General features: G+C 63.5%; 105 protein-coding genes, 1 tRNA gene, 12 pseudogenes and 1 riboswitch (1 of these 119 running past the window's edge). Of the genes and pseudogenes, 54 read left to right on the forward strand and 64 right to left on the reverse strand.

What is annotated here, in order from left to right; translation table 11 throughout:
* Window positions 1-325: 325 nt before the first annotated feature.
* The 5 genes and pseudogenes from BLEFHOIH_RS20705 to BLEFHOIH_RS27385 form a co-directional block, all read right to left on the reverse strand.
* A complete protein-coding gene (locus BLEFHOIH_RS20705; protein ID WP_088347950.1) occupies window positions 326-1,234 on the reverse strand; it encodes an AraC family transcriptional regulator in 909 nt (302 codons plus the stop codon).
* A gap of 146 nt (window positions 1,235-1,380) precedes the next feature.
* Window positions 1,381-2,478 carry a branched-chain amino acid ABC transporter substrate-binding protein gene (locus BLEFHOIH_RS20710; RefSeq protein WP_088347951.1) on the reverse strand — a complete coding sequence of 366 codons (1,098 nt, stop codon included), beginning with the start codon at window positions 2,476-2,478 and terminating at the stop codon, window positions 1,381-1,383.
* A 273-nt stretch (window positions 2,479-2,751) separates the two neighbouring features.
* Complete coding sequence (locus tag BLEFHOIH_RS20715) at window positions 2,752-4,404, reverse strand: thiamine pyrophosphate-dependent enzyme (protein WP_088347952.1); 1,653 nt, start codon at window positions 4,402-4,404, stop codon at window positions 2,752-2,754.
* Between the two features lie 484 nt (window positions 4,405-4,888).
* Window positions 4,889-5,209: a hypothetical protein gene (locus tag BLEFHOIH_RS26415; RefSeq protein WP_170937302.1), complete on the reverse strand. Its 321-nt coding sequence runs from the start codon at window positions 5,207-5,209 to the stop codon at window positions 4,889-4,891.
* Window positions 5,202-5,454: pseudogene (locus BLEFHOIH_RS27385) on the reverse strand (UPF0104 family protein); the annotation flags it as partial. The gene BLEFHOIH_RS26415 and the pseudogene BLEFHOIH_RS27385, both read right to left, overlap by 8 nt.
* A 496-nt stretch (window positions 5,455-5,950) precedes the next feature.
* On the opposite strand from BLEFHOIH_RS27385, the gene BLEFHOIH_RS20725 reads away from it, so the two are divergent.
* The 3 genes from BLEFHOIH_RS20725 to BLEFHOIH_RS20735 are packed head-to-tail and all read left to right on the forward strand — an operon-like array spanning window position 5,951 to window position 8,705.
* Window positions 5,951-6,700, forward strand: coding sequence for an SDR family oxidoreductase (locus tag BLEFHOIH_RS20725; protein WP_170937303.1), 750 nt, complete (start codon window positions 5,951-5,953; stop codon window positions 6,698-6,700).
* 9 nt (window positions 6,701-6,709) lie between these two features.
* The gene (locus tag BLEFHOIH_RS20730) at window positions 6,710-7,573 is read left to right on the forward strand and encodes an alpha/beta hydrolase (RefSeq protein ID WP_210191777.1); all 864 of its coding nucleotides are present in this window, start codon (window positions 6,710-6,712) and stop codon (window positions 7,571-7,573) included.
* Window positions 7,574-7,631: 58 nt separating this feature from the next.
* Entirely contained in the window at window positions 7,632-8,705 is a 1,074-nt protein-coding gene (locus BLEFHOIH_RS20735; protein ID WP_170937304.1) for a methyltransferase, read from the forward strand.
* On the opposite strand, the pseudogene BLEFHOIH_RS27390 reads toward BLEFHOIH_RS20735, so the two are convergent.
* Window positions 8,702-8,884: pseudogene (locus BLEFHOIH_RS27390) on the reverse strand (hypothetical protein); the annotation flags it as partial. The gene BLEFHOIH_RS20735 and the pseudogene BLEFHOIH_RS27390 overlap by 4 nt on opposite strands.
* 96 nt (window positions 8,885-8,980) lie before the next feature.
* On the opposite strand from BLEFHOIH_RS27390, the pseudogene BLEFHOIH_RS27395 reads away from it, so the two are divergent.
* Window positions 8,981-9,307: pseudogene (locus BLEFHOIH_RS27395) on the forward strand (hypothetical protein); the annotation flags it as partial.
* Window positions 9,308-9,495: 188 nt separating this feature from the next.
* Here BLEFHOIH_RS27395 and BLEFHOIH_RS20745 read toward each other — a convergent pair.
* From BLEFHOIH_RS20745 to BLEFHOIH_RS26885, 4 genes and pseudogenes are all read right to left on the reverse strand, one after another.
* Window positions 9,496-10,442: pseudogene (locus BLEFHOIH_RS20745) on the reverse strand (IS630 family transposase).
* A gap of 380 nt (window positions 10,443-10,822) precedes the next feature.
* A complete protein-coding gene (locus BLEFHOIH_RS20750; protein ID WP_088347956.1) occupies window positions 10,823-12,022 on the reverse strand; it encodes an IS91 family transposase in 1,200 nt (399 codons plus the stop codon).
* Between the two features lie 10 nt (window positions 12,023-12,032).
* Window positions 12,033-12,912 (reverse strand): annotated as a pseudogene (locus tag BLEFHOIH_RS20755) (site-specific integrase).
* A 301-nt stretch (window positions 12,913-13,213) separates the two neighbouring features.
* A pseudogene (locus BLEFHOIH_RS26885) lies at window positions 13,214-13,372 on the reverse strand (IS110 family transposase); the annotation flags it as partial.
* 265 nt (window positions 13,373-13,637) lie between these two features.
* Here BLEFHOIH_RS26885 and BLEFHOIH_RS20765 point away from each other — a divergent pair.
* The 7 genes and pseudogenes from BLEFHOIH_RS20765 to BLEFHOIH_RS27400 all read left to right on the forward strand — a co-directional run.
* Window positions 13,638-14,230: pseudogene (locus BLEFHOIH_RS20765) on the forward strand (transposase); the annotation flags it as partial.
* 719 nt (window positions 14,231-14,949) lie between these two features.
* Window positions 14,950-15,021, forward strand: a complete 72-nt coding sequence (locus BLEFHOIH_RS27635; RefSeq protein ID WP_088348078.1) for a hypothetical protein — start codon at window positions 14,950-14,952, stop codon at window positions 15,019-15,021.
* 232 nt (window positions 15,022-15,253) lie between these two features.
* Window positions 15,254-16,477 carry an alanine racemase gene (gene alr / locus BLEFHOIH_RS20775; RefSeq protein ID WP_088347959.1) on the forward strand — a complete coding sequence of 408 codons (1,224 nt, stop codon included), beginning with the start codon at window positions 15,254-15,256 and terminating at the stop codon, window positions 16,475-16,477.
* 66 nt (window positions 16,478-16,543) lie between these two features.
* The gene (locus tag BLEFHOIH_RS20780; RefSeq protein WP_210191851.1) at window positions 16,544-17,611 is read left to right on the forward strand and encodes a D-alanine--D-alanine ligase family protein; all 1,068 of its coding nucleotides are present in this window, start codon (window positions 16,544-16,546) and stop codon (window positions 17,609-17,611) included.
* A gap of 63 nt (window positions 17,612-17,674) precedes the next feature.
* Window positions 17,675-18,598: an AEC family transporter gene (locus BLEFHOIH_RS20785; protein ID WP_088347961.1), complete on the forward strand. Its 924-nt coding sequence runs from the start codon at window positions 17,675-17,677 to the stop codon at window positions 18,596-18,598.
* A gap of 451 nt (window positions 18,599-19,049) precedes the next feature.
* Window positions 19,050-19,340: a winged helix-turn-helix transcriptional regulator gene (locus BLEFHOIH_RS20790; protein WP_348626063.1), complete on the forward strand. Its 291-nt coding sequence runs from the start codon at window positions 19,050-19,052 to the stop codon at window positions 19,338-19,340.
* Window positions 19,313-19,654: pseudogene (locus BLEFHOIH_RS27400) on the forward strand (transposase); the annotation flags it as partial. The gene BLEFHOIH_RS20790 and the pseudogene BLEFHOIH_RS27400, both read left to right, overlap by 28 nt.
* A gap of 307 nt (window positions 19,655-19,961) precedes the next feature.
* Here BLEFHOIH_RS27400 and BLEFHOIH_RS27640 read toward each other — a convergent pair.
* Both BLEFHOIH_RS27640 and BLEFHOIH_RS20795 read right to left on the reverse strand, forming a co-directional pair.
* Window positions 19,962-20,078, reverse strand: a pseudogene (locus BLEFHOIH_RS27640) (C4-dicarboxylate ABC transporter substrate-binding protein); the annotation flags it as partial.
* 627 nt (window positions 20,079-20,705) lie between these two features.
* Entirely contained in the window at window positions 20,706-20,861 is a 156-nt protein-coding gene (locus BLEFHOIH_RS20795; protein WP_088348080.1) for a transposase, read from the reverse strand.
* Window positions 20,862-21,098: 237 nt separating this feature from the next.
* Here BLEFHOIH_RS20795 and BLEFHOIH_RS20800 point away from each other — a divergent pair.
* The 4 genes and pseudogenes from BLEFHOIH_RS20800 to tnpB (BLEFHOIH_RS20815) all read left to right on the forward strand — a co-directional run.
* The coding region (locus tag BLEFHOIH_RS20800; RefSeq protein ID WP_210191852.1) for a type III effector HrpK domain-containing protein at window positions 21,099-23,411 on the forward strand (2,313 nt) is incomplete at its 3' end.
* 1,083 nt (window positions 23,412-24,494) lie between these two features.
* A pseudogene (locus BLEFHOIH_RS20805) lies at window positions 24,495-25,616 on the forward strand (IS110 family transposase); the annotation flags it as partial.
* A gap of 91 nt (window positions 25,617-25,707) precedes the next feature.
* Window positions 25,708-26,139 carry a transposase gene (locus tag BLEFHOIH_RS20810; protein ID WP_088347964.1) on the forward strand — a complete coding sequence of 144 codons (432 nt, stop codon included), beginning with the start codon at window positions 25,708-25,710 and terminating at the stop codon, window positions 26,137-26,139.
* Complete coding sequence (gene tnpB, locus BLEFHOIH_RS20815; RefSeq protein ID WP_095407243.1) at window positions 26,136-26,393, forward strand: IS66 family insertion sequence element accessory protein TnpB; 258 nt, start codon at window positions 26,136-26,138, stop codon at window positions 26,391-26,393. Before BLEFHOIH_RS20810 ends, tnpB (BLEFHOIH_RS20815) begins: the two co-directional genes overlap by 4 nt.
* 7 nt (window positions 26,394-26,400) lie before the next feature.
* Here the strand turns inward: tnpB (BLEFHOIH_RS20815) and BLEFHOIH_RS20820 are convergent, their stop codons facing one another.
* The 3 genes from BLEFHOIH_RS20820 to BLEFHOIH_RS20830 all read right to left on the reverse strand — a co-directional run bounded on the left by BLEFHOIH_RS20820 (window position 26,401) and on the right by BLEFHOIH_RS20830 (window position 28,948).
* The gene (locus tag BLEFHOIH_RS20820) at window positions 26,401-28,011 is read right to left on the reverse strand and encodes an IS66 family transposase (protein ID WP_088348081.1); all 1,611 of its coding nucleotides are present in this window, start codon (window positions 28,009-28,011) and stop codon (window positions 26,401-26,403) included.
* Between the two features lie 110 nt (window positions 28,012-28,121).
* On the reverse strand, window positions 28,122-28,475 hold the full coding sequence (tnpB, locus tag BLEFHOIH_RS20825) for an IS66 family insertion sequence element accessory protein TnpB (protein WP_088347965.1): 354 nt from the start codon (window positions 28,473-28,475) through the stop codon (window positions 28,122-28,124).
* A complete protein-coding gene (locus BLEFHOIH_RS20830; protein WP_245297131.1) occupies window positions 28,472-28,948 on the reverse strand; it encodes a transposase in 477 nt (158 codons plus the stop codon). The genes tnpB (BLEFHOIH_RS20825) and BLEFHOIH_RS20830 overlap by 4 nt, the downstream gene beginning before the upstream one ends.
* 296 nt (window positions 28,949-29,244) lie before the next feature.
* On the opposite strand from BLEFHOIH_RS20830, the gene BLEFHOIH_RS26890 reads away from it, so the two are divergent.
* Window positions 29,245-29,382: a hypothetical protein gene (locus BLEFHOIH_RS26890; protein WP_170937300.1), complete on the forward strand. Its 138-nt coding sequence runs from the start codon at window positions 29,245-29,247 to the stop codon at window positions 29,380-29,382.
* Between the two features lie 36 nt (window positions 29,383-29,418).
* Here BLEFHOIH_RS26890 and BLEFHOIH_RS20835 read toward each other — a convergent pair whose 3' ends face one another.
* The 4 genes and pseudogenes from BLEFHOIH_RS20835 to BLEFHOIH_RS20850 form a co-directional block, all read right to left on the reverse strand.
* A complete protein-coding gene (locus BLEFHOIH_RS20835; protein WP_088347967.1) occupies window positions 29,419-29,826 on the reverse strand; it encodes a PIN domain-containing protein in 408 nt (135 codons plus the stop codon).
* A complete protein-coding gene (locus BLEFHOIH_RS20840; RefSeq protein WP_088347968.1) occupies window positions 29,813-30,046 on the reverse strand; it encodes an AbrB/MazE/SpoVT family DNA-binding domain-containing protein in 234 nt (77 codons plus the stop codon). The genes BLEFHOIH_RS20835 and BLEFHOIH_RS20840 overlap by 14 nt, the downstream gene beginning before the upstream one ends.
* Window positions 30,047-30,104: 58 nt before the next feature.
* Window positions 30,105-30,287: pseudogene (locus BLEFHOIH_RS27645) on the reverse strand (helix-turn-helix transcriptional regulator); the annotation flags it as partial.
* 22 nt (window positions 30,288-30,309) lie between these two features.
* Window positions 30,310-30,709 (reverse strand): annotated as a pseudogene (locus tag BLEFHOIH_RS20850) (IS3 family transposase); the annotation flags it as partial.
* Window positions 30,710-30,714: 5 nt separating this feature from the next.
* On the opposite strand from BLEFHOIH_RS20850, the gene BLEFHOIH_RS26895 reads away from it, so the two are divergent.
* Window positions 30,715-30,882 (forward strand): hypothetical protein, encoded by a 168-nt coding sequence (locus tag BLEFHOIH_RS26895; protein ID WP_170937301.1) that lies wholly within the window; start codon window positions 30,715-30,717, stop codon window positions 30,880-30,882.
* A 315-nt stretch (window positions 30,883-31,197) separates the two neighbouring features.
* Here BLEFHOIH_RS26895 and BLEFHOIH_RS20855 read toward each other — a convergent pair.
* Together BLEFHOIH_RS20855 and BLEFHOIH_RS20860 are read right to left on the reverse strand one after the other, a co-directional pair.
* Window positions 31,198-31,274, reverse strand: a tRNA-Arg gene (locus BLEFHOIH_RS20855).
* Window positions 31,275-31,564: 290 nt separating this feature from the next.
* Window positions 31,565-32,059, reverse strand: coding sequence for a peptidoglycan-binding domain-containing protein (locus BLEFHOIH_RS20860; protein WP_210191853.1), 495 nt, complete (start codon window positions 32,057-32,059; stop codon window positions 31,565-31,567).
* A 172-nt stretch (window positions 32,060-32,231) separates the two neighbouring features.
* Between BLEFHOIH_RS20860 and BLEFHOIH_RS20865 the strand changes: the two genes are divergently transcribed.
* The 4 genes from BLEFHOIH_RS20865 to BLEFHOIH_RS20880 all read left to right on the forward strand — a co-directional run bounded on the left by BLEFHOIH_RS20865 (window position 32,232) and on the right by BLEFHOIH_RS20880 (window position 38,983).
* Window positions 32,232-33,380 carry a CaiB/BaiF CoA-transferase family protein gene (locus BLEFHOIH_RS20865; RefSeq protein WP_088347971.1) on the forward strand — a complete coding sequence of 383 codons (1,149 nt, stop codon included), beginning with the start codon at window positions 32,232-32,234 and terminating at the stop codon, window positions 33,378-33,380.
* 127 nt (window positions 33,381-33,507) lie between these two features.
* Entirely contained in the window at window positions 33,508-35,832 is a 2,325-nt protein-coding gene (locus BLEFHOIH_RS20870) for a Tex family protein (protein WP_088347972.1), read from the forward strand.
* Between the two features lie 250 nt (window positions 35,833-36,082).
* Entirely contained in the window at window positions 36,083-38,149 is a 2,067-nt protein-coding gene (locus BLEFHOIH_RS20875; protein WP_088347973.1) for a M3 family metallopeptidase, read from the forward strand.
* Between the two features lie 21 nt (window positions 38,150-38,170).
* Complete coding sequence (locus BLEFHOIH_RS20880) at window positions 38,171-38,983, forward strand: GNAT family N-acetyltransferase (RefSeq protein WP_088347974.1); 813 nt, start codon at window positions 38,171-38,173, stop codon at window positions 38,981-38,983.
* A 388-nt stretch (window positions 38,984-39,371) separates the two neighbouring features.
* Here the strand turns inward: BLEFHOIH_RS20880 and BLEFHOIH_RS20885 are convergent, their stop codons facing one another.
* From BLEFHOIH_RS20885 to BLEFHOIH_RS20900, 4 genes are read right to left on the reverse strand one after another with little or no spacing between them, the layout of a single operon-like run.
* Complete coding sequence (locus tag BLEFHOIH_RS20885; protein ID WP_088347975.1) at window positions 39,372-39,809, reverse strand: HIT family protein; 438 nt, start codon at window positions 39,807-39,809, stop codon at window positions 39,372-39,374.
* Between the two features lie 59 nt (window positions 39,810-39,868).
* On the reverse strand, window positions 39,869-41,056 hold the full coding sequence (locus tag BLEFHOIH_RS20890) for a GNAT family N-acetyltransferase (RefSeq protein ID WP_088347976.1): 1,188 nt from the start codon (window positions 41,054-41,056) through the stop codon (window positions 39,869-39,871).
* Between the two features lie 12 nt (window positions 41,057-41,068).
* Window positions 41,069-41,833 carry a glycerophosphodiester phosphodiesterase family protein gene (locus tag BLEFHOIH_RS20895; protein ID WP_088347977.1) on the reverse strand — a complete coding sequence of 255 codons (765 nt, stop codon included), beginning with the start codon at window positions 41,831-41,833 and terminating at the stop codon, window positions 41,069-41,071.
* Window positions 41,834-41,839: 6 nt separating this feature from the next.
* Entirely contained in the window at window positions 41,840-42,304 is a 465-nt protein-coding gene (locus tag BLEFHOIH_RS20900) for a RidA family protein (protein ID WP_088347978.1), read from the reverse strand.
* 204 nt (window positions 42,305-42,508) lie between these two features.
* Between BLEFHOIH_RS20900 and BLEFHOIH_RS20905 the strand changes: the two genes are divergently transcribed.
* Entirely contained in the window at window positions 42,509-43,390 is an 882-nt protein-coding gene (locus BLEFHOIH_RS20905) for a cell envelope integrity EipB family protein (protein WP_170937307.1), read from the forward strand.
* A gap of 13 nt (window positions 43,391-43,403) precedes the next feature.
* On the opposite strand, the gene BLEFHOIH_RS20910 is transcribed toward BLEFHOIH_RS20905, so the two are convergent.
* On the reverse strand, window positions 43,404-44,330 hold the full coding sequence (locus BLEFHOIH_RS20910; protein ID WP_088348082.1) for an ROK family protein: 927 nt from the start codon (window positions 44,328-44,330) through the stop codon (window positions 43,404-43,406).
* A 2-nt stretch (window positions 44,331-44,332) separates the two neighbouring features.
* Window positions 44,333-44,641, reverse strand: a complete 309-nt coding sequence (locus BLEFHOIH_RS20915; RefSeq protein ID WP_088347980.1) for a DUF3572 domain-containing protein — start codon at window positions 44,639-44,641, stop codon at window positions 44,333-44,335.
* Between the two features lie 187 nt (window positions 44,642-44,828).
* Between BLEFHOIH_RS20915 and BLEFHOIH_RS20920 the strand changes: the two genes are divergently transcribed.
* Window positions 44,829-45,209 carry a response regulator gene (locus tag BLEFHOIH_RS20920; protein WP_088347981.1) on the forward strand — a complete coding sequence of 127 codons (381 nt, stop codon included), beginning with the start codon at window positions 44,829-44,831 and terminating at the stop codon, window positions 45,207-45,209.
* A gap of 568 nt (window positions 45,210-45,777) precedes the next feature.
* On the opposite strand, the gene rpmG is transcribed toward BLEFHOIH_RS20920, so the two are convergent.
* The 5 genes from rpmG to topA all read right to left on the reverse strand — a co-directional run bounded on the left by rpmG (window position 45,778) and on the right by topA (window position 52,425).
* Window positions 45,778-45,945, reverse strand: a complete 168-nt coding sequence (gene rpmG / locus BLEFHOIH_RS20925) for a 50S ribosomal protein L33 (RefSeq protein ID WP_088347982.1) — start codon at window positions 45,943-45,945, stop codon at window positions 45,778-45,780.
* An 89-nt stretch (window positions 45,946-46,034) separates the two neighbouring features.
* Entirely contained in the window at window positions 46,035-46,763 is a 729-nt protein-coding gene (locus tag BLEFHOIH_RS20930; protein ID WP_088347983.1) for an NUDIX hydrolase, read from the reverse strand.
* 19 nt (window positions 46,764-46,782) lie between these two features.
* A complete protein-coding gene (locus BLEFHOIH_RS20935; RefSeq protein WP_088348083.1) occupies window positions 46,783-47,217 on the reverse strand; it encodes a DUF983 domain-containing protein in 435 nt (144 codons plus the stop codon).
* Window positions 47,218-47,500: 283 nt separating this feature from the next.
* Entirely contained in the window at window positions 47,501-49,762 is a 2,262-nt protein-coding gene (gene rnr, locus BLEFHOIH_RS20940; RefSeq protein WP_088347984.1) for a ribonuclease R, read from the reverse strand.
* The gene (topA, locus tag BLEFHOIH_RS20945; protein WP_088347985.1) at window positions 49,759-52,425 is read right to left on the reverse strand and encodes a type I DNA topoisomerase; all 2,667 of its coding nucleotides are present in this window, start codon (window positions 52,423-52,425) and stop codon (window positions 49,759-49,761) included. The genes rnr and topA overlap by 4 nt, the downstream gene beginning before the upstream one ends.
* 287 nt (window positions 52,426-52,712) lie before the next feature.
* Here topA and BLEFHOIH_RS20950 point away from each other — a divergent pair, with 287 nt between their 5' ends.
* Window positions 52,713-52,964, forward strand: a complete 252-nt coding sequence (locus BLEFHOIH_RS20950) for a hypothetical protein (protein WP_088347986.1) — start codon at window positions 52,713-52,715, stop codon at window positions 52,962-52,964.
* Window positions 52,965-53,018: 54 nt separating this feature from the next.
* Here the strand turns inward: BLEFHOIH_RS20950 and dprA are convergent, their stop codons facing one another.
* From dprA to BLEFHOIH_RS20970, 4 genes are read right to left on the reverse strand one after another with little or no spacing between them, the layout of a single operon-like run.
* The gene (gene dprA, locus BLEFHOIH_RS20955; RefSeq protein ID WP_088347987.1) at window positions 53,019-54,200 is read right to left on the reverse strand and encodes a DNA-processing protein DprA; all 1,182 of its coding nucleotides are present in this window, start codon (window positions 54,198-54,200) and stop codon (window positions 53,019-53,021) included.
* Window positions 54,181-54,801, reverse strand: coding sequence for a glycerol-3-phosphate 1-O-acyltransferase PlsY (gene plsY / locus BLEFHOIH_RS20960; protein WP_088347988.1), 621 nt, complete (start codon window positions 54,799-54,801; stop codon window positions 54,181-54,183). The genes dprA and plsY overlap by 20 nt, the downstream gene beginning before the upstream one ends.
* Before the next feature lie 31 nt (window positions 54,802-54,832).
* Window positions 54,833-56,167: a dihydroorotase gene (gene pyrC / locus BLEFHOIH_RS20965; protein ID WP_245297124.1), complete on the reverse strand. Its 1,335-nt coding sequence runs from the start codon at window positions 56,165-56,167 to the stop codon at window positions 54,833-54,835.
* Window positions 56,168-56,175: 8 nt separating this feature from the next.
* Window positions 56,176-57,129, reverse strand: a complete 954-nt coding sequence (locus tag BLEFHOIH_RS20970) for an aspartate carbamoyltransferase catalytic subunit (protein WP_088347990.1) — start codon at window positions 57,127-57,129, stop codon at window positions 56,176-56,178.
* A gap of 132 nt (window positions 57,130-57,261) precedes the next feature.
* Here BLEFHOIH_RS20970 and BLEFHOIH_RS20975 point away from each other — a divergent pair, with 132 nt between their 5' ends.
* Entirely contained in the window at window positions 57,262-58,890 is a 1,629-nt protein-coding gene (locus BLEFHOIH_RS20975; protein WP_170937308.1) for an acyl-CoA dehydrogenase family protein, read from the forward strand.
* A gap of 9 nt (window positions 58,891-58,899) precedes the next feature.
* Window positions 58,900-59,688, forward strand: a complete 789-nt coding sequence (locus BLEFHOIH_RS20980; RefSeq protein ID WP_088347992.1) for a molybdopterin-binding protein — start codon at window positions 58,900-58,902, stop codon at window positions 59,686-59,688.
* Between the two features lie 29 nt (window positions 59,689-59,717).
* Here BLEFHOIH_RS20980 and BLEFHOIH_RS20985 read toward each other — a convergent pair whose 3' ends face one another.
* The 3 genes from BLEFHOIH_RS20985 to BLEFHOIH_RS20995 all read right to left on the reverse strand — a co-directional run bounded on the left by BLEFHOIH_RS20985 (window position 59,718) and on the right by BLEFHOIH_RS20995 (window position 62,660).
* On the reverse strand, window positions 59,718-60,641 hold the full coding sequence (locus tag BLEFHOIH_RS20985) for an NAD-dependent epimerase/dehydratase family protein (protein ID WP_088347993.1): 924 nt from the start codon (window positions 60,639-60,641) through the stop codon (window positions 59,718-59,720).
* A gap of 233 nt (window positions 60,642-60,874) precedes the next feature.
* A complete protein-coding gene (locus tag BLEFHOIH_RS20990; protein ID WP_088347994.1) occupies window positions 60,875-61,750 on the reverse strand; it encodes a hypothetical protein in 876 nt (291 codons plus the stop codon).
* 79 nt (window positions 61,751-61,829) lie between these two features.
* Window positions 61,830-62,660, reverse strand: coding sequence for an AraC family transcriptional regulator (locus tag BLEFHOIH_RS20995; RefSeq protein ID WP_088347995.1), 831 nt, complete (start codon window positions 62,658-62,660; stop codon window positions 61,830-61,832).
* Window positions 62,661-62,794: 134 nt separating this feature from the next.
* Between BLEFHOIH_RS20995 and BLEFHOIH_RS21000 the strand changes: the two genes are divergently transcribed.
* Window positions 62,795-63,769 carry a threonine dehydratase gene (locus BLEFHOIH_RS21000; RefSeq protein WP_088347996.1) on the forward strand — a complete coding sequence of 325 codons (975 nt, stop codon included), beginning with the start codon at window positions 62,795-62,797 and terminating at the stop codon, window positions 63,767-63,769.
* A 178-nt stretch (window positions 63,770-63,947) separates the two neighbouring features.
* On the opposite strand, the gene BLEFHOIH_RS21005 is transcribed toward BLEFHOIH_RS21000, so the two are convergent.
* The gene (locus BLEFHOIH_RS21005) at window positions 63,948-64,469 is read right to left on the reverse strand and encodes a neutral zinc metallopeptidase (RefSeq protein ID WP_125461841.1); all 522 of its coding nucleotides are present in this window, start codon (window positions 64,467-64,469) and stop codon (window positions 63,948-63,950) included.
* Between the two features lie 224 nt (window positions 64,470-64,693).
* Here BLEFHOIH_RS21005 and BLEFHOIH_RS21010 point away from each other — a divergent pair, with 224 nt between their 5' ends.
* A complete protein-coding gene (locus BLEFHOIH_RS21010; RefSeq protein WP_170937309.1) occupies window positions 64,694-65,614 on the forward strand; it encodes a LysR family transcriptional regulator in 921 nt (306 codons plus the stop codon).
* 147 nt (window positions 65,615-65,761) lie between these two features.
* Window positions 65,762-65,854, forward strand: coding sequence for a pyrroloquinoline quinone precursor peptide PqqA (gene pqqA / locus BLEFHOIH_RS21015; protein WP_088347999.1), 93 nt, complete (start codon window positions 65,762-65,764; stop codon window positions 65,852-65,854).
* Window positions 65,855-65,975: 121 nt separating this feature from the next.
* Here the strand turns inward: pqqA and BLEFHOIH_RS21020 are convergent, their stop codons facing one another.
* From BLEFHOIH_RS21020 to BLEFHOIH_RS21070, 10 genes are all read right to left on the reverse strand, one after another.
* Complete coding sequence (locus BLEFHOIH_RS21020) at window positions 65,976-66,767, reverse strand: DUF2189 domain-containing protein (RefSeq protein ID WP_088348000.1); 792 nt, start codon at window positions 66,765-66,767, stop codon at window positions 65,976-65,978.
* A 491-nt stretch (window positions 66,768-67,258) separates the two neighbouring features.
* Entirely contained in the window at window positions 67,259-67,762 is a 504-nt protein-coding gene (locus BLEFHOIH_RS21025; protein ID WP_088348001.1) for a hypothetical protein, read from the reverse strand.
* A gap of 98 nt (window positions 67,763-67,860) precedes the next feature.
* Entirely contained in the window at window positions 67,861-69,069 is a 1,209-nt protein-coding gene (locus tag BLEFHOIH_RS21030) for an agmatinase family protein (protein ID WP_088348084.1), read from the reverse strand.
* Complete coding sequence (locus tag BLEFHOIH_RS21035; RefSeq protein ID WP_088348002.1) at window positions 69,062-69,859, reverse strand: ABC transporter ATP-binding protein; 798 nt, start codon at window positions 69,857-69,859, stop codon at window positions 69,062-69,064. The genes BLEFHOIH_RS21030 and BLEFHOIH_RS21035 overlap by 8 nt, the downstream gene beginning before the upstream one ends.
* Window positions 69,856-70,677 (reverse strand): ABC transporter permease, encoded by an 822-nt coding sequence (locus tag BLEFHOIH_RS21040; RefSeq protein WP_088348085.1) that lies wholly within the window; start codon window positions 70,675-70,677, stop codon window positions 69,856-69,858. Before BLEFHOIH_RS21040 ends, BLEFHOIH_RS21035 begins: the two co-directional genes overlap by 4 nt.
* Before the next feature lie 520 nt (window positions 70,678-71,197).
* Complete coding sequence (locus tag BLEFHOIH_RS21045; RefSeq protein ID WP_088348003.1) at window positions 71,198-72,256, reverse strand: putative urea ABC transporter substrate-binding protein; 1,059 nt, start codon at window positions 72,254-72,256, stop codon at window positions 71,198-71,200.
* 103 nt (window positions 72,257-72,359) lie between these two features.
* Window positions 72,360-72,467: riboswitch (guanidine-I (ykkC/yxkD leader) on the reverse strand.
* A 486-nt stretch (window positions 72,468-72,953) separates the two neighbouring features.
* On the reverse strand, window positions 72,954-73,343 hold the full coding sequence (locus tag BLEFHOIH_RS21055; protein ID WP_125461842.1) for a hypothetical protein: 390 nt from the start codon (window positions 73,341-73,343) through the stop codon (window positions 72,954-72,956).
* A gap of 19 nt (window positions 73,344-73,362) precedes the next feature.
* Window positions 73,363-74,256, reverse strand: a complete 894-nt coding sequence (locus tag BLEFHOIH_RS21060) for a hypothetical protein (RefSeq protein ID WP_088348006.1) — start codon at window positions 74,254-74,256, stop codon at window positions 73,363-73,365.
* A gap of 100 nt (window positions 74,257-74,356) precedes the next feature.
* The gene (gene phaZ / locus BLEFHOIH_RS21065) at window positions 74,357-75,682 is read right to left on the reverse strand and encodes a polyhydroxyalkanoate depolymerase (RefSeq protein WP_088348007.1); all 1,326 of its coding nucleotides are present in this window, start codon (window positions 75,680-75,682) and stop codon (window positions 74,357-74,359) included.
* A 275-nt stretch (window positions 75,683-75,957) separates the two neighbouring features.
* Complete coding sequence (locus BLEFHOIH_RS21070; RefSeq protein WP_088348008.1) at window positions 75,958-77,115, reverse strand: acyltransferase; 1,158 nt, start codon at window positions 77,113-77,115, stop codon at window positions 75,958-75,960.
* A gap of 220 nt (window positions 77,116-77,335) precedes the next feature.
* Between BLEFHOIH_RS21070 and BLEFHOIH_RS21075 the strand changes: the two genes are divergently transcribed.
* Window positions 77,336-78,289 carry an MBL fold metallo-hydrolase gene (locus BLEFHOIH_RS21075; RefSeq protein WP_088348009.1) on the forward strand — a complete coding sequence of 318 codons (954 nt, stop codon included), beginning with the start codon at window positions 77,336-77,338 and terminating at the stop codon, window positions 78,287-78,289.
* Between the two features lie 21 nt (window positions 78,290-78,310).
* On the opposite strand, the gene BLEFHOIH_RS21080 is transcribed toward BLEFHOIH_RS21075, so the two are convergent.
* The 4 genes from BLEFHOIH_RS21080 to putA form a co-directional block, all read right to left on the reverse strand.
* Window positions 78,311-78,757: a hypothetical protein gene (locus tag BLEFHOIH_RS21080; protein ID WP_088348010.1), complete on the reverse strand. Its 447-nt coding sequence runs from the start codon at window positions 78,755-78,757 to the stop codon at window positions 78,311-78,313.
* A 75-nt stretch (window positions 78,758-78,832) separates the two neighbouring features.
* Complete coding sequence (locus tag BLEFHOIH_RS21085; RefSeq protein ID WP_125461843.1) at window positions 78,833-79,183, reverse strand: hypothetical protein; 351 nt, start codon at window positions 79,181-79,183, stop codon at window positions 78,833-78,835.
* A 13-nt stretch (window positions 79,184-79,196) separates the two neighbouring features.
* On the reverse strand, window positions 79,197-80,273 hold the full coding sequence (locus BLEFHOIH_RS21090; protein ID WP_088348012.1) for a TAXI family TRAP transporter solute-binding subunit: 1,077 nt from the start codon (window positions 80,271-80,273) through the stop codon (window positions 79,197-79,199).
* A 182-nt stretch (window positions 80,274-80,455) separates the two neighbouring features.
* On the reverse strand, window positions 80,456-83,536 hold the full coding sequence (putA, locus tag BLEFHOIH_RS21095; protein WP_088348086.1) for a bifunctional proline dehydrogenase/L-glutamate gamma-semialdehyde dehydrogenase PutA: 3,081 nt from the start codon (window positions 83,534-83,536) through the stop codon (window positions 80,456-80,458).
* Between the two features lie 230 nt (window positions 83,537-83,766).
* Here putA and BLEFHOIH_RS21100 point away from each other — a divergent pair, with 230 nt between their 5' ends.
* Together BLEFHOIH_RS21100 and BLEFHOIH_RS27570 are read left to right on the forward strand one after the other, a co-directional pair.
* Entirely contained in the window at window positions 83,767-84,000 is a 234-nt protein-coding gene (locus BLEFHOIH_RS21100; protein WP_210191854.1) for a type II toxin-antitoxin system HicA family toxin, read from the forward strand.
* Window positions 83,984-84,364, forward strand: a complete 381-nt coding sequence (locus BLEFHOIH_RS27570) for a type II toxin-antitoxin system HicB family antitoxin (protein WP_088348013.1) — start codon at window positions 83,984-83,986, stop codon at window positions 84,362-84,364. The genes BLEFHOIH_RS21100 and BLEFHOIH_RS27570 overlap by 17 nt, the downstream gene beginning before the upstream one ends.
* On the opposite strand, the gene BLEFHOIH_RS21110 is transcribed toward BLEFHOIH_RS27570, so the two are convergent.
* Window positions 84,361-85,128: a glucose 1-dehydrogenase gene (locus tag BLEFHOIH_RS21110; protein WP_088348014.1), complete on the reverse strand. Its 768-nt coding sequence runs from the start codon at window positions 85,126-85,128 to the stop codon at window positions 84,361-84,363. The two genes, BLEFHOIH_RS27570 and BLEFHOIH_RS21110, sit on opposite strands and share 4 nt — an antisense overlap.
* Window positions 85,129-85,193: 65 nt before the next feature.
* Window positions 85,194-86,825: a long-chain-fatty-acid--CoA ligase gene (locus BLEFHOIH_RS21115; protein WP_210191775.1), complete on the reverse strand. Its 1,632-nt coding sequence runs from the start codon at window positions 86,823-86,825 to the stop codon at window positions 85,194-85,196.
* Window positions 86,826-87,189: 364 nt separating this feature from the next.
* On the opposite strand from BLEFHOIH_RS21115, the gene urtA reads away from it, so the two are divergent.
* From urtA to ureG, 19 genes are all read left to right on the forward strand, one after another.
* Window positions 87,190-88,431, forward strand: coding sequence for an urea ABC transporter substrate-binding protein (gene urtA / locus BLEFHOIH_RS21120; RefSeq protein ID WP_245297133.1), 1,242 nt, complete (start codon window positions 87,190-87,192; stop codon window positions 88,429-88,431).
* Window positions 88,432-88,643: 212 nt separating this feature from the next.
* Window positions 88,644-90,251, forward strand: coding sequence for an urea ABC transporter permease subunit UrtB (urtB, locus tag BLEFHOIH_RS21125; protein WP_088348016.1), 1,608 nt, complete (start codon window positions 88,644-88,646; stop codon window positions 90,249-90,251).
* 2 nt (window positions 90,252-90,253) lie between these two features.
* On the forward strand, window positions 90,254-91,429 hold the full coding sequence (gene urtC / locus BLEFHOIH_RS21130; RefSeq protein ID WP_088348017.1) for an urea ABC transporter permease subunit UrtC: 1,176 nt from the start codon (window positions 90,254-90,256) through the stop codon (window positions 91,427-91,429).
* Window positions 91,430-91,433: 4 nt separating this feature from the next.
* Window positions 91,434-92,201 (forward strand): urea ABC transporter ATP-binding protein UrtD, encoded by a 768-nt coding sequence (urtD, locus tag BLEFHOIH_RS21135; RefSeq protein WP_088348018.1) that lies wholly within the window; start codon window positions 91,434-91,436, stop codon window positions 92,199-92,201.
* Between the two features lie 3 nt (window positions 92,202-92,204).
* Window positions 92,205-92,900, forward strand: a complete 696-nt coding sequence (gene urtE / locus BLEFHOIH_RS21140) for an urea ABC transporter ATP-binding subunit UrtE (RefSeq protein ID WP_088348019.1) — start codon at window positions 92,205-92,207, stop codon at window positions 92,898-92,900.
* 214 nt (window positions 92,901-93,114) lie between these two features.
* A complete protein-coding gene (locus BLEFHOIH_RS21145; protein ID WP_245297134.1) occupies window positions 93,115-93,954 on the forward strand; it encodes an urease accessory protein UreD in 840 nt (279 codons plus the stop codon).
* 18 nt (window positions 93,955-93,972) lie between these two features.
* On the forward strand, window positions 93,973-94,275 hold the full coding sequence (locus BLEFHOIH_RS21150; RefSeq protein WP_088348021.1) for an urease subunit gamma: 303 nt from the start codon (window positions 93,973-93,975) through the stop codon (window positions 94,273-94,275).
* A gap of 194 nt (window positions 94,276-94,469) precedes the next feature.
* Complete coding sequence (locus tag BLEFHOIH_RS21155; protein ID WP_088348089.1) at window positions 94,470-94,721, forward strand: DUF1272 domain-containing protein; 252 nt, start codon at window positions 94,470-94,472, stop codon at window positions 94,719-94,721.
* Window positions 94,718-95,029: an urease subunit beta gene (locus tag BLEFHOIH_RS21160; RefSeq protein ID WP_088348022.1), complete on the forward strand. Its 312-nt coding sequence runs from the start codon at window positions 94,718-94,720 to the stop codon at window positions 95,027-95,029. Before BLEFHOIH_RS21155 ends, BLEFHOIH_RS21160 begins: the two co-directional genes overlap by 4 nt.
* A 42-nt stretch (window positions 95,030-95,071) precedes the next feature.
* Window positions 95,072-95,293 carry a hypothetical protein gene (locus BLEFHOIH_RS21165; RefSeq protein ID WP_088348023.1) on the forward strand — a complete coding sequence of 74 codons (222 nt, stop codon included), beginning with the start codon at window positions 95,072-95,074 and terminating at the stop codon, window positions 95,291-95,293.
* A gap of 24 nt (window positions 95,294-95,317) precedes the next feature.
* Complete coding sequence (locus tag BLEFHOIH_RS21170) at window positions 95,318-95,704, forward strand: hypothetical protein (protein WP_210191774.1); 387 nt, start codon at window positions 95,318-95,320, stop codon at window positions 95,702-95,704.
* Between the two features lie 10 nt (window positions 95,705-95,714).
* Window positions 95,715-96,347 (forward strand): LysE family translocator, encoded by a 633-nt coding sequence (locus tag BLEFHOIH_RS21175; RefSeq protein WP_170937310.1) that lies wholly within the window; start codon window positions 95,715-95,717, stop codon window positions 96,345-96,347.
* Window positions 96,348-96,443: 96 nt separating this feature from the next.
* Window positions 96,444-97,208 (forward strand): hypothetical protein, encoded by a 765-nt coding sequence (locus BLEFHOIH_RS21180; RefSeq protein ID WP_125461844.1) that lies wholly within the window; start codon window positions 96,444-96,446, stop codon window positions 97,206-97,208.
* A 69-nt stretch (window positions 97,209-97,277) separates the two neighbouring features.
* On the forward strand, window positions 97,278-98,990 hold the full coding sequence (gene ureC, locus BLEFHOIH_RS21185; RefSeq protein WP_088348026.1) for an urease subunit alpha: 1,713 nt from the start codon (window positions 97,278-97,280) through the stop codon (window positions 98,988-98,990).
* A 54-nt stretch (window positions 98,991-99,044) separates the two neighbouring features.
* A complete protein-coding gene (locus BLEFHOIH_RS21190; RefSeq protein ID WP_088348027.1) occupies window positions 99,045-99,257 on the forward strand; it encodes a TOBE domain-containing protein in 213 nt (70 codons plus the stop codon).
* Window positions 99,258-99,475: 218 nt separating this feature from the next.
* Complete coding sequence (gene ureE / locus BLEFHOIH_RS21195) at window positions 99,476-99,979, forward strand: urease accessory protein UreE (RefSeq protein WP_088348028.1); 504 nt, start codon at window positions 99,476-99,478, stop codon at window positions 99,977-99,979.
* Window positions 99,930-100,664 carry an urease accessory UreF family protein gene (locus tag BLEFHOIH_RS21200; protein ID WP_245297125.1) on the forward strand — a complete coding sequence of 245 codons (735 nt, stop codon included), beginning with the start codon at window positions 99,930-99,932 and terminating at the stop codon, window positions 100,662-100,664. The genes ureE and BLEFHOIH_RS21200 overlap by 50 nt, the downstream gene beginning before the upstream one ends.
* Window positions 100,661-101,101, forward strand: a complete 441-nt coding sequence (locus BLEFHOIH_RS21205; RefSeq protein WP_088348029.1) for a DUF3995 domain-containing protein — start codon at window positions 100,661-100,663, stop codon at window positions 101,099-101,101. Before BLEFHOIH_RS21200 ends, BLEFHOIH_RS21205 begins: the two co-directional genes overlap by 4 nt.
* The gene (gene ureG / locus BLEFHOIH_RS21210; protein ID WP_088348030.1) at window positions 101,098-101,730 is read left to right on the forward strand and encodes an urease accessory protein UreG; all 633 of its coding nucleotides are present in this window, start codon (window positions 101,098-101,100) and stop codon (window positions 101,728-101,730) included. The genes BLEFHOIH_RS21205 and ureG overlap by 4 nt, the downstream gene beginning before the upstream one ends.
* Window positions 101,731-102,096: 366 nt before the next feature.
* Here ureG and BLEFHOIH_RS21215 read toward each other — a convergent pair whose 3' ends face one another.
* Together BLEFHOIH_RS21215 and BLEFHOIH_RS21220 are read right to left on the reverse strand one after the other, a co-directional pair.
* Window positions 102,097-102,585 carry an SRPBCC domain-containing protein gene (locus BLEFHOIH_RS21215; protein WP_088348031.1) on the reverse strand — a complete coding sequence of 163 codons (489 nt, stop codon included), beginning with the start codon at window positions 102,583-102,585 and terminating at the stop codon, window positions 102,097-102,099.
* Window positions 102,582-102,911 carry a helix-turn-helix domain-containing protein gene (locus BLEFHOIH_RS21220; protein ID WP_088348032.1) on the reverse strand — a complete coding sequence of 110 codons (330 nt, stop codon included), beginning with the start codon at window positions 102,909-102,911 and terminating at the stop codon, window positions 102,582-102,584. Before BLEFHOIH_RS21220 ends, BLEFHOIH_RS21215 begins: the two co-directional genes overlap by 4 nt.
* 187 nt (window positions 102,912-103,098) lie before the next feature.
* On the opposite strand from BLEFHOIH_RS21220, the gene BLEFHOIH_RS21225 reads away from it, so the two are divergent.
* The 3 genes from BLEFHOIH_RS21225 to BLEFHOIH_RS21235 all read left to right on the forward strand — a co-directional run bounded on the left by BLEFHOIH_RS21225 (window position 103,099) and on the right by BLEFHOIH_RS21235 (window position 106,607).
* Window positions 103,099-104,334, forward strand: coding sequence for an MFS transporter (locus BLEFHOIH_RS21225; protein WP_245297126.1), 1,236 nt, complete (start codon window positions 103,099-103,101; stop codon window positions 104,332-104,334).
* 187 nt (window positions 104,335-104,521) lie between these two features.
* Window positions 104,522-105,244, forward strand: a complete 723-nt coding sequence (locus BLEFHOIH_RS21230) for a DUF1236 domain-containing protein (protein WP_088348034.1) — start codon at window positions 104,522-104,524, stop codon at window positions 105,242-105,244.
* A gap of 127 nt (window positions 105,245-105,371) precedes the next feature.
* Window positions 105,372-106,607: a lytic murein transglycosylase gene (locus tag BLEFHOIH_RS21235; protein ID WP_088348035.1), complete on the forward strand. Its 1,236-nt coding sequence runs from the start codon at window positions 105,372-105,374 to the stop codon at window positions 106,605-106,607.
* Window positions 106,608-106,926: 319 nt separating this feature from the next.
* Here BLEFHOIH_RS21235 and BLEFHOIH_RS21240 read toward each other — a convergent pair whose 3' ends face one another.
* The 6 genes from BLEFHOIH_RS21240 to BLEFHOIH_RS21265 all read right to left on the reverse strand — a co-directional run.
* Window positions 106,927-108,435, reverse strand: a complete 1,509-nt coding sequence (locus tag BLEFHOIH_RS21240) for a Do family serine endopeptidase (RefSeq protein WP_088348036.1) — start codon at window positions 108,433-108,435, stop codon at window positions 106,927-106,929.
* Window positions 108,436-108,606: 171 nt separating this feature from the next.
* Window positions 108,607-108,795 (reverse strand): DUF2065 domain-containing protein, encoded by a 189-nt coding sequence (locus BLEFHOIH_RS21245; RefSeq protein ID WP_088348037.1) that lies wholly within the window; start codon window positions 108,793-108,795, stop codon window positions 108,607-108,609.
* Window positions 108,792-109,724 (reverse strand): protease modulator HflC, encoded by a 933-nt coding sequence (gene hflC / locus BLEFHOIH_RS21250; RefSeq protein ID WP_088348038.1) that lies wholly within the window; start codon window positions 109,722-109,724, stop codon window positions 108,792-108,794. The genes BLEFHOIH_RS21245 and hflC overlap by 4 nt, the downstream gene beginning before the upstream one ends.
* The gene (hflK, locus tag BLEFHOIH_RS21255) at window positions 109,724-110,860 is read right to left on the reverse strand and encodes an FtsH protease activity modulator HflK (protein WP_088348039.1); all 1,137 of its coding nucleotides are present in this window, start codon (window positions 110,858-110,860) and stop codon (window positions 109,724-109,726) included. Before hflK ends, hflC begins: the two co-directional genes overlap by 1 nt.
* A 233-nt stretch (window positions 110,861-111,093) precedes the next feature.
* The gene (locus BLEFHOIH_RS21260; RefSeq protein WP_245297127.1) at window positions 111,094-111,630 is read right to left on the reverse strand and encodes a dihydrofolate reductase; all 537 of its coding nucleotides are present in this window, start codon (window positions 111,628-111,630) and stop codon (window positions 111,094-111,096) included.
* On the reverse strand, window positions 111,630-111,953 hold the 3' portion of the coding sequence (locus BLEFHOIH_RS21265) for a thymidylate synthase (protein WP_088348040.1). Its footprint extends 471 nt past the window's final position; the window shows 324 of its 795 coding nt (coding positions 472-795); its start codon lies beyond the right edge, outside the window — the gene reads right to left on this strand; it ends in the stop codon at window positions 111,630-111,632. The genes BLEFHOIH_RS21260 and BLEFHOIH_RS21265 overlap by 1 nt, the downstream gene beginning before the upstream one ends.

The following is a 111,953-nucleotide window of genomic DNA, read 5'->3' on the forward strand; positions in this document are numbered from 1 at the left end:
AGCCCGGGGTATGGCAGTCATTGCAGCCACCGAATTCGACGAGATATTGTCCGCGATTGAGTTGGGCAGACGAAGGCTGCTCAGCGTGGCTTCGTGCACTCTCATTGTCGGAATATCGACTAGGGGGAGGCGCAGACTGTCCGCTTGCCATGGTCGACCACGACACTACCAGCGCGGAGAATAATGCGCTCTTTAGCAAGATTTTGAAGCCCCCAATGAAATCTTTCGGGAAGATAACAGCAGGGACCCTATGAGGATTGACCATTACGCGCACGCTTAGGCTTTTTGCGCTGCCGTTAGGCCATTTTTTTGCTTCTGCAAGCGGCTACGCCTTTCCCTGGCGTCGCCATTCCCCGGGACTGACGCCGACATAACGCCGGAAGATACGGGTGAAATGCGATTGATCAGCGAAGCCACAGACGGCGGCAATTTCGGAAAGACTCAGCTTCGACGAGCGAAGCAGACTCTTGGCGCTATCAACGCGTCGCCCGAGCAACCATCGGTGAGGCGGTTCGCCGGTGCTGTTTCTGAATGCTCGCGTGAAGTGGCTGAGTGACAGTCCGCACGCTGAAGCCACGGCGGCGAGAGCGATTTCACCATTAAGGTTGGCACTGAGAAGCTCGGCGGCACGCTTAAGTTGCCAGGACGCCAAGCCTCCCTTCACGGGCGGCGGCGAACGCATCCCGCCATACATGCATGCAAGATGCAGGTGCATCGCAGACGCGATGTGATCCACAAAGAGCTGGTTTACCTCATGAGGCCGATCGAGAGCGGGGAGCAGCGCATAGCCGAGGTGACGAATGACGGGATCGTCGTAACTGTGTCCCGGCCGGCAAATCAAATCGTCGATCCGACGGATACCAGCATCAAGCGCAACGCAATCAAAAGCCGAGCGCGGGATATAAAATTGTACCACGTCGAACGGATCGGTCAGATCGAGGATGGGGTCATCAGCGAGATCGACAACGCTAAAAGTACCTACGAGCATCGGTCCGGGGCGCAGAGGCTTCCCGCCCATATAAAGCTCATGTTTGAGAATATCGCGGAGCTTAAGTACGACCGAAAGTGTATCCTCCGGTGGAACCGGGACAGTCCTGCCGTGATTGTGGGCTGGCGTAGCCAATCGCGTTGCCGCAAAGCTCACCTTGTTCAGGCTCTTCACGACCACCGCGTCACGCGGTTCCAATCGGAACCGGTTACTTATGCGCCGGCCATAGGCTCCATCTTCACTCATGCCTCCCCAATCAGGCGACAATGTGAAAGACGCCGATCTCTTCAGTTATAGCGGCTAACGTTTCTTGCGATAATATGTACGTCGCCTTGCGAATAGGAAGCCCGCCGAAATGCGCGAGCTTCCTATACCGCAGTTTTTCCCAGGGATTAGAGCTGTTCGTAAGTGCCGTTCTTCCAGATATATATGGCGTAAGGCGGCAGGTTCGGGTCGCCCTTCTTGTCGAACTTAAACTTGCCGATGACAGTTGAGAACTCCATGCCCTCCATGGCCTTGATAACCTTATCACTGTCGGTGCTCTTAGCTTTCTCTACAGCCTGCTTCCAGGCCTGGATGGCAGCATAAGTGTAGAGCGCATATCCTTCCGGATCGATGCCCGCGGCCTTGAACTTTTTCACCACCTCGGTCGCAGCGGGGTTCTTGCGCGGATCGGGCGAGAAGGTCATCAGTGTGCTAGCGCCGTCCTCACCAGTGATTTGCCAGTATTCCAGCGTGACGAGTGCGTCGCCGCCCATCAAGACCGTCTTCATGCCCTGGGAGCGCATCTGGCGCACAATCAGGCCCGCCTCGGTGTGGTATCCGCCGAGATAGAGGAGATCGACATTGGCCTGCTTCAGCTTGGAAACGATGGCCGTATAGTCCCGCTCGCCGGCAGTGTAAGCTTCATAGAGCGCCTCTTCCTTGCCAGCGGCGTTCATCGACTTCTTGGTCTCGTCGGCGAGTCCCTTGCCGTAGGCACTCTTATCGTGAAGGATCGCGACGACCTTGTCTTTGAAATTCTTAGCGATATAGGCGCCGGCTACGGCTCCTTGCTGGTCGTCGCGGCCGCAGACGCGGAAGACGTTCGGGCCGGCGCGCTCATCGGTGAATTTCGGGTTGGTCGAGGCGGGAGAGATCTGCACAATGCCGGCCTCGGCATAGACCTGCGATGCCGGGATCGAGGAGCCCGAGCAGAAATGACCTATCACCGCGGCAGGCTTCATACCGGCGGTTTTGTTGGCGACAGCAACAGCCTGCTTCGGGTCGCAGGCATCATCGCCCAGTTCCAGCTTGATCTTCTTGCCGAGCACGCCGCCGGCTTCGTTGATGTCCTTGGCGACGGCTTCCGCACCTATCTTGAACTGATTACCGAAGGTCGCATAGCTGCCCGTCATCGGAGCATTAATTGCAACCGTCAAATCCTGGGCGGCGGCTTGGCAAGTAAAACTAAGAGCCAGTACACTGGCTGACAAGAATTTTATGTTCATATCTGTCTCCTTATCAACTTTTAATGCTTCTATTTCTGTGCGGGATCAACTGACTAATTGTGCTCTGCTTGTAACCTCCCGTCTTACTAGTTCCACGCTAGGCATCCTCAGTAACACCGTGCCCACCTGACCATCAAATGGACACTGACGCCCGAATGCGCCGCCTGACCGCCGATTTGCTTTCGGAGCCGCACGAGCTGTGCATGTTTTCGAATGGAGGGGCAGGATTGGTGCGAATGGCCAGAGCCGGGTGATCCCAACACGGTGTCGGATTCAACGGGTTGGAATTTCGATTAGGCTTGGCCCCAACGTAAGGAGCGCTTGCTTCACCGCCGACTGGATCGTCTCGGCGTTTTCCACGCGGAAGGCGGGCACACCGAGACTGGCGGCAAGGTGACGAAAGTCGATCCGCGGGTCGACCAAATCCATGCCGATGAAGCGGCCGGCAACGGCGTTGCGATAGCCTGCCTGCCGCGCGACGTTCTTTAGCACGTCATAGCGAGCGTTGTTGAAGATGAAAAAAATCACGTGTCGACGGTAATGTGCGGCTGTCCACAGCGCCTGCGGCGAATACATAGCGCCTCCATCACCCGTGAGGCATGCAACGATGCCGTCCGGCGCAGCGAATGAGGCGCCAACGGCTGCTGGCATAGCCGAGCCGAGCACGCCGCCACGGGCGAAAAAGTACCGCCCTGGTGTCATCGGTAAGATATCCTGCACTCGACCAAACGTTGCCGCAGCCTCGTTCATGAGGATGGTGTCCTCAGGAAGGCTGTCGAGCACAGCAAGAACAGCGGCGTCGGCGGTAAGCGGCGGCGTTTGATCACATTGGCCGATCGCTGCGCGGGCTAAGGCGGTACGCTTGTCGGCTGCCCGATCCAAGTCGCCCAGGCAGTCCGCCGTTATTGGTCGATTGATCTGCCCCCTCAACTCATCCGCGAGCGTGTAGAGAATGGAGCGTAGATTCCCAACCAATGAGATGTTGGCCGGCGCCTCAAGGTCTATTGCTTGCTCATGGTCGGCGAAATGGATGAAGGTCGTCCCAGAGACAAGCGGTTCGACATCCCGATAGGGATAGGCGATGAAAGCCCGGCTGCCGATCAGGATGACAGTCTGATAGGCAGAGAGCTTATCTCGCATGTATGCGAAGTCGGGCTTCAATGTTCCCCGCCACCACATGTCCTCCGGGGGGTAACCTCCGCGCGATGTCAGTTGCAGACCATAGACGCCATAGCCCCCAACGTGCGCGAATGCTAGAACGGCTTCAGCCACCTCAGGTGTGAGATCGTCGCCGACAATGACCGCGACCGTGTCGCCCGATCGAGTGGCAAGATAGGTGGCTGTCGCCTTGACGCTCGGCACCGGTGCCGCGTCCACTTCTTCGAGCATCCAATTCGTCTGCGGCGCATTGATCTCCCGCTGCAGGACATCCATGGGCAGAGACAGGAAGACCGGCCCCATCGGCGGCGTGCGGGCCACGCGGAAAGCACGGCGCAACGCCGCCGGCAGATCTTCGGCTCGCGTCACCTCCGCTGCCCATTTGGTTACCGGGTGCGCTATGGCGACGAGATTGCCGGAGAGCCAGGGCTCGGAGAAGAGGTGTCGCGTGTCCTGCTGCCCGGCGGTAACGACGAGCGGCGTATGGCTCGTCCGCGAGGCGTAGAGCATACCGACGGCATTGCCGAGGCCGCCGGCACTGTGTAGATTAACAAAAGCGGGTCTGCCGGTCTTCAGCGCGAAGCCGTCCGCCATTCCTATGACCGTCGCCTCCTGCAGCCCAAGGACATAGGTGATTTCGTCGTCCTCGGCGAGGGCGTCCATGAGCGGCATCTCGGTTGAGCCAGGATTGCCGAAGATATGCATTACGCCCTCGGACTTGAGAATGTCGATGACGACGTGCGCGGCGTGCCCCTTAGTGGCAGTCATGTAGTCTCCATAATATTAAGCTGCCGAGCCAGCGGCGGCGTTCAGGTGGAGGCGCCGTCGGGAACAACCAGGGCGGCGTCTGCATGGTTCGCAATAAAGGTTGTGTCAGAACCGCGGATAAGTACTTCATTTGCTTCCCATCAGATCATGTTGCTCGCTGGATTGCTCGCCACGACAGTTCCTTGAACGGATATGTCTTTGGCACCGCAACCCGAGTCAGTGCCAATCCTGATCTCGTCGACGAAAAACGCGAATGAGATCTAGCAAGCCCAAGCACTAGCCGGTCGCTAAAAGATCACTAAATGCGGGATGACGAATCCTAAAAGATGCCTAATGGAGCTTCTGCAATTCGGTTCACATGCCCCCTTTTGAAGTGCTGCCGCCGTTCACCGCAATTATAACGATCTCGACGGCACTTCATTTGGGGGCGGTCAGGCGTGATCCCCCTCCTAGTGCGGTCTTGGAGCGGATCGAACTTCGCCCCTCAGTGGCCGTGGCGAGAAGGAGCCTGATCGTGCACCGGTGCCATCGGCGTGCGGCGCCGGGATGTCACATACACCGCCGCCACGCCGAGATAAGGCGTGCTGATGATTGCCATAAGCGTCTCGTGCAGGCAGCCGGCAATGCAGGCAAAGTTTAGCGGGTGACCAGTTTCGCGATCACCAAGCGCGTCGGCGGCATTTCCACTCCGACGCCGCGCACCCGGATCTGGCATCGCCCCCTCCAGCGGCGGCGACACAGCTCCCGGGCTCAGCCCTGTGATCTCATGGGTGTGGTCGCCGCGGGCGAGCAGGGCAAATGCCACCGAGGATTGCGAGACCGGGCCCGACAGTGGCGCCCACAGAACAGGATGATCTTCGCGATATCGTCGGCGTTGAGACCCCATCGGGAATAGAATCGATAGCGGACGCCGCCGCTGCTGAGGCCCACAAATCCGATATTGTGGCCCAGCGAATGAGTGACGAAGGATGCAAGCGCAGCCTGCTGGTAGGGCAGCGGTCGCTGCACATAGCGCAACGCGAGCCAGTCGAACGTGGCCAAGCATAGATAGCCGCCGGTCGCGAAAGCTCCGGCAGCGCTTAGGTGCCGGGGGCATCTTCTATTGAATCTTGACGGGTAAGCGTCATCGGCTTCTTGGGTGTGTTGCTCCAATGTGGTGAGCTAAAATCAACTAGTAAAGGGAGATGGTCGGATGCAATCCGAGCCGAGCGCGTTCGCGATTAACCGCGTTCAGTGCCTCGACTTGTATCCGGTCGGAATGCCCGATCACGACTACACTCTTGCATGACAATTTCCCGCCCTTTAAAGGTCGGCCCTCTGCTCGGCTTAGGAAAAAATTAGGTATAGGTCGCCCACGCCCGTCGATAAAAGGGCTGCAGAACCTTGCGAGTTGCGCTCAATGATGCCCGATCATTCCTCTGCGGGGGGATCCGGCAAGGTGGGTGCTTCGCTGCAACGACGGGAAGGACTCTCATCGTCGTTGCGATGCAAATGGCGAAGTGCTGCGAACACGCCCTTCTTTTCAACATGGATCTGAGGAACAGCGATGATTGTTGATCTCAGCGGCAAAACCGCCCTTGTCACTGGTGGGTCGCGAGGTATCGGCCGTGCTACGGCGATGGCCCTTGCCAAGGCGGGTGCGGAAGTCATCGTGCATTTTGCCAGTAACGCGGCCGCAGCCCGTGAAGTAGTGGAGCAGATTGAAAGCGCTGGCGGACGTGCACAATCGGTTGCTGCCGACCTTGCGGGACCGACCGCTCCGCATGACCTTGCGCGGGAAGTGCGCCAACGCACTGGGAACCGCCTAGACATCGTCGTCGCTAGCGCCGGCGTCCTCGCGAGCATTCCATTCGACAAGATGGATCATGAGGAGTTCGACCGCTTGTTTGCCGTCAACGTGCGTGCGCCGTATTTCCTTGTCCAACAGCTCCTGCCCTGCCTGTCCGATGGCGCCAGCATCATTCTTCTATCATCACGCGCAGCCTCCAGAGCGGTTGGCATGATCTCGGCCTATGCAGCGACCAAAGGCGCCGTCCAGTCGCTAACGCGGCACTTGGCGTTCGCGCTCGGCGATCGCGGTATCCGCGTGAACGCTGTCGCGCCGGGCATGGTTGACACCGACATGGCGGAAATGCGCACGGATCCCAACAAGCGTGACTTCGCACTAAACATTCAGGTCCTTAAGCGACTAGCTCAACCTGAGGACATCGCTGACTTTATCGCCTGCCTGTCGGCGGACCAGTGCCGCTGGGTGACCGGTCAGGTGATTGCCGTCGATGGGGGCACGCTGCTTTAGGCGGCGAACGTGTGGACAGCCATGCGAAACGCTACAGCAATCTTTGCCGCCCTGCTCGGAACGGTGCTTGCCGCATTTGCGCCGGCATATACTTCAGCAGCCGACCAGAATCACACTCCATCCATCGATAGTAACGCCGTCACCGGCAGTCGAGACGCTGGGCCTAGTGAGGTGCGCGATCTACAGCTCAGCAGAGGCGGAACGGTGCGCGTCCTATATGCTGCCCCGACCTCCGCACGGGCGGCGCTCGTCATGCTGCCGGGCGGCACGGGGAAGGTCGGCATCGGCGATGAAGGCAATCTCGATCATGACGAGAACTTCGTCGTGCGTACTCGCGCCCAATGGCTTAAGCGCGGCTACGCCTTGATCCTCCCCGACGCTCTCGATGGCCAGAACATGCGAGGTCAGCGCAGCTCCCCGGAATTTGCCGATCTGGTCGGCGATCTAGTACGTTTCGCGCATTCAAGAGTAACTGGGCCGGTTTTCTTGCTGGGCACCAGTCAGGGAACCATCGCCGCCATGAACGGAGCATCACAGCTCTCTAGAGACCAGATCGCTGGCGTCGTATTGACGGAATCCATCTCAAGACCTGGCAGAAAGAGCCGCGAGACGGTATTTGACGCCATGCCCAATCGTGTAGAGGTGCCGGCTCTTTTGGTTGCTAATCGCGATAGCCGCTGCCGTGTTGCACCGGCCAAGGATGCGCACCGTATTGCCGATGCGATGACGCATGCATCCGAGGTCAAGGTGCTTTACGTGCGAGGCGGTGATCTCGATTCGAGAGATTGCGGCTCACGATCGCCACATGGCTATTGGGGTATCGAAAAAGACGTTGTTAGTGCCATCACCGCCTGGCTCGATGCGCATCGTTGAATTTCGTATTTCTCAGGCTCAGCTATGCAATGACCACGAATTGAGGAGATTACCGACCGTGAGCATCGGAATCGATCACGAAGTAGCATATGACGCAACGAAAGCTGCAGACGGTGCTGATCCCGGATCTGAACAGTTCAACGACATGATGCAGATGATCACCGGCTATTGGATCGCCCAGATTGTTCGCGGCGCTGCCGATTGCTCGCTTGCCGATCATCTTCATGCCGCTCCCCGGAGCGCGCAGGAAATTGCTGCGCTGGAGAACATTGATACGGACGTAGCGTACCGGTTCCTGAGAGCGTGCGCTGCCCTAAAGCTCGTAGCCGTCGACGAGCGACAGCGATTTGTTTCGACTCCGCTTCTGGATACGCTGCGAAGGGATCGTCTTGGATCGCTGCGCGGCCTTGCATTGTCCCAGCCCGCGCCTGGCCACTGGCTGCCTTGGGGGCGGTTTGTGGATGTGTTGCGCACCGGCAAACGGCAGACCGTCGAGGCTATAGGGGCCGAACTGTTCGACTACTACGCTACTGTGCCCGACGAAGCACGGGCTTTCTCCGATTCCATGAAAGGAGCCACGAGTGCCGTGGCTTTGGAAGTTTGCCGGTTGGTCGACACAAGTAACACCACGCAGGTGGTCGACATCGGCGGCGCCACGGGCGCCTTGATGTATGTCCTGATGCACGCAAACAAGAAACTGCGCGGAGTTGTCTTCGACCTCCCCAGCATCGTCGAGCATGCGCGAGTTGCCGCTTCAGCCGAGGGACTGTCGGATCGGGTAGAGATCGGCGGCGGCGATTTCTTCGAGGATGTTCCGGCTGGCGATCTGTATCTGCTCAAATGGATCCTGCATGACTGGAGCGATGAAGCTTCGCTGCGGATTCTAAGGAACTGCCGGAGGCGACTGCTGCCAAACGGACGAATTATACTTGTCGAATGGATTATCGGTGATCTTGGCGACGGTGGCATGGCGCCGCTCATGGATGTCAACATGATGGTGCTTTTATCGGGGCGCGAGAGAACGTTCGAGGAGTACAGAAGGCTCCTTGAGACATCAGGGTTTAGGGATGTGAGAATGACGCCGACAAATTGGGGCTTAACGGTGATCGAGGCCGTTGGTAACGGCGATTAACCAGGACAACTGGTCGCCGGGGTCCAACGGTCCAACTCATGGGGCTGACGCAATCTCGATGAACGCTCTTCCGGCGCACCAATCAGCTTGGCTTGCAGAAGGTCGAGCTTTGCACGGCCGTACATCTGGCGCTTCACGAGCTTGAGTTTGGTGATCTGCCCTTCAGTCTGTCAGTTCGACCAGGGTTCGTCGATCGCCACTCTGACGGTGACTTGGTCGCGATGGATGCCACTGGCGAAGAGGGTAAGCAGGCTCGTGCTTGGCCACGGTCATCCATGTCTCCCGACGGGCGCTGCCTTCCTGCGGATCATCGCCTGGAAGTGATTGATGAGGTCGCACGCCTTGTCGACGAGACGGGCCGGATCTGCCGCGAAGTGATGGTGTCAAGCTATCCGGAAGATCTTGTGACGGTTTTGAAGCAGCCTACATGGAGCTTCGCTCGGGTGGGCCTCGAGGCAGGGCCTTTGCCGCAATGGCCTGTTCAGTGGTTTGGTGGAAGCCGGATTGCCGGCGATCTGCATTGAGACCCGGCATGCGAAAGCATTCCTGAAGGCGCAGGCGAGTACGACCGATCGCGGGGTATTGCGCAAATGATGCGGGTTCTTATGCCCGCGTTGTCAACCTCAAGGCGCGCGTCTTCGATCCGCTTTCACGGCTTAAGCTGTTGATCGATGCCCAAGGCAGGTGACAGGGCGAAATGGACGACGCTTGATCCAGCTCTTATCCGCGGGTTGGCTACCGCATGACCAGGGTTCGTCGCGGGGCTTCCTCTGTCTAGAGCGGGACGATTTTACGTCCGGTCATATCCGGCGTCGTCGAAGTCGTTTTTGCATTCCTGCGCTGAGACCCGACCGAGAGTTTCGCCGAGGGATGAGCAGACCGTCTCGACACTGCGGGCGGCCGCCTTGCGCAGCCAATGTTTGATCTTGGCGAACAACTGTTCGATCGGGTTCAGATCGGGCGAATATTTCGGCAGGAAGAGCAGTCTTGCACCCGTCTGGCGGATGGCCTGGCGGACCGCCTTGCCTTTATGACTGCCCAGATTGTCCATTACGACGATGTCGCCCGGCTTCAGCACGGGCACCAGCATCTTCTCGACATACAGCCGGACCCTCTCGCCGTTGATGGGGCCGTCGAACACGCAAGGGGCATCGACGCGATCCTGGCGAAGCGCGGCCAGGAAGGTCATCGTCTTCCAATGGCCGTGCGGCACCTTGGCCCTCAGCCTTTGGCCGCGCGGGGCCCATCCCCGCAAGGGGGCCATGTTGGTCTTGACCCAGGTCTCATCGATGAAAACCAGCCGGGCCGGATCAATCCGGCCCTGATATTTTCGCCACTGCCTTCGCCGGCGCGCCACGTCGGGCCGGTCCTGTTCGGCCGCGTGCACGGTTTTTTTTGTAGCTCAGTTTCTCGGCTTGGACGAAGGCCCCACACCGAGCGGTAATCCACCGCCAGCCCGCGTTCGGCCAGTTCCTCCACCAGCCCGCGCAAGGTGAAGTCCTTCTCCCGGCACCGAGCCACAAGCCAGTCGCGATGCGCTCCGGCAATCTTCTTCGGCTTGTAGCCGCCGATCTTCCTCGGCGCCACGCTCCCCGTCTGGCGGTGGCGATGCACCCATTCGATTGCCGTGCGCACGCCGATGCCGAAATGCGCGGCCGCTTTGCGGCGCGACAGGCCGGTCTCTTCAACCGCCTTAACGACGCGCTCGCGCAGGTCCAGGGAATAGGGTTTGCTCATCCAGGCTGGCCTCCCTCCCAGCCAGCTGGTTGAATCTGATTTGCGCGCCGAGGGGAATCTGGAGGTTTCTGTGAGGTCGCTGGAGGTGGGTTGGGGACTTGCGCAGTCTGCGACCTCATAGAAACCGGATTGAGCTGAAGCGCGGGCCACGCGCCTTGATGGCTATGGGGATTGATTAGCCAGGATGGATTTGCCGATGTGCGCAATGGCATGGATCGTCGGAACTGGCTTGGATTTGGCGTGACGGTTCCCGGTTCCAGAACCGGTCATCGCTTTGGTGGGGATGGCGTGCGCAGTCGGCGACCAAAGCCAGGGCAAAGATCTGCGATCGCGGTTCACCACCGGCGCATCGATCGTGGGTCTGTGCGATGGCTTTGCGCTCATGAACTGTCAATTCCGAGACGTGCCGGCCGGATGAACGGGCGGCGCCTTGGGCCTGGCAGGATCTCGACGATAACCATGAGCCCGCCGCAACAGGGGCATGGCGCCTTGAACGGGTCCGGTTCGGATGGCGCCGGTTCCTCGGCAGCGCCATCGATTGCGGCGGGAGCGGCATCGAGCAACCGGCGAATAAGGGCGAGCTTGGCCCTCCGCTGGCTGTTGGCCAGAAACCCATAATGCCGGATGCGCTGAAATCCGTCGGGCAGCACGTGCAGCAGGAAACGGCGGGTGAACTCGGCGGCGTCGAGCGTCATGCGTTTTTGTGCCGCGCCGTGGGCGTAGTCCCTCCAGGTGAAGGTGACGCGGCCATGCTCGAGGGCAACCAGGCGGCGATTGGAGATCGCGATCCGGTGGGTGTAGTGGCTCAGATAGGCAAGCACCTGCTCGGGGCCGGCGAACGGACGCTTGGCGTACACCACCCATTCGAGGCGGCGCAGTGGTGCAAGGCGCGCGATGAAGGTGCCGGCCTCGGCGAGCCCAGCCAGATCGCCCCAAAAGCGCAGCTTGCCTGCCTGGTGCGCGCGCAGGAGCTTGGTCAGAAACAAGCGGCGGAACAGACGGGAGAGGACGCGCACGGGCAAGAAGAAGCCTCGCCGGCACCAGATCCAGCGGGCCCCATCCGGCGACAGGCCGCCGCCCGGCACGATGCAATGAACGTGCGGATGATGCGTGAGCGTCTGCCCCCAGCTATGCAGGACCATCGTAATGCCGATCCTGGCGCCGAGATGCTTTTTATCGGCGCCGATGGTTCGCAGGGTCTCGGCGGCAGCCTCAAACAGAATGGCGTAGACGACGGCCTTGTTCTGATAACCGATCGCCGCGATCGGAGCCGGTAGTGTGAACACGACATGGAAGTACTCGACCGGCAGCAGGTCTGCCTGCCGCGCCTGGAGCCAGTCGCGTGCCGCGCCGGCCTGGCACTTCGGGCAATGCCGGTTGCCGCAACTGTTGTAGGCGATCCGGCTGTGCCCGCAGTCGCCGCAGCATTCGACATGCCCGCCTAACGCTGCCGTTCGGCACGCGCGAACGGCGCCCATGACCTTGAGTTGGCCACGGCTCAGATGTCCGGCATTGTCCGCGCGATAAGCGCCTCCGTGGCGGCCAAGAATATCCGCCACCTCCAGCACCGGACGCGACACGAGACGCCGCTTACGAAGGTGGCACCACCATCAGGCTCAAGCGGTCGAGCGGGCTTGTCGTCGCCGCAATCGTGCTGGTCGCGACGCGCGTATAGCGCGCGGTCGTCGAAAGGTTGTTGTGGCCGAGCAAGGCCTGGATGATGCGAATATCGGTACCCTGCTCCAGCAAATGCGTCGCAAAACTATGCCGGAGCGTGTGGACGCTGACCTTCTTGTCGATGCCGGCGGCCGCCCGCGCCGAGCGGCAGGCAGCATGAAGGACGGTGGCGGCGATGGCGGTGCTCTCGTCGCGGCCAGGAAACAAAAAGCGCGGCGGGCGGGCAAGCTTCCAATAGGCGCGCAGAATGCCGAGCAATTGCGCCGACAGCATCACGTAGCGATCCTTGCCATCCTTGCCCCGCTCAATGCGAATGACCATCCGGCCGCTATCGATGTTGCGGACCTCCACCGCCACGACTTCCGAAACGCGCATTCCCGTAGCGTAGGCCGTCGTCAGCGCGACACGGCACTTCAGGCCGGGCACTGCCTCGAGAAACCTGACCACCTCGTCGTGGCTCAAGACGTCCGGCAGCGTCGCCCGCTTGCGGGCATAGGGAATGCGCTCCGGCACTTCGTCTTGGCCGAGCGTTATGCCGTAGAGGAAGCGCAACGCACAAACGATCTGGTTCAGCGTTTGCCCAGGCGATGCCCTTGCCAGCCAGATGCACCTGATACGCGCGCGCATCTTCGAAATCGAGCCGATCAGGTGACCGGCCGAAATATCGGCTATAGCCCTCAACCGCATGCAGGTAGGATCGCTGCGTCATTGGCGACAGATTACGGATCGTCATGTCTTCGATCATGCGCCGACGAAGGGGGCTGATCGGCGTGGCCGTGCTACGCACACTCATGGAAAGCTCCTGTCTCAAGGCTCGTGTCTTCGACAACACGATCCTGACAGACAGGACGCTTCCCTCACCGCTGGGAGATACCGCGTAGCGGTTCAGTTCAATCCCAAATCGAGTCGGGGTAAAAACATCCCGCTCTAGCAAACGAGCGTGGGCTGTCGTGTCTGCACGCGGCGAACACGACAGCCTGGTTCAAACCCGACTTGCGAGGGCTCCCCACCCTCCACGCCCTGCCGCCCGCGTTGGGCATTGATATCTTGGCGATTGTTCTATCTCCTCCGCTCGCGTGATTGCCGCCTGCTCGTCATGCCATCTTCGGCTCGACAAGGCGTGCAATGGCCCAGATGAAGCCGACCAACTCGCGGGCCACGGCAACGATCGCCTTCGGCGCCGGCTTGCCGGCAGCCATCAGCTTGCGGTAGCGCGCCGATAATCGAACCTGTGCCTTCCAGGCGATGGCCCGGATCGGTTCCGGCAACTCTTTCAACCAATCAAAACACGGATGATCTGCGTCACCCGCGCCGGATGTCGATAGGTCCTGCCATCGCGATCGTCTTCTTGTGGACGTTCAGCCCCACGAAAATGATAGTCTCCGTCATGATCCGCTCCTCGGTGTCTGGGGCTGGGTTTCGCTCATCCGAAGCAACCCCCGTTGCGCTTGCTCTTGCGCCTTTAGTCGACACGTCGGGGCGGGTCACCTCTCTTCAATCCGGACATGATGGTCTAGCTTGTTCCCGCCGGTGCATGTCAAGACGTTGAAAAGCCGAAAGCATCGCGCCCTATTTGACGGCGCGGAAGCTTTTGCAGGAGAAGGCCATCGCCATCGAGAACGACATCCGCGGGCTGTTTGCGAAACTTCGGCCCCAAGGTGGTGTCGTCGGCACGATGGGCTTCGAAGCCCGCATTGTTGAGCTCGTCGAAAACATGCCCGATCTGATGGAAATCATCGCGCCTCTGCTTGCCGCCAGAGGAAAGCTGCGCGAGGCGTTCTCCTGCCTGCATCGGAAAGTGCTGTCTTTGGTCCGAGATGACGATACGTGTCGGCGATTGATGACGATCCCAGACATCGGCCCCGTCACATCGCTTGCCTCCACCAGCATGATCGATGTCCCGCCTCGCTTTCGGAATTCCCGTGCCGTCGGATCGGCATTGGGATTAACCTCGGCGCTCAACCAATTTAGGCGAGAGCCATCGCATCGGCCGAGTGTCGCTCTGTGCCGACGGCATGATGCGTGCCCTGCTCTACGAAGCGGCGTAAGTGCTGCTGAGCCGAGTGAAGAAATGGTCACGGCCGAGAGCTCGCGCTTCCAGGCTTGCAAAGGATATCTGCCGCTGGACAAATCGAGGCTCGAAAAGCGTTTGACTCCAGTCCGCCGAATAGAGAAGAGCCAATTTTGCGCGCCGGTTCACAGGCCAACGCTCTTGCCCGGCTTAAGGATGATTTAGGAAGGGCGCCTGGCACTTAGCAATGTTTTAGGGACGGAGCCGCAGCGCGCCAGTGTTAGTAGAAACACTGCGGAGCCTCACGGGGCCACGTTGAACGATGCCTCGCCATTACTTGCAAGTAGCCGGTGCCCGCGTCGTAGCTGCAAAAGGAAAGAATCTGCTGAATGAACAATTTGCAGAGGGATATACCACGCGCTCCGCACGTCAGCGCACCATCTAGCGACGAATTCGCGACAACTTCCTGGCGTGAGCAATCCCGTTCCCGGCTGTCCGCCGCCTATACGCTTCTCAGATTGGCGATCCTAGATTATCCCGCGCAGGCCGGGTTCGGACTGCCACGAAGTCATCTGCACCGGAACGATGAGGAGATCTTTCTTATCCAGTCGGGAGCGATCACGCTGTGGACGCCCGAGCTTTGCCGGATTGCCGGCCCGAGCGACGTCGTGTTCTTGCCAAAGCAGATGCCGCATGCTTGGCGCGCCTATGGCGATTCCGCTGTCCATTTCCAGATGACGGTGACGCCAGGGGAGTTTGAGAGCTTCTTCCAGAGAATCGCGGGGTCGGACTCTCGGCGGATCGAACTCGATCAACGGGATGGTTTATGTCCGCGGCCACCCGCTCGATTGCGACGGATGGGAGGCCGCCGACTGGGCCGGCTGGGGATAGTCTCAGGTGATAAAGAGTCTTTGATGCAATGGAGACCGTCCGGCTGGCGATCACGTCGCGAAGGCCGCCCGCGAGATCAAGAGCAACAAGTGCATCCCTCGCCCTGCCAATCACCTTCGGCAGCAAGGGCGATGTCGCCAAGCGCGCCCGTCATGGGCTTGCCCGGCTTTTATCCACTTCAAAGCCTTCGACACGCCGCGCTGAAGGCATAAGTGAACCGCCGAGGATAGCGATGCGCACCCAGCCTGCGACGCAAGGAGCAGCCCTTCCCAGTGAGCGAGAGACCGGCTCGCCGCTCTGCCCTGACTGCGGCGCCCAGCGCGCCACGGCGTCCCTGTCGGGCTCGGCGGAGGCCATCGTTGACCTCGCGGTCATTGCGTACAACACCGCGCTCCTCGCCAAGGCCGCCGGCGGTGCGCGGCTCATGGCGGTGGTGAAAGCAGATGGCTTCGGTCACGGCGCGGTGCAGGTCGCGCGCACGGCGCTGGCGAGCGGCGCATCCTGGCTCGGCGTCACCTCGCCTGCGGAGGCGTTGGCACTGCGGCATCATGGAATCACTGCTCCTATCCTGATGTGGCTCTACGGCTCAAGCGAGGACCTTGCGCCTATCCTGGCCGCAAATATCGATGCGTCCGTCGCCTCGATGGAGCAACTCAGCTGTGTTGCTGCAGCAGCAACCCTTACCGGGCGGGTTGCGGCGGTGCATCTGAAAATCGACACGGGTCTTGCCCGCGGCGGCGCGCTTGCTGCCGAATGGCCTTCTCTGACTGCCGCCGCCTGTGAGGTCGAGCGTGCTGGCCTCATTAAGGTCGTCGGCATCTGGTCGCATCTGGGCAATGCGGAGGATGTAGCCGATCCGCGCTTGCGCGAGCAACTGCGCCTTTTCTCGGACGCCCTGACCATGAGCCGCGCAGCAGAGCTAGCGCCTACGCTGCGCCATGTGGCGAACTCGGCAGCGCTTCTCCAGATTCCGGAGGCGCGCTTCGATCTCGTACGTGCGGGCGTTGCGCTTTACGGCGTCGAGCCGGTGCCCGGGCGATGTTTCGGTCTGCGTCCCGCCATGACTTTGCGCAGCCAAATTATTCTAACTAAGCGCGTGCCGGCGGGCACATGGGTGTCCTATGGGCGCCTCTATCTCACCCAACGCGAGACCACCCTCGCATTAGTGCCGCTGGGCTTCGCAGACGGCGTGCCGCGTGTCGCGTGGCGGCAGGCTAGCGTTGCCATCAACGGCGTGCGTTGCAAGGTCGCAGGACGCATCACCATGGACCAGTTCGTAGTCGATGCCGGCGAGACCGACGTTATGACCGGGGATGTCGCGGTGCTGTTCGGGCCGGGCGACGCCGGCGAGCCAACAGTGAGCGAGTGGGCGGAGTGGGCTGGCACCAACCCGCATGAAATTCTCACCAGAATCGGACCGCGCGTTCCTAGGCGGTTCCTGTCTGCACCCTCCTGACCGAATCACGTGAACCAATGACGGGAATACTGATCGATGCCCTCCGGTAACAAATCGCGTTGCGGGGTGGCCGTGCTATTCGGCGGCCCAAGCGATGAATACTTGGTTTCCTGCAACTCGGCTGCCAATGTTGTGCGCTTTCTCGACAAGAAGCGCTTCGCTGTCACGCCGATACGCGTGACCGAAGGCTGCATGTGGATCGTGGGTGAGGAGGCCAGCCTCGACTGCACGATTGATCTCGATGCACTCCTTCATATGACCCGCGAGATGCTAATTGAGGGTGCGCCAAGCGTGCAAACGAGCATAGCGCGCGCCATCGCGGCGCTGGGCGAATTCGATGTGGTCTTTCCGGTTCTCCATGGCCCCTATGGTGAGGATGGCACCGTCCAAGCGCTGCTGGAACTGATCGGCTTACCTTATGTCGGCAACGGTCTGCTCGCCAGCGCTGCCGGCATGGACAAACAGCAGACGAAGCGCCTGCTGGCGGCCGAGGGAATGGCGGTTGCAGACGGGGTGGTGCTCGAGGGCGACGAGGCGATCCTCGATGAGCCGACGCGCGCTCATCTTGGTCTTCCGGTATTTGTTAAACCGGCACGTAGCGGTTCCAGTTTCGGCGTTTCGAAGGTGCGCCGCTGGGCGGATCTGGACGCGGCCCTCGCTCTGGCGCGGCGCAGCGATTCAAAAGTGCTCGTCGAGGCGGCGGTGCCGGGCCGCGAAGTCGATGTGGCGGTGCTGCAATACCCTGACGGCACCCTACGCGCCGGGCCGCCGCTCGAGATCCTGCTGCCAGATGCAAATCAGTTCTTCGACTATGCCGCCAAATACGAGAACTCCTCAGTCGATTTCAAGATTCCGGCCGATCTGGGACCAGAGATTGCGGCGCTCCTGCAGGAGGAGGCTCTTCGTGTGTTTGGCATTCTCGGCTGCAGCGGGTTGCTCCGGGTGGATTTCTTTCTGCGCCCCAAAGGCAATGGGGTCCAGCCGGTCGTCAATGAAGTGAACACCCTGCCCGGCCTCTCTGCGGTGTCCCAATACCCACAGATCTGGAAGGCCGCAGGCATCGATTATCCTGATCTGCTGGCTCTGCTGATCGACACCGGGTTGGCGACAAATCGCCAGTTCAGCCCGAAGTGACGGTGTTGCACGCGCTTTAAGACAAAAAGCCTTGCCAGCCAGACCGAGAGTAGTAAGGACGCAATGAGTATAGCGGCGCTTGTCCTACCTGTGTTTGGAATTATCGCAACGGGCTGGCTGGCCGGAGTCTTAGGCTACCTTCCGCGCAGCCTTGCTGGGCCCCTAGTTCAGTTCGCCTACAGCGTAGCGATGCCGGCTCTGGTCTTCCTAACAATCGCGCGTTTACCAATCAGCGCACTTCTCGACTGGAGTTTCCTCGCGGCGTTCGGCGGAAGTTCGCTCATCGCGTTTGTTGCAACTGGGATCCTTGCCCGGGCGTTCTGGGAGAAAAGTGCCGCCGAGGCAGTAATCATCGGTTCCCTAACATCAATGACCAATACAGGATTTGTTGCATTACCAATTCTGCAAGCACTCTACGGAGATCGCGGCGTGATCTTCGCATCTATCGCGACCGCCTTCACAGGGATCGTGATGTTCCCGTGTGTAATCATCCTGCTTGAGTTCAGCGCTGAAACACAAACTGGAACAAGTCGAAAAACGATGATGATCAAGCAGGTGATGCTCAACCCACTGGTATTTTCGACGGTGGCCGGCTTACTTTGGTCTGTCTCGGGTGCCTCTTTGCCTAAGCCGGTTACAGTATATATCAACACATTTGGAGAGACTCTGATGCCCTGCGCACTATTCTCTATTGGTCTTGGACTGTCGCTTGGCAAGCGATACCATGATCTCAAGGCATCTCTGCTTATTGCGACAACTAAGCTCCTTATTACGCCGTGCATCGCCTTAGCCCTCTGCACAGCAATGGGTTTGGATTCATTTCTTTCTATTGCAACGGTTGTGTGCGCGGCAGTGCCAACAGCGAAGACAGCCTATGTTCTCGCCGGCGTCTACCAGGTTCAGGACGAGTTGGCCGGCTCCATTGTCTCAATGACTACGCTGGTCTCCATACCCACATTGCTAGGATGGCTCTATTTCCTGGAATAAAGGCGATAATGGGCCGGCTGGATTGGTCCCAGGAAGGTAGCCGTCTCTCAGAGTCGCCGATCCGCCGGCGCCAGGCCTCCGCCTCCGGCTGCGTGTAGGAGCCGCCGGTAAAGAGCGGTGGTACGGGCTCGTCGAAGAACGGAAGCCGAGATTCGCGCAGGTCGAGCACATCAAGCTGCAGGTCGGAGCGGGCTGATGCCCCTTCGACGTGCCATCTGACCGGCGTATCGGCACTCTGCCGCGTGCTTCCTACGATCAATGCTGCCTTCAACATGCTTTCCCTCGATTGGCGCTGGTTACAGACAGGAACCGAGGATAAAATGATGCCCTCCGGAAAACCGCGCAAGGAAGCACATTTTTGAGCCCGAGTTCCCCTCCTGTGACCGAGAGCTGCAAATCCGTCAGCGAGATCCTCAGCAGGATCGGGGACATGTGGAGCGTGCTGGTCGTCATGACGCTGAAGGACGGCCCACGCCGATTCTCCGAAATTCGCCGGGCCATTCCGGAGGTGTCCCAGCGCGTGCTGACCCTCACCTTGCGCGGCTTGGAACGCGACGGCCCCGTCAGCCGCAAGGTGACGCCGAGCATTCCGCCGCGGGTGGATTACGACATGACCGGAGTGGGGCGTCCTCTACAAACCCCTGTGCTGGGCCTCGGAAACTGGGCGATCGAGAACCGGCCGCAGATCGATGCTGCTCGCGCCGCCTTCTTTGCATCGGCGAAGCAATCGCCCGCACGCTGATTGCCCAGCCGCCCGACATCGGGCGGCTGGGCCGATGGCAGATCACGGCGCTGGCCGGGCTTGCGCCCTGGACGCGTTAGTCGGGCCAGTGGCGCGGCAAGAGCTTCATTGGCGGGGGCAGAGGATCGGTGCGTACCGCCCTGCTCATGGCTGTCCTGGTCGCCTGCCGCTGCAATCCGAGCCTCAAGACTTTCTCCGAAAGGCTCCGCGCCGCCGGCAAGCCGAAGATGACCGCCTTGGTCACGGTCGCCCGTAAGCTGCTCACCATCCTCAACGCCATACTGCGGGATCAGAAGCCACGGCAAGCCGCTTGACCGGCAAGACAGTCGCTAAAACTGGCAAGACAGAAATTTTACGGAAGCAGATTAGCCCTTATCCATCAATGTTTTGGCTTCTGTTCACGGATGACAGGGTAAGGGCAATGTATGAGCTGCATCCGTCCCGATTTACTCGCCACGCAGTCCAGCATCGCCGTCGTCATGCTTGCCTGCGTCTCATTTGAATCCCGACAACGTAGTCCCGCAATTGCTACATCGGCTATGCGGTCGCCACGACATCAAGGGGAGCCTCAGAGCCGCCCCGCTTCCGATAATAGCGCTTTGCGCCCCCGGATGCAGGCTCTTTGAAGGTATCAAAATTGCCGAATACCGATTTGACTAGGTCGTATACAGTCTTCTCCGACACGTTTGATGAAGCGACAAGCGTTCCCAGAACGCCGAAAGTGGGGTTGTCGTCGGGGCGGCCGGTGTAAAACACGATCCGCCCCAAGCCGGGATGGAGGGAGCTCACGCGTGACGGCCCCAAATAAAGTGCTGTCGAGATCTTATAATTGTGGTGAGCGGCGGCGGCACTTCCAAATGGGGCAGGGAACCGAATTGGAGGAGCTCAGTTAGGCATTTTTTAGGATTCGCTACCCCGCACTTAGTGTTCTTTTAGCAACCGTCTAGTGCTTGGGCTTGCTAGACTTCATCCACGGATGCGCACGCCGAAACTCCGGTGGGGTTGGCCGAGTTGGCGGCTGCTCTGCGGAGGCTTGCCGATCTGACCGCACCTTCGCAACTGCTGTCCAAACTTCTCCACATCGTGCGCGACAGCTTCGGCTATGAGCACGCAATGGTGTTGTTAAGTGATAAGAGCCACGACACGGTGACGGCTGCTGCGTCGATTGGTTACGAGGCGCGCGGTGCCGGCGCGGAGGTTCGGAACAGCGTCGGGCTGATCGGCGGGGCAGCCAGGTCGAAACGCTCAATGCGGGTGAATGATCTCAGTCGAGTGCGGCGCATGGGGGGCGCTGTGGCGAAGTTCAGTCAGACGGCTGCGGAATGCTGTGTCATTGCCATAGCCGGCGTCGGCGAGCGCGGCACCCTACGGCACAGTGTTGGCGATCGGCCGTCTAATTTGATCAAGAGCAATCTGCGGTTTGCCCTGGAAAGCAACGATTTCCGGAATCCCGCCTTTTCTACGCCGCTCCTCATCATTGGTCCAAGCTTCAGTAAGGTAGAGCCGGAAGGCAATCGGCAGGCTGGCCTAGGTGAGCGCTTGTCGCTCATCACGATTAATGTTCGCTCCATCGCTCCCCACAGACAGCGTTACAGCGACCTGAATTATCCTCCTTGCCCATCTCGCCGATGCTTGATCCATCGCCCTGGAGCCGATGGTGAAGTGCAACTTGGCCGCATGGGAACGGCAGGCTGCGCTTGCCGCTGCTTATCTGCCCGGCTTCCGCAACGCACCCATCATCTGTAAGGAGATCGCTGCATGGCAAAGATTAAGGCCGTTCACTCGTCGAGTGCACCGGAGCATCCATTGAATCCTGTCAACAATTTCTTTAATAGTGCACTTGATAAAGCAAAAGACGATAATATAAATGTGCTTGCTCTAGAGAACAAGCCCGAACTAAATAAATTAGAAGGGGCTAACGGACAGAACGACTCTCTGTGGGGCACCCTGGTAACCGATGGGCCGAAGCGCGAGGAACTGACGAAACCGCTTAATAACTCCGAAACGCTTCAGAACCATTGGCGGCAATGGGGCTTGGATAATACCGGCGGCTTTTCTACGGATCTACACGAGGCCGACAGTCTTAGCTCCGCTGCGAAGGATGTCATGGATTACGCAAAAGCACATCCGGAGCTGGTAAGGGCCTGGGATACGAATGGCGACGGAAAAGTTACCTATGATGAACTCAAATCATTCGTCGTCAATACGAAATCCGACATAAAAAGTGTTGCTCAGGCCTATAAAAAATACCGAGAAAACAATCCCCACGCGAACCGGACCTCGGACCAAATGGTGCGTGACGCCGCGCTTGTCGCAGCCAACATCCACCTCATCGGAGGGGGGGTAAGCGATCATCTCATTGAAGGGCAGAAAGGCAACGAAGGGGAATATGTTAACAAGTGGCAGCTTTATTACTTTGCGCAAAGCAATTCTCAGTTTAGTCAAGATTTAAAGAATGCTGCAAATTTGGTGTCTCATGAGGGCATGAGCCGGATTTTCGACGCCCATGGCGATAATCCCGCGACGGCCAAATCAGATTATCTTTTTGACGCCGAGAATATTACGAAATGGATCGCCTCCGATGCCGCACCTGACACCAGCGTCGATTTTATGACGCTCATGGAAAATGTCGCCAATGCCGATATTATCGCGGACGTCGACCTATCGGAGATAGGGCCTGAAGTGTTCAAGGGGGATCTTGACGCCAAGACGACAGCGGCAGTGCTGGCGAAGCTTGTCGATATGCGTTTGAAGCTGAAGGCAGGCGATGCAAGTAACCTTTGGGATCCTTACGGTAAGGATGGTCTCAATGGCAATATAAATACGGTAAAAAGGGATCTTGATAAAAAAATAGAAATACTAAGCAATGACCAGGAGACCTTAGAGTATTTGCGAGCCAACGCACCCAAGTCCTTGCAGAGCCTTATTAACGCCGACCCTCAACTGAAAGCTCAGCTCCAGCATCACTATGACTATGAATTGTCGCAAGGGTACTATGATTATGATTATTCCAATTCAGGCGCATTTAATGATATATTCTACCGTCGCGATGAAAATGGGAAAATTCTTTCGACGCCGGATGCGGTGAGAGAGTTTGTTGCGGATGCCAATGAGATTAGGCAAGCGCTTGGTCTGCCGCTTGGCTCCCTAAAAGATATCGCCATGAAATCGGGACATTACGATGATGTTGTCGCATATTACGAGACTCATCTCAAGGATGCGCAAGATCTGCAGGGCTATCTGAATGAAGGCATGGACGCAAACGAAGCGGCGAAAGTATACTATAGAGATCTTAACGCCTTTAGTCGAGTTCTCGGTATGTCGGATGGTGAGTTAAGCGTCGCTGGCGGTAAGGCACAGGATTTGCTGATCGACAAGAAGGCGTCAGAAACGACGACAACGGCATTTTATAATCAATTTGAAGATGGAAACGGCAATCTCGACGAAGGCAAGCTAGGAACTTTTCTGGAAGGGTTGAAAGACACGAATCCGGAAATGTTTACAGATGCGCTCGGTGAGCAGATATCACCAGACACAATTATTCGTGGCATTCGAGCCGTATGGGATACGATTCGTCACGGCGAAACCACTCTGCTTGCACTTGAGGATTTAAAGGCTTCGCTCGGAAAGGACTCGATCGACAGGGGTGAGCATATTACCGTAATGCATAAGCAGGGAATTATGCATGCGGGTACAGCACTATTGCTGGGTACAGCTGTCGGCGTTGCCGCTGCGGGGAAGCCGGAGACAGCCCCGGAGCTTTTGTCCGTGATCGGGGGCGGGGTTTCAACGGTGTCATTTTCGCTGATAGCTGGCGGCAAGTACTCAAAATTTAGCCACACAGAAATTGCTCGCAATATCGAAGATAAGGCTAAGTACAATACTGAAATTGAAAAAAAGATAGATGGTGAAAACAAAAAACTAAAAACTCTTGAAGAGCATAAAGTCGATAGAGAAGAGATCATAGCGGCAAATCAGAGGAGACTCGAGAAAGGAAAATTCAAAAAGGACGATTATTACGAATTTTTCCTAGAAAGGCAAATAGAAAATGAAAAAAGTGAAATAAAAAAGNTTTTTTATTTAAGTGAAATAAAAAAGCTGGATAAAGAACTAAAAAATACGGAGAATAAAGTTAGAGAATTAAATAAGGAAAAGGAATCCAAGCTGCCCGAAATAAATGCAGAAAATAACCTCCATGAAAATAGTAATTCGCGTTCTTTTGATGATGCGATTGCCAATGAACAAAGAAAAGCTTTAACAGCTGGAAAAATTTCTAGTTACGGAAATATTGGTCAAGCAGCTGGGGGTATCGTAAGCGGAGCGGGATTGCTCATGGCTGGTAATGACTACAGAGCGAATGGAGATGATGCGCTTGCCGGGTTGAGCTTTGCACAAGGAGGGATGTCCATTGCTGTGGCTACTGCAGACATAGCGGATACAAGTCTGGCGCTCGCCAAAGCCGGAGGGGCACGGTTGCCGGCTTTCGCATCGGCCGCCGCTTCTACAGTTGCGGGGGGCGTAAGTTTCCTCGGCGCCATCTTCTCCGGTGTCGCGGGCCTTGTAACCGGAGGGATCGAAGCTCACCGATATTTCAAGAATCAGGAGGAATTCTATGACACCCTTGCGCCATCAATGAAACAATTCGGCATTGGCCAGGGCCCAACAACGGGACCGATTCATCCCGGCCCTTATGATGTCGACTTTGACAGCAACCCTGTTTGACGGGTTTTATTCCCGTCCGGCGGGGCCTCCGATGGCCAGTTCATGATCTTGGGAGTTGCGGGATAGTTAGCCCTCAACTTCCGCAGCCTTGGACACGAAGTATCGGTCGTTGAAGATAGTACCACGTATCATTGATGGTAGCTTTTTTGGGCTAAGTGGCCTGCCCCGCATCGCGATACCAGCTTCTAAGTTAGTTGGCCACCGAACAGCTTGTTGGACCCTTGGGGATGAAACCGCTTTGTGGCACTCTCGGAGGTAGCGTCGTCGGCGCAGAGATCGGCGGTTTCTTGGTGCGTGTGAGCCCTAAAGTTAGTTGGATCCGGAGTGTCCGAGCACCCCTGATTGTGCCACGGGCCGCGTTGGCCCCGGAGCACGGTTTCTAGAGTTTCTTTGATGGACATTCCATGCCGGCGGCGTGCACGGAGGATCGTCATGGAAGTTTTCTATCCAAACTGCGCCGGCCTTGATGTCCATAAAGATACGGTCGTTGCCTGCAGCCGCCAGGTGGTTGGCCGCAAGGCCAGCCGTGAAGTCCGTACTTTCAAGACCACGACGAGCGATTTGCTCGCACTCTCGGAGTGGCTATCCTCGCTTGGCTGTACACATATCGCAATGGAGGCGACCGGTGTCTATTGGAAGCCCGTGTGGCATATTCTGGGCGATGGCGACTTTGCGTTGACGCTGGCGAATGCGGCTCATGTCAAAAACGTTCCAGGCCGTAAGACCGACGTCAATGATGCGACATGGCTGGGCGATCTGCTTGCACACGGCTTGATCCGCGGCAGCTTTGTGCCCGACGAGCAGACCCTGGAGCAACGGGGATTGCTAAGAACGCGCAAGCAGCTGATACGCGAGCGCACCAGCCATGTGCAGCGCCTGCAGAAAACGCTCGAGGAAGCCAACATCAAGCTCGATTCCGTGATCTCGGACATTGTCGGCACGAGCGGCCGGGCGATGATCGAAGCGCTGGTTGCAGGCGAAACGGATCCGGCTCAACTGGCCCGCTTGGCGAACCGTCGGATCAGAGCATCTGCCACAACACTTCAGGAAGCGCTGCGCGGCCGCGTGAGGAACCATCATCGGTTCCTGCTGCGCCTTCATCTGGAGCAGATTGATGCGCTGGATCGGGCGATCGCCGAGATTGACAGGGAAGTCGAGGCCAATCTCGATCCCTTTCGTGCGCTGATCCCTGTGCTGACCAGCATCCCCGGCATTGGCGATTTGGCGGCGCGCGTTATGTTAGCCGAGATCGGCACCGATATGAGCCGGTTTCCGACGGCCGGGCATCTGGTCTCCTGGGCCGGGATGTGCCCCAAGAACGATGAGAGTGCCGGGAAGCGTCATTCCACGCGAATGCGTAAAGGCGCCCCCTGGCTGAAGACGACACTCTTTCAATGTGCCTGGGCAGGCGCGCGCGCAAAAGGGAGTTATCTGCAGGCCCAGTTCCATCGCCAACGCGCCAGGAACGGTGCCAAAAAGGCAATCGGTGCAGTCGCTGCCTCCATGCTCACCGCCGCCTACCATATGATCAAAAACGGAACCTTTTACGAAGACCGTATCCATACGCCAGAGGCCGCCTTGTGAGGCGCGCTGGATATAGCTCCTGTTGGCCCTTGTTGATGCAACAAGGGATAGGTCTGGAGCTATGTCTGGAGACAATTTTTCGCGGCGGTATTCGGTGGTCGCCGAGGCGCGGCGGCGGTGGAGCGAGGCGGAGAAGCAGGCGGTCGTCGCAGAGGCTGAACGGCCTGGAGTGAACATCTCGGCGGTGGCGCGCCGGCACGGGATCAAGCCGAGTTTATTGTTCCGCTGGCGGCGCCTGGCGCGGGTTTCGCAGGATCAGAGCACGCCGACCTTCGTCCCTGTCACCCTGGCGCTGCCCGCGACCGAGACGCCGGCGCCGGAGGCTGCCGCCGAAGCCGATGCTTTGCCGGTCTCGCCGCCACCTGCCACCAGCCAGGAGCCCGCCGAGCATCGTATCGAGATCGCGCTGGGCAATGGGCGCGTGGTGCGGGTCGGCGCCGGCGTCGATGTGGACAGCCTGCGGCGCATCCTCGATGCGGCGGATGGCCGATGATCCCGGTCCCCACGGGCGTGCGGGTGTGGCTGGCGACGGGCCCTACCGACATGCGCTGCGGCTTTCCGGGGCTGGCGCTCAAGGTCCAGGAGGTGCTGAAGCGCAATCCGCTGGGCGGGCATCTGTTCGTCTTTCGCGGGCGCAGGGGCGATCTGATCAAGGTCATCTGGCATGATGGCGACGGGGCGTGCCTGTTCACCAAGAGGCTCGAGAAGGGCCGTTTCATCGTAAGCGGGCCAGCCACCCCACCTTGATCCTGGCTCAGGCTGGTTTTGCGTAAGCCCAGGGCATCAGCTCGTCGATGCGTGATGCCGGCCAGCGGTTGACGAGCTTGGTCAGCACGTCGGTGGTCCAGGCCAGGGGATCGACCTGATTCAGTTTGCAGGTCTCAAGCAGCGACGCGATCATCGCCCAGCCGACGGCGCCGCGTTCGTGGCCAGCGAACAAAGCGTTCTTCCTCGTGAGAGCCAGACCGCGGATCGAGCGCTCGACCGTGTTGGAATCGATCTCGATGCGGCCGTCGTCCAGGTGGAGGCAGAGGCCGTCCCAATGGTTGAGGCCGTAGCGGAGCGCCTTGGCGAGCTTGCTGCCCTTCGACACCTTGGCAAGGCTCGCTTCGAACCAGGGCTTCAGGGCCTCGATCACGGGCTTGGAGCGCTGCTGGCGGATGGCGCGCCGCACGGCCGGAGGCAGGCCGCGGATCTCGGCCTCGATGTCGTAGAGCCGCTTGATGCGCGCGAGCGCCTCGGTCGCGATCGGCGCGTTGCCGCCGACATAGACCTCGTAGAACTGCCTGCGCAGATGGCTCCAGCAATAGGCAAGCGTCACCGGCCCGCCAGGCCGTGCCGGCGCGGCCAGCTTCTTGTAGGCGGCGTAGCCGTCCACTTGCAGGATGCCGTTATAGCCGTCGAGCAGCTTCACGGCGTGCTCGCCACCGCGGCCGGGCGCGTAGGAATAGGCCACCGCCGGCGGATCGATGCCACCCCACGGCCGATCGTCGCGGGCGATCGCCCACATGAAGCCGGTCTTGGTCTTGCCGGCGCCGGGGTCCAGCACGGGACAGCGCGTCTCGTCGCAGAACAGCCGCGGTGAGGCTTTGAGCAGACCGATCAGATGATCGTGCAGCGGCTGCAGTTCGGCGGCTGCCGCGCCGACCCATTGCGCCAGCGTCGAACGCTCGATGCTGACGCCGTGACGCGCCAGGATCTGCGATTGCCGATAGAGCGGCAGATGATCAGCATGTTTGCTCACCACAACGTCGGCCACGAGGGCTTCGGTCGGCAGCCCGCCTTCGATCAGCCGCGCCGGCGCCGGCGCTTGAATGATGCCAGCGACATCGTCCGCTCCCGTTTTCTCACAGGTTCGGCAGGCGTATTTTGGACGCCGCGTGACGATCACGCGCACCTTGGCTGGAACCTTGTCCAGGCGCTTGGACCTATCCTCGCCGATGACGTGCAGTTCGCCGGCACAGCACGGGCAGACTTTGCTGTCGGGCTCGACCACCACCTCCTCATGCGGCAGATGATCGAGGTTCTCCTTGCGGCTGGCACGGCGCTTTCGCGTGCGCTCGGTCTTGAGCGCCGGATCGGCCTTCTCCTCCTCCGCCTCGGTCTTGGCAAGCGAAGTCTCAAGCTCGTCGAGCGCGAGCGCCAGCTGGTCGTCGGTGATGCGCTCGGATTTACGGCCGAAGTGGGCGCGGCGGATCTCTTTGATGATCGCCTCCAGCCGCTCGTTGCGGGTGGCCAGCTTGTCGCGCTCGGCGGTGATGGCATCGCGCTCACTGACGAGGGCGGTATGGGCCGCGCGCTCCGCCAGGATCAATGCCCGTAGGGCATCGATATTTTCGGGCAGCGTATCGCTCGCATGCGTCATGGTTCGCGCCGGCTTCGGGGCGGCTGTCTTGCCGAGAACGAGCCAGAGCGTTGCTGATTCCGGCGATGCGCGCATCATCGACCTTGTGGGTGAGTCGTCATGCCGCGTGATCATTGCACAGCACTCGGACGGACGACGTCGCGGCGCTTCGCCTGCGTCCAGGCGACGCCTTCGAGCAACGAGGAGAGCTGCGCGGCCGACAGCTTCATCATGCCATCCTCGATCGGCGGCCAGCGGAACTGGCCGGTCTCCAGGCGCTTCATCATCAGGCAGATGCCGGTGCCGTCCCACCACAGCAGCTTCACGCGGTCCATCCGCTTGGAGCGGAACACATAAACGGCGCCGCAGAACGGATCGGCGCCGAGAACCGCCTGCACAATCGCGGCCAGGCCGTCGGCTTGCTTGCGGAAGTCGACAGGTTTGGTCGCCACGAGAATCTGTATCTCTGCCCCGGCCGTGATCACGACGACCTCCGCACGGCGCGCAGCACGGCAATGAGCATAGCGGTCTCGACCTGGCCGAGGACGCGCACGACCGCGTCGCCGATCGCAATCTCGATCCGGCCCGCATTGGCCGTCGCCGGCGGTGAAGATGACGGCGACGACGAGGGTGCGGACGCCGCAATCACCACCGGCGCGAACATCGGCGTGCCGGCGCCGATCTCGGGTGGCTTCGCGCGCTGCTCCTTCCTCCGCCGAGGCTGCCGGACCGGAGCCGTTGCCGGCCGATCGGCCGGTGTCGTGCCGGCGCCTTCCCGAAACAGCGCATGGGCCTCGCGGCGCCAGGCGAAGAGCTGTTGTGGGGAGAGACCGTTGCGCCGTGCCACCTCCGAAACATTGGCGCCCGGCCTCAAACTCTCCATCACAATGCGAGCCTTCTCATCGCTCGACCATCGCCGGCGCCGAGCGGCGCCCGTGATCAGTTCAATCCGCCGCACCGCCGAGACGTGCCCGGCGGCGTCCTCCGCGCTGCGTTCAAGCTTACGCTTAAGCTTAATGTCAAAACCATCGCTCATGGACCGGCATTACGCCACCGCCTGAGCCCGGCCGATAGGTGGGAAAGAAGGCCCGCTTACTTTTCACCGTTGCGGTCACAAAGGACATTATCATTCGTCCGTGGATTCCGGCGACGCGCGAGCGAGCCGTCTTGGAGTGACCCATGGAGTGCGCCCCTGCCGGTGGATAGATCGGCATTGAGGGATTGACCGGTTTCCGAGTTTTCGGAAGAGAACCCATGGCGAAGCACCGTAGTCACAGCATCGCATTCAAGCGTCAGTTCGCGCAGGAGTTCACCATTAAGGTCCGGCCCGGCTGGCCGCTGCGCGTCATCGTGCAAAAGGATTTGGTGCTCAGCCCGTATCCGCAGAAATAACCCAGGTCAGGCGATACGCAGAGGGGATCGGTGGCATCAACTCTTTGCGTAGGGATTTTGCAAAACCGTACCGTCAATGACGAAGCAGTTCTGCATATCCTCGGAGTAAAGCACCGGACATCCGGTCAAAAGTGCGGCGGCCCAGATCATTCCGTCATAGACCGTAAAGCCGTACCGCCTCGCGATCGAGATCCCGAGTTCGTGCGTGTCGATGGCCACCGGTACCACGCTGCAAACGGCTTTCACCACGTCGAGGATCTCGGCGATTTCCTCCCAGTCCATGCCGAACTTACGTTTCGCCACGCTTGCGAATTCGTTCAAGACCTGAACGCTGACCACGCCGCCGGACTGCAACAGAGCGCCCGCCGTGTCGGCGCGGCCGTCTTCGTCCGATAACAGATAGAGCAAGATATTGGTGTCGAAGAACGGCCTAACTTCGCTCATTGGCCTCCAGCCTGTCGAAACGAAATCCCTTCGGTAGGCGCCCGCGATATTTGCGCAAACGGTCCAGCAACTCCTGCGTGGACGCTGTCTTCGTGACTTCCAACACCTTCTCCCCCAGGACGTGGATTTCGATGTCGTCGCCTTCCTTCAGTCCGAGAGCCTCAACAATGGCGGTGGGGAGACGCACCGCGAGACTGTTTCCCCAGCGAGAGACTTGCATGCTGAATCCTTGATATACGAGCGGGTATTCGTATATCTTAAGCGCAGATCGCTTTTAATCAAGATTTTTGAGCCGGAGGCGCATCGGTGACCGGACTTCCCGCGTCTTCGATCTGATCAGGCATCACAATTTCCATGTGGCTTACGCCGAGCGCGATTGCGATCTCATAAATCGTGACCAAGGTTGGGTTGCGAAGGCCCCGTTCGAGGTCGCTCAGATATTGCTGCGTAAAGCCGGAGAGTTACGGCCGGGGCGCTCCGGCCGAGACGGATGCACGAGCCGTCATTCAGCCAGAGGCGGCCGCGTTTGGGGTGTTTCTGCGGCACTTTCAGCCCTTCCCGGCGCCAGATGCGATAGATCCGCTTGAGGTTCACCCGCCAGCCTTCGACGCGAAGCAGCGCGGTGATCCGGCGATAGCCGTACCGGCCGTATCTCGTCGCCAGACGGATGATCGCCGTGGTCAGCGCCTCCTCATCGTCGCGGACGACAGGCAGCCGGCGCTGTGTCGCGCGCGCGGCTGCCCGATCACCGCGCAAGCACGGCGCTCCGAGACCTTCGTCCTGGAGCGCACATGCGCGACGCAATCCCGGCGGCGGGAAGGGCTCAGTATTTTCCCTCAAGCGCCTCCTTCAGGATCAGCTTGTCCAAGGTCAGCTCGGAGATCCAAGGTGGAAAGCGAGCCATCAACGCCGCGTCCCACCAAGTTTCCTGATCCCCAGACGGCCGCCGTGATGCTGGACGCGCTGCCCGTCTCGTATCGAACAGCCTATCGGCTGCACCGGGGGCCTGATGGAAAATGCGAGATCGAGGTGTTCCAGATGACGGGCTGGCTGTGACCCAGGCAGTGGCCGGGCTGTCAGCGACAGATGGCTGCATATAGACTGGGGCTTCCGCGCGATCGATATTGGCCGCCAATCACGCCAAGGATCGCAAATGCAGTCTGGATGCCACCCCACAGCCACTGCACGCCGCGAAGGGAAATACCCCCATTCTGCCCATAATTCCTTGCAGGAGGCTCGCGAAGCGATTGAAGCTGTTGTAAATTAAATGGGCCGCCTTGCAGGGCGGCCCATAAGTCCATCAACCAAGATGTGCGTGCGACTTGCGTGCTAGCTGTCTAAGTCAACGGGCCTGGAAACCCTTGAAATCATTGGCGCACCCAAGAGGATTCGAACCTCTGACCTTTGCCTTCGGAGGGCAACGCTCTATCCAGCTGAGCTATGGGTGCGTTCGCGTGGATCCACAAGGCGTCAATCTATGCGATGCGGCGGGGGATTGCAATGCGAAGCGACACGGGGCGGCGGCGGTCCACAAGCCGGCGCGGCGGCCCCGCGCCTCTCCTTGCAGGAAGGGCGGCCGCGCCTGGCTTGGCCATCGCAGGTCGCCCAACTTTCGGCCCCTAGAGCGGGATGAGTACCGGTTTACCGCTCGTCATCCCGATCGAAATTTAAGAACGAGATCACTGTTCATGATTTTGGATTGATCCAATCCAAATCATCGTGATCCAGAACCGCGCGATCAGATCGGGTTGCAAGGGGTCGCGACGATGCGGCAGCGCTTCAGAGGCACGCCGCCGACCGAGGACTCGAAGCATTTCGACAGCGAGACCTGCGCATTGTTGTAATCCGACCATTCCTCGCCGTAACGGGCGCGGACTTCCTCGCGCCAGTTCTTCTTGGCCAGCTTAAGCGCCCAGCTTTCGATCGGCCGCGCGTTTCCGGTCGAGGAAATTTCCTCGCTCTTGCAGCGGCCACGAGCCTGCTGCTGCGGTGCGCCCTTGTCGCCCTCGCCGAAGAGGGCATCGACAGTGCGCGGCCCCGCCTCGCCATCGGCGGGGGAAATATTGTGATCGCGCTGGAAGTCCCGGACGGCTTCGCGCGTGCCGGAACCGTAGACGCCATCGACCTCGAAACCGCGGTCGACCAGCCGCAATTCGACCAGCCGTTCTTGGATGTCGCGCACTTCATCGGTGCGATAATCGCGGTCGCGCGGATCGGCAAAAGCCGATGACACGCCAAGACTCAATGCCACAATGCTAAGAATAACCTTCATCTTTTTCCCCTCATATGACATGAAGAAAATCTTTTACCATAACCCCTGTTCGGGGTCGCCAGATATATCACATTTGAATCAAATCGTGGATATCATAAGCGTTGCAGATGCAACCGTCTCAGCCGGAGCCGCGATGATCGAAAGCCATGAACCATCCGGCCGCTCCGGCCCGCTCGCCGGTATCCGCGTCATCGACCTGACTCGGCTGGCGCCGGGGCCCTATTGCACCATGCTGCTGGCCGACTTCGGCGCCGAGGTGATCGCGGTGGGCGGCGGCCGGGCGGGGCGCGCCGTGCCCGCTTTCGCGCGCGGTAAGCGGCAGATGGCGCTCGACCTGAAGACGGAGGCCGGGCGGCGGGCGCTGCACGCAATGATTCCCGGAGCGGACGTGTTCGTCGAGGGCTTCAGGCCAGGGGTGGCGGCGCGGCTCGGGGCGGATTACGCGACGCTCGCGGCGCTCAATCCCAAACTCGTCTATTGCTCGCTGACGGGCTACGGCCAGGACGGTCCGCGCAGCCAGGAAGCGGGGCACGACATCAACTATATCGCGGTCAGCGGCGTACTCGGCGCGATCGGGCCGGCGGGGCAGCCGCCGCAGGTGCCGCTCAATCTGGTCGCCGATTTTGCCGGCGGCAGTCTGGTCGCGGCCTTCGGCATCATGGCGGCGCTCGTCGAGGCGCAACGCTCGGGCAAGGGGCAGCAGGTCGACGCGGCGATGGTCGATGGCTGCCTGTCGCTGATGGCGATGCATTTTCCGCTTTGGGGCACCGGCAGGATGCCGGGCCGCGGCGATGGTCTGCTCGCCGGAAACGCGCCGCATTACCGCTGCTACGCTTGCGCGGATGGGCAATATGTCTCCGTCGGCGCGCTGGAGCCGGCGTTTTTCGCGGCGCTGTGGCAAGGACTGGGGCTCGGCGAAACGCCGCCCGACAATGCCGACCGGGCAAACTGGCCCGAGATCGAGCGCCTCTTCTCGCAAGGTTTTCTTACCCGCAGCCGCGACGCATGGGCCGCCCATTTCGCCGGAACCGATGCCTGCGTGACGCCGGTGCTGTCGCCGGACGAAGTCTGGGCCGAGCCGCAGATCGCCCATCGCCATCCGGGCGCGAGCGCCCGCGCGGTCCCGCCCGTGCCGCGCCTCAGCCGCACGCCCGGCATCGCCCAGCCCGCCGATGCCTCAGACCAGACCCGGGCGATTCTCGCCGAGGCCGGCCTCACCTCAGAAGAAATCGCCGCCGCCCTGCCGGGCGACACCGCAGAGCACCCCACGCACATCGTTTAGCCACCCGGCCAGAGCCGGCACATCCTTACTTTCCCGGATGAAATGTTTTGTGCCGGACCCCATCTCTTGGCAGAGCGGCCGCGCGTGCCTATCCTCCGCCGATCGCCAATTGATTCCCGGAGCTGGAATGACCGACGCTCAAAGCCGCATCGCGCAGATCATCGCCCAAGAGATCAACGCCAAGCCGCAGCAGGTGACGGCGGCCGTGGCGCTGCTGGACGAAGGATCGACCGTGCCGTTCGTCGCCCGCTACCGCAAGGAGGCGACCGGCGGCCTGGACGACATCCAGTTGCGTCAGCTCGAGGAACGGCTCGGCTATCTGCGCGAACTCGACGCCCGGCGCAAGACGGTGATGGAGAGCATCGCCTCGCAAGGCAAGCTGACCGACGAGCTGACCATTAAGATCGCGACGGTGGCGACCAAGGCGGAATTGGAAGATCTCTACCTGCCCTTCAAGCCGAAGCGCCGGACGCGGGCCCAGATTGCCCGCGAGCGCGGATTGCAGCCGCTGGCCGACACCATCCTCGCCGACCGCAAGATCGATCCGGCAGTGCTGGCCGCGCAGTTCCTCGGCGACGAGGTGCCGGACGCCAAGACCGCGCTCGAAGGCGCGCGCGACATCCTCACCGAGACTTTTGCCGAAAACGCCGATCTGGTCGGCAAGCTGCGCACCCATATGAAGACGCGCTCGGTGCTGCGCGCCAAGGTCGCGCCCGGCAAGGAGGAGGAAGGCGCGAAATTTGCCGATTATTTCAACCATTCCGAGAACTGGCGCGACATTCCGAGCCACCGGGCGCTGGCCATGCTGCGCGCCCGCAATGAGGAGATCATCTCGCTCGACATCGACGTGGACGCCGAGGACACCTCGGCGGTGAAGCCGGTCGAGCGCATCATCGCCGGCACCTACGACATTCCCGCCAAGGGCACTGCGGCCGACAACTGGCTGATGGATGTCGTGCGCTGGTCGTGGAAGGTGAAGCTGTCGATGGGCCTCACCGTCGACCTGATGACCGAGATGCGCGAGAAGGCCGAGGAAGAGGCGATCCGGGTGTTCGCGCGCAATTTGAAGGATCTGCTGCTGGCCGCCCCTGCCGGTTCGCGCCCGACCATGGGCCTCGATCCGGGCATCCGCACCGGCGTCAAGGTCGCGGTGCTCGACGGCACCGGCAAGCTGGTGGACACGGCGACCGTCTATCCGTTCCAGCCGCGCAACGACGTGCGCGGGGCCCAGACCGAGATCGCCGGGCTGATCCGCAAGCATGGCGTCGAGCTGATCGCCATCGGCAACGGCACGGCGAGCCGCGAAACCGACAAGCTGGTCGCCGACATGATCGGCCTGATGCCGCCGCCCAAGCCGATCAAGGTGGTGGTGAGCGAGGCGGGCGCGTCGGTCTATTCGGCCTCGGCGGCGGCTTCGGCGGAATTCCCCAATCTCGACGTGTCGCTGCGCGGCGCGGTGTCAATCGGGCGGCGCTTGCAGGACCCTCTGGCGGAGCTGGTGAAGATCGACCCGAAATCCATCGGCGTCGGCCAATATCAGCATGACGTCGATCAGGCGCGGCTCGCCAAGGCGCTGGACGGCGTGGTCGAGGACGCGGTGAACGCCGTCGGCGTCGACCTGAACACGGCATCGGCCTCGCTCCTCGCGCGGGTGTCCGGTCTCGGCGGTTCGATCGCGGAAGCGATCATCGCCCATCGCGACAATGTCGGCCCGTTCAAGACGCGCAAGGAGTTGCTAAAAGTCGCCCGCCTCGGGCCGAAGACCTTCGAGCAATGCGCCGGCTTCCTGCGCATCCCGAACGGCACCGAGCCGCTGGACGCCTCGGCCGTGCATCCGGAAGCCTATGGCGTGGCGAAGAAGATCGTCGAATCCTGCGGCCGCGATCTGCGCGCGCTGATGGGCGACTCGGCAGCGCTGAAGTCCATCGATCCGCGCGCCTTCGTCGACGAGCATTTCGGCTTGCCGACGGTGAAGGACATCATCGCCGAGCTGGAAAAGCCGGGCCGCGACCCGCGCCCGGAATTCCGCACCGCGACCTTTGCCGATGGCGTCGAGGAGATGAAGGACCTGCGCCCCGGCATGCTGCTGGAGGGCACGGTGACCAACGTTGCCGCCTTCGGGGCCTTCGTGGATATCGGCGTGCATCAGGATGGGCTGGTGCATGTCTCGCAGCTCGCCGACCGTTTTGTGAAGGACCCGCATGAGGTCGTGAAGGCGGGCGACGTGGTGAAGGTGCGCGTCGTCGAGGTCGACGTGAAGCGCAAGCGCATCGCGCTGACCATGCGCAAGGACGGCGGCGGCGAGGCCCGCCCCAGCGGCGACCGCCCGCAGCGCGATCAGGTGCGCGGCCCCATGTCGAGCGGCCCGGGGAAACCGCGCGGCAAGGAACAGCCGGGCAGCGGCATGGGCGCGTTCGGCGCCGCGCTCTCCGAGGCCATGCGCCGGAAATAAGTCTCGTCGCCCCGACGGTGCGAAGCGCCGGGCCGGGGCCTGCTCGCCTCTCCGCACGGTACGCGGTCGAGGGGACGGCAATGGGTCCCGGTCCGGCCTGACGGCCGCCCGGGACGACGGCCGGGCGAAGGCCGGACCGCCTCCGATCACGACCTGTGCAACAAGATTTGCGCAAGTCGTGCCTAAATTCTTTGCGGCGGTGCAACGAAAGTCTATTCTGGACGGCCAAACTCCAGGATGGACCCCCTGCATGACCGCAACAGAAAACCCGCTGCTCGGCGCGTGGACGGCCGATTTCGAGATGCCGCCCTTCGCCGAGATAGCCTCCGAGCATTACCTTCCCGCCTTCGAGGCGGGTATTGCCGCCCATAATGCCGAAATCGACGCCATCATCGCCGATCCCGCCCCGCCGAGCTTCGACAATGTCATAGGCGCCATGGAGCGCTCGCGCCGCCTGCTCGGCCGCGTCGGCATGGTGTTCTTCAACCTGACCGGCTCGAATACCAACGAGGCGCTGCAGGCCATCGAGCGCGAAATCGCGCCGCGCCTTGCCGCCCACAATCAGGCCATCGCCACCAATCCTGCCCTGTTCGCCAAGGTCGATGCGCTGCACGCCCAGATCCGCGACCTCGGGCTGACCGCCGAACAACGCCGCGTGCTGGAAGAGCATCATCTCGATTTCGTCCGCGCCGGTGCCCGCCTCGGCGAGGCCGAGCGGCAGCGGCTCGCCGAAATCACCGAGCGGCAGGCGACGCTCTCCACTCAGTTCGGCCAGAACGTGCTTGCCGATGAGAGCGGCTATCTGAAGCTGCTGGACGCGGCCGACCTCGACGGCCTGCCCGATTTTGCCCGCGCCGCCGCCGCCGGGACCGCGAAGGAGCGCGGCCATCCGGGCAAATACGCCATCACCCTGTCGCGCTCCAGCGTCACGCCGTTCCTGCAATTCTCAGCCCGCCGCGATTTGCGCGAAGAGGTGTTCAAGGCCTGGATCGCGCGCGGCTCCAATGGCGGCGCCACCGACAACCGCGCCATCATCGCCGAAATGCTGCGGCTGCGCGCCGAACGCGCGGCGCTCCTCGGCTATGACAGCTATGCCGATTACGGCCTCGACGACACCATGGCCAAGCGCCCGCAATCCGTGCGCGACCTGTTGCTCGCCGTGTGGGAACCGGCCCGCGCCCGCGCCGCCGAGGAGAGCGCCGAACTGGCCGGGGCGGCCGCCAGCGAAGGCGGCAATTTCGCCATCGCGCCCTGGGATTGGCGCTACTACGCGGAGAAGGTGCGCAAGGCCAAGCACAATCTCGACGAGGCGCAGATCAAGCCCTATTTCGAGCTGAACCGCATGATCGAGGCCAGCTTCGAGACGGCGCGGCGGCTGTTCGGCCTCTCCTTCAAGGAGCGCCCGGACCTGCCCGTCTATCATCCCGACGTCCGCGTCTGGGAGGTCATGGACCGGACCGGCGCGACCATCGGCATCTTCCTCGGCGATTATTTCGCCCGGCCCTCGAAACAGGGCGGCGCCTGGATGAGCGCCTTCCGAAGCCAGTACAAGCTCGACGGCAAGAAGACGCTGCCGATCATCGTCAATGTGCTGAATTTCACCAAGCCCGCCCCCGGCGAGCCGGCCCTGCTCAGCATCGACGATGGGCGCACGCTGTTCCATGAATTCGGCCATGGGCTGCACGGTCTGCTCTCGAACGTCACCTACCCGTCGATTTCAGGCACCAGCGTGAAGCGCGATTTCGTCGAACTGCCCTCGCAGCTTTACGAGCACTGGCTGCTGACGCCGGAAATCCTCAGCGAATATGCGCTGCACGCCGAGACCGGCGAGCCGATGCCGGCCGAGCTGATCGGGCGGCTGCTGGCGGCGCGCAAATTCGACCAGGGTTTTTCCACGGTCGAATATGTCGCCTCGGCCATTGTCGACCTGGAGCTGCATGAGGCCGGGACAGTCGATCCGGCATTCGATGTCGACAAGGCGGAGGCAGACGTTCTGGCCCGAATCGGCATGCCCGCCGAGATCGTGCTGCGGCACAGGCCGACGCATTTCCTGCATCTGTTCTCCGGCGGCTATGCGGCGGGCTATTACAGCTATCTCTGGTCCGAAGTGATGGACGCCGACGCCTTCCGCGCCTTCGAGGAAACCGGCGACGTCTTCGATCCGGCGACGGCGGAAACGCTGCACCGCTTCATCTATTCCTCCGGCGGCAGCATGGACCCGGCCGACGCCTATCGCGCCTTCCGGGGCCGCCTGCCGGAGATCGACGCATTGCTGGAGAAGCGCGGTTTGGCAAAGCCCGAGCGCGCCGCCGCCTGAGGAGAGAAAGCGAGCCGCGCCATGGATTTTGCCCAGTTCAACGCCTATCACATGCCGGCGCTGGAGCAGAACGAGGCGCGGCACAATGTACTCCTGGCGATGATGGCGCGGGCAGCGGATGAAGCCCCGCCCCCGGGAACGCGAAAATGGTCCTATGGCGTGCCGGGGGCCTGCGCGTGGAAATCGCCGGTCAGGGGGATCGTGCTCGGCGATATGGGCGAGGCCGATTGCGCCGCGCTCGCGGAGGAGGTGGCCGGCACGCATTTTCATGGCGTGCTCGGCGCGGACGAAACGGCACGCTGGTTCGTCCGCCGCGCCGAGCACCTGGGCACGCGCTTCAAGGAGCCGATTCCGCAGCACATATTGGCAATCTCCCGGCCGCCGATCTATCCGGGCGCGCCGGGAGAGGCGCGTGCCGTGACGCTGGCCGATGCCGATCTGTTCGCTGAGTGGTATGCGGGCTTCCTCGCGGAGGCCGCGCCCGACGACGTCCCGCCCGAGCGCGCCTTTGTAGACCGTAAGGCCGCGTCCGGCGACTGCGTGTTCTGGACGGTCGATGGCGAGCCGGTCGCGGTGGCGGGGATCGTCCGGCGTCTGCGCAACGCCGCCGCGCTGGCGATCGTCTACACGCCGCACGCGCAGCGCGGGCGCGGCTATGCCGGCTCGGCGACGGCGGCTGTCGTGGAGCGCATCTACGCGGAGGGCCGGCAGACGGCCTGCCTCTACGTGGATCTGCGCAAACCGGCCCCCAACCGCTGCTACGCCAAAATCGGCTTCACCCCGGTGTGCAAGAGCTGGTTTTTCCTCCAGCTCCCGCCAGCCGGGGCGGGTTGATCCGCGGCGGGGCGAGAACGGGATCACATGAGCTGGGATCGGCCAGAGCGCCACGATCAATCGCGGCCTCGCAAATGGCCGCAGCCTAGCCCTCTCCCATGGAAGACCTTTGCAAAACTTCGATTCCTTCGCCCCGGCCGTTAGAGCCGGGGCCCACTCGCCTCTCCACTTGCCGCAGCAACAGCGGAAATATGATTNGCGGAAATATGATTGGGTCCCGGCTCGGCCTGACGGCCGTCCGGGACGACGGGGAGAGGACCTTCGATACGCAAAGGTCTCGCGCGGCTAAGGCATTACCCCTCACCTAACCCTCTCCCCATGGGAGCGGGGCTCGGCGGCGGATTGGGTTGGGGTCCGAATTGTGCCGTCCGGTTGATCCACTCAAGCCTCAATGTCTGGCAATCGCCTCGACCAGCTTGTTGGCGTGTTCGGCGAGCGCGGATTCATCGCCCTTGATGCCGGCAGGGCGCAGATCGACGCCGGCATGGCGCGGCAGGACGTGAATGTGGGTGTGGAAGATCACCTGACCGCCGGCCGCCTCGGAAAATTGCGAGATCGTGACGCCGTCCGCCTTGAACGCCTCCTTGCCGGCGCGCGCCACTTTCTGCGCCACCACGATCAGATGCTGCAAATCCTCCGGCTTGGCGTCGAGGATGTTGCGCGACGGCGCCTTTGGGATCACCAGCGCATGGCCGTCCGAGCGCGGCATGATGTCGAGGATGACGAGGCTCTTCTCGTCCTCATAGATCCGGTGGCAGGGCAGCTCGCCGCGCAGGATCTTTGCGAAGATATTACTGTCGTCATAGGCGGGGGAATTTTCGGCCATCGGAGCGCATCCCTAAATCATCCGTTTGGCCGAACGGTACGGGCGAGCGGGAGCGACGGTCAAGCCTCACCGTCCTCGGCCTCGGACTTCTTGAACGGCCCGAGCTCCGTCAGCATCCGCGCCTGTTCGGCGACGGCGCAGCGCTCCTGCTCCAGATAGGCGGCGACGGCGCGGCTCAGCCCCGGATGGGCGAGGTAATGCAGGCTGTAGGTCGTCTGCGGGAGATAGCCGCGGGCCAGCTTGTGCTCGCCTTGCGCGCCGGCCTCGACCCGGCCGAGCCCATGCGCGATGGCGTAGTCGATGGCCTGGTAATAGCAGGTCTCGAAATGCAGGAACGGATGGTGCTCGATGGCGCCCCAATAGCGGCCATACAGCGTGTCGCCGCCGATGATGTTGAGCGCGCCGGCGATGTAGCGGCCCTCACGCTTGCACATGATGAGCAGGATGCGCTCCGGCATCGAAGCGCCGATCATGCCGAAGAAGCGGCGGTTGAGATAGGGATTGCCCCATTTCCGGCTGCCGGTGTCCTGGTAGAATTCGTAGAAGGCGTCCCAATGCGCCTCGGTGATGCCGGCGCCGGTGATGTGCTCGATGGTGATGCCGTCGGCAACGGCCTCACGGCGCTCCTTCTTCAGCGCCTTGCGCTTGCGGGAGGCGAGTTCGCCGAGGAAATCGTCAAAACTGCCAAAGCCATGGTTGACCCAGTGGAATTGCTGATCCGTGCGCTGGAGCACGCGGCTGGAGGCATGGCGCTGCCACTCGTCCTCCGGCAGGAAGGTGATGTGAAGCGAAGACGCCCCATGCCGCTTGACCAGTTCGACCGCACCATTCATCAGCGCCGTCTCGATGGCCTCGGCATTCTCATGCGCGCCGGTCAGCAGGCGCTCGCCGGTGACAGGGGTGAACGGCACGCAGCTTTGCAGCTTGGGATAATAAGTGCCGCCTGCGCGCTCATAGGCATCCGCCCAGCCATGGTCGAAGACATATTCGCCCTGGCTGTGCGATTTCAGGTAAAGCGGCATGGCGCCGAGCAACCCGCCATCCCAATCCTCGATCACCAGATGCTGCGGCAGCCAGCCGGTGCGCCGCGAGACGCAGCCGCTCGCTTCGAGCGCATGCAGGAAGGCGTGTGACAGGAACGGATTGTAGCGGGCAGGATCGGAATTGGCGCAGGCGTCCCAGATCTCGGGCGCGATCTGGCCGATGCCATCCTTGACCCGGATGATGATCTCGCGTTCCGTATTCATCGACAAAGTCCGCTAATCGTCTTGCCCTGCCATCTCGCGCGGCGATGGACGAAACCCTTCAAAGATCATGCCATCGGCGAAGTGCGCCGCCTTGCGCCGGTCCTCGGCGGTCCGGACCGTCCAGGTGATGATCGGCAAATCCGGATGACGGCGTCGGAGCGCCGGCCCCATGGCGGCAAGCCCGTTCACTTCATAGGTCAGAAAATCGGGTTTGATGGCGTCGATGTCCAGCATGTGCGTCAAGCGGAAGCGGGCGCTTGGCGGGACGCCCGGCGGCAGATGCGTGAACCGCATGGCAGAGAGGCCGCGCGGCACGCCCGGGGCGAGGCGGCGCATGGCGATCATGCTGCCCGGATCGAAGGACATTACGCAGGCGGGGCCGGTGTAGCGCGCCAGTTGCTCGGCGATTTTGGCCTCCAGCGTGCGGTCGGCGCCGCCGGGGCTTTTGATCTCCAGATAGAGCGCGGCACGTCCCGCAACCAGCTCCAGCAGCTCGGCGAGCGTCAGGATACGGGCATCGGTGCCCTTCATGCGAATGCGGGCGAGCGCGTCCGGCGTCAGCGCCGCGACCGGGCCTTCGGCCTCCGTCAGCCGCTCCAGCGTCTCGTCATGGAAGACGACCGGCTCGCCGCCGGCCGCCGCCTGGAGATCCGTCTCGATCGCATAGCCGCCACGGATCGCGGCGAGGAAGGCCGCGCCGGTATTCTCGATCACGCCGCGCCTGACATCGTGAAGGCCGCGATGGGCGATGGGCCGGATCGGTTCGGACACTCCCATGCTGCCTCAGTTCACGGCCAGGACGGCATCGACCTCGACGGCGAAGCCGAAGGGCAGGCTGGCCATGCCGACCGCCGCGCGCGCATGGCGTCCGCGATCGCCGAACACGGCGACCATCAGGTCGGAGGCGCCGTTGATGACCTGCGGGTGGTCGACGAAATCGGGCGTCGAATTGACGAAGCCGGTCAGCTTGAGCACCTGCCCGACCCGCTCCAGCGAGCCAAGTGCCGTCTTGATCTGCGCGAGCAGGTTCAAGCAGGCGGCTTCGGCCGCTTTCTGGCCCTCCGCGATGGACAGATTTTCGCCAAGCCGGCCCTTTATGCCGTTGCCATCGGCGGCCCGCGAAACCTGCCCGGCCATGAACAGCAGACCGTTCGACAGGCAGAAAGGCACGTAGTTGGCGGCCGGGGCCGGGGCGTCCGGCAAGGTCAAACCGAGTGCGGCAAGCCGGGCTTCGCAGTCATCCGCCATGCTTCAGATCCTCCAAAATATTGCGCTTCTCGTATTTAGCAGCCGGCCCGGCCGAAACAAAGCGCGGCGGAACGGTTTCGGCAATGGCAACGGTTTACGTTGTTTAGAAAGGATATTGCCATTTCCAGCGCGATGAGTTGTCCTAAAGGAGAGAGCATATTGCAGCGCGGCATAATCGACAGGGCACGGGGCCGATGGGTGGTCATGAATAGACATGTTTTGAGGGCGCTTGTTCTGGCTCTGGCCATCTTCCCCGCGGCGCGCATCGCCGAGGCGCTGCCGCAGGGCGCAGCCATCGATCTGGTGCCGCATCGCGCGATTTACGACATGACATTGAAGAAGGCCGTCGCGGGCTCGAACGTCTCGGAAATCCGGGGCAGGCTGGTGTTCGATTTCGCGGGCTCGGCCTGCGACGGCTATTCGCTCAAATCGCGCCTCGTCACCGAGCTGATCGACCGCGAGGGCAACGCCACCGTCACCGATCTGCGCTCGACCACCTGGGAACAGGCCGATGGCGGCAAATTCCGTTTCAACAGCGCGCAATATGTCGACCAGCGGCTGAGCGAGCGGCTGGAGGGAAGCGCCGCGCGGCGCAAGGCCAATGAGGCGATCGACGTCACCATCGACAAGCCGCAGCGTCAGGCGCTGAACTTCCGGGGCACGCCGCTTTTCCCGACCCAGCACTCGCTCGCCATCCTCGAAGCCGCGCAGCAGGGCACGAACATGGTCCAGGCCGACATTTACGACGGCTCGGAGAAGGGCAACAAGCTGCTCTCCACCACCACCGTGATCGGCCGGCCGTCGCTGCCGGGACCGCGCGCGCATCCGGCCGGCATGAAGAATTTCGAGCGCCTGGACGAGTTGGTCTCCTGGCCGGTCTCGATCAGCTATTACGAGACGCCCGCCGAGGCCAATCGGGACGAAGGCTTGCCGACCTATGAGCTGTCCTTCCGGCTGTTCGCGAATGGAGTCAGCCGCGATCTGCTGATCGACTACGGCAATTTCTCCATCCATGGCGAGCTGAGCCGCATCGACTTCTATCCTCCGGCGGCCTGTCCGGGGCCGGCTGCGGTGAAGAAGAAATAGCCTTCCCGGCCGCTTAGTCCGCATCCCACAGGCGCGCGGCCCCACGGCCGCCGCTGGCGTCGCCATGTTTCGGCGGGCGGATGGCCACGTCGCGGTCGTCGGCGAAGATGAAGGGGCGCATCAGCGGCGGCAGATCCGTGTAGAGATGCGCCAGCCGCGACAGGCCGCCGCCGAGCACGATCACCTCCGGGTCGAAGATGTTCACCACCATGGCGAGGCCACGGGCGACCCGCGATGCGTGCCGGGCGAGCGCCGCGTTCGCGACGGCATCGCCTTCATCCGCGCGGGCGGCAATATCCTCGCCGGTCGCAGCGCGCGCCGCATCGCCCCCGCCCGCCAGAAAATCGCGATGCAATGCGGGGCCGGAGATCCAGGTCTCCATGCAGCCGCGCAGACCGCACCAGCACTCAGGTCCCGGGATCTCCGACGGCTCCGCCCAGGGCAGCGGGTTGTGGCCCCACTCGCCCGCATTGCCGCGCGGTCCATCGATCAGCCGGCCCCTATAGACCAGCCCGCCGCCGCAGCCGGTTCCGATGATGACGCCGAACACCGAGCGCGCGCCCTTCCCCGCGCCATCCGCCGCCTCCGAAAGTGCCAGGCAATTGGCGTCATTGGCGAAGCGTACCGGCCGTCCGAGCACCCCGGCCAGATCGGCATCGAGCGCGCGGCCGTTCAGCCAGGTCGAATTGGCGTTCTGCACCCGCCCGCTCACCGGCGAGAGCGACCCTGGCATCGCCACGCCGACGCTCGCCAGCCCCGCGCAATCCAGATGTTGTTCTGCTTCCGCGACAAGGTCGGCGATCAATGCGAGGCTGGCTTCGTAATCGCCGCGCGGCGTGGGGCGGCGGCGGGCGAAAAGCTCGGCATCGGCATCGCCGAGCGCGGTGATGGCGATCTTGGTGCCGCCGAGATCGACGCCGATACGGGCGCGCGCCGCCATCGTCAGCCCCATTCGGCGGCGGGATCGGGCGCAAGCTCGGCGCGGGCGGCGGCGAGGGAGGTCGGATCGATGCCGCTATGGCCGGCAAAGACCAGCAGCAGGGATTCGTCGTTCATGAGGAACTCGAGCACCCCGGCCAGGAATTCCGGCGAGCCGGCCTCGGCGCGGATGCTGGCGAGGTCGGTGCCGGTCGCGCCGAGGAACTGCACGAAGCGTGTCTCGTCGGCGGCGAGAAAGGTCAGCGCCTCGATGGCGAGCTGCTCGGCGTCCTCGCGGCTGATGCGCCGGCGCTTGTTCGAGAATGGGTCCATGGCGACGGATTTTAACGCATTCCCACCAGATTCACATTAGGTCGCGGCGCCGGGTTAGGCTTTTGTTACCAGATTGACGTGTAAAGATGGGCGAAATCCAGCATACTGAAACCATTCACGAGTCATGATGTATTCTCAATGTGAATTTGAGTTTCCACGCTCGTCCAACCGGGCCAGAAGCGGCACGATGTCCAAAACAGTTCTCATCGTCGAAGACAACGAGCTGAACATGAAGCTGTTTCGTGATCTGCTCGAGGCTCACGGCTATCAGACGCTGCAGACACGCAATGGCATCGAGGCCCTCTCGCTCGCCCGCGAGCACCTGCCCGACCTGATCCTGATGGACATCCAACTGCCGGAAGTGTCCGGGCTCGACGTGACCAAATGGCTGAAGGAAGACGACCAGCTTCGCCATATCCCCGTCATCGCCGTCACCGCCTTCGCCATGAAGGGCGACGAGGAGCGCATCCGGGAAGGCGGCTGCGAGGCCTATATTTCGAAGCCGATCACCGTTTCGATGTTCCTGGACACCATCCGCCAATTCATCGGCGGCAGTGAACTGCGTTAAGAATTATCGAGGATTTGGACGGCCGACGGATGCGGCGGAATGACGCGTGCGCGGCTCATTCCTGCGTTTAGGCAATTTACCTTATCTGCAATTCTTGTTTGTGTTTTTTATCGTCAGACGGCTTAATAGTGTTGTGGCTGGCCATCGGCGAAAGAGATTTCGACCCACAAAAGCGCCTCAGAGGCGATTTTCCCCGGTGGCTGGGACGGCGAGAGCGCGGTGTGACGGGGAGTTAACTTGCAATTCGAGCGCTTTTTCGCTTAATGATTGAATGAATTAGAGTTCCCTGCGGTTCGCTCAGGTCCGCCGCATCTCCTGGGTCCGTAGGGTTCGGCCGGCAAAGATGGTTTGAGTGGCCTCCTCGTTACTGCCATCGCTGTCGGCCAACAAGTCTGTGGCCAATGCCCTCTTTGGTCTAGGCTTGCGGACCAGCCCCGTTGCTCATGTCGGATTTACCCCGCTGCCGATAGGGCGCGGGGCTGGTCACTTTCCCCGCTTCAATCCAACATCTCAGATGAACGTTCGATGATCGGCCAAGGCCGGCGGCGCCCGCATGGGGCGCCTCGCCTTATTTGATCTTGGCTTCCTTGAACTCGACATGCTTGCGCACGACCGGATCGTATTTCTTCAGCGCCAGCTTCTCGGTCATGTTGCGCGGATTTTTCTTCGTCACGTAATAGAAGCCCGTGCCAGCCGAGCTGACGAGCTTGATCTTTTGGGTTACGGGCTTAGCCATCGCATTACATTCCTAATGGGTCGCGGAAAGCGACGAATTCGAGTTCGCAACTTACCGTGCTTCGGTCTTGTGTCAAGGGTTTGCGCGGGTCAGAGCAGCTTGCGGTGAAAACAGGCGCCGCGGGCGAAATAGAACGGCACCGGCGCGTCCGGATCGCCGATGCGGCCGGCATTGATGCGGTGCTCCAGGTCTTCCAGGATGATGCGGGTAATCGAGGGCAAATCCAGCTCGCGAGCCTCGGCGAGCGTGAGCCATTTCACCGCGACGAACTCGCCGTCGATGATGTCGGTATTGCCGGTGATCTCGTCGGCCGAGACGACGAAGAACCGGGTGTCGAAGCGCCGGGGGCGGCGGGACGGCGTGATGGCGCGGGCAAGCAGCGTGAAGCCGCCGAAATGCGGCACGCCGCGCCCGGCGTCCGTGGTCCTGGCTCCCGCGCCGATGATGATGCCGGTCTCCTCCTGCGTCTCGCGCAGCGCCGCATGGGCGAGCGCATAGGCGCGCTGCGGATGGGCGGTGCCCTTGAGGCCGCGCAACAGTTTCGACCGCATCGGCGCCGGCATGGTGCTGCCGATGGTCGCCAGATAGTCGCGCGCCTCGACGCGCCCGCCGGGGAAGACGAATTTGCCGGGCATGAATTTCAGCCCGAACTGGCGCTGGCCCATCAGCACTCTCGGCTCGGCGCCGGAGAGATCGAGCACGAGCAGGGTCGCGGCGTCGCGCGGATGCGAATTGGGATAGCTGCCGGTGTCGGTTCCCGAGCCGCGAAGGCGCTGCATATGGGCGTTGTTCGAGGGAAACAGCTCGTCAGAGTGCATGGCGACCTAATCCCAAGTGTCAGCCCCTGGCGAGTTCGGCCTCATCCGGGGAATCGGGGTCGAAGCCGTGCATGTAGAGCGCCCATTGCAAGCCGACGATCGCGCCCTTGACCACCGGCAGCAGCGCCATGCAGAGCAGGATGGTGACAGGGATCCAGATCAGCGCGTGCACCCAGAGCGCCGGGTGATAAGCGACCTCGAAGGCCAAGAGCACCGGCACCAGCAGATGGCCGGCGATGAAAATGGTGAAATAGGGCGGCGCGTCGTCGGCGCGCTGATGGAACAGCGCCTCGCCGCAGGCCGGGCAGTGGTCCGCGACCTTGAGATAGCGCCGGAACAAATGACCTTCGCCGCAAGCGGGGCAGCGCCCGAGCGCGCCGCGCAGCATGGCCGGGAAGACGGCGCGCGGTGTCTTGGCGGCGTGGATCGCGCCCACGGAAGCTTTAGTGTTCATTGTGTGCATGCCCAAAAGATAGACTGATCCCCACCCGATTGAAATGGTTATGTCCCGACCGGGACACAATGCGGCGGAAAGCCCCTTGGCAGCGGATACCTTGCTCATTCGGGACAGGGATTGGATCGCTCACCACACCCTCAGACGACATCCCCGCGAAGGCGGGGCCCCCAGTAAAGGGCAATCTTCGCCGCGAGACTGTGCCTCAAACGCGAATACTGCGGCGTACTAGATCCCCGCCTTCGCGGGGATTTCGCAGAAGAGCGATATGATCTTGCCGATGCTACCGCCGCCGCCGGGCATGGCGGCCAGGTGCGGGGCCACGCTTGCGCCGCGACAGCTTCAGGTCGAACCGGCCGTCGCTCACCAGGGTGAACCGCAGCGCGCCCGCCGACGGATGCGCCTCGACCAGCTTCACCTCGACCTTGTCGCCGAGCCGGAACGCCTCGCCGGAGCGCTCGCCGATCATGGCGTGGTCGGCTTCGGAATAGATGTAATAGTCGCGCCCGATGGTCGAGGCCGGGATGAAGCCGTCCGCGCCGTTCTCGTTCAGCTTCACGAACAGGCCGGAGCGGGTGACGCCGGAAATGCGGGCCGGGAAGGTCGCGCCGATGCGGCTCGCAAGATGGATGGCGATCAGCCGGTCGACGGTCTCGCGCTCGGCGGACATGGCGCGGCGCTCGGCCTGCGAAATCTGCTCGGCGACGCTGTCCAGCTCGGCGATTTCCTCATCCGCGAGACCGCCCGGCCCGAGCTTCAGCGAGCGGATCAGCGAGCGGTGCACGATCAGATCGGCATAGCGGCGGATCGGCGAGGTGAAATGGGCGTAGCGGCGCAGGTTGAGGCCGAAATGGCCCAGATTGTTCGGGCTGTATTCGGCCTGGGCCTGCGAGCGCAGGATGACTTCGTTCACCAGCTCGGAAACGTCGCTGTCCTTCATCTTGTCGAGGATGCGGTTGAACTGGGACGGCTGCATCAGCACCCCCTTGGGCAGCGAAATGCCGAGCGTCGCGAGGAAATCGACCAGCGAATTCAGCTTCTCCTCGCCCGGCGCGTCGTGGATGCGGTAGAGCAGCGGCGACTTCACCTGCTCCAGCGTCTCCGCCGCCGCGACATTGGCCTGGATCATGAATTCCTCGATCAGCCGGTGCGCGTCCAGCCGCTCGGGCGTGATCACCCGGGCGACGCGCCCCTCCTCGTCGAGGATGATTTTGCGCTCCGGCAGGTCCAGCTCCAGCGGCCCGCGCTTGTTGCGCGCCCGCCGCAGCGCCTCATAGGCCGCCCAGAGCGGCCGCAGCACCGGCTCCAACAGCGGTTTGCTGTGCTCGTTCGGCTGGCCGTCGATTGCGGCCTGGGCTTCGGGATAGGCGAGCTTGGCGGCGGAGCGCATCATGGCGCGGGCAAAGCGGTGGTCGCGCTTATGGCCGTCGGCGCTGAACACCATGCGCACGGCAAGGCAGGGCCGCTCGACGCCCTGCTTCAGCGAGCACAGGTCGTTCGACAGCGCCTCGGGCAGCATCGGCACGACCTGGTCGGGAAAATAGACCGAATTGCCGCGCTTCAGCGCCTCCGCGCTCAGCGCGGTGCCGGGGCGGACATAGTAGGAGACGTCGGCGATGGCGACGATGACGACGAAGCCGCCCTTGTTCGAGGCATCCTCGTCGGGGCCGGCCCAGACGGCGTCGTCATGGTCCTTGGCGTCGGCGGGGTCGATGGTGATCAGCGGCAGCTTGCGCAGATCCTCGCGGCCGCGCAGGGTCGGCGGCTTCAAACCCGCGATCTCGGCCTCGACACTTGCGGGGAAGAGGTTCGGCAGGCTGTAATTCTCGATGGCGATCATGCTGATCGCGCGTTCGCCTTCCGGATGGCCGAGCCGCTCGATGATGCGGGCGCGCGGGGCGAGCGTCTGCCCGGTCTTGGTCACCTCGAAGCGGACCAGCTCGCCGTCCTTGGCGCCCTCGGTCTCACTGGGGCCGAGCCGCCATTCGCGCAATTGCTTCTTATCGGTCGGCTCGATGACGCCGCCATCGCCCACTTTTCGGAAAATGCCGAGCTGGCGCGTGCGCTCGCGCGGCAAAATCTTGATCGGCATCGCGGTGTAGTCGAAGCCGTCGGGCTCGGCGACCGGCTCGATGCGGGAGAGCACATGGTCGCCGATACCGGGCATCCGACCCGGCTTCAGCCTCATCAGGATGCGCGGCGGCGGCCCTTCGGAGGCCTCGTTCCAATCCAGCGGGATGGCAATCAGCTCGCCATTGGCGTCATTGCCGGAGACCTCGACGACGGTCACCGAGCGAAGCTGCGCGGTGCCGCGCACGCGCTTGCGCGTCTTGGTGATGCGGCCGGAGGCGGTCAGCTCGCGCAGCAATTCCTTGAGCAGGATGCGGTCGTCGCCCTTCAGACCGAAGGCGCGCGCGATCTCGCGCTTTCCGACCTTGACGGGCGACGTGCGGATGAATTCGAGAATCGCGTCCTTGCTGGGGAGGGGCGGCGCGGTGCCACCCCTGGCCTTGGCCTTGCGGCCCGACTTTTGCCCCTCTTTCAAACCGCTGCCTCGGAACCGGATTTCGCCTTGGATTTTGCTTTCGCCTTCGGCTTGGCGTCGGCCTTCTTGGTCTCGGCCTTCGGCTTTGCCTCGGCTTTGGTCTTAGCCTCCGCCTTGGGCTTCGCCTCGGCCTTGGCTTTTGCCTTGCCTTTCGGCGCCTTGCCATTGGCGGCGCGGGCGGCGAGCAGCGGGATGGCTTCCTCGAGCGTGATCTTCTCCGGATCGGCGTCCTTGGGGATGGTCGCGTTGACCTTGCCGTGCTTCACATAGGGGCCGTATTTGCCGGAAAACACCTCGACCTTGCCGCCATCGGGATGGTCGCCGAGATTGCGCAAAGCGCTCTGCGCCGACCCGCCCCTGCCCTTTTTCGGCTCGGCGAGCAGGCTGACGGCGCGGTTGAGGCCGACCGTGAAGACTTCGTCGGGGCTGTCCAGATTGGCGTAGCGCTTATCGTGCTCGATGAACGGGCCGAAGCGGCCGAAGCCGGCGACGATCGCTTTGCCGGTTTCGGGATGCTTGCCGATCTCGCGCGGCAGCGACAGGAGCTTGAGCGCCAGCTCGAGATCCAGTTCGGCCTGGATGCCTCTCGGGATCGAGCCGCGCTTGGGCTTTTCGCCTTCCGCCGGTTCGCCGAGCTGCACATAGGGCCCGAAGCGCCCGGTCTTCAGCAGCACCGGCAGGCCGGATTCCGGATCGATGCCGAGCTGCTTGTCGCCGGCCACGACCGGGGCCTCGCCGTCGCTGCTGTTCTGGAACTGGCGGGTGAAGCGGCATTCGGGATAGTTCGAGCAGCCGACAAAGGCGCCGAACTTGCCGATCTTCAGCCCCAACTGGCCATTGCCGCAGGAGGGGCATTTGCGCGGATCGCCGCCATCGGCGGTCGCCGGGAAGATATAGGGCCCGAGGATTTCGTTCAGCGCGTCGAGGACATGGGTGACGCGCAGCTCCTTGGTGGCGTTCACCGCCTCGATGAAATCGCGCCAGAAATCGCGCAGCACATCCTTCCAGGCGAGCTTGCCGTCCGAAATCAGGTCGAGCTGTTCCTCGAGATCGGCGGTGAAATCATATTCGACATAGCGCTGGAAAAAGCTCTCCAGGAAGGCGGTGACCAGCCGGCCCTTATCCTCCGGGATCAGCCGCTTCTTCTCGAAGCGCACATATTCGCGCTCGCGCAGCACGTTGAGCGTCGTCGCATAGGTCGAGGGACGGCCGATGCCGAGCTCTTCCATCTTCTTGATGAGCGTGGCTTCGGTGTAGCGCGGCGGCGGCTCGGTGAAATGCTGGTCGGCCTTGATGGCATGGCGGGCGAGATTTTCGCCCTGCGTCAGCTTCGGCAGCCGGGCATCGCCCTCGGCCTCGCTGTCGTCTACGCCCTCCTCGTAAAGCTTCATGAAGCCGTCGAACAGCACGACCGAGCCGGTCACGCGCAAGCCATAGGACTCTGCGCCCTTGACGGCTTCGATATCGACGGTCGTGCGCTCCATCTCGGCGCTGGCCATCTGGCTGGCGACGGCGCGCTGCCAGACGAGCTTGTAGAGCGCGATCTCATCCGGCTTCAGGGCTTTTGCCAGATCCTGCGGCAGCCGGCCGAAATCGGTCGGACGGATGGCTTCATGCGCTTCCTGCGCATTCTTCGCCTTGGTCTTGTAGTCGCGCGGCTTGGCCGGCACGTAATTCTGGCCGAACTGGCGCTCGACCACGCCGCGGCACTGGGCGATCGCCTCGGGCACGATCTGGACGCCGTCGGTTCGCATATAGGTGATGACGCCGACCGTCTCGCCGCCGATATCGACGCCTTCATAGAGCCGCTGGGCGACCTGCATGGTCTGCCGGGCCGAGAAACCGAGCTTGCGCGAAGCTTCCTGCTGCAAGGTCGAGGTGGTGAAGGGCGGCGCGGGATGGCGCTTATAGCCGCTGACGTCGATGGCGTTGACCTTGAAGTCGCACGCCTCCAGCGCGGCCTTCAGCCGGAAGGCTTCCGCTTCGGTCGGAATGTCGAACTTGTCGAGTTTCTTGCCGAGCGCGCTGACCAGCCGCGCCTCGAAATCCTGGCCGAGCGAGGAGCCGAGCTGGGCGGCGATGGTCCAATATTCGCGGGAAACGAAAGTCTGGATTTCGGTTTCGCGGTTGCAGACGAGCCGCAAGGCGACCGATTGCACCCGGCCGGCGGACTTGGCGCTCGGCAGCTTGCGCCAGAGCACCGGCGACAGGGTGAAGCCGACCAGATAGTCCAGCGCGCGGCGGGCGAGATAGGCGTCGACCAGCGGGATGTCGATCTCGCGCGGATGCGCCATCGCATCCATGATCGCGTCCTTGGTCACCGCGTTAAAGGCGACGCGCTCCACGTGAACGCCCTTCAGCGCGTGCTTTTCCTCAAGAATCTTCAGAAGGTGCCAGGAGATGGCCTCGCCTTCACGATCCGGGTCAGTCGCGAGGATCAATCGCTCGGAGCCTTTCACCGCCTTGGCGATTTCGTTCACGGTTTTGACGGCGTCCGTGTCGACGGCCCACAGCATGGCGAAATCGTCGTCGGGAAGTACCGAGCCGTCTTTCGCGGGCAAATCTCGGACATGACCAAAGGATGGGATGACTTTGTAGTCATCACCCAAATATTTGTTGATTGTTTTAGCTTTCGCCGCCGACTCAACGATGACGATATTCATGAGCTATTCCGGTGCTTATGTGAGGCGCGATGGCGTTCATCTCAGTAGGATTGAGTGAGACACGATCGAAGCCAATCCGTTGCAGGAAACTGGGCCGAGCATGTCGCTGAGTCGGCCTACAGTAAGGGCAAAAGTGCAGGAAACTGTCAAATAGAGAATGATAGGGGTTGAAACGCCTTGCGGGGTGCAACCAAAGGGCGTATTCGGAGAACCCTATGATATTTAAGCTTATGCGCGTTCCAACTCATTCCCGATGACATCTCCGGACTATAATTAGAGGGAAGCCAATGATAAGTGGCCAGGCCGTGACCCATTTGAGAAAAAGCCATATTTTAAACATGAGCGAAGCAGATTCCGCGGCCCCGATCACGCCCGAAGCGGGTCCGGTGGGGGCCAAAGCCGTCGCCGAATATTCAGCCGAGATCCTCACAGAATTGCGCGATTTGGCGAGTGGGGCGGGGCTTACTTTCCTCGCCTACCTCATACAAGTGGCGGTTGAGGAGTCAAAAATTCAAGCTGCCGATCCCGAACAAGGCTGATTTACCCAGTCAACCGGCCAATTCTGAGGCGGTTGCGTTGCGTTTCGGCGCGCATCACGCCGCCGGAACGGGCTCGGGCCGGAGTGAGATGCATGCATTGTCGTGCCGCTCGATCCGCCCGGCGAGGTCGAGTTCGAGCAGCGCGACGGCAAGCTTGCGCGGGCTAAGACCGGCCATGCGCAGCAGCATGTCCGGATGCTCGGGGGCGAAGCTGAGCGAGGCAAGCAGAGTCTCGCGGTCCTCAGACGTAGGCTCGTCGCTTCCGCTTGCCGGCACCGAGGCGATCCAGGCCGGCGATTCGGCGGGCTCCTCCAGGCGCGACGGCCGGCGGAAACCAGAGAACAGCTCGGCGACGATCTCCTCGGCGGCCATGACCAAATGCGCGCCGCTCTGGATCAGTTTGTTGGTGCCGATGGCGCGGGGGTCGAGCGGGTGGCCGGGCACGGCGAAAACCTCGCGATTTTGCTCCAGCGCCATCCGCGCCGTGATCAGTGAGCCCGATTTCTGCGCCGCCTCGACCACCACCACGCCGGCGGAAACGCCGGATATGATTCGGTTTCGCCTCGGAAAATCCTGGCCGCGCGGGGCAAATCCGGGTGGGCATTCGGTCAGCAGCAGGCCGCTTAGGGCGATGGCTTCGTGCAGCGCGGCATTTTCCGGTGGATAAATCATGTCGATGCCCCCGGCGACCACCGCGATCGTGCCGGTCGGCAGCGCGGCTTCATGCGCCGCCGTGTCGATGCCCCGCGCCAATCCCGAAGCGACCGCTATATCGGCACGGCCCAGATCTCGTGCAAGGGTCGCCGCGAAATGGCGCCCCGCCGCCGAAGCGCCGCGCGAACCGACGATGGCAACGGTCTTGCCCGCCGCCAGCTCGGTCCGGCCGCGCGCGAAAAGGATTGGCGGCGGACCGGGGATCTGCTTGAGCAGGCGGGGATAATCGGTCTCGGGCAGCGCGATGATGCGCGCGCCCGCCTTCTCCACCGCCTCCCATTCGCGCATCGCCAGGTCGCGGCGATGCGCCGGGCCATGGCGCTGCAAGCCACCGCGCCGGCGCAATTCGGGCACGGCCTCAAGCGCAGCGCGGGCATTGCCGAAATAGTCGATGAGTTCGCGGAAGGTGATCGGGCCGACATTTTCGGTGCGAATGAGCCGGATCCAGTCGAGCTTTTCCTCGTCGCTCAGCCTGCCGCGACCGCCGGAAAATGCCCGTGCCTCAGCCCTTTCCTCCGCCAATCTTGCTTTCCCCGCCGCTCATGAGTCGCGAAATATTGGCATGATGGCGGATGAAAACCAGGATTGTCAGCACCGTGAAAAGACCTACGGCCAGCCATTTGCCGAGCCCAAGCAGGATCAGGGGCGTCGCGGCGGCGGCGGTCAACGCGGAGAGCGAGGAATAGCGGCTGATCCAGGCGACGCCGAGCCAGATCGCGCAGAAGGCGACCGCCACCCAAGGCGCGATGCCGGCGAGGACGCCGATATAAGTCGCGACGCCCTTGCCGCCTTTGAAGCGTAGCCAGACCGGGAAGAGGTGCCCCAGAAATGCGCCGAGCCCGGCCACCGCGCCGAGTTCCGGCCCTGCCTCGGATGCGATCAGAACGGCGGCGAGGCCCTTGGCGAAATCGCCCAGCAGGGTCAGCGCGGCGAGGCCCTTGCGGCCGGTTCGCAGCACATTGGTCGCGCCGATATTGCCCGAGCCGATGGCGCGGATGTCGCCGGCACCGGCAAGGCGCGTCAGGATCAGGCCGAACGGGATCGAGCCCAGCGCGTAGCCGAACAGCAGAGCGAGCGCGATATCGGCCGGCCCGCCCAAAATCGCGGCGGCATTCGTGACCATGTGACAGTCCCCACTAAAACCGCCCGTCGCGTCAGACGCGCAGCGGCAAATCCGCATAGCTATAGACGCAGCGCCCCGCCACGAAAGTTTTCAGCGCCCGCCCCTGCAGCACCATTTCATCGAACGGCGAATTCTTCGATTTCGACGCCAGCGTCTGCGCGTCGACCCGCCACGGCATTTCCAGATCGACGAGGCAGAGATCGGCCGGCGCGCCGATGGCGAGCCGCCCACCCGGCAGGCCCAGCAATTGCGCGGGCCGGATGGTCATGGCGGCGAGCAGCGGCTGCAAGGCGGTCGCGCCATTATGATAGAGCTGCAAGGCGGCGGGCAGCAGCGTTTCGAGGCCCAGCGCGCCGTCGGCGGCTTCGGCGAAAGGCCGGCGCTTCATGTCGGCGTCCTGTGGGTCATGCGCGGAGACGATGACGTCGATATCGCCGCGATGCACGCCGTCGACCATGGCGCGGCGGTCGCTTTCGGGGCGCAGCGGCGGCTTGATCTTCAGATAGGTGCGGTAGGAGCCGATGTCGTTCTCGTTCAGCGTCAGATGGTTGATGCTGACGCCGCAGGTGACCTTCAGCCCGCCCTTGCGCGCCTCGCGGATGACCTCCAGCGAGGCGGCGCAGGAGATGCCCGCCGCGTGATAGCGCCCGCCGGTCAGCGCCGCGAGCCGCAGATCGCGCTCCAGCATGATGGTCTCGGCTTCGGCCGGGATGCCGGGCAGGCCGAGGCCGGATGAGACCTCGCCCTCGTTCATCACGCCGACATCGGCCAGATGCGGGTCCTCGATGAAATGCACGATCAGCGCGTTGAAATCCTTGCCGTAACTCAGGATGTTGCGCATCACCTGCGCATTGGCGACGCTGCGCTTGGCATCGGTGAAGGCCAGCGCCCCGGCCTGCCGGAGCAGGCCGATCTCGGTCATTTCCTTGCCGGCGAGGCCCTTGGTCATCGCCGCCATCGGGTGGACGTTGACAATGGCGGTGTCGCGCGCCCGCCGCTCGATGAAATCCACCAGCGAGACGTCGTCGATGGCCGGCTTGGTGTCGGGCATGCAGATGATGGTGGTGACGCCGCCGGCCGCCGCCGCGCGGCTCGCCGTCGCCAGCGTCTCGCGGTGCTCCTCGCCGGGCTCGCCGGTCGAGACCTGCATGTCGATCAGGCCGGGGATAAGGAGATGGCCTTCGCAGTCGATGAGCTGCGTGTCGGGTTCGTCGGAGCCGGTGAGGTGCGGGCCGATATCGGCGATCGCCCGGCCCTCGATCAAGAGCCCGCCGCGCTCGTCGCGCCCGGACATGGGGCACAGGAGCCGCGCATTGGTCAGGATGGTGCGGCCGCTCGAAGGAGGCATTTTTTCTGGTGCGTTCATGATGGCGATCAGCCTCGCAGGTGGCGGGCGAGGACTTGCAGCACGGCCATGCGGACGGCGACGCCCATCTCGACCTGCTCGCGGATGACGCTGCGCGGATGGTCGGCGACGGCGGAGGAGATTTCGATGCCGCGGTTGATCGGGCCGGGATGCATGACGAGTGCGTCGGGCTTGGCCTTTTTCAGCTTCTCGTTGTCGAGGCCGAAAAAGTGGAAATATTCCCGCGTCGAGGGCACCAGCGAGGTGGTCATGCGCTCGCGCTGCAGCCGCAGCATCATGATGATGTCGGCGCCGGCGATGGCATCGTCGAGCTTGGTGTAGACTTCGACGCCCATGCGCTCGGTGGCGGGCGGAAGCAGGGTCGAGGGTGCGGCAACGCGCACATTGGCGCCGAGCGCATTGAGGAGGAGGATATTCGAGCGCGCCACCCGGCTGTGCAGAATATCGCCGCAGATGGCGACGATCAGGCCGTCGATGCGGCCCTTGCGTCGTCGGATGGTCAGCGCATCGAGCAAAGCCTGCGTCGGGTGCTCATGCTCCCCGTCGCCCGCATTGACCACGGCGCAGTCGACCTTCTTGGCCAGCAATTCGACCGCGCCCGCCGCATGATGGCGCACGATCAGAATATCCGGCCGCATGGCGTTGAGGGTGACGGCGGTGTCGAGCAGCGTCTCACCCTTCTCGATGGACGAGCTTTTGATCGCCATATTCATCACGTCGGCGCCAAGCCGCTTGCCGGCCAGCTCGAAAGAACTTTGGGTCCGCGTCGATGATTCGAAGAAAAGGTTGATCTGCGTCCGCCCGCGCAAAATATCGCGCTTCGCGGTGACGCGCCGATTGTAGTCCGCATCCGCATCGGCCAAATCCAAAAGGCCGATGATTTCCGCCGGGCTCAATCCTTTGATGCCGAGCAGATGCTTATGCGGGAAGTAGAATTTTTGAGAAGCCAGGGCGACATTCATTAAAGCGCTGTTATACTGATGTGAGTAAAGCGGGGCAAGCGCGAAGATCAAATTGGGAGCAGTTTGTACGCCAAAATGCGGGATAGCTCTAGCACGCTGTTAAGGACGGGACGGAATGGCGCAGATGAGGCCATGAATCAGAGCCCGATATTCGAGAATGTGAACCTGTTCGCGACCGACCGCGCGCTCGCCGAGGCCACCGAGCGCGAAGGCGCGGGCTGGGCCAGCGAGGAGCTTTCCGCGCTCGGACGGCTCGCCGGCAGCGCGCATGTGCTGGAGCTGGGCCGGCTTGCCAATGAGAATCCTCCGAAGCTGAAACTGATCGACCAGAAGGGGCGGCGGCTCGACAAGGTCGAGTTCCATCCGGCCTATCATGAATTGATGTCGATCTCCTTCGAGCACGGGCTGCATTGCGGCGAGTGGGCCGAACGGGCTGAGGGGCAGGAGCCGCGCCGGGGCGCCCATGTCGCGCGCGCGGCGCAGATGTTTTTGATGAACCAGGCCGAGTCCGGTCATCTCTGCCCGATCACCATGACCCACGCCGCCTTTGCCACGCTCGGCTTCAACGAGGCGCTGCTCGCACGGCTGATGCCGAAAATGGTCAGCCGCGATTACGATCCGGCTTTTGCGCCGATCGGGGAAAAGACCTCGATCACCATCGGCATGGGCATGACCGAGAAGCAGGGCGGCACCGATGTGCGCGCCAACATCACCGAGGCCGCGCCGCTCGGCGGCGGGCTCTATTCCATCACCGGGCACAAATGGTTCATGTCCGCGCCGATGTGCGACGGCTTCCTCGTGCTGGCGCAGGCGGCGGCCGGCCTCTCCTGTTTCTTCATGCCGCGCTTCCGGGCCGACGGCAGCCACAACGCCATCCGCATCGAGCGGCTGAAGGACAAGCTCGGCAATCGCTCCAACGCTTCTTCCGAAGTGACGTTTCTCGGTGCCGAGGCAACGCTGGTCGGCGAGGAGGGGCGGGGCGTTCCGGCCATCATCGAGATGGTGACGCTGACCCGGCTCGATTGCGCCGTGTCCTCCGCCGGGCTGATGCGCTTCACCCTCGCCAACGCGCTGCGGCACGCCAAATACCGCACGGTGTTCCAGCGCAAGCTGATCGACCAGCCGCTGATGGCCAATGTGCTCGCCGATCTCGTCCTCGAATCGGAAGCCGCGACCGCGCTCGCCTTTCGCCTCGCCAGAAGCTTCGACCGCGCGGGCGATGACCCGCAGGAGGCCGCCTTCCGCCGCCTGATGACGCCGGTCACCAAATATTGGATCTGCAAATCCGTGCCCGCCTTCGCCTATGAGGCGATGGAATGCCTGGGCGGCAATGGCTATGTCGAGGAGGGCCCGCTCGCCCGCGCCTATCGCGAAGCGCCGCTGAACGCCATCTGGGAAGGCTCGGGCAATGTGATGTGCCTGGACATCCTGCGCGTCATGCAGCGCGAGCCGGAAGCGGTCGAGGCCGTGCTGGCCTCCATCGAACCGGCGGCGCGGGACGATGCCCATCTGCGGGCGGCGCTGGACGGGCTGAAGGCTACGCTCGCGGCGGGGCCGATCCCCGAGGCCGATGCGCGCGCGCTGGCCGAGAGGCTGGCGCTGATCGTCGCCGCCTCGCTGCTGACGCGGCACGCACCCGCCGCCATCGCCGAGCCTTTCGCGGCGTCACGGCTCGCGGGCGGCTGGCGCAGCAGCTTTGGCGCCGGGCTGAAGGGGGCCGACCATCAGGCGATCCTTGCGCGCGCGGGCGAAGGGCTGTAGCCAGTCGCCATGACCGAGACCCCCGAAACGACCGCTACGCAGCCCGAAATCGTCACCGCCGCCATCCTGGTCATCGGCGACGAAATCCTGTCGGGCCGGACCAAGGATAAGAATATCGGCACCATCGCCGACCATCTGACCGCCATCGGCATCCGCCTGCGCGAGGTGCGCGTGGTCGCCGACGAGGAGGCCGACATCATCGCCGCGCTCGACGCGCTGCGCGGGCGGTACGACTACGTCTTCACCACCGGCGGCATCGGGCCGACGCATGACGACATCACCGCCGATGCGGTTGCGAAAGCCTTCGGCGTCAGCATCGACGTCGATCCGCGCGCCCGGGCGATGCTGCGCGAGCGCTTGAGCGAAGCCGATCTCACGCCGGCCCGCCTGCGCATGGCGCGTATTCCCGCCGGGGCCGAATTGGTCGACAACCCGGTTTCGCGCGCGCCGGGCTTTTTCATCGGCAATGTGATCGTGATGGCGGGCGTGCCGCGCATCATGGAGGCGATGCTGGCGAGCGTCACGCCGCGTTTGCGAACGGGCGCAAAACTGCTTTCGCTCAGCCTGCATGTGGATGCGCCCGAGGGCACTATCGCCCCGCATCTGTCGGCGGCGCAGGATGACAATCGCGACGTGCAGATGGGCAGCTACCCCTATTTCGAGAATGGCCGCCCCGCTGTCTATCTGGTCCTGCGCGCGACCGACCCGGCCCGCCTGGAGCAAGCCGCTCAGGCGCTGGAGGCGCGGCTCACCGGCGGCGGGCTTCCGCATGAGCGGCGCGCGCCGGACGCCACGTAGAGGCCGGAATCCGGCCCGACGCGAAACGGTTACGAACGCACCGCGTAGGGCGCCAGGGCGCGCCGGAGGATGTCGCTGGGCTGGTCATGGGCGAAGGTGAAGCCTTGCTCCAGCGCACGCACCGGGCGGATGTCGTAGCTGAGCAGGAAATAATCGGCGCTGCCCCCCAGAAGCGGACGGGCGAGCCATTCCGGGATCGTCCCGCGGATGGGCTTGCGCAACACCCCGGCGATGGTCTCGGCCACCTCGCGGAAGCGGGGCAGGTTCGGCGAGACGCAATTGATGATGCCCTCGCCCGCGCCGCCCTCTGCCGCCCAGCGCATCATGCGGACCGCATCGTCGAGATCGACGAGGGGGACGATCTGCTCGCCGTCGCCGACGATCAGGCCGCCGACCCGGCCGAACAGGCGCACCAGGCGCTTGGGATAGCCGTCCGGGGCGCAGACCATGCCGAAGCGGATCACGCTGACCTTGGTCTCGCCGCCCGACGCCGCCAGCGCCGCATTTTCCCAGGCCCTGAGCGTCGAGCGGATGAAGGAGCGCGCTTGGCCGTCGATCTTGCTGGCCTCGGTATAGGTTTCGCCGCGCTTGCCGGGATAGATGCCGAAGGAGGAGGCCGAGATCAGCCGCGCCGCCCGGCCGCTCATGGCGCGGCCGATCATCTGGGCGGCGGTGACGCGCGAGGTGATGATCCGCGACTTCTTCCGCTTGGTCCAGCGGCCGCCGACCGGCTCGCCCATCAGGTGGAACACGGCGTCGACGCCATCCAGCGCGCGTTCGGGGAACTCGCCCTCGGCCGGGTCCCAGGTGAAGATCCTGGCCCGGTCGCCATAAAGCGCCCGCAACGTCCTGGCGTCGCGGCCGATCACATGCACGACGGCGCCGTCCGAGAGATAGCTTTTCGCGACGGCGCGGCCCAAAAACCCCGACGCGCCCGTAACCAAAACCACCATGAACGTCTCGCATCCCTCTGTTACGCAGCTCTCGGCGCCTATCGGACCGGGAGCCCGCGAAACTAATCGCCTTGCGGAATTTTCTAAACCGAATTCCGTTATTTTCCCGGCAATAAGCGTGCTGCGTTCAGATCGGGAGAATGCGTACGCGGCGGAGGGTCGCTCCGCCGTGCTTTTGGTCACAAAACGCTTCGGGCGGGATATCTCTCCCGCTCGTGCTCATCCGCTCTGTTTCAGCGGAAGCGCGTCATGTCGAAATTGGTGTAGCAATCGCGGCTTGGCAGGTTGGATTTGCCGCTGATCGCATCGGCGAAGGCTTCGCTCAGATTGACGCCCTCCTGCTGCGAATGGATGCCGACGATGATCACCGGCCGCTGCCAGCTCGTGTCGGCGGTCTCGTTCGCCGCCTGGCAGCCGCCGCGGAACTGGCCGAGATTGAGCGTCCAGATCGGCGTGTCCGCGCCGACCGAGGTGCTCAGCCAGCCGGCCGCCGAGGCCGCGCGCTGACGGGCGCGCTCGGTCTCCTCCTCGACCTGCCCCTCCTGAGAGGCCAGCCCGACCGCGATCAGCGCCGCCGAGCGCGACAATCCTTCGCGAAGCTCGGGCGTGAAGATGCGCGCGGGGGCCTCGCTCGCCGGGATGGCCTCGTCGGCCTGGGCAAGGTCGGTGGCGCTCTTGCGCGCCCAGGTCAGGTCCTTCGGCAGCACGGCGACGTCGAACGAGGCCCGGCGCTGCGCCAAATCCTTGCCCTCGATCGGGAAGATCACCGAGGAGCCCCAGCGCTGCGTCGTCACCGCGACCGGCTCGGCCGGCATCGCCGCGACGGGCTGCTCGACCTTCTCCACCTGCTTCGGCGGCAGCCAGCGATCCCTGAGCTCGGGATTGCTCAGCACCACCGCCCCACCGACCGCGACCGCCGCGACGCCGGTCGTGGCGACCGTCGCGACCGTGTGGGCCTTGAAGAAGCCCATGATCCAGTTGAACCAGTCATAGCGGCCGCTCCAGGTGTCGTAACGGTCGTACCAGCGATAGAGCCAGCCGAAAATGCCGCGATCTTCGTCGTCTTTCTTCTTCGCCTCGGCCGCAATCTGATTGTCGTCCGTGCTCATGATCCGCCCCCAATGATTTGCCGATAACCCCCATGCAACGAGTGAATTATCAGGCCCAAGGGCAGGCGAACAACCGTTTTTATGTCACCAGCCGGGGAGCGGCGGCGGCGCGATAGGCGGCCGGCGTGACGCCGATCAGACGCTTGAACACCGTCGTCATGTGCGGCTGGCTGCTGAATCCGGTCAGGTGCGCGATTTCGCCAGCGCTGTCGCGCGTTTGGCGGAGCAGGCGGCGCGCCTCGGCGACGCGGCGGCTCATCAGCAGATGATGCGGCGTCTGGCCGGTGGCGGCCTTGAAGGCGCGCAGGAAGAATCCGGTGGACAGATCGCAGGCCGCGGCCATTTCGGCAATGCCGAGGGGGCGGGAAAATTCGGCGTCGATCAGCGCTTCGATTCGGGCGATGCGGCGCGGCGTCATCGAGCGGGCCGGCGGGGGCCGCCGCCAGCCCGGCGCGCCCGCTTCGGCGAGTTCCCCGGCGAAGGTGGCGACCGCGGTTCCGATGGCGGCGGGATCGGCGACGCCGCCGAGCAGAGAACGGCGCAATGCGTGGGCCGCCGCGATGCCATCTTCAGCCACGCGGCCGGAGAAGCGCTCGGCGGGCAGTTTCTGGTCTTCGCCGGCCAGCATGTCAACAAGCCGGGCGGCGGGTCCGGTCAGCGTCAGATATTCGCCGCCCTCGCGGGCCTCGGAATAGATCGAGCAGCCGGCAGGCGTGAACGCCATGCCGTTGGCGACGGCTTGAAATGGGCGCACGCGATCGGAGGCGAAGGCGTGCTGGCCACTCTGGCTCTCGAAGGCAAAGCCCGCGACCGGCATATCCGGCGTGTATCGCGCACAATAAGCGCCGCGCGGCCAGAGCCGCAGCGTCAGGCCGTTGACCGAAAGCGCGCGTGATGGGCAGGCGTCCATCACGCAAAATTACCCCGGCCGCGCGGCCTTCGCAAATGTCGTGGCGGCGCGGCGTGGCAATAGGTCAATTTCGTGAAAGGGTGGATGGCACGGCTTGCGGCATGATAGGCGGGCACTCAAGGAGATCGACGCAAATGCCCCTGTTCAGCCTCGACGATTTGCATGCCGCCGCCCGCCGGATCGCGCCGCTGGTGCCGCCGACGCCGCAATATGCCTGGCCGCTGCTGGCCGAGCGCACCGGCTGCGAGGTCTGGCTGAAGCACGAAAACCATACCCCGGCGGGCGCCTTCAAAATTCGCGGCGGCATCATCTATCTCGACCGGCTGCTGGACACCTCGCCCGGCCTGAAGGGCGTCGTCACGGCGACGCGCGGCAATCACGGCCAGTCGATCGCGCTGGCGGCCTCGCGGCTCGGCCTTGCCTCGGTGATCGTGGTGCCGGAGGGCAATTCGGAGGAGAAGAACACCGCGATGCGCGCTTTCGGCGCCGAACTCCATATTGCGGGCCGCGATTTCGACGAGAGCCGCGTTCACGCTGCCCGGATCGCGGCGGAGCGCGGCTTCGCCATGGTGCCCTCCTTCCACGCCGATCTGGTGAAGGGCGTCGCGACCTATGCGCTGGAGCTGTTCACCGCGCAGCCGGAGCTGGATGCTGTTTATGTGCCCATCGGCATGGGATCGGGCATTTGCGGGTTGATCGCCGCGCGCGACCTGCTCGGGCTGAAGACGCAGATCATCGGCGTGGTGGCGGAGGCCGCGCCCGCCCTGGCCGACAGTTTCGAGGCGGGGCGGCCCATGCCCGCCAAGAGCGCCGCGACCTTCGCCGACGGCATGGCCTGCCGCGATCCCGATGCGGATGCCTTCGCCATCATCTGCGAGGGCGCGGCGCGCGTCGTCCGTGTCAGCGAGGACGAGATCGCAGCGGCGATCCGCGCGCTTTTCGCCGACACGCACAATACGGCCGAAGGGGCAGGAGCCGCGGCATTGGCGGCGCTGCTGAAGGATGGCGCCGCGATGCGCGGCCGACGCGTCGGCCTGATCCTCAGCGGCGGCAATATCGATACGGATCGGCTGGCCACGGTTTTAGGAGGCGGAACGCCGAAGCCTTAGGGCGGTGAAGCATTGAATGGCGGCAGCCGACACACCCACTCTTGTCATTCGAGCGAAAGCGGGAATCCAGTACGCCGCAGCGTTCGCTCTAACACTCTGCCGAACGGTTAGGTTTGCCATTTACTGGATTCCCGCTTTCGCGGGAATGACAATCATTGGGGGTTTTAGACTACTCCCCCTACCGCTCCGGCCCGCCGCCTCCAGCGGCGCAGTCGCGGATCAGCGTGGCGCGCATGTCGCCGGCCGGGTAGCCGCCGGCGCCGGTCGGCATGGCGCCGAAGGACTGCATCCGGCGCACCGCCTCGCGGATCGCGTTGCGCCGGTTGGCGCGCGCCAGTGCGACCCCCGCGCAGCAATCCGCGTCCAGCTCGACGCTGCGGTTGACGAAAGACATATCCAGCAATGCCTGCTCGCGCCGCTTCTGGCGGAGCCGCTGCAGATGGCCGCGCGTGTGATGGCAGCATTCATGCGCCATCAGGAAATCGCGATAGGCAAGATCGCCCGCCGCATTTTCCGGATTGATGTAGATGACCGGGCGCCCGTTCGCGTCGATCCTCGCCTGAGCCTGGGTGAGAATATCGCGGCGGACAAAGGTCGCCACGCTGCAAAACGGGTTGTGCAGGCGCGGCCCATGCGCATCGGCCTCGTCGGCCCGCGAGGCGCCGCCCGCCGACAGCGAGAGGATGAAAATCGCCGGCATCAACAGCCGGACCAAACCGCGACATTCCATAAGACCATATCATGGCACGGACCGGGCGAGGCGAACAGCGCCGGGGCTTTACGGGCCTCTTGCGGAATTTTCCTAGGCCTACGGGCAAGTCCATCTGGACCTTGTGGCCGCAAACGGCTCATACTGTGGAGAATTCGGCAGGCTCAAAAAATAATGAAGCACAAGCCGGCCACTGGATCTGGGAGGATCTCGTAATGGACGTCCACGGAATGCGGGTGTTCGCCCGCGTCGCAGCCCTCAGCAACATCTCCGCTGCCGCCTGCGAATTGGAAATGACCCCCGGTAATGTCAGCAAGCGCTTGCAGACGCTGGAAAACTCGCTCGGGGTCCGGCTGTTCGATCGCAATACGCGCATGATCCGCATCACCGAGGAGGGCGAGATGCTGCTCCGGTCGGTGACGCGCATTCTGGCCGAGATCGACGAAGTGCGCGAGACCTTGGCGGAGTCGGCCACCCATCCGCGCGGCACGCTGCGGGTCACGGCGCCGGCCGCGCTCGGGCGGCAAATCCGGCCCGGCATCTGCGAATTTCAGCAAAAACACCCAAATGTGACCATCGACCTCAACCTGACCGACCGCATCCTCGACATTCTGGAGGAAGGCTACGACGTCGCCATCCGCACCGGCCCGCTGCCCGACAGCCAACTCATCGCCAAGCGCCTCGCGCCGGACAAATATTACATCCTCGCCTCGCCGAAATATGTCGCCAAGAATGGCGGGCCGAAAGTGCCCAACGACCTCAACGGACATAATTGCCTGGTGCAGGGCGAGAATTCGGTCTGGCGTTTCTCGAACGGCAATTCCGAATTCGCGGTGCGGGTCAGCGGCAACCTGTCGAGCAACAGCACGGAAATGCTGATCGACGCCGCTCTCTACGGCCTCGGCCTCGTGCGCATTTCCAGCATGAAGACGCACGACGTCATCCAGAGCGGACAGCTCGTGCGGGTGCTGGAGGATTATGACGTGGCGGGCGATACCGCGATCTGGGCGCTGTTCCCATCCTCGCGGCACATCTCGCCCAAGGTCAGGACCTTCCTCGACTTCTTCGCCGATCGCTTCCGGCGTCACCAGAATGACAGCGCCGACGCGACCATGTGGCTGAAGGCGGCCGAGTGAGCAGTGATCCGTTCCGGTTTGGCACGGGTTCATTGACACAAAACTGGAACGAAACGTGGCCAATTGACTTTCGCCGCGCCGAACCTAGATCTAGGATGTGAAATGGCGGACCGTAAGCAGTCCGCATGGCAAATTGGAGATGCGCCAATGCAGAAGAAATCCTGGCAGAAGCCGCAGGTCACTTCGACGGAAACCAGCCTTGAAGTCACCGCCTATCTGCCGGCTCAGCTCAGCCGCTAAATTCTAGGCGGCGGCGCGCCCCTGTCGAATGGGAAGGCGCGCCCGGCTTCATATCCTGCATGGGCCCTGCGTCCGGCAACCTGCCGACGCGGGGTTTTTTGTGCCTGGCAGGGCAGGGGTGCTATTGCACGACGACCTTGCGGTAGAGGTGCCAGGTCGAATGGCCCAGGATCGGCAGCACGACGGCAAGGCCGATAAAGGCCGGCAGCGAACCGATCAGCAGCGACGCCGCAATGATCAGTGCCCACACCGCCATGGTGAAGGGGTTGGCGGCGCAGGCTTTGGCAGAGGTGGCGATCGCCATCGCCGCGCCGACATCGCGATCGACCAGCAGCGGAAACGACACCACGCTGATGACGAAGGTAACCGCCGCAAAGAAGAACCCGACGCCACAGCCGATCAGGATGAGCTGCCAGCCCGCATCCGTGGTGAGGATGGCGCGGACGAAGGCGCCGAGGGATGGCGGGTTCCAGCCGCCGAAAGTGGTCTCATAGAGTGCGAGGGCGGTCGCCTCCCACAGCAGGAACAGCGCCATTAGCACCAGCGCCAGCAGGGCGATCGAGCGGACGCGCAGCAGGGTGAACACGTTCAGCGCGGCCCAGGAGAAGGGCAAGCCTTGCTCGCGCCGCCGGCTGAGTTCGTAAAGGCCGATGGCCGCGATCGGTCCGAGCAGAGCGAAGCCGGCGACCAGCGGGAAGGTCAGGTAGATCAGATTATAGCCGAAGGTAATCCACAGCAGCAGCAAGCCGACGACCGGGTAGATGAAGATCAGAAACACCGAATAGGTCGGCATCGCCTTGAAATCCTCGAAGCCTAGTCTCAAGGCGTCCTGAAGGTCGTTGATGCCGATCTTGCGGATGCGAGGCAGGGGGGTGTCGATGGGGACGTCGAAATCCGAATTCACGCTCGCCATGATGGGCCTCTTCTCTCGCTCGTTGAGCGAATGGGGACGGTTTGCTGGGATACGCAACGCTCGGTGCGCCAGGCAGCCGCCGACCCGTTCAAAGACCGCAAACCGGCGCCCGCGTCGATTGTTCCGACCCGCAGCGCGAGAAAGGGATAAGGAATTTTACGTAACGCCGGCTCGGGCGGCGATGCCGTACACGTCTGATGAACCGAGCAATAGCAGCGCCAGCCTTGCGCGGAGCTTATGGGTCCGAAGCGGCTTAGACCAGGAGCCGTTACAAAATTCACAGCCGAGTTCCCTCTCCCATGGTGAGAGGGTTAGGGTGAGGGGGTAATCCCTCTCGGTTGGACGGACATCGCCTCACGGAGTGGCATTACCCCCTCATCCGGCGCTGGCGCGTGCCGCCCTCTCCCCCTGGGAGAGGGCTAGGCTGCGGCGACTGAAGGGCTGAGAAAGACCACGACGCCGTGGCCATTTCCATCTCACGCCGTGCCGCTCTATGCGGTGGTCAGGGCCAGCGCTTCGGTGAAGCTCAGCGAACGGATGCGGACGCCGTCGAAATAGATGAAGGCGAGGTTGCGCCGCCGGGAGACCATCTTGGCGGGCAGCGGGTCGTAGCGCATGGAGCCGCCACCGAGCTGCGGCGTCACTGCGCCGACATCGACGGCCTCTTCGGTCTCCACGCGCAGCAATTTCAACTCGTCGCCCTCGGCGGTGCGTCCCGCGAAGGGGATGCGGGCGAGGCGCAGGAAGCTGGTCGGGTCGGGCGCGGCGGAGAAGCCGGTCAGGAAGGCGGACTCGACGAGGTCGAAATCGGGCTCGCCTTCGGCAGCGTGGGAATGATTGGCGGAGGGGTCGTGCGGCGTCTGCCATTGCACGGCGGCCTGACGGCCCTTGGCATTGTGGCCGATACGGTGCGGCTGGGCGTGCTCATGATCGTGGTCGTGGCCGGCGTGATCGTGATCATGATCGTGCGAATGATGGGCATGGTCGCGGTGCATTGCGGTTCTTTCTTATCCTGCGCCCTCGAGCGGCGGCGTCCGCGCCCTCTCCCGCGGGAGAGGGCAAGAAACGTCTGCCTTATGTTGTGTTCCGATCCCTAAAACGCCACCGGCTTGTCGATGATGGCCTTGTGCTTGCCGAGCTTGCCATGCGCGACCATCGAGCCGAGCGCTTCGACCACGACGCGGACGCCGAGCAGCGCGGTGATGTCCGACGTGTCATAGGGCGGGCTGACTTCGACCACTTCAAGGCCGCAGAGCCCTTCCGCCGCGACCAGCCCGAGCAATTTCAGCGCCTCGCGCGGCAGGAAGCCGCCCGGCTCCGGCCAGCCGGTGCCCGGCACGAAGCCGCAATCGACCGAGTCCACGTCGAAGGAGATGTAGACCGCGTCGGTGTCCTTCCAGGCGAGCTCCAGCGCGATTTCGGCGGTTTTCTCGAGGCCGATCTTCTCGATGTCCTCGATGGTGAGCACATTGGTCTGCCGCCGGCGCGCCTCGGCGACGCCGTAGCGGGGCACCTGCCAGCCGCCGATGCCGAGCTGCACGAGATTGGTGGCCGACACATTCGGCATGTTGGTCGCCCAGAACCAGGGCGTGGTGTGCATGCGCTCGTCGAGATCCTTTTCCTGGATGTCGATATGGCGGTCGAAATGGATGATGCCGATGCGCTTGGAGGTGCATTCGGCGATGCCGCGCACGCAGGGGAAGCCGATCGAATGGTCGCCGCCGAGCATCACCGGCAGCGCGCCCGACGAAAACACATGGCTGACGCCCTTCGAGATCTGGTCGAAGCTTTTCTCGAGGTTCGCCGGGATGGTGAAGACGTCGCCCGCATCGCACAGCGTCATCTGCTCGCGCAGGTCGACGCCCATCTCGTAATTGTACGGCGTGTAGAGCGCGGAGATGCGGCGGATGCCCTGCGGGCCGAAACGGGTGCCGGGCCGATAGGTGGTGCCGCTGTCGAAGGGAATGCCGACGACGGCCGCATCATATTTGCCGACATCTCGGACATTCTCGACATAGGGCGCCTTGAGGAAGGTATTGATGCCGGCGAAATGCGGCAGCTCCCCGCGCGCAAAAGTCGGGATCGATTTGTCGGTCAGGCAGTCCGCGCCGGGCAGGCCCATGTCGAGCGCCCATTGCTGCTCGCGCCGCCAGCCATCCTCCGACAGCCGCCCCTCGGCCTCGATGGCCTTCCAGCCGCGCGTCTCGCGGGCGTTGAAATCGGGGTGATGCGCGCGGGCGCGGCGGGCGTGAAGGGGAAAGCCGGGGCTGCGCCGGGAGACGGCGCGGAAGGGGTCAGACATGGACTGCTCCATCTTGGTTGATGGTCTGTTCGGCCAAGAATTCGGCGGCGCGGAAACTGTCCAGCGCGGTGCCGTCCTTCAGCTTCAGATCATAGGTGATAGTGGCGCCGAAAGCTGTCGGATGCTGCGGGTCGTGGCGCACCTTGTCGAAGACGATGAGGCGCGTGCCGAGCCGGAAGGCCTCGGAAATATCATGGGTCACCATGAAGATGGTCATCCCGGTTTCACGCCAGATGTTTAGCAGAAGCGTCTGCATATCCAAGCGAATTCCGGGATCGAGGGCGCCGAAGGGCTCGTCCATGAGCAGGATTTTCGGGCGCTTCAGCAAGGCTTGCGCGATGGCGAGGCGCTGCTGCATGCCGCCGGAAAGCTGCGCCGGATAGCGGTCGCGCGCATGGCTGAGGCCGATTTTCGCCAGCATGGCGTCGGCGGCTTCTTCCGCCTCGCGCCTCGCCTTGCCGAATAGGCGGCCGAGGAAGGGCGACTGCTCGAAGGCGGCGGGGAGCGTCAGGTTCTGCATCGCCGTCAGATGCGGGAACACCGAATAGCGCTGGAAGACGATGCCGCGGTCGGGCGTCGGCTCGGCCGGAATAACCGCGCCTTCCATCAGCACGCGGCCGCGCTGCGGGCGCTCCTGGCCGAGCAGCAGGCGCAGGAAAGTGGATTTGCCGCAGCCCGAAGCGCCGACGATAGTGCAGAAGCTGCCGCGCTCGACGGCGATCGACACGCGCTCCAGGATCGGCGCATCGCCATAGCGGACCCAGATGTTCTGCGCCTCGACGAAACTCATAGCGCGCCGCCCTCGATATGCGCCCAGGCGTAGCGGCGCTTGGAGTAGAGATAGAGCAGCCGGTCGAGCGCGAAGGCGATCAGCGTGATCCAGGCGACATAGGGCAGGATGACGTCCATGGCGAGATAGCGGCGAACGAGGAAAATGCGGTAGCCGAGCCCGCCGGTCGAGGCGATGGCCTCGGCGGAGATCAGGAAAATCCACGCGGGCGCGAGGCTCAGCCGGATGCAAGTGATGAGCTTGGGCATGATCTGCGGGAAGACCACGCGCAGAATCATCTGCCAGGTCGAGGCGCCGAGCGTCGCCGCCTTGATGATCTGCTCCTGCGGGATTTCGGTCACCATTTGCGCCATGTAGCGCACCATGACGGGCGCGGTGCCGATGACGATGAGGACGATTTTCGAGGTCTCGCCGAGGCCGAAGATGATGAACAGGACGGGCAGGATGGTGATCGGCGGGATCAGCGAAATCGCGGCGACGAAGGGGGCGAGCGTTGCCCGGGCGCGCGGAATGAAGCCGGCGGGCACGCCGAGGCCCACGGCGATCATGGCGGAGATGGCGATGCCGCTGAACAGGCGCCCGAGGCTGGCGGCGGTGTCCGACCAGAGCAGGTAGTCGCCGGAGCGCACATCGGGCACGAAGGCGAATTCGTACATCGCCCGCGACATTTGCGCGAGCGAGGGCAGCAGCTTGTCGTCGGGGTTTGCCGAGAGGCGCAGATAGCTGCCGATGGAATAGGCGATGATGAGCGCGACGAAAAGCAGCGCGCCGAGCAGGATTTTTTCGCCCCGGCCGGGGTGCTGGTTGATCAGGCGCATGCGGCCGGACGCGGCGGCGGGAGCGTAAGCGGGCGCGGCGGCCGGTTCGCGGCTGCGCGGCAGGGGGCTGAGCGGCAGGGACGCTGGCTCATCGGCACCGATTTGCGAAATGGGACCAACCGACATGAAATCTACGCGGCCTTGCCGCCCCTTGTCATCCTGCAAGCTGCGGGACGCGATTGTTCCGAATGTGCAAACATCGCGCTTGATCCGATGCCGTGCTCGGCATCCCCCTCACCGTCAAGGAAACGGCCCAAACGAGAGGCGCCGAACTCGCCCCCATTTGCTGCCTTCGCGCTTCGTCGGGCCTCCCCCTCCCGTCGTCCCGGGCGGCCGTCAGGCCGGACCGGGATCCACTCGCAGATCAGCAAGCACAGTGCCAGCCGAGAGGCTAGTAGGCCCCGGCTCTGACGGCCGGGGCGACGGGATTGAGGTTGCCTGATGGTGCAAAGGTCTCCTTGCGGGAGGGAGGCCTAGCTGCATCCGAGCAAAGCACAATGCTAGAAGCGAAAACCCTGTCCTACAGCTTGCCGCCCGCCGCCAGCTCCATATAGCTCGGATCGAAGCGCAGGTTGACCTTCGACTTGTCGCCGATGATCTTGCCGCCGGGGAACTCCATGCCGACATCCTCCGCGCTCTTGGCGCCGGTGCCAAGAATGCCGTGGTCGAACAGGAACTTGGCCACGAACTGCATGGTCTGCGGCAGCTTGGCGTCCTTGGTGAACGCCACGCCCTCGGCCGGCTTGTAGAACATCTGCGTGGTCTTGAGCTGCCCGTCGAAGCCGGCCAGATCCGTGCCGGACGCCTTGGCCATCTCCTCTTTCGCGGCCTTGGCGGCGGCGTCGCTGCCCGACATGATGCCCATCAGCTCGTACCACGCGCCGACCAGCGCCTTGCCGAAATCGGGGTTGTCCTTCAGCGTCGCGGTGTTGACCATCATGATGTCGATGATCTCGCCGGGGATCGCGGAGGAATTGAACACCAGCTTGGAATTCGGCATCGCCGCGATCTCGGACAGCAGCGGGTTCCAGGTGACGACGGCGCTGACATCGGCGGTCGAATAGGCGGCGACCATGTCGGCGTCGGAGGTGTTGACGACGGTGATATCCTTCTCCGACAGCTTTGCCCCTTCGAGCGCCCGCGCCAGCAGATAATGCGACACCGACAGCTCGACCAGATTGACCTTCTGGCCCTTGATGTCGGCGAGCTTGTCCTTGCCCTTCAGGATGATGCCGTCATTGCCGTTGGAATAATCGCCGACGATCAGCGCGGTGGTGTCGACGCCGCCACCGGCCGGGATGGACAGCGCGTCCATATTGGTCATCGAGCAGCCGTCATAGGCGCCGGCGGTGTATTGGTTGATCGATTCGACGTAGTCGTTGATCTGCACGATGTCGACGGTGATGCCGTATTTGTCGGCCCATTTCTTCATGATGCCGGAGCTTTGCAGATGGCCCCAGGGCATCCAGCCGACATAGATCGACCAGCAGACCTTGAAATCTTTTTTCGGCGCGGCCTCGGCGGGCGCGGCGCTGATGAGGAAGAATGCGGCGAGTATCAGGCCTAGCATGCGGCGCATCGGTCAGCTCTCCTTATTCGTTTGCGACCAGCGGTTGTCTTCGCAAGCGGTTTGGAGCGCGACCGGGAGTTGAGGTTTGCGCCCGCAAACCTGTCGTGCAGTCCTCTCCCGGGATTTTGGCCCGCCGTGTCTCCGGGCAACACACCCGGTCTGCGCCTCTCGGACCAGCGCCGCTTTTTGGGATGCGGCCGGAACCCTAGACGCTCTGCACGGCAGGCAAGAAGCAAGTCCGGTGCCAAGCTGGGAATGGGGGTGTCGCGGGTGCAAGTGGATGATGCCCCGGCAGCTTATCCGCAGGCGCCGAACCGGGCCGCAGCCGAACTCCCTCTCCCAGGGGAAGAGGGTTGGGGTGAGGGGGTAATGCCTATCCGTAGTTCGATGCCCCAGATCGTCGTCCCGGACGCCGCGCAGCGGCGAGCCGGGACCCAATCCCGCATCCGCGAGCACTGCGGCAAGTGGATAAGCGAGTGGGCCCCGGCTCTTACGGCCGGGGCGACGGCGGTGGGGATCTTGGCGAGGACTGGGATGGCCCGCTGTGCCTTACCGATCGTTTGTTACCCCTCACCCGGCACGCTTCGCGCGCCGCCCTCTCCCACTGGGAGAGGGCAAGTAGTGGCCACAGCGTCGGTCGTCGGCGCGAAGCGCCTAATCGATACGTTCGGCCTTTGATGAAAATTTAAGCAATCTCTGACCGCATTCAGCGCAAAGCCGATGGGTCGCGCGGCTCGACCCGATAGTCTCCGGCGATGATCCAGCCCGAAAGTCCATAGGAGGATGAAAGCATGAAACCCTTCATCCCCTCATCCGCAAACAATTGCGCGGCGGAGGTCAGATCGGCTGCCCACGGTCCGGGCGCACCTGAAATGCGATAGGATTCAACGATCTGCCCACCATGCTCCGCCAGCAGCCGCTCAACACTGACTTCTTCGAGCGCGAAGATGATATTGCCAAAAGCGTCATTTAAGAGGTGATAGCCCGCGACGGCCGTGAAGACGACCGTTCGAACATCGCCCGCATCCACCCCGCCAGGCCGCCTGGCCGTCAATGCAATTGTTCGGGCCTCGCAATTGACCTCATAAGCGATCAAGTAATTTCCGTCCAGCCTCCTACCCGTTCGACAATTGCTTCTCCAGGCTCTCGCGCATCTGGTCGGTGCAGGGGGCGCCGCGCTTCTTGTAGCCGTCGACGATGAAGCTGTGCATGGTGCCGTGCAGCATGCTGACGATGGCGAGCTGGCGGTCGGACATCTTCAAGGTGCGGTCGTGATAGGCCATGAAGGGGTAGAAAATCCGCGCCTTCCAGTCGATGCCGCAAAATTCCGCCGTGCCCGACAGCAAGCCGACCTTCATCGCCCGCCGGGCCTCCTCGATGCTGACCGGCGGCTTGGCCTTCTCCTCGTCGGTGGCGGAGGCACAGAGCTCGGGACCGCAGCGCGACTTGTGGATCTCGCCCAGAATGCGCTGCAGCATGCCGGCGACGCTCTCGTCGAGCAGCGCGTTGTTCACAGTGCCCTGCCACGGCGGCAATTCGACGCGCGGATTGGCCTTGTCCAACGCCAGCTTGGTCTCCGGGGAGCAAGTCTTCAGCACCTGCAGATTGCCGTAGTCGCGGGCGAATTGGCCGGTGTGGATCAGTTGCAGAATGGCGAGCGCCCGGATGTTATGGATGCCCTTCTGCTGAAAGCCCTGCATCATCAGGGGGAAAGCGCGCTCCTTCCATTCCAGCCCGCACCACCGCAGCCGCGCCGAGCGCGCGCCGGTGATCAGCGCCACCCGCGCATCGTCCGCATCGACCGGCGGCTCGGCGAACTCCTCGGGCGTGGCCGCCGCGCATGGATCCTTGCCGCAATGCATGGTGGGCAGGCCGGCCATGGCCTGCTGGATGGCGGCCTCGGCGTCCCGGACGGTGAAATGCGGCAGCGCCTCCCCATCCTCAGCCATGGCGCGGGGCGGCATCGCCAACAGGATGCCGAGCAGAAAACCGATGAGCCGAAATGTCATGAGCGCCTTTCCGATTGCCGGGCAAGGCTAGCACTGTGAGGAAGCGCATGAAAGAGGTCAACGCCCGCGGCGCCGCGATCCGACCTTGCCCGGGTCCTTCTTACTCCGCCGCGGAATATTCGACAATCTGCTCGCGATCCTGGTGCAGGCTGCGATAGGGCAGCGCGCCGCGCGCCTTGTTGCCGACCATCCGCTTGAACTGGATGGTGCGGATGAATTCGCGGATGCGCGGCTGGATCTCGGTGCGCCAGCGCGTGCCGTTGAAGACGCCATAATGGCCGACGCCCGGCTGCACATAATGATATTTCTCATCGACCGGGATGTTGCGGCACAGGTCATGCGCCGCCTCGGTCTGGCCGAGCCCGCAAATATCGTCCTTCTCGCCCTCGACCGTCATCAGCGCCGTCTGGGTGATGGCGGCGCAATCGACGCGCTCGTTGCGGTGCACCAGCTTGCCGTCGGGCAAGGCGTGCTCCTGGAACACGGTGGCGACGGTCTGGAGGTAGAACTCGGCCGGCAGATCCATCACGGCCAGATATTCCTCATAGAAGGTCTGGTGCTGCTGGACGCTGTCGCAGTCGCCCTTGACGAGGTTCTGGAACAGGTTGCGGTGGGCGTTCACATGCCGGTCGAGATTCATCTGCATGAAGCCGGTGAGCTGCACGAAGCCGGGATAGACCTTGCGCATGAAGCCCGGATAGGGAAACGGCACGTGCGAAATGACGTTTTTCTCGAACCATTCGATCGGCCGCGTCTTGGCGAGCTTGTTGACGACGGTCTCGTTGCGGCGGGTGTCGATCGGGCCGCCCATCAGGGTGATCGAGGCGGGCTGCATCTCGTCCTTGCGCGCCGCCATGATCGCGGTCGCTGCAAGCACTGGCACGGCCGGCTGGCAGACGGCAATGACATGGGTATTCGGCCCGAGGAAATGCACGAATTCGATGATGGTATCGATGAAATCGTTGAGGTCGAAGGGCCCATTGGTCATCGGCACGTTGCGCGCGTCGGCCCAGTCGGTGATGTAGGTGTTGTGCTCGCGGATCATCGCCTCGACGGTGCCGCGCAGGAGCGTGGCGTAATGGCCCGACATCGGGGCGACGATCAGCACCTTGGGATCGTAGCGGCGGCCGATAACGTTTACGTCGCGGTCGAAATGCAAAAGATTGCAGAAGGGCGTCTTGTAGACGATCTCCTCGTTGATCGGCACCGGCATGCCGAAGATCTTGGTTTCCTTGATGCCGAATTTGGGCTTGGCGTAGCGGCGGGTGACGTTTTCGAAGACTTCGCAGCTCGCCGCGATCATGCGCGGCAGGAGCATATCGCGGAAGGGATTGAGCGGGGATTGGAGCTGCATCTTGAGCCCCTGGGCCCCCCAGCGCAAGGGCGTGACCGCCGCGTGGGCCAGCTCATAGGAATGGTAGTTCATCGCGTCATGCCCTCCCAGGCACCGGCTCCGCCGGCTTGTATGCAACCGCGATCTCAGAGTATGCGGCAGCATTTTGTGCAGCGCAATAGCCATTCTTGGCGGCGGGAAGCCCTTTGTACGCATGGCCTAAAAGCAAATTTCGCGATGGCGCCCGGTAGATTTTTCCAAGTATTGCGGGGCTATTCTTTCGCAGTGCGAAACGCTCATCGCCGATGACCAGGAAGGTTTGGCCAATGCTGCGCCTGTCCAAAACTTGCGGCGGAATCGCACGCGGCTTACGCCAAGGCGGCGGTTGATGACCGCTCGCGGCGCCCCCGGTTGCCGGTCAGCACGCGCAGCAGGTCGGGACACGCCACCGAGAAGGCCAGATACGAGGCCCTGAGCCCGGCGAAGGTGACGGCGAAGGCGAGGACGAAGAACAGCGGGTAGAAGGCCGGTCCGAGCTCGAGCTTCTCCCACACCATCCATTCGGCGACCAGCACCGGGTAGTGGGCGCAGAAAATCCAGAAGCTGAAACGTCCCGCCTCGGCCATGGTGGCCCCGAACGGGCTGGCGGCGATCAGGGCTCCGGCCGCCCATGCGCCCAGAATGCCGAAAGCGCTGAGCAGCTTGACGGCGCTCATCAGCAGGGCGTGATGCTCTTGCGGCCAGACCAGCATCCAGGTCGCCAGCGCCAGCGAGCCGAGCAGAAACGCCGCCAGCAGCTTCGGCGCATGAGGGTCGAGGCGGATCGGATCGATGCGGTGAATGGCGAGCGCGGCCCCGAGGGCGAAGCTGAACAGAATATCCGGACGCAGCAGGACATAGGTGCGAAGGCCGAGCACCGAGATCAGAAACAGCGCCGCGAGCGTCGGCCAGGGCGCGCGCTCGACCAGGAGCCCGATGACGGGCGCCAGGAGGCAGCACACCATCAGATCGCGCAGGAAATACAGGGGCAGGTTGACCGGGGCGTGCTCGATCGCGAAGAGCAGGTCGAGGGTCACCGGCGCCGGCGCCGCCGCAAGATTGGGGAAATGCCCCTCCCCGACTCCGATGCTCTCCCCGGCCAGCACCAGCGCATAAAGGCCGAAATTCCAGATCAGGAACGGCACCAGGATGGTGCGCGCCTTGCTGCGCAGCAGGCCGCCGTAATCGATCCGGTGCCCCTTGCGGAACACCAGATAGCCGGAGATCGCGCCAAGACACGGAACGCCCGCGCGGAAGACCACGTCGCGCAGCAAAAGATGCAGCGGCGTCCACAGATCCCGATGGCCGGCATAGGGCGAGGCGGCCGTGTCGAAAGGGATGTGGATGACCACGACGCCGAGGATCAGCACGATCCGCATGATCTCGATGCGGGCCGAGACGCCTGCCGCATTCGATATGGTGTGTCCTATCGGTGGGGCTTCGAGATGCCCTGCGGGAACCAATCGCTGCGGGGCGGTGACTGCCATGGAGGACCACGCGAGCCGTGAAAGCCGGCCGCGAGACTGAGCCGAATGAACGCTTATGGAAAGTGGGGAATGTCACGTATTCACCGAATGAGGGATTGCTCCTAGCTAAAAGTTTTAGGTTGGACGCTGGATGCGACGCCGGAAACGGCTTTTTGGCGGTCCCGCGACTCGATAAGATCCGCGCTTTGTTGGTTTGCCGACGCAACCATGGGGACTTGCTATGAACAGGCGCGACGTCTTGAAACTCGGCACGGCGGCTTTCGCCGGCGGCGTCACTCTCAGCCTTCTCGGACCGGTCGCGATCGCGGACACCGTGGTGCAGGTCGCAGCGGCGCAGCGCTTCAAAATCGGCGACATCGTCGTCACCGCGCTCTCGGACGGCCATATCATGCTCGATCCGGCGCTGTTCAGCGGCATCACGCCGGATGAATTTCAGGCGGCCCTGCGCGCGGCCTATCTGGCGCCGGGCAGTTATCGCGGATCGGTGAACGCCTTCGTCGTCGACACCGGGTCAAAAGTCTTCCTGATCGATTCCGGCACCGGCGCAGCGCTTGGGCCGGCGCTCGGCCGGCTGGAGCGCAATCTGATCGCGGCCGGCTACCAGCCCTCGGCGATCTCGGCGCTGCTTACCACCCACCTGCATCCCGACCATATCGGCGGCAGCCATCGGGAGGGCAAGCCGGTGTTCGATAAGGCGGAATTCCTGGTCAGCCAGGCCGATCACGGCTTCTGGAGCGATGCCGGCATCCGCGCCAAGGCGCCCGCCGAGGCACAGATGTTCTTCGATCTCGCCGTCACCGCCGTAAAGGCCTATGGCGACCGCCTGCGCCTCGTCAGCGGCGAGGCCGAGGCGGTTGCGGGCATCACCGCCGTGCCGCTGCCGGGACACACGCCGGGCCACACCGGCTACCGCGTCACCAGCGGCAAGGACACGCTGCTGATCTGGGGCGACATCATCCATGCCGGGCCGGTCCAATTCGCCCGGCCGGACGTCACGCTGTCCTTCGACGTCGACCAGCCGCTCGCCGCCAAGACGCGCAAGGCGGTGCTGGAGCAGGTGGCGCGGGACCGGGTGATGATCGCCGGCGCGCATATTCCGTTCCCCGGCGTCGGCCATGTCGAGGCGGCGGGGGCGGGCTATCGGTTCGTGCCGGCGGAGTGGGACTATCTGTGAGCCGGTTTGCGCGCGGCCCGGTTAGTGCGACGCCGCGCGCAGATGATAGATATCGAGCGTATACCGGCCGGAGACGACCTGCTGCACGATCATGCGTTTGCCCGGGCGGCGGATCAGCGTGATCGTGCTGGAATAGGGGGTGTTCTCGGCGCTGCAATCGGCGGTGAAGCTGATCTCGATCTTGGTCAGCTTCTCGATCGATTTGACGGTGCAGGCCCATTTCGGGCCCTGCACTTGGCTGCCGGTGATGCGAATGGCGTTGTCGTGGCCCGCGCCGTCCGTGTTCTCGGCCTTAGCGGAGACGCAATCCGACGCATCGGCCTTGGGCTTCCGCGCGTAGCTATATTTGAGATTGCAGCCGGCACCTTGAAACCGCGAGGGGATTTCCGTCAGGCGCGCGGCGGCGGCATCGCTCATGATGAATGGGGTGAAGACTGTCGCGGCTAGGCCGATAAGGCGTGATTTCATGACCCTGCGCCTCGCGCAATCCTCGCATCAGGCGACACGATAGTTTGCCGGACGTTTAAAGACCGTTAGATCAGGTCAATGGCTCGGCTGCTCACATCTCTCCTCGGCGCAAACGAGCTGCGGCTTGGGGATGGTCGTAAGGCACAGGACCTTCTGCGCCAGCCGATCCAGCGAAGAACAATTCGGGAATTCGCTGACATATTTATACTGTACGCAATATTTTTGGCAATCGCCGGCCTTGGCGTCGTTCTTCATGCCGCCGAACGATTGATCGATGAGTTGCCTGACATACAGCGCGCCATTCTCAATATTCGGCCACACCCAGCTTTTATTCTGCTCATAATATGACAAAAGGTCGAGGGCCAGCACAATCAAGGTAGAAAATGTAACGAGAGCCCAAAATATTCTGCTCAACACATCGGCCACCCCAGAACCAAGCTCATCTTGGTAAATTATCGCACAGATGCTGGAAAATCTTGTTAGGGGATTTCGCGGCACAGTCCAGCCTATCCGGGGCACCTCCGCCACCGGCGAAGCTGCACTGCCGGTTCGATGATTTTACGACCTTTCTGTCGATATATTTGGAAACGCATTCATAAGTCTCGAGGCCGGATAATTTCATCGAGAGGTTGACTTCCGCCCATTTGGCGTGGCTGGAGGTCCCTGCGGTTCGCTTCAACTCCTCGATATTCGCCTTCACGCGATTGGCGACCATGCCGATGTTCAGGCAGTGTTCTTCCTGGAAATTGAAGGCGACCAGCACCGACATCACCGCAAGTGTCGGCACTGGCTCGCTGAGCCAGCGGTAATCGTCCTTGGTAATTTTGGCGACGAAATAGGGCTTTAAATTCGTCAACCTGGAATCTTCGATCGGCACCAGCGCGAGATTGCTGCGGTTCTTCTCCTCTTCCGTCAGCAGGGGAATTGGCGCGCCGGCGACTAGGAAAATCGCATCGAGTTTCTGAGCATCTTCATTGGGTAGAAGGAGCCGCTGAAAGGCTTCCTTTCCATCCACCTCCGCCGGCCTGACGCTGACGCCGGCCGTCAGCAAGAGAAAGGTGGATGTCATATAGGTTCCGCTCTCCGGGCTTCCGAGCGCGACCCGTTTTCCCTGCAGATCGCCGAACGCCTTGATGCCCGAATCGGCTGTCGTGACGATGTGGATTTCTTCGGAATAGAGCGGAAACACATAACGCGTGGACGCTACCAGGCGCTTGATTTGCTTATCCTCGGACGCGAACCGGGTCAGATAGTTGATGACATCTTGCTGTACGATCGCCATCTGCACATAAGCTTCATCCCTCAAGCGCTGAAAACTATCCAGGGACCCGCGCGACTCCTTCACCTCCAGATTGGCCCCGCATTCCTTCTCGACGATCCTGGCGATATCACTGCCGATTTTATAGTATGTCAGCTCTTTCTTGCCGGTGAGAATTGCCAGATTGCGCATTTCTGGCGTTTGCGAACGGGAAATTGTGGGAATTAAAAGGAGGGCGAGAAAGACAACAACAAACATTTCAATGCTCTCTCAATATGGCAAATATGAGAGAAATTTACGAATAATGATATGTTATGTCAAGTCTAGGCTCGGACTGCAAGGGTTTCGCACGCCGGGCACTGATATACGAGATATCGTTGCTTGAGCAATTGTAGCGGACATCATGTCGGCGCCTCCGCACGGGGGCCCATGCACAGAAGCTACTCCATCCCCATCAACAACTCCGCATTGCCGCCGGCGGCGGCTGTGTTCACCGTCACCACCTGCTCGGTGGCGAACCGTGCCAGGTAATGCGGACCGCCCGCCTTCGGCCCGGTGCCGGACAGGCCGCTGCCGCCGAAGGGCTGCACGCCGACCACCGCGCCGATCATGTTGCGGTTTACATAGACATTGCCGGCGCCGAGGCGGCGGGCGATGCGGTCTGCGGTTTCGGTGATGCGGGAGTGGATGCCGAGTGTCAGGCCGTAGCCGGTCGCCTCGATGGCGGCGAGCACGTCGTCCAGGCCGCCCGCCCGCCAGCGCGCCACATGCAGGACCGGGCCGAAGATCTCCTCCTTGAGCGCACGCGGGTCCGCCAGTTCGACAATGTGCGGGGCGACGAAATGCCCCTCGGCCGGCGTCTCGCCCGCATAAAGGATGCGCCCGGCAGTCCGCGCCTCCGCAAGATAGGCGTCGAGCTTGGCTTTGGCATCGGCGTCGATCACCGGGCCGATTTGCGTCGCGGGATCGCGCGGGTCGCCGAGCTTCAGCTCGCGCGCCGCGCCGGCGATCATCTCGATCATGCGGTCCGCGACGTCCTCCTGCACACAAAGCAGGCGCAGCGCCGAGCAGCGCTGGCCGGCGGAGCGGAAGGCCGAGGTCACGACGTCGTCGGCGACCTGTTCGGGCAGGGCGGTGGCGTCGGCGATCATGGTGTTGATGCCGCCGGTCTCGGCGATCAGCGGCACGATCGGGCCGTCCTTGGCGGCGAGGGCGCGGTTGATGAGGCGGGCGACCTCGGTCGAGCCGGTGAAGGCGATGCCGGCGACGCGGGGGTCGGCGACCAGCGCCGCTCCGACGCGGCCGTCGCCGAGCGCCAGATGCAGCGCGGTCTGGGGAACGCCCGCCTCATGCAGCAGCTTGACGGCTTCGAAGGCGATCAGCGGCGTCTGCTCGGCGGGTTTGGCGACGACGCTGTTGCCCGCCATCAGCGCCGCCGCGATCTGGCCGGTGAAGATGGCGAGCGGGAAATTCCACGGCGAGATGCAGAGGAAGACGCCGCGCCCGCGCAGCCGCAGGGTGTTCGACTCGCCGGTCGGGCCGGGCAGCGGCTGGCCGTCGGAGAACAGCTTTCGGCCCTCGGCGGCATAGTAGCGGCAGAAATCGACGGCCTCGCGCAATTCGGAGACGGCGTCGTCGAGCGTGCGGCCGCCTTCGGTCTGGATGAGGTGGACGAAGCGGCCGCGCCGGGCTTCGAGCAGGTCGGCGGCGCGGTCGAGAGCTGCGGCGCGCCTGGCGGGGGGCGTCGCGGCCCAGGCGGCGAACCCGGCTTGGGCGGCGGCCATGATCTCGCCGGCGGCGGCTGGGTCGAGTTCAGTGATCTCGCCGATGGCGGTGCGGGCATCGATGGGGGTGATGGCGGGTCGGCCTGCGCCACCCAAGAGCTTGCCGTTGCTCAGCGACGCAGCCGAAACGCTCGGCTCGCGCGCGGCGGCAACATCCGCCAGCAGCTTCTCCAGCGCCACCCGGTCGCCGAATTCCGCCCCAGCCGAATTGCGCCGCGACGGTCCGTAAAGCTGCGGCGGCAGCGGGATGCCCTGGTGGCGCGCATTGTCGGCCTTCCCCAAAATTTCGCCGGGATGGCGCAGCAGCGTCTCGACGGGCACGTCCGGGTCGGCGGCGGCGGAGACGAAGGAGGAATTGGCGCCGTTCTCCAACAGCCGCCGCACCAGATAGGCGAGCAGATCGCGGTGGCCGCCGACGGGCGCGTAGACGCGGCAGGCGGTCGCCGGATCGGTCTCGCGGAGACGAGCGTAAAGCGTCTCGCCCATGCCGTGCAGGCGCTGGAACTCAAAATCGCCGCTCCGCCCTGCCCGCTCCAGCACGGTCGCCACGGTCAGCGCGTTGTGCGACGCGAATTGCGGGAAGATGCGCGGGCGCAGCGCCAGGAGCTGGTCGGCGCAGGCGATGAAATTGAGGTCTGTCGTGGCCTTGCGGGTGAACACCGGATAGTCGGCAAGGCCGCGCTCCTGCGCGCGCTTGATCTCGGTATCCCAATAGGCGCCCTTGACCAGCCGCACCATCATGCGCCGGTCGAGGCTCGCCGCCAGCTCGCCGGTCCAGGCGATGACCGCGCCCGCGCGCTTCTGATAGGCCTGGATGGCGAGGCCGAAACCGTCCCAGCCGGCAAGCGAGGGGTCGGCGAAGGCGGCGCCGATGACGTCGAGCGACAGCTCCAGCCGGTCGGCCTCCTCGGCGTCGACTGTGAAGTTGAGGTCAAAACCCTTCGCCCGCCGCGCCAGCTCGATCAGCAGCGGCACCAGCTCGCGCATCACCCGCTCGCGGCTGACCGCCTCGAAGCGCGGATGCAGCGCGGACAGCTTCACCGAAATCCCCGGCCGCTCGGGCAGCGGGCGGTTGCCGGCGGCGCGGCCGATGGCGTCGATGGCGGCGGCGTAGGAGGCGTGATAGCGCTCGGCGTCGCCGGCGGTGCGCGCGCCCTCGCCGAGCATATCGAAGGAATAGCGGTAGAGGCCGCCCGAGCCGGAGCGGGCGCGCGACAGCGCCTCCTCGATGGTCTGGCCGAGCACGAAATGATTGCCGAGCACGCGCATGGCCTGGCGCGTCGCGGTGCGCAGCGCTGGCAGGCCGAGCCGCTTGGCGAGCTGGCCGATGATGCTGTCCGGCGTCTCGCCCGGCCGGATGATGCGGGCGGAGAGGCCCAGCGCCCAGGCGGAAGCGTTGACCAGGAGCGCGCTGGATTTGGACTCGTGGCGGACGAAATCGCCCTGGCCGAGCTTGTCCTCGATCAGCCGGTCGGCGGTGCCGCTGTCGGGCACGCGCAGCAGCGCCTCTGCAAGCACCATCAGCGCGAGTCCTTCGCGCGTGGAGAGCGCATATTCCCGCAGCATCTCCTCGACGCCGCCGAAGCCGCCGCCGCCCGCCCGGATCGCGGCGATGAAGTCGCGCGCGCGGGCCTTGATCGCGGCCTCGCCCTCGGGCGACGTGCTGGCCGCCCCGAGCAGGCGGCGCGCGATGGCGACGTCATCGGGGGCGTAGGCGGACACAAAGCTTGGCGGCATCATCGCCCCCTCGTGGGAATGTGTGGTGTGAATGTGGGTGATCGCTACCACAGCGGATGGCTTGATCGTAACGCCAATTAAAGCGAATCTTGCCTTGAATGTGGAATTAGCAAAAGGGCGGTCTAGTGGGTCGAAAAGTAACCTAGCAAGCACTATGTAAATAAATCGACGACTGTCGGCAAATCAGCTATTGCCGATTGATGGGGAAAGGTAAGAAACGGCTCGCGCAGATGCGCAATAATCCCAAGGGCGATTGGACGATCGACGATGTTCGTGTGGTTTGTCACGCATTTCATCTGGTCCTAGAGCCGCCCAGCGGCGGCAGTCACTGGACGGTGGCGCATCCGATCGAGAAAAGATTTCTGACAATTCCGGCTCATGGGCGCATTAAGCCGTTTTACATCAAGCAGTTCGTCGAGCTCATTGACGATTGCGCAGGAGGCTTCGATGACAGTGAGACATAATTATTCTGTGCTGCTGCGCCCACTCAGCGAAAGTGATGGCGGAGGCTGGGTCGCAATCGTGCCCGATCTGCCAGGTTGTCTTTCAGATGGCGCGACCCCCATGGAAGCGTTGGAGAATGTGGGCGGCGCGATCGAAGCATGGATCGCGGCCGCGCGAAAGCACCAGCACCCGATCCCCCGACCGGACGACTTCATCGACCTGACCTTTTCCCAAGCGCTTCCGGATGAAATGAAGCGGCAAGCGGAGCAGATCGCGCGTCAAATGCACAATTTGCAGCCTTGGGAGCGGCCGGACCAGGAGCTGCTCTCCGCTATCTATGCGGAGATGGCGCGAACCACAATCCGGCGCGCGCATCTGAGCTAAAACGAATTCACCCGATGCCCGCCATCAACCGAGATCGTGCTGCCGGTGATGTAGCTGCCGGCGTCCGACAGCAGCAGCAGCATGGGGCCGGTAAGCTCGTCATAATTGCCGGTGCGGCCCATGGGGATGCGGTTCGTCAGACGGATGCCTGCCTCGCTGGCCAGAAAGGCGCGGTTGAGGTCGGTCTCGAAATAGCCCGGCGCGACAGCGTTGACCCGGATGCCGTATTCGGCAAGCTCCAGCGCCATTTGCTGGGTCAATTGCACGACGCCCGCCTTCGACACCGCATAGGGCGTGGTGTTCTGAGTCTGGCGGAAGCTGAGCAGCGAGGCGATGTTGACGATGCTGCCGCCCTTGCCGCGCGCCACCATCGCCCGCGCGACCTCGGTGCCCACGGCGAAGACGCCCTTGAGATTGGCGTTCATCACCTTGTCCCAATTCGCCTCGGTCTGTTCCAGCAGAGGCCCGCGCGCGTTCACGCCGGCATTGTTGACCAAGCCGTCAAGGCCGCCCGTCAGCCGTACCGCCTCGGCGACACCGTCGCGCACCGAGCCCATGTCGGTGACGTCCATCTTTAAGGCATACGCCTTGCCGCCTGCGGCCCCGATCTCGGCGACCAGGGCGGCAAGCGCGTCCTCGCGGCGGGCGGCACCGACGATAGCGGCGCCCGCCTTGGCGAGGCTCACGGCGAAGTGCCGGCCGAGCCCGCTCGAGGCGCCGGTCACGAGGATGGATTTGCCGGTCAGGTCGAAAATATTGTCCAAGGGTGCCTCCCGTTAGGATCTGGCTCTGCGTCCGCGTTGGCGGATTAAAGGCAATGGCTTCCGGCTTATAACGCCCGGGCCTGATCCCGCAGCACGAATTTCTGGATCTTGCCCGTCGCCGTCTTCGGCAGCGGTCCGAAGATGATGGTTTTGGGGATCTTGAAGCTTGCCATGTTCTGGCGGCAATAGGCGATCATGTCCTCAGCGCTGACGGTTCCGGCCGCTTCCGGCTTCAGCAGGATGAAGGCGCAGGGGCTCTCGCCCCATTTCTCGTCCGGCCGGGCGACGACGGCCGCCTCGACCACCATCGGATGGCTGTACAGCACCTCCTCGATTTCCAGCGAGGCGATATTCTCTCCGCCGGAGATGATGATGTCCTTGGCGCGGTCCTTCATCTCGATATAGCCGTCCGGATGCATGACGCCGAGATCGCCGCTATGCAGCCAGCCGTCGCGCAAAGCCTCGTCGCTGGCTTCGGGGTTCTTCAGATAGCCGCGCATGATGGTGTTGGCGCGCATCACCACCTCGCCGATGCTGACGCCGTCGGCCGGAAGCGGCTCGCCGGTCGCGACGTCGAGCACATCGGCGGCGGAATGGGTGACGATGGGCACGCCCTGACGCGCCATTTTCGCCGCGCGTTCGGCGAGCGGCAGCTCGCGCCATTCCTCGTGGAAGGCGCAGACCGTGGATGGCCCATAGCTTTCCGTCATGCCGTAAAGGTGGGTGACGTTGAAGCCCATCTCCTCCATCTGCGCGATGACGGCGCTGGGCGGCGCCGCGCCGCCGGTCGCGACTTCGACAGTGCCATGGCCGAAACGGCGCTTGGCCTCCGCGGGCGCATGAACGAGACCGGAGAGGATGACGGGCGCCCCGCAGATGTGGCTGACGCGGTGCTCCTCGATCAGCTTGAAGACCAGAGCCGGATCGAACTGGCGCAGGCAGACATGCTGCGCGCCGAGCGCCGTCACTGCCCAGCAATAGCTCCAGCCGTTGCAGTGGAACAGCGGCAGCGTCCAGAGATAGACGCTTTCCGGCTTGAGCGAAAAGGTCAGTGCCGAGCCGAGTGCGTTCAGATAGGCGCCACGATGGTGATAAACGACGCCTTTCGGATGGCCGGTGGTGCCGCTGGTATAGTTAACCGAGATGGCGTCCCACTCGTCATCGGGCAGGGTAAACGGGCGCGTCGCATCGCCGGCGGCGAGAAACGCCTCATATTCGATCTCGCCGAGACCGGCGGGGCCGAGGCCGAGATCGTCGATCTCGATGATGCGCGGCTTTTCGGCGAGGCGGTCGACGGCGGCGCGCGCCACCTCGGCGAAGGCGGTGTCGACCAGCAGGACACGGCTCTCCGCATGGTCGAGGATGTAGGCGATGGTCGCGGCGTCCAGCCGGATATTGATGGTGTTCAGCACCGCTCCGGCGCCGGGGACGCCGAAATGCGCCTCGATCATGGCCGGCGTATTGGCGGCGATGATCGACACCACTTCGCCATGGCCGACACCCATCCGCTCGAGCCCCGAAGCGAGCGCGCGGGCGCGGCGATAGACGTCACCCCAGCTCAAACGCCGCTGGCCGTGCACGACGCCGGTTTTGTTCGGATAGATCGTCGCCGCATGGCGCAGGAATTCCAGCGGGGTCAAAGGCACATAATTGGCGGCCCGCTTCTCGAGACCCGGCGACAGATTGATGTTGCCCAAATCGAACGTCCTCCCAATTCGCTCGGACGCTTTATCTGCCGCGCCGCTTTGGCCTCATTGTCTGCGCAAGGTGGAACGGGAGCAAGGGGCGAGGCGAAGCCGCCGCTGCCTCAGAGACAGTCAGACGCCTGTTTGTGCGTCGGCACCTGCCTGCGGTTTAGGCAACTCGCCGTCTGCCCATCGGCGCGGCAGTGGGATTTCATATAATTTCAGCGCGTTGCCTGCGCCCGCCGCCGGGCGGAAACCGCATGGCATACGCTTTGCATAATCCCACTTCGCAATAATTAAGGAAGGGGAGCGTTCCCATATGTTAAAAAGCAGGCACGCGTTAAAGACTTTGGCAGCATCCGCAATCGTCGCCGGGATGCTTTCTGCGCCCGCCGCCGCGCAGGATACGATCAAGGTCGGCATCCTCCATTCTCTTTCCGGCACCATGGCGATCAGCGAGACGACGCTGAAGGACGTCATGCTCATGCTGATCGACGAGCAGAACAAGAAGGGCGGCCTTCTGGGCAAGAAGCTCGAAGCCGTCGTCGTCGACCCGGCGTCCAACTGGCCGCTGTTTGCCGAAAAAGCCCGCCAGCTCATCAGCCAGGACAAGGTCGCGGCGACCTTCGGCTGCTGGACCTCGGTGTCGCGCAAATCCGTGCTGCCGGTGTTCGAGGAGCTGAATGGCATCCTGTTCTACCCGGTGCAATATGAAGGCGAGGAAAGCTCCCGCAACGTCTTCTACACCGGCGCCGCGCCGAACCAGCAGGCGATTCCGGCCGTCGACTACCTGATGAGCAAGGACGGCGGCGAGGTGAAGCGCTGGGTCCTGGCCGGTACCGACTATGTCTATCCGCGCACGACCAACAAAATCCTTGAGACCTATCTGAAGTCCAAGGGCGTCGCGCAAGAAGACATCATGATCAACTACACGCCGTTCGGTCATTCGGACTGGCAGTCGATCGTCTCCGAGATCAAGAAATTCGGCTCCGCCGGCAAAAAGACCGCCGTCGTCTCGACCATCAACGGCGACGCCAACGTGCCGTTCTATAAGGAACTCGGCAACCAGGGCGTCAAGGCGACCGATATTCCGGTCGTGGCCTTCTCGGTCGGCGAGGAAGAGCTGGCCGGCGTCGATACCAAGCCGCTGGTCGGGCATCTGGCCGCATGGAACTACTTCATGAGCGGCGACACGCCCGACAACAAGGCCTTCATCGAGAAGTGGAAGGCCTATACGAAGAACCCCAAGCGCGTCACCAACGACCCGATGGAAGCCCATGTGATCGGCTTCGCCATGTGGGTGAAGGCGGTCGAGAAGGCCGGCACCACCGCGCCTGACGCCGTCATCGACGCGCTGATCGGCGTCTCCGTGCCGAACCTGTCCGGCGGTTATTCCGCGATGATGCCGAACCATCACATCACCAAGCCGGTGCTGATCGGCGAAATCCAGGCGGACGGCCAGTTCGAGACCGTGTGGAAGACGCCGGGCCTCGTCGTCGGCGACGAATGGTCCGACTTCCTGCCGGACTCCAAGGACCTGATCTCCGATTGGCGCAAGCCCCTGTCCTGCGGCAACTTCAACGTGAAGACCGGCAAGTGCGGCGGCAAGGCCAGCTAAGGCAACGCGACTGACGATTGCGGCCGGGGCGTTCCACGCGCCTCGGCCCTCCTCATCCCTCTCCCGGTGGGGAGAGGGTGGCGCGCGCCAGCGAGCCGGGTGAGGGGTTACAAACGATCGGTGAGGCATTACCCCCTCACCCCAACCCTCTTCCCATGGGAGAGGGGGTTTTTGAATGCCACCGTCGGCAGACGGATCATGCGGGAGAGTCAATGAAGCGGGCCGCTTTCCTCCTCTTACTGGCGCTGGCCGTCTTGGTGCCGCGCCCCTCCTTCGCCCAGGACATCGAGGCGGCCATCAACGCCCTCGGACAGGGAAGTTTCAACGAACGCACCAGCGCCGCCAACGCGCTCGCCCAAACCGGCGACCAGCGCGCGGTGCCGGTCCTGAAAGCGCTCGGCGACCGCGAGCTTTACCTGCGCAAAGCTGACAATAAGGTCTTCATCGGCCGCACCGTCTCCGGCACCGTGACGCTGATCGACCCGGTGACCGGCAAGGAAGCCGGCGTCTCCACGGGCGGCGATATCGAGGGCGTCAAGGTCAACAACGCGCTGCGCCGGACCATCGAGGCGCTGCTTGGCGGGCTGACCTTGCTCAGCTCCGACCCCGCCGTGCGGCGCGATGCGGCGACCGCCATGTTCAACCAACCCGATCCGGAAGCGCTCGGCACGCTTGACGCCGCCATCGCCAAGGAAACCGACCCGGCCATCAAGGCCAAGATGGATGAGGCGCGCGCCGCCGCCGTGCTGAAAAGCAGCCGGCCGGACGCGGAGAAGATCGCCGCCGTCAAGATCCTCGGCGCGCGCGGCGACCAGGCCTCGCTCAGCCTCCTGCAAAATCTCGAAGCGTCGGCGCAGGGCGATCTGAAGGCCGCCGCCGCCGAGGCCATCGAGGACGTCTCCGGCGCCCTGGCGCTGTGGAACAACGTCCAGAACCTCTGGTACGGCATCTCGCTCGGCTCGGTGCTGCTGCTCGCCGCGATCGGCCTCGCCATCACCTTCGGGGTGATGGGCGTCATCAACATGGCGCATGGCGAGATGGTGATGATCGGCGCCTACACCACCTTCTTCGTGCAGGAGCTGTTCCGCGCCCACGCGCCGGAAGCCTTCGACTATTCGCTGTTCGTCGCGCTGCCCGCCGCCTTCGCGGTCGCCGGCCTTGTCGGCATCGCCATGGAGCGCGGCATCATCCGCTTCCTCTATGGACGCCCGCTCGAAACCCTGCTTGCCACATGGGGCATCAGTTTGATGCTGCAGCAGACGGTGCGCTCGCTGTTCGGCCCGTCCAACCGCGAAGTCGGCACGCCGTCCTGGATGAGCGGCACGGTCGAGATCACCAACGGCCTGACGCTGACCTCGAACCGCATCGCTATCGTGGTCTTCACGGCCATTGTCTTCATCGCGCTGATGCTGGTGATGCGCTTCACCCGCTTCGGCCTGCAGATGCGCGCCGTCACGCAGAACCGGCCGATGGCCAATTCGGTCGGCATCCGCTCCGGCTGGGTCGATGCGATGACCTTCGGCCTCGGCTCGGCGATCGCGGGCGTCGCGGGCGTCGCTCTGAGCCAGATCGACAACGTTTCGCCGAACCTTGGCCAGTCCTACATCATCGACAGCTTCCTGGTCGTGGTGTTCGGCGGCGTCGGCAATCTCTGGGGCACGCTGGTCGGCGCCATGTCGCTCGGCATCCTGAATAAATTCCTCGAACCTTGGGCGGGCGCGGTGCTCGGAAAGATCCTGATCCTGGTGATGGTGATCCTGTTCATTCAAAGGCGCCCGCGCGGTCTGTTCGCGCTCAAAGGCCGGTCGGTGGAGGCATGAGCATGGAAGACGCGCCGCGCCGTACCCCGCTTTTCGGCATCCCGATCGATGGCGGCGGCTGGATTTTCCTCGCCGTCGTGATCGCCGTCACCATCGCCGTGCCGGTCCTGAACCTCGCGACCGAGCCCGGCTCGGCGTTTCACGTGCCGACCTATCTGGTGCCGCTGCTCGGCAAATATCTCTGCTATGCGCTGCTCGCCGTCGCGGTCGATCTGGTCTGGGGCTATTGCGGCATCCTGAGCCTCGGCCACGGCGCCTTCTTCGCGCTCGGCGGCTATGCCATGGGCATGTATCTCATGCGCGAGATCGGCCCGCGCGGCGTCTACGGCAACGCCAACCTGCCCGATTTCATGGTGTTTTTGAACTGGAAGGAGCTGCCCTGGTTCTGGTACGGCTTCGACATCTTCCCCTTCGCCATGCTGATGGTCTTGCTGGTGCCGGGCGTGCTCGCGCTGGTCTTCGGCTGGCTGGCCTTCCGCTCGCGCGTGACGGGCGTCTACCTGTCGATCATCACCCAGGCGCTGACCTTCGCGCTGATGCTGGCCTTCTTCCGCAACAATATGGGCTTTGGCGGCAATAACGGCCTGACCGACTTCAAGGACATTCTCGGTTTCAACCTGCAATCGGACGAAACCCGCGCGGCCCTGTTCATCGCCTCCGGCATCGCCCTGGCGCTCGGCTATCTGGTGTGCCGCTATATCGTGACCTCGAAGCTCGGCCGCGTCGTCGCCGCCATCCGCGACGCCGAAAGCCGGACGCGCTTCCTCGGCTACCGCGTCGAGCATTACAAGCTGTTCGTCTTCGTCGTCTCCGCCGTGCTGGCGGGCATTGCGGGCGCGCTCTACGTGCCGCAGGTCGGCATCATCAATCCGAGCGAATTCTCGCCCGCCAACTCCATCGAGATCGTGGTCTGGGTGGCGCTCGGCGGACGCGGCACGCTGTTCGGCGCGGCGCTCGGCGCGGTGCTGGTGAATTACGGCAAGAGCTATTTCACCGGCGCCTTTCCCGATCTGTGGCTGTTCATCCTCGGCGGGCTGTTCATCTTCGTCACGCTGTTCATGCCCAAGGGCGTCGTCGGCAGCATCCGCGAAGGACTGGCAGGCGGGCGCGGCCTCATCAGCCGGAAACGTGACGAGGCCCCCTCGCCCGGCGCTTTCGCCGGCAGCCCGGGAGAGTGAGCTCATGGAACCAGCGACCGGAAAAATCGTCCCCAATGAAACGCTGCTCTATCTCGACGGCGTCAGCGTCAGCTTCGACGGCTTCAAGGCCCTCAACAATCTCAGCCTCTATGTGACGGCGGGCGAGATGCGCGCCATCATCGGCCCGAACGGCGCAGGGAAAACCACGATGATGGACGTCATCACCGGCAAGACCCGGCCCGATACCGGCGAAGTGCTGTTTCGCGGCGCCATCGACCTCACCCAGCGCGACGAGGCCGACATCGCCCGCCTCGGCATCGGCCGCAAGTTCCAGAAGCCGACGGTGTTCGAGGGCCATACGGTGTTCGAGAATCTCGAGCTGGCGCTGAAATCGCCGCGCGGCATCTTCGATACGCTGTTCGCCAAGCTCAAGGGCGAACAGGCCGCGCGCATCGCCGAAACACTGCAAATCATCGGCCTGGCCGCCGACCAGGGCCGCCCTGCCGGCGCGCTCTCGCACGGCCAGAAGCAATGGCTGGAAATCGGCATGCTGCTGATCCAGGAGCCGGATCTGCTGCTGGTGGACGAGCCCGTCGCCGGCATGACCGACGCCGAGACCGAGCGCACGGCAGAACTCTTGCGCCACATCGCCCAGACCCGCTCCGTCGTCGTCGTCGAGCACGACATGGAATTCGTGCGGGCGCTCGGCGTGCGCGTGACGGTGCTGCACGAGGGGAGCGTGCTGTCGGAAGGCTCGCTCGACAAGGTGCAGAACGACCAGAAAGTCATCGAAGTCTATCTTGGAAGGTAGGGCATGCTAGAAGCGCGCGACGTCGAAGTGTTCTATGGCGCCAGCCAGGCGCTGCGCCGGGTGTCGCTGAAGGCCGAGATCGGCCAGGTGACCTGCGTGCTCGGCCGCAACGGCGTCGGCAAGACGACCTTGATCCGCGCCATGGTCGGCCAGCAGCCGGTCAGGAGCGGGGCCATCCTCTATGACGGCCGCGACATTACCGGCCTGCCGGCCTATGAACGCGCCAGGAGCGGCATCGCCTTCGTGCCGCAGGGGCGGGAGATCTTTCCGCTGCTGACGGTGGAGGAAAACCTCAAATCCGGTTTTGCGGCGATCCCGCGCGCCGCCCGCAAAATCTCGGATGAGATCTTCGAGCTGTTCCCGGTCTTGAAGAACATGCTCGGCCGACGCGGCGGCGATCTCTCCGGCGGCCAGCAGCAGCAGCTCGCCATCGCCCGCGCGCTCATCATGCAGCCGCGCGTCCTCGTCCTCGACGAGCCGACCGAAGGCATCCAGCCCTCGATCATCAAGGACATCGAGCGCGTGATCGCGCTGCTGCGGGATCGTGGTACGATGGCGATCGTGCTGGTCGAGCAATATTTCGACTTCGCCCGCCGCCTTGCCGACCGCTTCGCAGTGCTGGAGCGCGGGCAAGTTGTGCTTGCGGGAACCCGCGAAGATATGGTGGAAAGCGATGTCAGGCGGTATCTGACCGTCTGAGCGAATTCATTGGGTTGAAGACAAAGCCCCCTCACTTACCGGCGTGACGGCCGGAGCCCTTTCCCAGGGAAAGGGCAAGGAGGCACCTCTCGTTTTTTGCCCTCTCCCCTCGAGGGAGAGGGCGGACGCGAAGCGGCCGGGTGAGGGGGAGCCACAAGCCGGGGCCTATCCACGTAAGCGTCGACAAAAAGACGATCGGAGATAAGATTTGACGGTGATCGTGCGGGACCGGGACTTGCAGCGCGTCGACGGTGCGGCGCGCATCGCCGTCAAGGGAGAGCTGCGCCGCGTGGCGATTACCGATCTCTATCAGCGCTCGCCCTGCAAGGTGCTGCTGCCGCGCATCGACGGCCAAGATCTGCGCGAGGCGGTCTTCCTCAACACGACGGGCGGCATTGCGGGCGGCGACCGGCTGCGCTTCGAGGTCTCGGCCAGCGGCGACGCGACCTTCACGGCGACCACCCAGACCGCCGAGCGCGTCTACCGCGCCATCGACGCGGCCGGACGGGTCGAGACACGCATCGAGGCGCGCGATGCCGCGACGCTCGAATGGCTGCCGCAGGAAACCATTCTGTTCGACCGCGGACGGCTGCATCGCAGCACGGAAGTCCGCTTAAGCCATAGTGCCCGGCTGATCGCCATGGACTGGCTGCTGCTCGGCCGTAGCGCCTCGGGCGAGACCGTGCGAAGCGGCGCGTTTCGCGACAATTGGCGCGTCTTTCGCGACGGTCGGCTGGTCTGGGCCGACGCCCTGCGCCTCGATGGCGACATTGCCGGACTCGCGTCGCGCGCAGCGCTGCTCGGCGGTCACACGGCCATCGCCACCATCCTTTACGGCGCCGCCGACGCGGCCGGCCAGCTCGACCGCGCCCGCGACCTGCTCGCGCGCCCCGGCTGCAAAGCCGGCGCAACCGTCGTCAACGGGCTGATGATCTGCCGCTTCGCGGCGAAGGCCGCCGCCGAGCTTCGGGCCGCGGTCAGTGATTTCTTGCGCGCCTTTCGTGACGGGCTGGACGGCTTCGCCGCGCCGCTGCCCCGCGTCTGGGCGTGCTGACATTGCGGGAGAGAGACCATGAATCTGACGCCACGGGAGAAGGACAAGCTGATGATCGCGGTCGCCGCGATGGTGGCGCGGGGGCGGCTCGCGCGCGGCGTCAAGCTGAACTACCCTGAAAGCGTCGCGCTGATCACCGACTTCGTCATGGAAGGCGCCCGCGACGGCCGCGCCGTCGCCGATCTGATGGCCGATGGGGCGAAGGTCGTCAGCCGCGATCAGGTCATGGTCGGGATCGCCGAGATGATCCACGAAGTCCAGGTCGAAGCGACGTTCCCCGACGGGACGAAGCTTGTCACCGTGCATCATCCGATCCGCTAGGAGGTCGAACTTGAGAACCAACCTTATTCGCAATCCCCGCGAAGGCGGGGATCCAGTACGCTGCCGCGGGTGAGGTTGGGCAGAGTGCCAATTTAGACTTTGTGATTACTGGATTCCCGCCTTCGCGGGAATTTCGACAGAGAGAAATGGCGGACGGATGACAGGTAAATCCCAAACCGCTCTTGGAGACGCCGATGCTTGAACTCCGTCCATCCTGCGAATGCTGCGACCGGGACCTGCCGCCATCCTCGCCGGATGCGCGCATCTGCACCTACGAATGCACCTTCTGCGCCGATTGCGTGGAGACGCGGCTCGCCGGCGGCCTCTGTCCCAATTGCGGCGGCGAGTTGGTGCGCCGCCCCGTCCGCCCAGACGCGATGCTGCAAAAACATCCCGCCTCGACCCGGCGCGTTCTCAAACCCGAAGGCTGCGGAGCCCCCACATGATCCCAGGCGAAATTTTTACGGCCGATGGCGACATCGAGTTGAATGCCGGCCGTCCCTCGATCACGCTGACCGTCGCCAATACCGGTGACCGTCCGGTGCAGGTCGGCAGCCATTATCATTTCTACGAAACCAACGGCGCGCTGAGCTTCGACCGCGAGGCCGCGCGCGGCATGCGCCTCGACATCGCGGCGGGGACGGCGGTGCGCTTCGAGCCCGGCCAGACGCGCGATATCCAACTGGTTCCCTATGCCGGGGCGCGCGAAATTTACGGCTTCAACCAACGGGTTATGGGCAGGCTTGACCCCTAAAGCGATCCGTGTTCATGTTCACCTCCCGTTCTGGAGGAGAAGATGTATACGGGTTATTGGATTGTTAATAATCGAATCTACGGCCCCCGAACACAGGGCCAATATTGGATTGACAAGGGCTGGATTTATGGTCCGAAGAATTCCGGCAAATACTGGATCGAAGCTGGCCGCATTCTCGGCCCGAAGCAGAATCAGGAATATTGGGTGGAGGACGGCTATATTTATGGTCCGTCCGCACAGCTTCCATTCATGTCGGGAGAATGATCTGACTTTGGCGGGCGGGCGCTGATGTCCGCCCGCCTCTTCCCCACGCACCGGGTGATGTGGCTGCCGCTCGGCTATCCATGGCGCCCGGCATTGGCGCGCGTGACGCATTGTTGCCAGCGCATGGCGATGGCGCTGGAATTCACCTGCACCCAGCACGCCGACCCGATGGACTGCCCCGACACGGCGCTGATCTATCACGAGCCCTTCGACGAATACGGCATCCCGATCCGCGACGGCGGCACGGGCTATCTGCTGATCGACAACTGCCCCTGGTGCGGCACCCGCCTGCCCGCCTCGCAGCGCGACCGCTGGTTCGACGAACTGGAGGCCGCCGGCCTCGACGAGAGCGACGCCGATGCGCTCCCCGCCGCCTATCTCACCGCGGAATGGCGCAGCCGGCGAGCATAAGAGGAAAATCATGGATTTTGCCGCCGTTCTGGCGTTCGCGCTCACCACCTTCGTCATCGACATCACCCCCGGACCGGCCGTGCTGAAGGTGACGGGCGACGCGATGGGCAATGGCTGGCGGCCCGCGCAATTGGGCATCATCGGCATCCTCGCCGCCAACGCCATCTATGTCATGGCGGCGGCGCTCGGGCTTGCCGGACTTTTCCTCGCCTTCCCCGCGCTGTTCGACGTGGTCAAATGGGCCGGCGTCGCTTATCTGGCCTGGATCGGCATCGGCGAAATCGTGAGCGCGTGGCGCGCCTCGGAGACGGAACTGCGCACCCGCCCGGCGGCGACGCCGACGCAGCTATTCCGGTCGAGCTTCGTCATGCAGATCGGCAATCCGAAAGCCCTGCTCTATTACTGCGCCATCCTGCCGGCCTTCGCCGCTCTGACCAGTGCTCCGGCCTTCTGGATCGTCGCGCTCGGCTTCACGGGCCTGTTCACGGAATATGCGGTGCTGTTCATCTACAGCCTGCTCGGCAGCCGCCTTGGCCGTTTCGCCACGCGCGCGTCGGTCAAGCGGGTCATCGACGCCCTGGCCGGCATGCTGCTGATCGGCGCGGCGGCGATGATCGCCCGCACCTCCCTCCAGAGCCGCTGAGGTCGCGCCATGCCGCCAGACATCGCCAGCGCGGCCTGCATCGGAGCTTACGGCCGGGATGACAATTGCGCGGGCGGCGGGCATAGAGTGAATGCCATGAGAGCCCCGACCGAGCCCTATTCACCCCGCCCGCGCCGCGCCACGGACGCCAAGCCGGTCGCCGTCCGCAAAAACCTCGGCCTCTTGGGCGATGGCGATGAAATGTACCTCCTCGCCGATATCGAACGCAGCTTCGGCGTCAGGCTGACCGACGCCGATCTGCGCAACGTGCGCAGTCTCGGCGACCTGGACGATGCGATCTGGCGTCGGCTCGGCAGGATCTATGCCGGGAATACGCGCTGCATGGCCGCCATGGCCTTCTATGCCCTGCGCCGCACGCTGAAGACCGGCAACCCCGATTTCCGCATTACCCCGGCAACCCCGCTCAAAGCCTTCGACATGCCGCCGAAGGTGCTGGCATCCGCCCTTGAAAAACGCGAGGGCCTGCAAATGCGCTTCGACATCGGTTGGCTGGCGTGGATCGGCTGGCTGGCGCAATTCGGCTGGATTATCCTGCTCTGGACGCTGATTTCCGGCCCCTTCGATTGGGCGCTGCCTTCGATCCTTGCCGTCATCCTCGGCATCGCGGCGATGGGCGTGGACCGAGGCGCTTATGCGCGCGGCGATCGAGTCGGCGATCTCGCGATGCGGCTATCGCGCCAGAATTTCGCGGCGTTCGCGGCGAAGGGCGGCCGGGTCGACCGGACCGGCGCCTGGACCGCCCTGCGCCAGCTCGCCGCCGATCTGCAAAAACTTCCCCCAGATGAAATCGGGCGCGACACATTGCTGATTGGCAAGCCGCGCTGGTTCTCGCGAGAATAAATCCCTCCGATGCAAGCCTTTACTGCCAAGAGTCCCCGGACATCCCACCATAGCCGTTGAGGTTCTCCCATGCCGACCAAAATCTCCCGCGCGGCCTATGCCGGAATGTATGGCCCGACCACCGGCGACAAGATCCGCCTCGCCGACACCGATCTCATCATCGAGGTCGAGGAAGACCGCACCCTCTACGGCGAGGAGGTGAAATTCGGCGGCGGCAAGGTCATCCGCGACGGCATGGGGCAGAGCCAGAAATCGCGGGCCGAGGGCGCGGTCGACACCGTCATCACCAACGCGCTGATCCTGGATCATTGGGGCATCGTCAAAGCCGATATCGGCATTCTGGACGGCCGCATCGCCGCCATCGGCAAGGCCGGCAATCCGGACGTGCAGCCTGGCGTTGACATCATCATAGGGCCGGGCACCGAAATCATCGCGGGCGAGGGCAAGATCGTCACGGCGGGCGGCGTCGATGTGCATATCCACATGATCTGCCCTCAGCAGATCGAGGAGGCGCTGTTTTCCGGCGTCACCACCATGATGGGCGGCGGCACCGGCCCGGCGGCGGGCACCAGCGCCACCACCTGCACGCCCGGCCCCTGGCATATCGAGCGCATGCTGCAATCCATCGAAGCCTTCCCGATGAATATCGGTTTGTTCGGCAAGGGCAATGCCAGCCAGCCGAAGGCGCTCATCGAGCAGATCGAGGCAGGCGTGTGCGGGCTCAAGCTGCACGAGGACTGGGGCACCACGCCGGCGACCATCGATTGCTGCCTGTCGGTCGCCGACGACATGGACATCCAGGTCGCCATCCACACCGACACGCTGAACGAGTCCGGCTTCGTCGAGAACACGCTGGCCGCCTTCAAGGGCCGCACCATCCACGCCTTCCACACCGAGGGCGCGGGCGGCGGCCATGCGCCGGACATCATCAAGCTGTGCGGGGAGGCGCATGTCATCCCCTCGTCCACCAACCCGACACGCCCCTATACGGTGAACACGCTGGACGAGCATCTCGACATGCTCATGGTCTGCCATCATCTGGACCCGCGCATCCCCGAGGACGTCGCCTTCGCCGAGAGCCGCATCCGCAAGGAGACCATTGCGGCGGAGGACATTCTGCACGATGTCGGCGCCTTCTCGATCATCTCCTCCGACAGCCAGGCCATGGGCCGCGTCGGCGAAGTGGTGATCCGCACCTGGCAGACCGCCGACAAGATGAAGAAGCAGTTCGGTGCGCTCGAAAAGGAGAAGGGCGGCAACGACAATCTGCGCGCCAAGCGCTATATCGCGAAATATACGATCAACCCCGCCATCGCACAGGGGATTTCGGAGTATGTCGGCTCGGTCGAAGTCGGCAAGCTGGCCGATCTGGTGATCTGGTCGCCGGCCTTTTTCGGGGTGAAGCCGGCCGTGGTGATGAAGTCCGGCACCATCGCCGCCGCCATCATGGGCGACCCCAACGCCTCGATCCCGACGCCGCAGCCGGAATATCTGCGGCCGATGTTCGGCGCGTTCGGCCGGTCGCTGACGGCGAGTTCGGTCGTGTTCACCAGTCAGGCCGCGATGGAGCGCGACATTGCCGGACGCTACGGGCTGTCGAAGACTCTGCTGGCGGTGCGCAATACGCGCGGCGGCATCGGCAAGCGCTCGATGGTGCACAACAATCTGACGCCGGTGATCGAGGTCGATCCGGAGACCTACGAAGTGCGCGCCAACGGCAACATCCTCACTTGTGAGCCCGCCAAGGTGCTGGCCATGGCGCAGCGCTATTTTATGTACTGATCGGACGCGAATGCTGGCAGATTGCGGTGCAGCAACAACAAAAAGGAGCCAGCCATGCTGCACGGAGCCCGCAACGACATCCCGGCCAAGATCCTCTCCATCAAGCGCGGCGGCGTGATGTGCCAGGTCGAGGTCAAGCTGGAGGGGACCGAGTATCACATGACCTCGGTGATGACGAATGACTCGCTGGACGCTCTCGGCGTGAAGGAAGGCGACAAGGTGCATGTGGTGGCGAAGGCGGTGAACGTGCTGCTGATGCGGGAGTAACAATTCTCGAAATCCCCGCGAAAGCGGGGATCCAGTAGTCACAAACTCGAAATTCGCGGTCTGCCTGACCTGGCGTGCTGCGGCGTACTGGATCCCCGCTTTCGCGGGGATTTCGGTAGCGAATGAGATGCCTCAGCGAGCCCAAATCCGTCGAAGGGCGGCTTTGAAAAGCCGGAATTAACTTGATAAACGAAGCGTTGCGTAATCCGGAGCGAGTGATGCGAGCGATTGACTATCTGCCGAAGGGCGAATGGCCGGACCAGACCGGCACCGACAGCCTGCTGCTGGATTTCGACGCCCGCCACCGCCGCCGCATCAGCCTGACCACCGTCGCCGGCGCTGAAATCCTGCTCGACCTGCCGAAGGCCGTCGCGATGGCGGATGGCGGCGGCCTCCGGCTCGAAGACGGTAGCTGGCTACGCGTCAAGGCCGCGCCCGAGCCGCTGCTCGAAGTCACCGCCGCCGATGCCGCACGGCTCGCCCGCGTCGCATGGCATCTGGGCAATCGCCATCTGCCCGCCGAGATCACCGGCGGCGCCATCCGCATCCGGCCGGACCACGTCATCGAGGCGATGCTTATGCAGCTCGGCGCGGCGGTGGCGCATATCGAAGCCCCCTTCCAGCCGGAAGGCGGCGCCTATGGCGGCCAAGGCCAGACGGCGAGCCATTCGCATGGCCACAGCCACGGCCATCATCATCACCACGGTGATCATGAGCATTGACGCCGTAAAACTGCTGCGGCTGCAAAGCTGGCTGTCGCCCGCCTTTCCGACCGGCGCCTTCAGCTATTCGCACGCGCTGGAATGGGCCGTCGAGGACGGCACGGTCACGGACCGCGCCGCGCTGGTCGACTGGCTCGACGCCGATATCCGCCACGGCTCCGGACGCAGCGACGCCATCCTGCTCGCCTGCGCCCACCGCGCCCTCGCCTTGCCCGGCCTCGACGACTTCCTCGCCGTCGCCGAACTGGCCGGCGCCCTGCGCGCGACCTCCGAATTCGCGCTCGAAGCCGGCCAGCAGGGCACCGCTTTCCTCTCCACCATCCGCAAAGCCTGGCCCGGCGCCGCGCTCGACGCCGCCGCGACCGCCCTCGCCGCCCGCCGGATCACGCCTGCCCTTCCCATCGCGACGGCCATCGCCTGCGCCGCCCACGCCATCCCGCTGAGCCTCGCCCTGCCCGCCTATCTGCACGCTACGGCGGCCAATCTCGTCAACGCCGCCGTCCGGCTCGTGCCGCTCGGCCAGACCGACGGCCAGATCGCCATCGCCGCGCTGGAGCCCGCCATCATCGACACCGCGCGCGAGGCCGAAGCCGCGAGGCTCGACGAGATCGGCTCGGCCGCCTTCACGATCGACATCGCCTCGATGCGGCATGAGACCCAATATACGAGGCTGTTCCGCTCATGAGTTTCGTCGCCGCCACGCTGACCGTCATCCTCGCCGCCATCGCCGCGCTGCACGCCTATTGGGCGCTCGGCGGGCTCTGGCCCGGCCGCGACCAGACCGAGCTCGCCCGCACCGTCGTCGGCAATGTCGGCGTCACCCATATGCCACCCGCGAGCCTCACCGCGATCGTCGCGGCCTTGATCGCCGCTGTCGCCGCATGGCCGCTGCTGATCGCGCCGCTTTTGCGCCTCGTGTTGCCGCATGTCGTCATCGCCGCCGCGACCATCCTGATCGGCGCGGTGTTCATGCTGCGCGGCCTGCTCGGCTATAGCGAGGCCATGCGCCGCCGCCACGCGGCCGAGCCTTTCGCCACCTATAACCGGCTCTATTATTCGCCGCTGTGCCTGGCTTTGGGCGGCGGTTTTCTCATCCTGGCATCGAGTGGAGGCATGGCATGAGCACGCCGCAGCATGGCCCTTTGCGCATCGGCATTGGCGGCCCGGTCGGATCGGGCAAGACGGCGCTGGTCGAGGCGCTATGCAAGCGCATGCGCGGCGCCTACGACCTCTTCGTCATCACCAACGACATCTACACCAAGGAGGATCAGCAGATCCTCACCCGCGCCGGGGCGCTGGCGCAAGAGCGGATCATGGGCGTCGAGACCGGCGGCTGCCCGCACACCGCGATCCGCGAGGATGCTTCGATCAACCTCGTCGCCCTGGATGAGATGAACGCAAAATTCCCGGCGGCGGAGTTGTGCCTGATCGAATCCGGCGGCGACAATCTGGCCGCCACCTTCAGCCCGGAGCTGGCCGACCTGACGCTCTACGTCATCGACGTGGCGGCGGGCGAGAAAATCCCGCGCAAGGGCGGGCCGGGCATCACGCGGTCGGACTTGCTCATCATCAACAAGATCGACCTCGCCCCACTGGTTGGCGCGGACCTGGGCGTGATGGAGAGCGATACGAAACGGATGCGCGGCGAGCGGCCTTTCGTGTTCACGAATCTCAAGCTTGGGACGGGTTTGGACGAGGTCGTGAAGTTCATCGTGAAAGCGGGTGGTTTGGAGCAGAAGCCGCTTGGCTGAGCGCACGGCTCCGCTCCCCCGGTCGCCCGACGGCGCCCGCCCTCTCCCGCAAGGAGACCTATTGCAAAACTCCGCAATTTATTCCGTCGCCCCGGCCGTAAGAGCCGGGGCCCACTCGCCTCTCCACTTGCCGCCGCGATAGCGGACATATGATTGGGTCCCGGCTCGGCCTGACGGCCTTCCGGGACGACGAGGGGAGAGTTCGTACGATACGCAAATGTCTCCGCGAGGTAAGAGGGCAAGGACGGCCCTCTCGTTTCTGCCCTCTCCCGCGTGTCGTGAGCCTTTATGGCGAACGACCGAGTAAGACTCGGGAGAGGGCTCCCCGCCCCAAGGCGGGTGGGTGAGGGGCCTCCTATTTGAACCCTACATGCGCGAGCCGGTCTCCAGCAGCGACTTGAGATCGCTGAGCACCCACGGCCAGCCGCCGCCGCCCTGGGCCGGATCGCCCTGGCCCGCGACCATGCGCGCAACGATAGGCGCGCCCGTGACATCGTGGATGATGCTCACCGTGCAGATGCCGCTGGGGTGCTCCAGGATTTCATAGGTCAGGCGCGTCGGCTTCTCCGCGGCGCTGTCGGCGTCCCAGACCGGATGCCAGGTCTGCACCAGCTTCCTCGGCGGATCGCTCTCGATGACCTCGCCGAGGATGATCTCGCCGACCAGGCCCACGGCCTCCATCTCCGCGCTTGCCTTGTGGGCATAACGCCCGCCCGATTTCAACTCATAGGCAGCGCGGCCGCCATAGCCGTAGCGCTCGGTCCATTCGGGCTTGGTGATCGCGTCCCAGATCGCCTGGGCGCTGGCCTTGATGACGATCTTGTGGACCTGGGTGGTCTCGGCCTTCTCCGTCATGATGGGTCTTCCTTGTTTTCGAGCTCGGCTTTCAGCGCCAGCAGCGCTTCCACCTCGCGTTCCCGGTATTTGTCGATCCACCGGTCGTGAATCATCCGGATCGGCACCGCGTTCAGAAAATGCAGCTTCTCCCGGCCGGACCGGCGGGTGACGACGAGACCGGCGTCCTCAAGGATCTTCAAATGCTTCATGACGCCGAAGCGAGTCATCGCGAGCCCGGACTCCAGCTCCTTCAGCGTGCGGCCGTCACGCTGGAAGAGGAGGTCCAAGAGGAAGCGACGCGTCTTGTCGGCAAGCGCCTTGAAAATGAGGTCGTCGTCTGTCACGCGCCGGAGAATAGGTGACTATATGGTCACCTGTCAAGCGCCGGGTGGAACCGGCGCCGCCAGGATGGGTTGTCGAGGACCGGCGTGCCGCTCAGTAAAAATTAGCGCGCGGCCAGTAAGCTGACCGCTCCGACCGATGCCTCGACGCGAGAGATGCCGAGCGTTCCCCGATAGGCGAGACCGATCCATGGGCCAGAGCCTCGTAGCGCTCAACGCGCTCAACTTCTTCATGGCGGACGTGCGCGACGGGCTTGGGCCGTTTCTCGGCGTCTTCCTGCAGCAGAACGGCTGGTCGCCGGCCCATATCGGCCTCGTCACCACGCTCGGGGGCCTCGCGGGCGTCGCCGCGACCACGCCGCTCGGCATGCTCGTCGACACCACCAGCGCCAAGCGCGCCATCGTCATCCTCTCGGCCTGCGCGGTGATTCTCGCCTGCTCGCTGAACTACATCCTGCCCTATTTCGGCATCACCGCCGCCGCGCAGATGGCCTCGGGCATCGCCGGGGCCGCCATAGGACCGGCCATCGCCGCCATCACGCTCGGCCTCGTGCGCCAAAAAGGCTTTCCCCGCCAGCTCGGCCGTAACGAAGCCTACAATCACGCCGGCAACGCCTTCGCCGCCATCCTGTGCGGTATCCTCGGCTATATGTTCGGCCTCGTCGCGGTGTTCGTGCTGATGGGCTTGATGGCGCTCGGCTCGATCGTCGCCACGCTGTGGATCGATCCCAATGACATCGACAATGACGCCGCGCGCGGGCTGAAGGAGCAAACGGGAGAGGCCGAGGAGGCCCCTTCCAGCTTCCTGGTGCTGCTGCAATCGAAGCCGCTGATCGTTCTCGCCTTGACCCTGCTGCTGTTCCACCTCGCCAACGCCGCCATGCTGCCGATTCTCGGCCAGGCGATGGTCGCGCGGGGCAGCGCCGGCGATCCGAGCGCCTATACCGCCGCCACCGTCATCATCGCGCAAATGACCATGATCCCGATGGCGTTGCTTGCCTCGCGGCTGGCGCAGACGCGGGGCTATTGGATCGTCTTTGTGCTGGCGCTGGTCGCGCTGCCGATCCGCGGGCTGATCGCGGGGACCATCGTCGACCAATGGGTGCTGGTGCCGGTGCAGGTGCTGGACGGCGTCGGCGCGGGGCTGCTCGGCGTCGCCGTGCCGGGGCTGGTCGCGCGGATCCTGAACGGCACCGGGCGCATCAATTCAGGGCTCGCCGCCGTGATGACCATGCAGGGCGTCGGCGCCGCGTCGAGCCCGGCGCTGGCGGGGCTGATCGCCGAGGATATCGGCTATTGGGCGGCGTTCCTGGCGATGGGCGCGATCGCGGCGGCCGCGCTCGCCTTGTGGCTGCTGGCGACGCCGATCATCGGCGCGGCCTGTGCCGGCGGCGATGCGCCAGACGAAGCCCTCGCGCCCGCTTGAATTCCGCAAATTTTCCCGCAAAGCGGCGGCTGAAACAAAGCGTTAGCTTTGCCACGGCCGATGCATCGCGCCGTAAGGCCAGACTGCATCGAATACCCGCCCGGCAATAAGCACGGAGGCGGGGAACAAATATTTCCACGTCACGTTTACCGCACGGAGAATACTAACATTAAACGTTGAGGAAATTATGAGTATTACAATCAAGGGCACTGTTTCGGCAGCGGCGTTGCTGATAGCCGTGTCCGCCGCGCAGGCGCAGTCGGACCGGATGCAGAACGAAGGCCGCCAAGGCGGCGGCCAGGAACAGAATAACCGTGGCGGCGAGAGCCAGCCGCGCGGCAATGCCGAGCGCGGCGGCGACAAGCAGCCGGATCGTGGCCAGAGCGGCGACAACCGCGGCGGCGAGCGCGCCCAGCAGGGCGGCGCCGAATGGCCGCAGCAGGGCGGCAACGACCGCGCTGAACAGCGTGGCGGTGACCGGCCTCAGCAGGGCCAGGCCCAGGACAAGCGCGAGGACCGCAGCGCCCAGGACAAGAACGGCCGCGACGACCGCAAGGGACCGGCCGCGCAGGACCGCAATGACGGCCCGGCCCAGACCGGCCGTCAGGATCGCGCCGATGGCGACGGCAAGCGCGGCAAGTCCCGCGTCAGCATCACCGCCGAGCAGAAGCCGCGTTTCCGCGACGCCATGAAGCGCAATACGAGCATCAAGCGCTACCATCGCTCGGACGTGCATTTCAGCATCAATCTCGGCTCGCGCATCCCGGACACTTTCGTGTTCTACGACGCGCCCTCCGAGTTCTATGACATCGACCCGGATTTCCGGCAATACAAGGTGATCGTGCTCGACGATGTCGTCCTGATCGTCGATCCCGACACGCGAGAAATCGTCGACGTCATCGCAATTTAGCGATGGCGCGGTAGCCGCGCGATCCAGGCCGTTTCATGGCCCGGATCGCGCGCTGCTTCGCATTGTCTCGCCCGCCTTGCCAAAATACCCATTGGCATTTCCGGCCATGACGCGCTAAACGGGGCGGATGGCTGAACCGATCGCACGCCGCTCATTCATCGCCGCCGCATTCGGCGCGGTGGCGGCCGGGGCCCTCAGCGGCCCCCTGCTCGCGCAGACCTCATCGCTCAAATTCCCGCAATGGGTGGAAAAATTCCGCGCCCGCGCCCGTGCGCGCGGCATCTCGGACGCTGTCTATGACCGCGTCATGGGTGATATCAGGCCGGACACCTCCGTCTACGCGCTCGACCGGGCGCAGCCGGAGTTCAACGAAAAGCCGTGGCAATATCTGAACCGGCGCGTCTCCGACTGGCGCATTTCGACCGGCAAGGAGCGGGCGCGCGAATATGCGCCGCTGCTGGCGCGGATCGAGAAAAAATACGGCGTCGACCGCAATATCATGCTCGGCCTATGGGGCATGGAATCGGCTTTCGGCGAAGTCGTCTTCAATCCCAAGCATATGCGGCCGGTAATCCCGGCGCTTTCGGCGCTCGCCTGGGGCGACCCGCGCCGCCGCTCCTATTGGGAGCAGGAATTGCTGAACGCGCTCACCATCATCCAGCGCGGCTGGTCGACCCCGAAGGAGATGGTCGGCTCCTGGGCGGGCGCCATGGGGCACACGCAATGGATGCCGGAAGTCTGGCTGAACATGGGCGTCGATTTCAATGGCGACGGCCGCATCTCGCCCTTTGGCGCGCCGGACGACGCCCTGGCGGGAACGGCGCAATATCTGGTGAAGCGGGGCGACTACCGGCCGGGCGAAGGCTGGGGCTACGAAGTGACGCTGCCGGACAGGGTCAGCCCGCGCACCGCCGGAATGCGGACAATCGCCGCCTGGCGCAAGCTCGGAGTGGAGCGGGCGAATGAGAAGCCGTTTCCGCGCTCCGGAGAGAAGGCGCGGCTCTGGCAGCCGATGCCGAAGGGGCCGGTGCTGCTCGTCACGCAGAATTTCCAGGCGGTGAAGTCCTACAATCCGTCGAACCTTTACGCGCTGGCCATCGTCCTGCTCGGCGACCGGATCGGCGGCGAGGGGCCGCTGATCGGCAAATTCCCCGGCGGGGAGCGACCGCTGACGCTCTCCGAAATGCAGGAAGTGCAGCGCCGCCTAACGGCCGCCGGCTACGATACCGGCGGTGCCGATGGCCGCGTCGGCCAGGACACGATGCGGGCTGTCGCCGCGTTCCAGGCCAAAGTCGGCATCAAGCCGGCCGACGGCTATGCCGGGCTGAAAGTGCTGGCCAAGCTGCGCGAGGGCGGCGTTTAGGACGAGCCGCGATCATCGGCTTTTTCGGGTTTCGTCATCCCCGCGAAAGCGGGTACCCGGTAAAGGGCAAAGCTTGCCGTTGGGCATCACCCTAACCGCAATTGCTGCGGCGTACTGGATGACACGTTTGTCTTCGGGTAACCCGCTTATGGCGCACCCCTCCACGATCCGCAGCCGGACTCCCTCTCCCGTGGGAGAGGGCGGGGGGTGAGGGGTTCGTGAGCGAGCCGTTGAATCCGCAACCCCTCACCCGCGCGCCACCCTCTCCCCTTGGAGAGGGTTGGGCTGCGGCAAGGGCGCCGCGTTGCTTCCGACGGCCCTATCGATCCCCGATCGCGACCGCCACGAAGCTGAGTTCGCCCTGGCCGTCGGAGACGGTCAGCAGGGCGCTCTTGCGCTTCAGCTTGCGCAGCGCGTCGAGGCGGGCGTTGATCTCGGCGGGCGATTGCACCTTTTCATGGGTGACCTCGACCACGACGTCGCCGACCTTGACCTCCTTCTCCGCCACCGGGCTCTCCGGATCGACCTCGGTGATGACCACGCCCGTTACGTTGCGGTCGATGCCGAAGCGGGAGCGCAGCTCGTCGGTGATGTTGGAGAAAGTCAGGCCGAGCGAGGATTTTTTCTGCGGCACGGGGCTTTCGTTCTTCTCGGGCTTGGCGCTGGCCGGCTTGGCTTCCTCCTCCAGGCGTCCGACCTTGACCTTCAGGGTGATCCGCTCGCCCTTGCGCAGCACCACCAGATCGGCCTGCTTGTCGATCGGGGTCAGCGAAACCAGCTTGGGCAATTGCCGCATCGCGGTGACGTCCTGGCCGTCGAAGCTCAGAATGATGTCGCCGACCTGCACGCCGGCCGCCGCCGCCGGGCCGTCCGGCGTAACCGAGGCCACCAGCGCGCCGCCCGAGCCGGTGAGGCCGACGCTTTCGGCGATCTCCTCATTCACGCTCTGGATGCGCACGCCGAGCCAGCCGCGCCGCGTCTCGCCATATTGCTTGAGCTGGCCGATCACCTGCGAGGCGGTGCTGGAGGGGACGGCGAAACCGATGCCGATGGAGCCGCCGGTCGGCGAGATGATGGCCGTGTTGATGCCGACGACCTCGCCTTCCATGTTGAACAGGGGGCCGCCCGAATTGCCGCGGTTGATGGCGGCGTCGGTCTGCAGGAATTCGTCATAGAGGCCGGACTGGATGTCGCGGCGCGTGGCGGAAATCACGCCAACCGTCAGCGTGCCGCCGAGGCCGAACGGATTGCCGATCGCCATCACCCAGTCGCCGACCCGCATCTTGGTGCTGTCGCCGAAGGAGACAGCCGGCAGCGGCGAGGTCGGCTCGACGCGCAGCAGCGCAAGGTCGGTCTTGGTGTCGCGGCCGACGACTTCAGCCACTTTCAGCTTGGTGCCGTCGGTCAGGATGACGGTGATTTCGTCGGCGCCTTCGATGACGTGGTTGTTGGTGACGACGAGCCCCTTCGGATCGATGATGAAGCCGGAGCCGAGCGAGTTGGCGCGCTGGCCGCCGCCGCGATCCTCCTTGTCGAAGAAATCCTCGAAGAACTCCTCGAAGGGCGAGCCTTTCGGCACTTCGGGGACCGGAATCTCCCGGCTGTCCTTGAGCTTTTGCGTCGTGGAGATGTTGACGACCGCGCTTTGCAGCTTCGCCGCGATGTCGGCGACCGAGGCGGGGCCGCGCGTCTGGGCGAGCATGGGACCGGCGGGCGCCGCGATCAGGCTGGCTCCGACCAGGGCGGCAAGTCCGGCGGCGCGCCAGAGGCGAAGGCCCGTTCGCGCCGGAGTGAGGCGCCCGATGCGCAGAGGAGAAGCTCTCGTCATCTATCAGTCCTATTGTTCGGCCCCTCAACGCCCTTGAAGGCGGCCCGGGCTCAACTGACCTGTCAGGCTACGAAAAGATCGCCGCCTTTGGAGAGGCGATTATGAGGCATTTCGCCTGTCGCGTGAATGCCTCCCCTTGGTCATTCCTCGATATGCTTTACGCTGGCCGCCTTACGTGCGGCGCACCAGCCAAATTAGCAGAACGCCTGCGGCGACGGCGATGGCGCCACCCGTCCGCAGGCGTTGTTCAGGTGTCGTGGCGGCAATTTCCAGAAGCCGGAAGGCGAGGCCGGGTGCGAGGGCCCATAACAGGCCCTCGATAACCAGCACCAGCCCGAGTCCGACAAGGAAGTCATTCATCTGGCCGCTTGCGAGGATGTCGGAGACGGGCCGCCCGGAATTTGCGGACGGGCCGCAGGCGCGGTACCGGACGGATTGTTGAAATACTGGAAGAACTCGCTGGTCGGCGAGATCACCAGCCGCGTATCCGAGGATTTCAGCCCTTCTTCATAGGCTTGCATCGAACGGTAGAAGGCGAAGAAATCCGGGTCGCGGTTGAAGGCCGCCGCATAGATCCGGTTCCGCTCGGCGTCGCCTTCACCGCGAAGGCGCTCCGAATCCCGGTTGGCGTCGGCGAGCGTGACCGTGACCTGGCGGTCGGCGGTCGCCTTGATGCGCTTGGCCTGCTCGTTACCCTGGGCGCGCAGCTCGGCGGCTTCGCGCTGGCGCTCGGTCTTCATCCGCTCGTAGATGGCCTGGCTGTTCGCCTCCGGCAGATCGGCGCGTTTGATGCGCACATCGACGACCTCGATGCCGAAAGCCGCGGCCTCGCCATTGACCCGCTCGGCGATCTCCTTGGTCAGCTCGGCGCGCCGCTCCTTCACCACATCGATGAAGGTCGAGGAGCCCAGGATGCTTCGCATCGCGCTGTCCATGACGCTGTCGAGGCGGTTGCGCGCGCCGGCTTCGTCGGTAACGGACTGGAAGAACCTCAAGGGGTTGATGATCTTGTAGCGGGCAAACGCATCGACGACGAGCCGCTTCTGATCCGAGGCAATCACTTCCTTGGACGCCAGATCGATGTCCAGGATGCGCTTGTCAAAGAACTCCACGGTCTGCACGAAGGGCGTCTTGAAATAGAGGCCCGGGTCGGTGATGACCCGTTTCGGGTTACCGAATTCGAGCACCAGCGCCATCTGGGTCTGATGCACGATGAAATAGGCGTTATAGGCGATGAATGCCGCGCCGCCGATGATGATCAGGAAGAAAGCGAGAATGGTGTTTCTCATCACTGGCCTCCGCCGGCGCGCTGCGGCGCGCGGTTCAACTCGTTGAGCGGCAGATAGGGCACGACGCCCTGGCCCTGGCCGTTATTGTTGTCGATGATGACCTTGTCGGTGCCGCCGAGAATGCGCTCCATGGTCTCCAGGTACATGCGCTTGCGCGTCACGGCCGGGGCCTTGGCATATTCTTCATAGACATCGAGGAAGCGGTCGGCGCGGCCATTGGCTTCGGCGACGGTCTGCTCCTTGTAGCCTTCGGCCGCCTGCAGGATGCGCTGCGCATCGCCTCGCGCTTCCGGGATCACCCGGTTGGCGTAGCTGTCGGCTTCGTTCTGGAGGCGCTCCTGGTCGGCGCGGGCCGCCTGCACGTCGCGGAAGGATGCGATGACTTCGGCCGGCGGATCGACCTTCTGCATCTGCACCTGGGTGATCTCGATGCCGGCGCCGTAGCTGTCGAGGGTCTTCTGCATCAGCGCCTTGACCGAATCTTCGGTTTCGCGCCGGCTCTTGGTCAGGATCGGCTGAATGTTGTTCTGGCCGACGATCTCGCGCATCGCGCTCTCGGCGACGTCCTTGACCGTGCCTTCCGGCTTCTGGATGTTGAAGAGGAACTGGGCCGCGTCCTTGATCTTCCACAGGACGATGAAATCGACATCGACGATGTTCTCGTCGCCGGTCAGCATCAGGCTTTCCTCGGGCACGTCGCGCGCCGCGATTTCACCGGATGTGCTGAAGATCGAGGTATTCGCCGCCAAGCGCAGGCCGACCTCGGCGCGATTGACATTGGTGACCGGCGGTACATAGACCGTCTCGATCGGATAGGGCCAGCGGAACTTCAGGCCCGGCGTCAGGATGCGGTTCAGCTTGCCGAAGCGGAGCACGACGCCTTCCTGGTTCGGCTGTACACTGACCGTAAAGGAATAAAAACCGATCGCGGCAATCGCAACGATCAAGATCAGGGCAAGAAAACCGCCGCCCAATCCGCCGCCCGGCATGGCTTGTTTCAGCCGGTCCTGGCTACGCTTCAAAAGTTCTTCCAGATCCGGTGACTGACCGCCGCCGGTCGGGCCCTGGCCCCAGGGACCACCTCCGCCCTTCCAGCCGCCGCCCCCACCGCCGCCATTCTGACTACTCCAGGGCATATCTTCTTCCTCTGCCGCTCTCATATGAGGACGTATCCTCACCGGGCGCGGTTAACACACTGTTGCGATTAGGTTCAATGCGAGAAAATTCGGCTGTCCAAGCGTGACTTGCCGCGCATACGATCGGCTGTTTTTAGCGCAGATGGCGGGGTCATGCAAATCCGGCCCTCGAACTCAGGCTTCCCAAATGAAGGAAGCCCTCATATGGCGACGGAGGAGGATTGCGTCAACGTTTAAGCCGCGCCGTTGGTTTCCGGGCGCTCCCAAACCGAGATCGTATAGTCGAATTCATCTTCGCCGCTGCGGGAATGGCGCTTGGACGCCGTTTCGCGCCAGCCATTCAAGTCGATCTCAGGGAAGCGCACATCGCCGTCGGGCGCGGCGTGGACACGGGTGAGGTAGATGCGCTTGGCCTCGGCCATCAGCGCGGCGTAGATCTCGGCGCCGCCGATCACCATCACCTCTTTCGCGGCCCGGGCGAGGGCGCAATCGCGGGCGACGCGCAAGGCCTGGTCGACGCTCTCGACGGCGATGGCGCCTCTCGGGGCGAAATCGCGGTTATGGGTCAACACGATATTGTCGCGCTTCTGCAGCGGCTTCTTCAGCGAGGAAAAAGTCTTCCGCCCCATGATGACCGGCTTGTTCATGGTAATGCTGCGGAAATGCGCCATCTCCGAAGGGAGGTGCCAGGGCAAACCGCCCGCCCGTCCGATCACGCCGTTCTCGCCGATGGCGACGACGAAGGCGACGATGGGGTCCATGGCCGACATCAAACGGCGACCTCCGCCTTGATATGCGGATGCGGCGCGTAGCCTTCGAGGGTGAAATCGTCATAGACGAAATCGAAGATCGAGCCGACATCGGGGTTGATACGCATCACAGGCAGCGGACGCGGCTCGCGTCCGAGCTGGATGTCCGCCTGATCGAGATGGTTCAGGTAGAGATGGGCATCGCCCAGCGTATGGACGAAATCGCCCGGCTTCAGCCCGGCGACCTGCGCCACCATCATGGTCAGCAGCGCGTAGGAGGCGATGTTGAAGGGCACGCCGAGAAAAATGTCCGCCGAGCGCTGGTAGAGCTGGCAGGACAGCCG

The sequence above is a fragment of the Rhodomicrobium sp. R_RK_3 genome (genome assembly GCF_002198715.1).
In the GTDB taxonomy this organism is placed as follows: domain Bacteria; phylum Pseudomonadota; class Alphaproteobacteria; order Rhizobiales; family Rhodomicrobiaceae; genus R-RK-3.

Coding starts and splice junctions, on each gene's coding strand:
- BLEFHOIH_RS20705 (WP_088347950.1), bottom strand. CDS start 1,234: ATGAGTGAAGATGGAGCCTATGGCCGGCGCATAAGTAACCGGTTCCGA.
- BLEFHOIH_RS20710 (WP_088347951.1), bottom strand. CDS start 2,478: ATGAACATAAAATTCTTGTCAGCCAGTGTACTGGCTCTTAGTTTTACT.
- BLEFHOIH_RS20715 (WP_088347952.1), bottom strand. CDS start 4,404: ATGACTGCCACTAAGGGGCACGCCGCGCACGTCGTCATCGACATTCTC.
- BLEFHOIH_RS20725 (WP_170937303.1), top strand. CDS start 5,951: ATGATTGTTGATCTCAGCGGCAAAACCGCCCTTGTCACTGGTGGGTCG.
- alr (WP_088347959.1), top strand. CDS start 15,254: ATGCGCACCCAGCCTGCGACGCAAGGAGCAGCCCTTCCCAGTGAGCGA.
- BLEFHOIH_RS20785 (WP_088347961.1), top strand. CDS start 17,675: ATGAGTATAGCGGCGCTTGTCCTACCTGTGTTTGGAATTATCGCAACG.
- BLEFHOIH_RS20790 (WP_348626063.1), top strand. CDS start 19,050: ATGACGCTGAAGGACGGCCCACGCCGATTCTCCGAAATTCGCCGGGCC.
- BLEFHOIH_RS20810 (WP_088347964.1), top strand. CDS start 25,708: ATGTCTGGAGACAATTTTTCGCGGCGGTATTCGGTGGTCGCCGAGGCG.
- tnpB (WP_095407243.1), top strand. CDS start 26,136: ATGATCCCGGTCCCCACGGGCGTGCGGGTGTGGCTGGCGACGGGCCCT.
- BLEFHOIH_RS20820 (WP_088348081.1), bottom strand. CDS start 28,011: ATGACGCATGCGAGCGATACGCTGCCCGAAAATATCGATGCCCTACGG.
- BLEFHOIH_RS26890 (WP_170937300.1), top strand. CDS start 29,245: ATGGCGAAGCACCGTAGTCACAGCATCGCATTCAAGCGTCAGTTCGCG.
- BLEFHOIH_RS20835 (WP_088347967.1), bottom strand. CDS start 29,826: ATGAGCGAAGTTAGGCCGTTCTTCGACACCAATATCTTGCTCTATCTG.
- BLEFHOIH_RS20840 (WP_088347968.1), bottom strand. CDS start 30,046: ATGCAAGTCTCTCGCTGGGGAAACAGTCTCGCGGTGCGTCTCCCCACC.
- BLEFHOIH_RS20865 (WP_088347971.1), top strand. CDS start 32,232: ATGATCGAAAGCCATGAACCATCCGGCCGCTCCGGCCCGCTCGCCGGT.
- BLEFHOIH_RS20870 (WP_088347972.1), top strand. CDS start 33,508: ATGACCGACGCTCAAAGCCGCATCGCGCAGATCATCGCCCAAGAGATC.
- BLEFHOIH_RS20875 (WP_088347973.1), top strand. CDS start 36,083: ATGACCGCAACAGAAAACCCGCTGCTCGGCGCGTGGACGGCCGATTTC.
- BLEFHOIH_RS20880 (WP_088347974.1), top strand. CDS start 38,171: ATGGATTTTGCCCAGTTCAACGCCTATCACATGCCGGCGCTGGAGCAG.
- BLEFHOIH_RS20885 (WP_088347975.1), bottom strand. CDS start 39,809: ATGGCCGAAAATTCCCCCGCCTATGACGACAGTAATATCTTCGCAAAG.
- BLEFHOIH_RS20890 (WP_088347976.1), bottom strand. CDS start 41,056: ATGAATACGGAACGCGAGATCATCATCCGGGTCAAGGATGGCATCGGC.
- BLEFHOIH_RS20895 (WP_088347977.1), bottom strand. CDS start 41,833: ATGGGAGTGTCCGAACCGATCCGGCCCATCGCCCATCGCGGCCTTCAC.
- BLEFHOIH_RS20900 (WP_088347978.1), bottom strand. CDS start 42,304: ATGGCGGATGACTGCGAAGCCCGGCTTGCCGCACTCGGTTTGACCTTG.
- BLEFHOIH_RS20905 (WP_170937307.1), top strand. CDS start 42,509: ATGAATAGACATGTTTTGAGGGCGCTTGTTCTGGCTCTGGCCATCTTC.
- BLEFHOIH_RS20910 (WP_088348082.1), bottom strand. CDS start 44,330: ATGGCGGCGCGCGCCCGTATCGGCGTCGATCTCGGCGGCACCAAGATC.
- BLEFHOIH_RS20915 (WP_088347980.1), bottom strand. CDS start 44,641: ATGGACCCATTCTCGAACAAGCGCCGGCGCATCAGCCGCGAGGACGCC.
- BLEFHOIH_RS20920 (WP_088347981.1), top strand. CDS start 44,829: ATGTCCAAAACAGTTCTCATCGTCGAAGACAACGAGCTGAACATGAAG.
- rpmG (WP_088347982.1), bottom strand. CDS start 45,945: ATGGCTAAGCCCGTAACCCAAAAGATCAAGCTCGTCAGCTCGGCTGGC.
- BLEFHOIH_RS20930 (WP_088347983.1), bottom strand. CDS start 46,763: ATGCACTCTGACGAGCTGTTTCCCTCGAACAACGCCCATATGCAGCGC.
- BLEFHOIH_RS20935 (WP_088348083.1), bottom strand. CDS start 47,217: ATGAACACTAAAGCTTCCGTGGGCGCGATCCACGCCGCCAAGACACCG.
- topA (WP_088347985.1), bottom strand. CDS start 52,425: ATGAATATCGTCATCGTTGAGTCGGCGGCGAAAGCTAAAACAATCAAC.
- BLEFHOIH_RS20950 (WP_088347986.1), top strand. CDS start 52,713: ATGATAAGTGGCCAGGCCGTGACCCATTTGAGAAAAAGCCATATTTTA.
- plsY (WP_088347988.1), bottom strand. CDS start 54,801: ATGGTCACGAATGCCGCCGCGATTTTGGGCGGGCCGGCCGATATCGCG.
- pyrC (WP_245297124.1), bottom strand. CDS start 56,167: ATGAACGCACCAGAAAAAATGCCTCCTTCGAGCGGCCGCACCATCCTG.
- BLEFHOIH_RS20970 (WP_088347990.1), bottom strand. CDS start 57,129: ATGAATGTCGCCCTGGCTTCTCAAAAATTCTACTTCCCGCATAAGCAT.
- BLEFHOIH_RS20975 (WP_170937308.1), top strand. CDS start 57,262: ATGAATCAGAGCCCGATATTCGAGAATGTGAACCTGTTCGCGACCGAC.
- BLEFHOIH_RS20980 (WP_088347992.1), top strand. CDS start 58,900: ATGACCGAGACCCCCGAAACGACCGCTACGCAGCCCGAAATCGTCACC.
- BLEFHOIH_RS20985 (WP_088347993.1), bottom strand. CDS start 60,641: ATGGTGGTTTTGGTTACGGGCGCGTCGGGGTTTTTGGGCCGCGCCGTC.
- BLEFHOIH_RS20990 (WP_088347994.1), bottom strand. CDS start 61,750: ATGAGCACGGACGACAATCAGATTGCGGCCGAGGCGAAGAAGAAAGAC.
- BLEFHOIH_RS20995 (WP_088347995.1), bottom strand. CDS start 62,660: ATGGACGCCTGCCCATCACGCGCGCTTTCGGTCAACGGCCTGACGCTG.
- BLEFHOIH_RS21000 (WP_088347996.1), top strand. CDS start 62,795: ATGCCCCTGTTCAGCCTCGACGATTTGCATGCCGCCGCCCGCCGGATC.
- BLEFHOIH_RS21005 (WP_125461841.1), bottom strand. CDS start 64,469: ATGCCGGCGATTTTCATCCTCTCGCTGTCGGCGGGCGGCGCCTCGCGG.
- BLEFHOIH_RS21010 (WP_170937309.1), top strand. CDS start 64,694: ATGGACGTCCACGGAATGCGGGTGTTCGCCCGCGTCGCAGCCCTCAGC.
- pqqA (WP_088347999.1), top strand. CDS start 65,762: ATGCAGAAGAAATCCTGGCAGAAGCCGCAGGTCACTTCGACGGAAACC.
- BLEFHOIH_RS21020 (WP_088348000.1), bottom strand. CDS start 66,767: ATGGCGAGCGTGAATTCGGATTTCGACGTCCCCATCGACACCCCCCTG.
- BLEFHOIH_RS21025 (WP_088348001.1), bottom strand. CDS start 67,762: ATGCACCGCGACCATGCCCATCATTCGCACGATCATGATCACGATCAC.
- BLEFHOIH_RS21030 (WP_088348084.1), bottom strand. CDS start 69,069: ATGTCTGACCCCTTCCGCGCCGTCTCCCGGCGCAGCCCCGGCTTTCCC.
- BLEFHOIH_RS21035 (WP_088348002.1), bottom strand. CDS start 69,859: ATGAGTTTCGTCGAGGCGCAGAACATCTGGGTCCGCTATGGCGATGCG.
- BLEFHOIH_RS21040 (WP_088348085.1), bottom strand. CDS start 70,677: ATGCGCCTGATCAACCAGCACCCCGGCCGGGGCGAAAAAATCCTGCTC.
- BLEFHOIH_RS21045 (WP_088348003.1), bottom strand. CDS start 72,256: ATGCGCCGCATGCTAGGCCTGATACTCGCCGCATTCTTCCTCATCAGC.
- BLEFHOIH_RS21060 (WP_088348006.1), bottom strand. CDS start 74,256: ATGACATTTCGGCTCATCGGTTTTCTGCTCGGCATCCTGTTGGCGATG.
- phaZ (WP_088348007.1), bottom strand. CDS start 75,682: ATGAACTACCATTCCTATGAGCTGGCCCACGCGGCGGTCACGCCCTTG.
- BLEFHOIH_RS21070 (WP_088348008.1), bottom strand. CDS start 77,115: ATGGCAGTCACCGCCCCGCAGCGATTGGTTCCCGCAGGGCATCTCGAA.
- BLEFHOIH_RS21075 (WP_088348009.1), top strand. CDS start 77,336: ATGAACAGGCGCGACGTCTTGAAACTCGGCACGGCGGCTTTCGCCGGC.
- BLEFHOIH_RS21080 (WP_088348010.1), bottom strand. CDS start 78,757: ATGAAATCACGCCTTATCGGCCTAGCCGCGACAGTCTTCACCCCATTC.
- BLEFHOIH_RS21090 (WP_088348012.1), bottom strand. CDS start 80,273: ATGTTTGTTGTTGTCTTTCTCGCCCTCCTTTTAATTCCCACAATTTCC.
- putA (WP_088348086.1), bottom strand. CDS start 83,536: ATGCCGCCAAGCTTTGTGTCCGCCTACGCCCCCGATGACGTCGCCATC.
- BLEFHOIH_RS21100 (WP_210191854.1), top strand. CDS start 83,767: ATGCGCAATAATCCCAAGGGCGATTGGACGATCGACGATGTTCGTGTG.
- BLEFHOIH_RS27570 (WP_088348013.1), top strand. CDS start 83,984: ATGACAGTGAGACATAATTATTCTGTGCTGCTGCGCCCACTCAGCGAA.
- urtA (WP_245297133.1), top strand. CDS start 87,190: ATGCTTTCTGCGCCCGCCGCCGCGCAGGATACGATCAAGGTCGGCATC.
- urtB (WP_088348016.1), top strand. CDS start 88,644: ATGAAGCGGGCCGCTTTCCTCCTCTTACTGGCGCTGGCCGTCTTGGTG.
- urtC (WP_088348017.1), top strand. CDS start 90,254: ATGGAAGACGCGCCGCGCCGTACCCCGCTTTTCGGCATCCCGATCGAT.
- urtD (WP_088348018.1), top strand. CDS start 91,434: ATGGAACCAGCGACCGGAAAAATCGTCCCCAATGAAACGCTGCTCTAT.
- urtE (WP_088348019.1), top strand. CDS start 92,205: ATGCTAGAAGCGCGCGACGTCGAAGTGTTCTATGGCGCCAGCCAGGCG.
- BLEFHOIH_RS21150 (WP_088348021.1), top strand. CDS start 93,973: ATGAATCTGACGCCACGGGAGAAGGACAAGCTGATGATCGCGGTCGCC.
- BLEFHOIH_RS21155 (WP_088348089.1), top strand. CDS start 94,470: ATGCTTGAACTCCGTCCATCCTGCGAATGCTGCGACCGGGACCTGCCG.
- BLEFHOIH_RS21160 (WP_088348022.1), top strand. CDS start 94,718: ATGATCCCAGGCGAAATTTTTACGGCCGATGGCGACATCGAGTTGAAT.
- BLEFHOIH_RS21165 (WP_088348023.1), top strand. CDS start 95,072: ATGTATACGGGTTATTGGATTGTTAATAATCGAATCTACGGCCCCCGA.
- BLEFHOIH_RS21170 (WP_210191774.1), top strand. CDS start 95,318: ATGTCCGCCCGCCTCTTCCCCACGCACCGGGTGATGTGGCTGCCGCTC.
- BLEFHOIH_RS21175 (WP_170937310.1), top strand. CDS start 95,715: ATGGATTTTGCCGCCGTTCTGGCGTTCGCGCTCACCACCTTCGTCATC.
- BLEFHOIH_RS21180 (WP_125461844.1), top strand. CDS start 96,444: ATGAGAGCCCCGACCGAGCCCTATTCACCCCGCCCGCGCCGCGCCACG.
- ureC (WP_088348026.1), top strand. CDS start 97,278: ATGCCGACCAAAATCTCCCGCGCGGCCTATGCCGGAATGTATGGCCCG.
- BLEFHOIH_RS21190 (WP_088348027.1), top strand. CDS start 99,045: ATGCTGCACGGAGCCCGCAACGACATCCCGGCCAAGATCCTCTCCATC.
- ureE (WP_088348028.1), top strand. CDS start 99,476: ATGCGAGCGATTGACTATCTGCCGAAGGGCGAATGGCCGGACCAGACC.
- BLEFHOIH_RS21200 (WP_245297125.1), top strand. CDS start 99,930: ATGGCCACAGCCACGGCCATCATCATCACCACGGTGATCATGAGCATT.
- BLEFHOIH_RS21205 (WP_088348029.1), top strand. CDS start 100,661: ATGAGTTTCGTCGCCGCCACGCTGACCGTCATCCTCGCCGCCATCGCC.
- ureG (WP_088348030.1), top strand. CDS start 101,098: ATGAGCACGCCGCAGCATGGCCCTTTGCGCATCGGCATTGGCGGCCCG.
- BLEFHOIH_RS21215 (WP_088348031.1), bottom strand. CDS start 102,585: ATGACGGAGAAGGCCGAGACCACCCAGGTCCACAAGATCGTCATCAAG.
- BLEFHOIH_RS21225 (WP_245297126.1), top strand. CDS start 103,099: ATGGGCCAGAGCCTCGTAGCGCTCAACGCGCTCAACTTCTTCATGGCG.
- BLEFHOIH_RS21230 (WP_088348034.1), top strand. CDS start 104,522: ATGAGTATTACAATCAAGGGCACTGTTTCGGCAGCGGCGTTGCTGATA.
- BLEFHOIH_RS21235 (WP_088348035.1), top strand. CDS start 105,372: ATGGCTGAACCGATCGCACGCCGCTCATTCATCGCCGCCGCATTCGGC.
- BLEFHOIH_RS21240 (WP_088348036.1), bottom strand. CDS start 108,435: ATGACGAGAGCTTCTCCTCTGCGCATCGGGCGCCTCACTCCGGCGCGA.
- BLEFHOIH_RS21245 (WP_088348037.1), bottom strand. CDS start 108,795: ATGAATGACTTCCTTGTCGGACTCGGGCTGGTGCTGGTTATCGAGGGC.
- hflC (WP_088348038.1), bottom strand. CDS start 109,724: ATGAGAAACACCATTCTCGCTTTCTTCCTGATCATCATCGGCGGCGCG.
- hflK (WP_088348039.1), bottom strand. CDS start 110,860: ATGCCCTGGAGTAGTCAGAATGGCGGCGGTGGGGGCGGCGGCTGGAAG.
- BLEFHOIH_RS21260 (WP_245297127.1), bottom strand. CDS start 111,630: ATGTCGGCCATGGACCCCATCGTCGCCTTCGTCGTCGCCATCGGCGAG.